108 protein-coding genes (1 of these 108 only partly in view) are annotated in these 113,324 nt (G+C 71.5%); 49 read left to right on the top strand and 59 right to left on the bottom strand.

Features of this window, described 5'->3' with window-relative positions:
• Positions 1–248: 248 nt before the first annotated feature.
• The gene (locus ACGFIQ_RS05070; RefSeq protein ID WP_393239328.1) at positions 249–1,046 is read right to left on the bottom strand and encodes a hypothetical protein; all 798 of its coding nucleotides are present in this window, start codon (positions 1,044–1,046) and stop codon (positions 249–251) included.
• A 54-nt stretch (positions 1,047–1,100) separates the two neighbouring features.
• On the opposite strand from ACGFIQ_RS05070, the gene rmuC reads away from it, so the two are divergent.
• On the top strand, positions 1,101–2,273 hold the full coding sequence (rmuC, locus tag ACGFIQ_RS05075; protein WP_393239331.1) for a DNA recombination protein RmuC: 1,173 nt from the start codon (positions 1,101–1,103) through the stop codon (positions 2,271–2,273).
• Between the two features lie 11 nt (positions 2,274–2,284).
• Here the strand turns inward: rmuC and ACGFIQ_RS05080 are convergent, their stop codons facing one another.
• Entirely contained in the window at positions 2,285–2,746 is a 462-nt protein-coding gene (locus ACGFIQ_RS05080; protein ID WP_393239333.1) for a hypothetical protein, read from the bottom strand.
• 40 nt (positions 2,747–2,786) lie between these two features.
• Positions 2,787–3,773 carry a 4-hydroxy-3-methylbut-2-enyl diphosphate reductase gene (locus ACGFIQ_RS05085; RefSeq protein WP_393239336.1) on the bottom strand — a complete coding sequence of 329 codons (987 nt, stop codon included), beginning with the start codon at positions 3,771–3,773 and terminating at the stop codon, positions 2,787–2,789.
• A 128-nt stretch (positions 3,774–3,901) separates the two neighbouring features.
• Between ACGFIQ_RS05085 and xseA the strand changes: the two genes are divergently transcribed.
• A complete protein-coding gene (xseA, locus tag ACGFIQ_RS05090; protein WP_393239339.1) occupies positions 3,902–5,116 on the top strand; it encodes an exodeoxyribonuclease VII large subunit in 1,215 nt (404 codons plus the stop codon).
• Between the two features lie 45 nt (positions 5,117–5,161).
• The gene (locus tag ACGFIQ_RS05095) at positions 5,162–5,383 is read left to right on the top strand and encodes an exodeoxyribonuclease VII small subunit (RefSeq protein WP_393239342.1); all 222 of its coding nucleotides are present in this window, start codon (positions 5,162–5,164) and stop codon (positions 5,381–5,383) included.
• Positions 5,384–5,426: 43 nt separating this feature from the next.
• Here the strand turns inward: ACGFIQ_RS05095 and ACGFIQ_RS05100 are convergent, their stop codons facing one another.
• On the bottom strand, positions 5,427–6,275 hold the full coding sequence (locus tag ACGFIQ_RS05100; RefSeq protein WP_393239345.1) for a hypothetical protein: 849 nt from the start codon (positions 6,273–6,275) through the stop codon (positions 5,427–5,429).
• 191 nt (positions 6,276–6,466) lie between these two features.
• Positions 6,467–7,114 (bottom strand): DUF4245 family protein, encoded by a 648-nt coding sequence (locus tag ACGFIQ_RS05105; RefSeq protein ID WP_393239348.1) that lies wholly within the window; start codon positions 7,112–7,114, stop codon positions 6,467–6,469.
• A 159-nt stretch (positions 7,115–7,273) separates the two neighbouring features.
• On the opposite strand from ACGFIQ_RS05105, the gene glpX reads away from it, so the two are divergent.
• Complete coding sequence (gene glpX / locus ACGFIQ_RS05110; RefSeq protein ID WP_393239351.1) at positions 7,274–8,305, top strand: class II fructose-bisphosphatase; 1,032 nt, start codon at positions 7,274–7,276, stop codon at positions 8,303–8,305.
• Positions 8,302–9,291, top strand: a complete 990-nt coding sequence (locus ACGFIQ_RS05115; RefSeq protein WP_393239354.1) for a DMT family transporter — start codon at positions 8,302–8,304, stop codon at positions 9,289–9,291. Before glpX ends, ACGFIQ_RS05115 begins: the two co-directional genes overlap by 4 nt.
• A 144-nt stretch (positions 9,292–9,435) precedes the next feature.
• Here ACGFIQ_RS05115 and ACGFIQ_RS05120 read toward each other — a convergent pair whose 3' ends face one another.
• From ACGFIQ_RS05120 to ACGFIQ_RS05150, 7 genes are all read right to left on the bottom strand, one after another.
• Positions 9,436–11,253 (bottom strand): hypothetical protein, encoded by a 1,818-nt coding sequence (locus tag ACGFIQ_RS05120; RefSeq protein WP_393239357.1) that lies wholly within the window; start codon positions 11,251–11,253, stop codon positions 9,436–9,438.
• A gap of 65 nt (positions 11,254–11,318) precedes the next feature.
• Positions 11,319–12,287: an NAD(P)/FAD-dependent oxidoreductase gene (locus tag ACGFIQ_RS05125; RefSeq protein ID WP_393239360.1), complete on the bottom strand. Its 969-nt coding sequence runs from the start codon at positions 12,285–12,287 to the stop codon at positions 11,319–11,321.
• Positions 12,288–12,392: 105 nt separating this feature from the next.
• Positions 12,393–13,046, bottom strand: a complete 654-nt coding sequence (locus ACGFIQ_RS05130) for a rhomboid family intramembrane serine protease (RefSeq protein WP_357076525.1) — start codon at positions 13,044–13,046, stop codon at positions 12,393–12,395.
• Between the two features lie 107 nt (positions 13,047–13,153).
• A complete protein-coding gene (locus tag ACGFIQ_RS05135; protein ID WP_393239362.1) occupies positions 13,154–13,831 on the bottom strand; it encodes a lytic transglycosylase domain-containing protein in 678 nt (225 codons plus the stop codon).
• Between the two features lie 276 nt (positions 13,832–14,107).
• Positions 14,108–15,523, bottom strand: coding sequence for a PhoH family protein (locus ACGFIQ_RS05140; protein ID WP_393239365.1), 1,416 nt, complete (start codon positions 15,521–15,523; stop codon positions 14,108–14,110).
• Positions 15,524–16,080: 557 nt separating this feature from the next.
• The gene (locus ACGFIQ_RS05145) at positions 16,081–16,416 is read right to left on the bottom strand and encodes a hypothetical protein (protein WP_393239368.1); all 336 of its coding nucleotides are present in this window, start codon (positions 16,414–16,416) and stop codon (positions 16,081–16,083) included.
• Between the two features lie 31 nt (positions 16,417–16,447).
• Positions 16,448–16,792, bottom strand: a complete 345-nt coding sequence (locus ACGFIQ_RS05150; protein ID WP_354995764.1) for a hypothetical protein — start codon at positions 16,790–16,792, stop codon at positions 16,448–16,450.
• 264 nt (positions 16,793–17,056) lie between these two features.
• Here ACGFIQ_RS05150 and ACGFIQ_RS05155 point away from each other — a divergent pair, with 264 nt between their 5' ends.
• The 3 genes from ACGFIQ_RS05155 (at position 17,057) to otsB (ending at position 18,908) form a co-directional block, all read left to right on the top strand.
• Positions 17,057–17,500, top strand: coding sequence for an XRE family transcriptional regulator (locus ACGFIQ_RS05155; protein WP_357076513.1), 444 nt, complete (start codon positions 17,057–17,059; stop codon positions 17,498–17,500).
• A 162-nt stretch (positions 17,501–17,662) separates the two neighbouring features.
• Positions 17,663–18,016: a hypothetical protein gene (locus ACGFIQ_RS05160; RefSeq protein WP_357076510.1), complete on the top strand. Its 354-nt coding sequence runs from the start codon at positions 17,663–17,665 to the stop codon at positions 18,014–18,016.
• A 67-nt stretch (positions 18,017–18,083) separates the two neighbouring features.
• The gene (otsB, locus tag ACGFIQ_RS05165; protein WP_357076507.1) at positions 18,084–18,908 is read left to right on the top strand and encodes a trehalose-phosphatase; all 825 of its coding nucleotides are present in this window, start codon (positions 18,084–18,086) and stop codon (positions 18,906–18,908) included.
• A 27-nt stretch (positions 18,909–18,935) separates the two neighbouring features.
• Here otsB and ACGFIQ_RS05170 read toward each other — a convergent pair whose 3' ends face one another.
• From ACGFIQ_RS05170 to ACGFIQ_RS05185, 4 genes are all read right to left on the bottom strand, one after another.
• Positions 18,936–19,706, bottom strand: coding sequence for an isoprenyl transferase (locus ACGFIQ_RS05170; protein WP_357076504.1), 771 nt, complete (start codon positions 19,704–19,706; stop codon positions 18,936–18,938).
• Between the two features lie 31 nt (positions 19,707–19,737).
• Positions 19,738–20,922, bottom strand: coding sequence for a geranylgeranyl reductase family protein (locus tag ACGFIQ_RS05175; RefSeq protein ID WP_393239374.1), 1,185 nt, complete (start codon positions 20,920–20,922; stop codon positions 19,738–19,740).
• Between the two features lie 231 nt (positions 20,923–21,153).
• A complete protein-coding gene (locus ACGFIQ_RS05180) occupies positions 21,154–22,011 on the bottom strand; it encodes a hypothetical protein (protein WP_393239376.1) in 858 nt (285 codons plus the stop codon).
• Between the two features lie 37 nt (positions 22,012–22,048).
• The gene (locus tag ACGFIQ_RS05185) at positions 22,049–23,893 is read right to left on the bottom strand and encodes a phosphoenolpyruvate carboxykinase (GTP) (RefSeq protein ID WP_393239379.1); all 1,845 of its coding nucleotides are present in this window, start codon (positions 23,891–23,893) and stop codon (positions 22,049–22,051) included.
• Positions 23,894–24,331: 438 nt separating this feature from the next.
• On the opposite strand from ACGFIQ_RS05185, the gene ACGFIQ_RS05190 reads away from it, so the two are divergent.
• The 3 genes from ACGFIQ_RS05190 to ACGFIQ_RS05200 all read left to right on the top strand — a co-directional run bounded on the left by ACGFIQ_RS05190 (position 24,332) and on the right by ACGFIQ_RS05200 (position 26,400).
• Positions 24,332–24,868 (top strand): GtrA family protein, encoded by a 537-nt coding sequence (locus ACGFIQ_RS05190; protein WP_393240356.1) that lies wholly within the window; start codon positions 24,332–24,334, stop codon positions 24,866–24,868.
• Positions 24,869–24,931: 63 nt separating this feature from the next.
• Positions 24,932–25,639, top strand: a complete 708-nt coding sequence (locus ACGFIQ_RS05195; protein WP_393239382.1) for a GtrA family protein — start codon at positions 24,932–24,934, stop codon at positions 25,637–25,639.
• A complete protein-coding gene (locus tag ACGFIQ_RS05200; protein ID WP_393239385.1) occupies positions 25,636–26,400 on the top strand; it encodes a MaoC/PaaZ C-terminal domain-containing protein in 765 nt (254 codons plus the stop codon). The genes ACGFIQ_RS05195 and ACGFIQ_RS05200 overlap by 4 nt, the downstream gene beginning before the upstream one ends.
• Positions 26,401–26,449: 49 nt before the next feature.
• Here the strand turns inward: ACGFIQ_RS05200 and ACGFIQ_RS05205 are convergent, their stop codons facing one another.
• Both ACGFIQ_RS05205 and ACGFIQ_RS05210 read right to left on the bottom strand, forming a co-directional pair.
• Entirely contained in the window at positions 26,450–27,022 is a 573-nt protein-coding gene (locus tag ACGFIQ_RS05205) for a PH domain-containing protein (protein WP_357076481.1), read from the bottom strand.
• Positions 27,023–27,192: 170 nt separating this feature from the next.
• Positions 27,193–28,068 (bottom strand): biotin--[acetyl-CoA-carboxylase] ligase, encoded by an 876-nt coding sequence (locus tag ACGFIQ_RS05210; protein WP_393239389.1) that lies wholly within the window; start codon positions 28,066–28,068, stop codon positions 27,193–27,195.
• A gap of 84 nt (positions 28,069–28,152) precedes the next feature.
• Here ACGFIQ_RS05210 and ACGFIQ_RS05215 point away from each other — a divergent pair, with 84 nt between their 5' ends.
• The gene (locus ACGFIQ_RS05215; RefSeq protein WP_393239391.1) at positions 28,153–29,736 is read left to right on the top strand and encodes an acyl-CoA carboxylase subunit beta; all 1,584 of its coding nucleotides are present in this window, start codon (positions 28,153–28,155) and stop codon (positions 29,734–29,736) included.
• 101 nt (positions 29,737–29,837) lie between these two features.
• Here the strand turns inward: ACGFIQ_RS05215 and ACGFIQ_RS05220 are convergent, their stop codons facing one another.
• The 4 genes from ACGFIQ_RS05220 to ACGFIQ_RS05235 form a co-directional block, all read right to left on the bottom strand.
• The gene (locus tag ACGFIQ_RS05220; protein ID WP_393239394.1) at positions 29,838–30,686 is read right to left on the bottom strand and encodes a hypothetical protein; all 849 of its coding nucleotides are present in this window, start codon (positions 30,684–30,686) and stop codon (positions 29,838–29,840) included.
• Positions 30,679–31,179, bottom strand: a complete 501-nt coding sequence (locus tag ACGFIQ_RS05225; protein WP_393239397.1) for a sigma factor-like helix-turn-helix DNA-binding protein — start codon at positions 31,177–31,179, stop codon at positions 30,679–30,681. Before ACGFIQ_RS05225 ends, ACGFIQ_RS05220 begins: the two co-directional genes overlap by 8 nt.
• Before the next feature lie 62 nt (positions 31,180–31,241).
• Entirely contained in the window at positions 31,242–32,225 is a 984-nt protein-coding gene (locus ACGFIQ_RS05230) for a ketopantoate reductase family protein (protein WP_393239400.1), read from the bottom strand.
• A gap of 146 nt (positions 32,226–32,371) precedes the next feature.
• Entirely contained in the window at positions 32,372–33,115 is a 744-nt protein-coding gene (locus ACGFIQ_RS05235; protein ID WP_393239403.1) for a M50 family metallopeptidase, read from the bottom strand.
• A 101-nt stretch (positions 33,116–33,216) separates the two neighbouring features.
• On the opposite strand from ACGFIQ_RS05235, the gene ACGFIQ_RS05240 reads away from it, so the two are divergent.
• Both ACGFIQ_RS05240 and ACGFIQ_RS05245 read left to right on the top strand, forming a co-directional pair.
• Positions 33,217–33,768: a Uma2 family endonuclease gene (locus tag ACGFIQ_RS05240; protein WP_393239406.1), complete on the top strand. Its 552-nt coding sequence runs from the start codon at positions 33,217–33,219 to the stop codon at positions 33,766–33,768.
• A 126-nt stretch (positions 33,769–33,894) separates the two neighbouring features.
• A complete protein-coding gene (locus ACGFIQ_RS05245; protein WP_393239409.1) occupies positions 33,895–34,647 on the top strand; it encodes a GH25 family lysozyme in 753 nt (250 codons plus the stop codon).
• 75 nt (positions 34,648–34,722) lie between these two features.
• Here the strand turns inward: ACGFIQ_RS05245 and ACGFIQ_RS05250 are convergent, their stop codons facing one another.
• Together ACGFIQ_RS05250 and ACGFIQ_RS05255 are read right to left on the bottom strand one after the other, a co-directional pair.
• Positions 34,723–34,950 (bottom strand): hypothetical protein, encoded by a 228-nt coding sequence (locus tag ACGFIQ_RS05250; RefSeq protein ID WP_393239411.1) that lies wholly within the window; start codon positions 34,948–34,950, stop codon positions 34,723–34,725.
• Positions 34,951–35,016: 66 nt separating this feature from the next.
• Positions 35,017–37,011: a protein kinase gene (locus tag ACGFIQ_RS05255; protein WP_393239414.1), complete on the bottom strand. Its 1,995-nt coding sequence runs from the start codon at positions 37,009–37,011 to the stop codon at positions 35,017–35,019.
• A gap of 90 nt (positions 37,012–37,101) precedes the next feature.
• Between ACGFIQ_RS05255 and ACGFIQ_RS05260 the strand changes: the two genes are divergently transcribed.
• Together ACGFIQ_RS05260 and ACGFIQ_RS05265 are read left to right on the top strand one after the other, a co-directional pair.
• Positions 37,102–37,299, top strand: a complete 198-nt coding sequence (locus ACGFIQ_RS05260; protein WP_393239416.1) for an acyl-CoA carboxylase subunit epsilon — start codon at positions 37,102–37,104, stop codon at positions 37,297–37,299.
• A gap of 88 nt (positions 37,300–37,387) precedes the next feature.
• Positions 37,388–37,852 (top strand): hypothetical protein, encoded by a 465-nt coding sequence (locus ACGFIQ_RS05265; RefSeq protein WP_393239419.1) that lies wholly within the window; start codon positions 37,388–37,390, stop codon positions 37,850–37,852.
• 74 nt (positions 37,853–37,926) lie between these two features.
• On the opposite strand, the gene ACGFIQ_RS05270 is transcribed toward ACGFIQ_RS05265, so the two are convergent.
• Complete coding sequence (locus ACGFIQ_RS05270; protein WP_393239422.1) at positions 37,927–38,211, bottom strand: hypothetical protein; 285 nt, start codon at positions 38,209–38,211, stop codon at positions 37,927–37,929.
• Between the two features lie 1,007 nt (positions 38,212–39,218).
• Here ACGFIQ_RS05270 and mycP point away from each other — a divergent pair.
• The 3 genes from mycP (at position 39,219) to ACGFIQ_RS05285 (ending at position 42,003) form a co-directional block, all read left to right on the top strand.
• Positions 39,219–40,370: a type VII secretion-associated serine protease mycosin gene (gene mycP / locus ACGFIQ_RS05275; RefSeq protein ID WP_393239425.1), complete on the top strand. Its 1,152-nt coding sequence runs from the start codon at positions 39,219–39,221 to the stop codon at positions 40,368–40,370.
• A gap of 314 nt (positions 40,371–40,684) precedes the next feature.
• Positions 40,685–41,353, top strand: coding sequence for a Maf family protein (locus ACGFIQ_RS05280; RefSeq protein WP_393239428.1), 669 nt, complete (start codon positions 40,685–40,687; stop codon positions 41,351–41,353).
• Positions 41,350–42,003, top strand: a complete 654-nt coding sequence (locus ACGFIQ_RS05285; protein WP_393239431.1) for an O-methyltransferase — start codon at positions 41,350–41,352, stop codon at positions 42,001–42,003. Before ACGFIQ_RS05280 ends, ACGFIQ_RS05285 begins: the two co-directional genes overlap by 4 nt.
• Before the next feature lie 194 nt (positions 42,004–42,197).
• On the opposite strand, the gene ACGFIQ_RS05290 is transcribed toward ACGFIQ_RS05285, so the two are convergent.
• The 3 genes from ACGFIQ_RS05290 to ACGFIQ_RS05300 all read right to left on the bottom strand — a co-directional run bounded on the left by ACGFIQ_RS05290 (position 42,198) and on the right by ACGFIQ_RS05300 (position 44,726).
• Positions 42,198–42,953: an ABC transporter permease gene (locus ACGFIQ_RS05290; RefSeq protein WP_357076433.1), complete on the bottom strand. Its 756-nt coding sequence runs from the start codon at positions 42,951–42,953 to the stop codon at positions 42,198–42,200.
• A gap of 42 nt (positions 42,954–42,995) precedes the next feature.
• A complete protein-coding gene (locus ACGFIQ_RS05295) occupies positions 42,996–43,955 on the bottom strand; it encodes an ATP-binding cassette domain-containing protein (protein ID WP_393239434.1) in 960 nt (319 codons plus the stop codon).
• Between the two features lie 156 nt (positions 43,956–44,111).
• Positions 44,112–44,726, bottom strand: a complete 615-nt coding sequence (locus ACGFIQ_RS05300; RefSeq protein ID WP_393240357.1) for a PadR family transcriptional regulator — start codon at positions 44,724–44,726, stop codon at positions 44,112–44,114.
• A 140-nt stretch (positions 44,727–44,866) separates the two neighbouring features.
• Between ACGFIQ_RS05300 and ACGFIQ_RS05305 the strand changes: the two genes are divergently transcribed.
• From ACGFIQ_RS05305 to ACGFIQ_RS05325, 5 genes are all read left to right on the top strand, one after another.
• Complete coding sequence (locus tag ACGFIQ_RS05305; RefSeq protein WP_393239437.1) at positions 44,867–46,618, top strand: acetyl/propionyl/methylcrotonyl-CoA carboxylase subunit alpha; 1,752 nt, start codon at positions 44,867–44,869, stop codon at positions 46,616–46,618.
• Between the two features lie 87 nt (positions 46,619–46,705).
• Positions 46,706–48,145 carry a GuaB1 family IMP dehydrogenase-related protein gene (locus ACGFIQ_RS05310; RefSeq protein WP_393239440.1) on the top strand — a complete coding sequence of 480 codons (1,440 nt, stop codon included), beginning with the start codon at positions 46,706–46,708 and terminating at the stop codon, positions 48,143–48,145.
• 256 nt (positions 48,146–48,401) lie between these two features.
• Entirely contained in the window at positions 48,402–48,884 is a 483-nt protein-coding gene (locus ACGFIQ_RS05315) for a MarR family winged helix-turn-helix transcriptional regulator (protein WP_393239444.1), read from the top strand.
• Positions 48,878–50,611, top strand: coding sequence for an ABC transporter ATP-binding protein (locus ACGFIQ_RS05320; RefSeq protein WP_393239447.1), 1,734 nt, complete (start codon positions 48,878–48,880; stop codon positions 50,609–50,611). Before ACGFIQ_RS05315 ends, ACGFIQ_RS05320 begins: the two co-directional genes overlap by 7 nt.
• A complete protein-coding gene (locus ACGFIQ_RS05325) occupies positions 50,608–52,704 on the top strand; it encodes an ABC transporter ATP-binding protein (RefSeq protein WP_393239450.1) in 2,097 nt (698 codons plus the stop codon). Before ACGFIQ_RS05320 ends, ACGFIQ_RS05325 begins: the two co-directional genes overlap by 4 nt.
• Before the next feature lie 59 nt (positions 52,705–52,763).
• Here ACGFIQ_RS05325 and thrS read toward each other — a convergent pair whose 3' ends face one another.
• Positions 52,764–53,981 carry a threonine--tRNA ligase gene (thrS, locus tag ACGFIQ_RS05330; RefSeq protein ID WP_393239453.1) on the bottom strand — a complete coding sequence of 406 codons (1,218 nt, stop codon included), beginning with the start codon at positions 53,979–53,981 and terminating at the stop codon, positions 52,764–52,766.
• 520 nt (positions 53,982–54,501) lie between these two features.
• Between thrS and ACGFIQ_RS05335 the strand changes: the two genes are divergently transcribed.
• Entirely contained in the window at positions 54,502–55,125 is a 624-nt protein-coding gene (locus ACGFIQ_RS05335) for a DedA family protein (RefSeq protein WP_393239456.1), read from the top strand.
• 294 nt (positions 55,126–55,419) lie between these two features.
• Here the strand turns inward: ACGFIQ_RS05335 and ACGFIQ_RS05340 are convergent, their stop codons facing one another.
• Positions 55,420–56,073, bottom strand: a complete 654-nt coding sequence (locus tag ACGFIQ_RS05340) for a nucleotidyl transferase AbiEii/AbiGii toxin family protein (RefSeq protein WP_393239459.1) — start codon at positions 56,071–56,073, stop codon at positions 55,420–55,422.
• A gap of 2 nt (positions 56,074–56,075) precedes the next feature.
• Positions 56,076–56,390 carry a hypothetical protein gene (locus ACGFIQ_RS05345; protein WP_393239462.1) on the bottom strand — a complete coding sequence of 105 codons (315 nt, stop codon included), beginning with the start codon at positions 56,388–56,390 and terminating at the stop codon, positions 56,076–56,078.
• A gap of 196 nt (positions 56,391–56,586) precedes the next feature.
• Here ACGFIQ_RS05345 and ACGFIQ_RS05350 point away from each other — a divergent pair, with 196 nt between their 5' ends.
• Entirely contained in the window at positions 56,587–57,204 is a 618-nt protein-coding gene (locus ACGFIQ_RS05350; RefSeq protein WP_393239465.1) for a DUF998 domain-containing protein, read from the top strand.
• Here ACGFIQ_RS05350 and ACGFIQ_RS05355 read toward each other — a convergent pair.
• Positions 57,182–58,585, bottom strand: coding sequence for an NAD(P)H-quinone dehydrogenase (locus ACGFIQ_RS05355; protein WP_393239468.1), 1,404 nt, complete (start codon positions 58,583–58,585; stop codon positions 57,182–57,184). The two genes, ACGFIQ_RS05350 and ACGFIQ_RS05355, sit on opposite strands and share 23 nt — an antisense overlap.
• 106 nt (positions 58,586–58,691) lie before the next feature.
• Here ACGFIQ_RS05355 and ACGFIQ_RS05360 point away from each other — a divergent pair, with 106 nt between their 5' ends.
• Positions 58,692–59,147 (top strand): gamma-glutamylcyclotransferase, encoded by a 456-nt coding sequence (locus ACGFIQ_RS05360; protein ID WP_130407236.1) that lies wholly within the window; start codon positions 58,692–58,694, stop codon positions 59,145–59,147.
• A 75-nt stretch (positions 59,148–59,222) separates the two neighbouring features.
• On the opposite strand, the gene ACGFIQ_RS05365 is transcribed toward ACGFIQ_RS05360, so the two are convergent.
• The 3 genes from ACGFIQ_RS05365 to ACGFIQ_RS05375 all read right to left on the bottom strand — a co-directional run bounded on the left by ACGFIQ_RS05365 (position 59,223) and on the right by ACGFIQ_RS05375 (position 61,691).
• The gene (locus ACGFIQ_RS05365) at positions 59,223–59,966 is read right to left on the bottom strand and encodes a hypothetical protein (protein WP_393239471.1); all 744 of its coding nucleotides are present in this window, start codon (positions 59,964–59,966) and stop codon (positions 59,223–59,225) included.
• Between the two features lie 104 nt (positions 59,967–60,070).
• Positions 60,071–61,054 (bottom strand): hypothetical protein, encoded by a 984-nt coding sequence (locus ACGFIQ_RS05370; RefSeq protein ID WP_393239474.1) that lies wholly within the window; start codon positions 61,052–61,054, stop codon positions 60,071–60,073.
• A gap of 4 nt (positions 61,055–61,058) precedes the next feature.
• Complete coding sequence (locus ACGFIQ_RS05375; RefSeq protein WP_393239477.1) at positions 61,059–61,691, bottom strand: MBL fold metallo-hydrolase; 633 nt, start codon at positions 61,689–61,691, stop codon at positions 61,059–61,061.
• Between the two features lie 93 nt (positions 61,692–61,784).
• Here ACGFIQ_RS05375 and ACGFIQ_RS05380 point away from each other — a divergent pair, with 93 nt between their 5' ends.
• Positions 61,785–62,774, top strand: a complete 990-nt coding sequence (locus tag ACGFIQ_RS05380; RefSeq protein WP_393240360.1) for a DUF4349 domain-containing protein — start codon at positions 61,785–61,787, stop codon at positions 62,772–62,774.
• Here the strand turns inward: ACGFIQ_RS05380 and ACGFIQ_RS05385 are convergent.
• The gene (locus ACGFIQ_RS05385) at positions 62,731–63,990 is read right to left on the bottom strand and encodes an amidohydrolase (RefSeq protein ID WP_393239480.1); all 1,260 of its coding nucleotides are present in this window, start codon (positions 63,988–63,990) and stop codon (positions 62,731–62,733) included. The two genes, ACGFIQ_RS05380 and ACGFIQ_RS05385, sit on opposite strands and share 44 nt — an antisense overlap.
• A 446-nt stretch (positions 63,991–64,436) precedes the next feature.
• Positions 64,437–66,020, bottom strand: a complete 1,584-nt coding sequence (locus tag ACGFIQ_RS05390; protein WP_393239483.1) for a methylmalonyl-CoA mutase — start codon at positions 66,018–66,020, stop codon at positions 64,437–64,439.
• Between the two features lie 205 nt (positions 66,021–66,225).
• Between ACGFIQ_RS05390 and ACGFIQ_RS05395 the strand changes: the two genes are divergently transcribed.
• Positions 66,226–68,316, top strand: a complete 2,091-nt coding sequence (locus ACGFIQ_RS05395) for a protein kinase (RefSeq protein ID WP_393239486.1) — start codon at positions 66,226–66,228, stop codon at positions 68,314–68,316.
• A 48-nt stretch (positions 68,317–68,364) separates the two neighbouring features.
• The gene (locus tag ACGFIQ_RS05400; RefSeq protein ID WP_393239488.1) at positions 68,365–70,032 is read left to right on the top strand and encodes a phospho-sugar mutase; all 1,668 of its coding nucleotides are present in this window, start codon (positions 68,365–68,367) and stop codon (positions 70,030–70,032) included.
• 10 nt (positions 70,033–70,042) lie between these two features.
• Here the strand turns inward: ACGFIQ_RS05400 and ACGFIQ_RS05405 are convergent, their stop codons facing one another.
• On the bottom strand, positions 70,043–70,720 hold the full coding sequence (locus ACGFIQ_RS05405) for a GPP34 family phosphoprotein (RefSeq protein WP_393239490.1): 678 nt from the start codon (positions 70,718–70,720) through the stop codon (positions 70,043–70,045).
• 74 nt (positions 70,721–70,794) lie between these two features.
• Positions 70,795–71,427: a uracil phosphoribosyltransferase gene (upp, locus tag ACGFIQ_RS05410; RefSeq protein ID WP_357241488.1), complete on the bottom strand. Its 633-nt coding sequence runs from the start codon at positions 71,425–71,427 to the stop codon at positions 70,795–70,797.
• 126 nt (positions 71,428–71,553) lie between these two features.
• On the opposite strand from upp, the gene deoC reads away from it, so the two are divergent.
• The 10 genes from deoC (at position 71,554) to ACGFIQ_RS05460 (ending at position 83,651) form a co-directional block, all read left to right on the top strand.
• Positions 71,554–72,612: a deoxyribose-phosphate aldolase gene (gene deoC, locus ACGFIQ_RS05415; RefSeq protein WP_393239494.1), complete on the top strand. Its 1,059-nt coding sequence runs from the start codon at positions 71,554–71,556 to the stop codon at positions 72,610–72,612.
• Between the two features lie 6 nt (positions 72,613–72,618).
• Entirely contained in the window at positions 72,619–74,043 is a 1,425-nt protein-coding gene (locus tag ACGFIQ_RS05420) for an aldehyde dehydrogenase family protein (RefSeq protein ID WP_393239497.1), read from the top strand.
• Complete coding sequence (locus ACGFIQ_RS05425) at positions 74,036–74,860, top strand: aldehyde dehydrogenase family protein (protein WP_393239500.1); 825 nt, start codon at positions 74,036–74,038, stop codon at positions 74,858–74,860. The genes ACGFIQ_RS05420 and ACGFIQ_RS05425 overlap by 8 nt, the downstream gene beginning before the upstream one ends.
• A 234-nt stretch (positions 74,861–75,094) precedes the next feature.
• Positions 75,095–75,592: a BlaI/MecI/CopY family transcriptional regulator gene (locus ACGFIQ_RS05430; RefSeq protein WP_393239503.1), complete on the top strand. Its 498-nt coding sequence runs from the start codon at positions 75,095–75,097 to the stop codon at positions 75,590–75,592.
• A 10-nt stretch (positions 75,593–75,602) separates the two neighbouring features.
• On the top strand, positions 75,603–76,508 hold the full coding sequence (locus tag ACGFIQ_RS05435; protein ID WP_393239505.1) for a M56 family metallopeptidase: 906 nt from the start codon (positions 75,603–75,605) through the stop codon (positions 76,506–76,508).
• Between the two features lie 529 nt (positions 76,509–77,037).
• Entirely contained in the window at positions 77,038–78,291 is a 1,254-nt protein-coding gene (locus ACGFIQ_RS05440; protein WP_393239508.1) for a cytochrome ubiquinol oxidase subunit I, read from the top strand.
• Positions 78,292–78,309: 18 nt separating this feature from the next.
• Positions 78,310–79,317: a cytochrome d ubiquinol oxidase subunit II gene (locus tag ACGFIQ_RS05445; RefSeq protein WP_393239511.1), complete on the top strand. Its 1,008-nt coding sequence runs from the start codon at positions 78,310–78,312 to the stop codon at positions 79,315–79,317.
• A complete protein-coding gene (cydD, locus tag ACGFIQ_RS05450) occupies positions 79,314–80,990 on the top strand; it encodes a thiol reductant ABC exporter subunit CydD (RefSeq protein ID WP_393239514.1) in 1,677 nt (558 codons plus the stop codon). The genes ACGFIQ_RS05445 and cydD overlap by 4 nt, the downstream gene beginning before the upstream one ends.
• On the top strand, positions 80,987–82,909 hold the full coding sequence (cydC, locus tag ACGFIQ_RS05455; RefSeq protein ID WP_393239517.1) for a thiol reductant ABC exporter subunit CydC: 1,923 nt from the start codon (positions 80,987–80,989) through the stop codon (positions 82,907–82,909). Before cydD ends, cydC begins: the two co-directional genes overlap by 4 nt.
• Positions 82,910–82,976: 67 nt before the next feature.
• Positions 82,977–83,651, top strand: coding sequence for a permease prefix domain 1-containing protein (locus ACGFIQ_RS05460; protein ID WP_393239520.1), 675 nt, complete (start codon positions 82,977–82,979; stop codon positions 83,649–83,651).
• A gap of 13 nt (positions 83,652–83,664) precedes the next feature.
• On the opposite strand, the gene ACGFIQ_RS05465 is transcribed toward ACGFIQ_RS05460, so the two are convergent.
• Positions 83,665–84,006 (bottom strand): PadR family transcriptional regulator, encoded by a 342-nt coding sequence (locus ACGFIQ_RS05465; protein ID WP_393239523.1) that lies wholly within the window; start codon positions 84,004–84,006, stop codon positions 83,665–83,667.
• A 159-nt stretch (positions 84,007–84,165) separates the two neighbouring features.
• Between ACGFIQ_RS05465 and ACGFIQ_RS05470 the strand changes: the two genes are divergently transcribed.
• Entirely contained in the window at positions 84,166–85,116 is a 951-nt protein-coding gene (locus tag ACGFIQ_RS05470) for a DNA primase (protein WP_393239526.1), read from the top strand.
• Positions 85,117–85,155: 39 nt separating this feature from the next.
• The gene (locus tag ACGFIQ_RS05475) at positions 85,156–87,621 is read left to right on the top strand and encodes a transposase (RefSeq protein WP_393240363.1); all 2,466 of its coding nucleotides are present in this window, start codon (positions 85,156–85,158) and stop codon (positions 87,619–87,621) included.
• 236 nt (positions 87,622–87,857) lie between these two features.
• On the opposite strand, the gene ACGFIQ_RS05480 is transcribed toward ACGFIQ_RS05475, so the two are convergent.
• The 4 genes from ACGFIQ_RS05480 to ACGFIQ_RS05495 form a co-directional block, all read right to left on the bottom strand.
• Positions 87,858–88,451 carry an ATP/GTP-binding protein gene (locus ACGFIQ_RS05480; protein WP_007455465.1) on the bottom strand — a complete coding sequence of 198 codons (594 nt, stop codon included), beginning with the start codon at positions 88,449–88,451 and terminating at the stop codon, positions 87,858–87,860.
• Position 88,452: 1 nt separating this feature from the next.
• Positions 88,453–88,830 (bottom strand): DUF742 domain-containing protein, encoded by a 378-nt coding sequence (locus ACGFIQ_RS05485; protein WP_030329021.1) that lies wholly within the window; start codon positions 88,828–88,830, stop codon positions 88,453–88,455.
• 98 nt (positions 88,831–88,928) lie between these two features.
• A complete protein-coding gene (locus tag ACGFIQ_RS05490; protein ID WP_030329023.1) occupies positions 88,929–89,333 on the bottom strand; it encodes a roadblock/LC7 domain-containing protein in 405 nt (134 codons plus the stop codon).
• Entirely contained in the window at positions 89,330–92,908 is a 3,579-nt protein-coding gene (locus ACGFIQ_RS05495; protein WP_393239529.1) for a nitrate- and nitrite sensing domain-containing protein, read from the bottom strand. Before ACGFIQ_RS05495 ends, ACGFIQ_RS05490 begins: the two co-directional genes overlap by 4 nt.
• A 503-nt stretch (positions 92,909–93,411) precedes the next feature.
• On the opposite strand from ACGFIQ_RS05495, the gene ACGFIQ_RS05500 reads away from it, so the two are divergent.
• Positions 93,412–93,705 (top strand): hypothetical protein, encoded by a 294-nt coding sequence (locus ACGFIQ_RS05500; RefSeq protein WP_393239532.1) that lies wholly within the window; start codon positions 93,412–93,414, stop codon positions 93,703–93,705.
• 5 nt (positions 93,706–93,710) lie between these two features.
• On the opposite strand, the gene ACGFIQ_RS05505 is transcribed toward ACGFIQ_RS05500, so the two are convergent.
• Complete coding sequence (locus ACGFIQ_RS05505; protein WP_393239535.1) at positions 93,711–94,784, bottom strand: adenosine deaminase; 1,074 nt, start codon at positions 94,782–94,784, stop codon at positions 93,711–93,713.
• Positions 94,785–94,922: 138 nt separating this feature from the next.
• Here ACGFIQ_RS05505 and ACGFIQ_RS05510 point away from each other — a divergent pair, with 138 nt between their 5' ends.
• Positions 94,923–95,771, top strand: a complete 849-nt coding sequence (locus ACGFIQ_RS05510) for a putative RNA methyltransferase (protein ID WP_393239538.1) — start codon at positions 94,923–94,925, stop codon at positions 95,769–95,771.
• 2 nt (positions 95,772–95,773) lie between these two features.
• Here the strand turns inward: ACGFIQ_RS05510 and ACGFIQ_RS05515 are convergent, their stop codons facing one another.
• The 3 genes from ACGFIQ_RS05515 to ACGFIQ_RS05525 all read right to left on the bottom strand — a co-directional run bounded on the left by ACGFIQ_RS05515 (position 95,774) and on the right by ACGFIQ_RS05525 (position 98,692).
• The gene (locus ACGFIQ_RS05515) at positions 95,774–96,454 is read right to left on the bottom strand and encodes a DUF4272 domain-containing protein (RefSeq protein WP_357076316.1); all 681 of its coding nucleotides are present in this window, start codon (positions 96,452–96,454) and stop codon (positions 95,774–95,776) included.
• Between the two features lie 112 nt (positions 96,455–96,566).
• Positions 96,567–97,847, bottom strand: a complete 1,281-nt coding sequence (locus ACGFIQ_RS05520; RefSeq protein ID WP_393239541.1) for a thymidine phosphorylase — start codon at positions 97,845–97,847, stop codon at positions 96,567–96,569.
• 140 nt (positions 97,848–97,987) lie between these two features.
• A complete protein-coding gene (locus ACGFIQ_RS05525) occupies positions 97,988–98,692 on the bottom strand; it encodes a cytidine deaminase (RefSeq protein WP_393239544.1) in 705 nt (234 codons plus the stop codon).
• Between the two features lie 89 nt (positions 98,693–98,781).
• Here ACGFIQ_RS05525 and ACGFIQ_RS05530 point away from each other — a divergent pair, with 89 nt between their 5' ends.
• Positions 98,782–99,375 carry a TetR/AcrR family transcriptional regulator gene (locus tag ACGFIQ_RS05530; RefSeq protein WP_393239547.1) on the top strand — a complete coding sequence of 198 codons (594 nt, stop codon included), beginning with the start codon at positions 98,782–98,784 and terminating at the stop codon, positions 99,373–99,375.
• Positions 99,376–99,379: 4 nt separating this feature from the next.
• A complete protein-coding gene (gene gap / locus ACGFIQ_RS05535; protein WP_393239550.1) occupies positions 99,380–100,390 on the top strand; it encodes a type I glyceraldehyde-3-phosphate dehydrogenase in 1,011 nt (336 codons plus the stop codon).
• 66 nt (positions 100,391–100,456) lie between these two features.
• Here the strand turns inward: gap and ACGFIQ_RS05540 are convergent, their stop codons facing one another.
• From ACGFIQ_RS05540 to ACGFIQ_RS05565, 6 genes are all read right to left on the bottom strand, one after another.
• A complete protein-coding gene (locus ACGFIQ_RS05540; RefSeq protein ID WP_357075595.1) occupies positions 100,457–101,737 on the bottom strand; it encodes an ABC transporter permease in 1,281 nt (426 codons plus the stop codon).
• Between the two features lie 3 nt (positions 101,738–101,740).
• On the bottom strand, positions 101,741–103,114 hold the full coding sequence (locus ACGFIQ_RS05545; RefSeq protein ID WP_393239554.1) for an ABC transporter permease: 1,374 nt from the start codon (positions 103,112–103,114) through the stop codon (positions 101,741–101,743).
• A 76-nt stretch (positions 103,115–103,190) separates the two neighbouring features.
• Positions 103,191–104,798, bottom strand: a complete 1,608-nt coding sequence (locus tag ACGFIQ_RS05550; RefSeq protein WP_393240366.1) for an ABC transporter ATP-binding protein — start codon at positions 104,796–104,798, stop codon at positions 103,191–103,193.
• A gap of 188 nt (positions 104,799–104,986) precedes the next feature.
• The gene (locus ACGFIQ_RS05555) at positions 104,987–106,054 is read right to left on the bottom strand and encodes a BMP family protein (protein WP_393240369.1); all 1,068 of its coding nucleotides are present in this window, start codon (positions 106,052–106,054) and stop codon (positions 104,987–104,989) included.
• A gap of 276 nt (positions 106,055–106,330) precedes the next feature.
• Positions 106,331–106,672, bottom strand: coding sequence for a hypothetical protein (locus ACGFIQ_RS05560; RefSeq protein WP_393240372.1), 342 nt, complete (start codon positions 106,670–106,672; stop codon positions 106,331–106,333).
• 90 nt (positions 106,673–106,762) lie between these two features.
• Entirely contained in the window at positions 106,763–107,401 is a 639-nt protein-coding gene (locus tag ACGFIQ_RS05565; RefSeq protein ID WP_393239557.1) for a TetR/AcrR family transcriptional regulator, read from the bottom strand.
• Positions 107,402–107,462: 61 nt separating this feature from the next.
• Between ACGFIQ_RS05565 and ACGFIQ_RS05570 the strand changes: the two genes are divergently transcribed.
• The 3 genes from ACGFIQ_RS05570 (at position 107,463) to ACGFIQ_RS05580 (ending at position 110,002) form a co-directional block, all read left to right on the top strand.
• On the top strand, positions 107,463–108,131 hold the full coding sequence (locus ACGFIQ_RS05570) for an SAM-dependent methyltransferase (protein ID WP_393239560.1): 669 nt from the start codon (positions 107,463–107,465) through the stop codon (positions 108,129–108,131).
• Between the two features lie 159 nt (positions 108,132–108,290).
• Complete coding sequence (locus tag ACGFIQ_RS05575) at positions 108,291–109,337, top strand: LacI family DNA-binding transcriptional regulator (protein WP_393239563.1); 1,047 nt, start codon at positions 108,291–108,293, stop codon at positions 109,335–109,337.
• Positions 109,338–109,630: 293 nt separating this feature from the next.
• Complete coding sequence (locus ACGFIQ_RS05580) at positions 109,631–110,002, top strand: VOC family protein (protein ID WP_393239565.1); 372 nt, start codon at positions 109,631–109,633, stop codon at positions 110,000–110,002.
• 10 nt (positions 110,003–110,012) lie between these two features.
• On the opposite strand, the gene ACGFIQ_RS05585 is transcribed toward ACGFIQ_RS05580, so the two are convergent.
• From ACGFIQ_RS05585 to trpS, 5 genes are all read right to left on the bottom strand, one after another.
• Complete coding sequence (locus tag ACGFIQ_RS05585; RefSeq protein WP_393239568.1) at positions 110,013–110,450, bottom strand: hypothetical protein; 438 nt, start codon at positions 110,448–110,450, stop codon at positions 110,013–110,015.
• Between the two features lie 79 nt (positions 110,451–110,529).
• Complete coding sequence (locus ACGFIQ_RS05590) at positions 110,530–110,898, bottom strand: GntR family transcriptional regulator (RefSeq protein ID WP_393239571.1); 369 nt, start codon at positions 110,896–110,898, stop codon at positions 110,530–110,532.
• A gap of 17 nt (positions 110,899–110,915) precedes the next feature.
• Positions 110,916–111,842 (bottom strand): YihY/virulence factor BrkB family protein, encoded by a 927-nt coding sequence (locus tag ACGFIQ_RS05595; protein WP_393239573.1) that lies wholly within the window; start codon positions 111,840–111,842, stop codon positions 110,916–110,918.
• Between the two features lie 79 nt (positions 111,843–111,921).
• Positions 111,922–112,503 (bottom strand): 2'-5' RNA ligase family protein, encoded by a 582-nt coding sequence (locus ACGFIQ_RS05600; protein ID WP_393239576.1) that lies wholly within the window; start codon positions 112,501–112,503, stop codon positions 111,922–111,924.
• Positions 112,504–112,516: 13 nt separating this feature from the next.
• Positions 112,517–113,324 carry the 3' portion of a tryptophan--tRNA ligase gene (gene trpS, locus ACGFIQ_RS05605; protein ID WP_393239579.1) on the bottom strand. The gene runs 218 nt beyond the window's last position, so only the last 808 of its 1,026 coding nucleotides appear in the window; its start codon lies off the right edge, out of view; the stop codon is at positions 112,517–112,519.

The following is a 113,324-nucleotide window of genomic DNA, read 5'->3' on the forward strand; positions in this document are numbered from 1 at the left end:
CCGCCCCCCCCCCCCCGCGCCCCCCCCCCCGCGCGCCCCGCCGGCCCCCCCCCCCCCCCCCCCCCCCCCCCGCCCCCCCCCCCCCCGGCCCCCCCCCCGGGGGGGGGGGGGCGGGGGCCCCCCCCCCCCCCCCTCGACCCGTCCCCGCGTCGTCGATCATGCAGTTGTGGTGCCTCGCGAAAGCCACTAACAACCGCAATCCGCCCACCACATCTCCATGATCGACCGGGGCTGTTGCGCGGACGACGTCAGAAGTCGCCACCGCCGAAGTCGCCGCCACCGAAGTCCCCGCCACCGCCGAAGTCCCCGCCGGCATAGCCGCCGCCGACGTCTCCGCCCTGGTCTCCGCCGCCTTGGTCGCCGCCGAAGTCCTGGTCGCCCTGGTCGACGCCGTCGCCGAAGCCCTCCTGGTAGCCGGCGTCGTAGCCGTACCCGGGGTCGGCGAAGGCGGGCGAGAACAGCGCGTCGGCGATCAGGATGCCGCCGAGCACACCCGCGCCGGCACCCAGCGCGGTCTTCCACCACGGCGTCGAATACCACCCGGCCGGCACCGGCCGACCCTGGTAACGCCCACCGGGGTAGTAGTAGGGCGTTTCCCGGCCGGGTTGCGGGCCGGCCCGGAAGGTCTGCCCCTGCACGTCGACCTCGCGCTCCTTGGTGAGCTGCCCCACGCCGCGCGCGGCGGCCAATGTCGGCACCTCCGGACCCGGATCGATGCCCAGTGCGGTACGCGCCGCCCGGATGTACGCCAGCCCCTCCAGCGCGGTCTCCCGCGCCAACCCGAACTGGTGCGGCGTACGCGCCTGCTCCAACTGCGAGCCGGCCGCGTTGTACCGCTCACCGGCATCGGCCAACGCCTGGCGTACCGCTGGCTCGTCGCCCTGCAGGTTCAGCAACTGGCCGCCGAGGCGCTCGTACCACCGCTGCGCCTCCGCGCGGGCGTCGCCGAGCGCGGTGCGCTGCCGGGCGCTGGCCTGGGCGCGGACGAGCGCGGCAGCGCCCAGCACGCCGACCAGCACGACCGCGAGGCACAACACAAGTTCCATGTCATCGAACGTACCCCCGGCTGTCGCGTCGTATCCGTCTGGCAAGCTCCGGTGATGGACGTCTCGACCCTGCTCCTGGTGATCGTGTGCCTCGGTGCCGGCGGGGCGGTGGGCTGGCTCGCGGCCCGGTCCCGCTCGGCGGCCGAGATCGCCCGCCTCGACGCCACCCTGGTCGCCACCCGGGAGGGCGAGGGCCGGCTGGAGCAGTCGATGCGGGCGTTGAGCTACGAGGCCACCGCGCAGTCCCAGGAGGCGGTGGCCCGGGCGGTCGCGCCGCTGCACGACACCCTGCGCCGCTACGAGCTGCGGGTGGCCGAGCTGGAGCACGACCGGGTCGACGCGTACGCCGAGCTGCGCGAGCAGGTCCGTTCGATGACCGCCGTCTCCGGTGAGCTGCGCACCGAGACCAAACAGCTGGTGGCGGCGTTGCGCGCGCCGCAGGTGCGGGGCCGCTGGGGCGAGCACCAGCTACGCCGGATCGTCGAGGCGGCCGGGATGTTGGAGCACTGCGACTTCTCCGAGCAAGTCACCGCCGCCACCGACCAACAGGTCGTCCGACCGGATCTGGTGGTCCGGCTGCACGGCGGCCGATCGGTCGTGGTGGACGCCAAGGCGCCGTTCGACGCGTACCTGACGGCCATGGAGGCCCGCGACGAGCGCGGCCGGGACACCCACCTCGACGCGCACGCCCGGCACCTGCGGGGGCACGTCGACGCGCTGGCCGCCAAGTCCTACTGGGCGGCGTTCGACAACTCACCCGAGTTCGTGGTGCTGTTCATTCCGGCCGACACGTTCCTCGACGTCGCGCTCCAACGTGACCCGACGCTGCTGGAGCACGCGTTCACCCGCAACGTGGTGCTGGCCACGCCGGCCACGCTCGTCGCCCTGCTCCGGACTGTCGCGTACTCCTGGCGGCAGGAGGCGCTGGCCCGCAACGCGCTCGCGGTGCACACCCTCGCGCGGGAGCTGTACGGTCGGCTCTCCACGCTCGGCGACCACGTGGGCAAGCTCGGGTCGTCGCTGGCCGGGGCGGTGACCGCGTACAACCGGGCGGTTGGGTCGTTGGAGGCCCGGGTGCTGGTCAGCGCCCGCAAGCTCGCCGAGTTGGGCGTTTCGGACGACGAGTTGGCCACGCCCGCGCAGGTCGAGTTGACGCCCCGGCAGCCGCAGGCACCCGAGCTGGCCGAGCTGGCCGATCCGGCCGACGACGAGGTCACGGCCCGCTAGCGCGCGGGTGCTCAGGACCGGTTGGCGTTCGACACGACGAATGGGGTGCCCTGCTGGCAGGTGGTCATCATGCCGGGCTCGGCCCGGCCGCTGACCTCCACCCGCGCACCCGGGGTCAGCACGTCCCGCGGCCCCCCGAGGAGCAGGTAGCCGTCGAGCAGAACGCAGCCGGGCTCCACCCCGCCCTGCAGCACCCCGGACAGGGTGGTGGCCCGGACCCCCGGGGGTGTGCTCGGACCGCCCGGCTTCGGGCGCGACGGCATCCCGGTCGGTGCGGGGTCGACGACCGACGGCGTGCCGGTCGGTGCCGGGTCGACGACCGACGGCGTGCCGGTCGGGTCGGGCGTGGGCTGGCTGGTCACCGTGCCGGTCGGCGTCGGCGGGGGGTTGCCGCCTCCGGCATCCTGGCTGCCGCAGGCGCTCAGCGCCACGCAGACGGTCAGCGCGGAGACGACGAGCCGAAAGGTCCTCATGCCGGATCTGACGTACGCCGGGCCGGGTTCGTTCCCGTGTTCAGCCGCGCGCCGCCGCGGCCTTCATGTCCCGCTTCAGCTCCTGCGGGAGTGAGAACGTGAGCCGCTCGTTGGCGGTGGTGATCTCCTCGACGTCGGCGAAGCCCCGCGCGGCGAGGTAGGCCAGCACCTCCTGGACCAGGTCGTCCGGGACGCTCGCGCCGGAGGTCAGGCCGACCGTGTTGGCCCCCTCCAGCCAGGCGTCGTCGATCTCGTGGGCGAAGTCGACCAGGTGGCCGGCGCGGGCGCCCGCGTCCAGGGCGACCTCGACCAGGCGGACCGAGTTGGAGGAGTTCGTCGAGCCGACCACGATCACCACGTCGCAGTCGGCGGCGATCTCCTTGACCACGTGCTGCCGGTTGGACGTGGCGTAGCAGATGTCGTCGCTGGGCGGAGACTGCAGCAGCGGCAGTCGCTGCTTGAGTCGGGCCACCGTCTCCAGCGTCTCGTCGACCGAGAGCGTGGTCTGGGAGAGCCAGACGACCTTCTCCGGATCGCGGACGGTGATCTTGTCGGCGCCGTCCGGGCCGTCGACGAGTTGGATGTGCGCGGGGGCCTCACCGGCGGTGCCGATGACCTCCTCGTGCCCCTCGTGACCGATGAGCAGGATGTCGTAGTCCTCGGCGGCGAACCGCCTCGCCTCGTGGTGCACCTTGGTGACCAGCGGGCAGGTCGCGTCGATCGCCTTCAGCGAGCGCGCCTTGGCCTGCTCGTAGACCTCGGGAGCGACGCCGTGCGCGGAGAAGATGACGGTGGACCCCTCCGGCACCTCCTCGTTCTCCTCCACGAAGATCGCGCCCTGCGCCTCCAGGGTCTGCACGACGTGCTTGTTGTGCACGATCTGCTTGCGCACGTAGATCGGGGCACCGTAGAGCTTCAGTGCCTCCTCGACGGTCTGCACCGCGCGGTCGACGCCGGCGCAGTAGCCGCGGGGCTTCGCCAGGAGCACGCGCTTGCCGGTCCGGGGAGTCGCCTCAGCCTCAGTCACCCCCCCATCGTACGTGCCGCCCTCCCCAAGACCTGTTGATCATGAGGTTACTGCTGCGACACGCCGACACCAGGGGCAATAACCTCATGATCAACGGGCCAGGCCGTGGGGGTCCGTAGGGTGGGCGGATGACCGAGGGGGCGCGGAGCAGCGCGGAAGAGCCCTGGCCGGTGCGGGTGGTCAGCCAGAAGGTGGGGGCGTGGATCGCCAAGCTCGGCTGGGTGTGGGTGGACGGGCAGGTGGCGCAGATCAGTCGCCGACCCGGGGCCAGCACTGTCTTCCTCACCCTGCGTGACCCGTCTGCCGACCTGAGTCTGACCGTCACCACCAACCGGGACGTGCTGGACGCCGGGGCACCGGAGCTGCGCGAGGGTGCCCGGGTGGTGCTGCACGCCAAACCGGAGTTCTACGCCGCCCGGGGCACGCTGAGCCTGCGCGCCGACGAGATCCGTCAGGTGGGGCTCGGGGAGCTGCTGGCCCGGCTGGAGAAGCTCAAGAAGCTGCTCGCCGCCGAAGGCCTCTTCGACCGCGCCCGCAAGCGCCGACTGCCGTTCCTGCCCGGCCGGATCGGGCTCATCACCGGTCGCGCGTCGGCGGCGGAGCGGGACGTGCTGACCAACGCCCGGCGACGCTGGCCGGCGGTGGAGTTCCGCACGGTCAACGTGGCCGTGCAGGGCCCGTCCGCGGTGCCGCAGATCGTCGACGCGCTCAAGGTCCTGGACGCCGACCCGAGCATCGACGTGATCATCATCGCTCGGGGCGGCGGCGGCATCGAGGACCTGCTGCCCTTCTCCGACGAGGCGCTCTGCCGCGCGGTGTTCGGTTGCCGTACCCCGGTGGTCAGCGCGATCGGCCACGAGACGGACGCACCGCTGATCGACTACGTCGCCGACGTTCGCGCCTCCACCCCGACCGACGCGGCCAAGCGGGTCGTCCCCGACCTCACCGAGGAGGTACGCCTCATCGGTCAGGCCCGGCACCGCCTGGAACGGGCGGTGCGCAACCTGGTCGACCGGGAGACGCACCGGCTCGACGGGTTGCGTTCCCGGCCGGTGCTGGCCCGACCGCAGGTGATGGTGGAGCATCGCGCGACCGACCTGACCGCGTTGCGCCAGCGGGCCGGCCGCTGCCTGGAACACCGGCTCGGCGCCGCCGACGACGACCTGCGCCACACCCTCGCCCGGCTGCGTGCGCTCTCCCCCGCCGCCACCCTCGACCGGGGGTACGCGATCGTGCAGCGTCAGGACGGCCACGTCGTCCGCGCGGCGTCCGACGTCGGCAAGGGCGACCCGTTGCGGGTACGACTGGCCGACGGCGAACTGGCCGCCACGGTCGACGGCTGAGTGGCGACGCGGTGACCCGGCGAGCGGTGTGCTGAGATGGGTGCGATGAGCGACGACACGAAGGCCGGGCCGGACGCACGGCTCAGTTACGAGCAGGCCCGCGCCGAGCTGGCCTCGGTGGTCGAGCGGCTGGAGGCCGGCGGCACGTCCCTGGAGGAGTCGCTGGCGCTCTGGGAGCGCGGCGAGGCGCTGGCGGTGATCTGTCAACGCTGGCTGGACGGCGCGCGGGCACGGATCGACGCCGCCCGGCAGGAGCCCGCGTCCTGACCGACCGCCGGTGGGGCGGCCGGAGCCGCCCCACGCGCGTACGTCAGTTGAACAGGCTGTACAGCTCGGCTGGCGCTTCCACGACCTGGTCCGCGGGCGGCTTCTGGGCGGCGGTGGCGGCACCGTAGTCGGAGTACGTCATCTTGATCTCCTGGGCGGCGGTCTGCCCGGCGGCCGGCAACTGCAGCACCAGCTCGCTGAGGCGGTTCTGCGCGTCCACCTTCGCGGTGAAGGGAACGGTCTTCGCCTGGGTGCCCAGAGCGGCGATCGTGGCGGCGTTCAACGAGCCCGCCTCGGCGGCCTTGGTGACGTCGATGGTGCCCGCGTACGCGCCGGTGCCGGTGCTGCGCACCTCGGTGATGCCCTGGGTCAGCACCGCGCTGCCGGCCGGGTCGACCTTGTCGAAGTCGAAGCCGAGGTTGCGGTTGCCCTTGATCCGGGCCTGGTCCAGGTGCTGGTACTTACCGAGGTTGAGCTGCTTGATGGCGGGCAGGCTGTTGGCGGTGGGGCCGGTCAGTTCCAGCTTCACCCAGCTGTCCGGCTTGTAGTGGATCACGTCGAGCTTCATGGCCAGGTCGGACGAGGGGCCGCCGATGGCGAACTTCATCGCCGCGCTCTGGCTCGGCTGGTGCACCTGGCCCTCGGCCGTCGAGCCGGCGCCAGCGAGAGTGAACCGGAAGTTGCCGCTGCTGATCTCCTTGGTGGAGTCGAGCAGGGCCTGCTTGGCGTCGCCCGCCGCCGGAGCGCCGGACGCGCTCGCCGTGCCGGACGCGGTCACCGTCGGGGTGGCGGTCGATCCGGCGGTGCCGGTCCCACCGTCGCCGCAGGCGGCCAGTGCTGGCGTGATCAGGGCAGCGGCTACCAGGCCGGCACCGAATCGTCGGACAGTCATACGTGTCTCCCAAGAGGGTCACCCGACGGCCTGGACGGCGCCGGAAACCGGGCGACGCGGCAGCACCGTCGGCCGCGCCGCGCGATCCGAGCCGAGCAGCGCGCCCGGATCACTCCCTCTCTGTTCCCTGTTGACGGGTCGGACAATCACCCTTCTGTCCGGTTGCCCTCTCCGACCACCACCGAGCCCGGTCAGCGCAGCGAGCCGGCCAGCTCGCGTAGTTCGTTGTCCCGGGCGTCGCCGATGACGATCACCGTGCGGGTCGGCTCCAGGAGGACCAGCGCCTGCTGGTTGCCCCGGGCCGTGTAGAGCTGCCAGGTCCGCCCGGCCAGCTCGGTCGGGCCCCGGGGCTGACCCTGGTCGGTCAGCTCGGCGGGGAGCAGCCGCTCCGCGGGCACACTGCTCTGCAGGAGCTGGATGCCCCGCCCCTCCGGTGTGAGATAGCCGATACGCAGGTTCGCGCCGCCGTCGACACTCTGGTAGCGGGCGTTGACCGTCGACCATTCGGAGCTGAGCCCCTCCGGCTGGCTCACCGGAAACACGTTCGCCGACCGGGCCTGCTCGATGGCCGGGGCCGGATCGACTGTCGTGGCCTGGTCACCACCGAGGAAGCCCCGGTAGAACGCCAGCAGCAGCGCGATCGGGACGAGCAGCACCAGCAACGAGATCGCCATGTCCTTCGGCGACCGTTCGGATTTGGCGGGTTGCACTCCCGGCGGTGGCGTCGGCTCATCGCCGGCGGGGTCACCACCGGGGCCGACGGGGACGTCGGCCGGCGGCTGACCGTCGGGCGGCGTGCGGTCGGCGGGTACGCGGTCGGCTGGCTGTGCGGGCTCCACCCCTCCATCTTCGCAGCCGCCCGACCGGCGGTATCCAGGCCATCACCGCCCCGCGCCAACCCCGGGTCGGCCATCGTGTGAGGATCAGCGACAGAGCCGGCAGTGGGGACCGCCCCGCCGCCGGTCGTCCCCGCACCGTCGCGAGGAGGAGCAGCCGTCATGACCAACACCAGGACGCGGATCCCACAGGATCTCGACCGAAACCTCGCCCTCGACCTGGTCCGGGTCACCGAGGCCGCCGCGATGGCCGCCGGCCGGTGGGTGGGCCGGGGCGACAAGGAGGGCGGCGACGGAGCCGCCGTCGACGCCATGCGCAAGCTGATCAACTCGATCCAGATGCGCGGCGTGGTGGTGATCGGCGAGGGCGAGAAGGACAACGCCCCGATGCTCTTCAACGGCGAACACGTCGGCGACGGCACCGGCCCGGAGGTGGACGTCGCCGTCGACCCGGTCGACGGCACCACCCTGATGAGCAAGGGCATGCCGAACGCCGTCGCCGTGCTCGCCGTCTCCGAGCGGGGTGCGATGTTCGACCCCAGCGCCGTCTTCTACATGGAGAAGCTCGCCGTTGGTCCCGCGTACGCCGATGTGATCGACATCAACGCCGGGGTGGCCGAAAATCTGCGCCGGATCGCGAAGGTCAAGGGCACCGACGTGTCCGAGGTGACGGTCTGCGTGCTGGACCGCAGCCGCCACGACGACCTGGTCACCCAGATCCGCCGGACCGGGGCGGGCATCCGGTTCATCTCCGACGGCGACATCGCGGGGACCATCGCGGCCGCCCGGGGCGAGTCCGAGGTCGACGTGCTGATGGGCATCGGTGGCACCCCGGAGGGCATCATCTCCGCCTGCGCCCTGAAGTGCATGGGCGGTGCGATGCAGGCCAAGCTCTGGCCACGCGACGATCAGGAGCGGGAGAAGGCGCTCGCCGCCGGGCACGACCTGGACCGGGTGCTGGCCACCGACGACCTGGTCACCGGTGACAACTGCTTCTTCGTGGCGACCGGGGTCACCTCCGGAGATCTGCTGCGCGGGGTGCGGTACCGGGCCGGTGGCGCGTACACCCAGTCGATCGTGATGCGGTCGAAGAGCGGCACGATCCGGGTGATCGACTCGTACCACCGGCTGGAGAAGCTGGCGCTCTACTCCGCTGTCGACTTCGACGGTCGGCCGCTGGCCGAGCAGGAGTGACCGCCACCGACGCCGCGACACCGCAGGCTCTCTCCGCGACCCGCCGGTTCACCGGCGTTGCGCTGGCGTCGGTCTCCGGGGTCGCGGTGGCGGTGCAGTCGCGGATCAACGGCGAGTTGGGGGTACGCCTGGGCGACGGCTTCGCCGCCGCGGTGGTCTCGTTCAGCGTCGGCCTGCTGGTGCTGCTGGTGCTGGTGCCCGCCACCCCCGGCGGGCGACGCGGCCTGGCCGCGACGCGGCGTGCCCTGGCGACGGGAACGCTGCGGCCGTGGCAGTGCCTCGGCGGGATGTGCGGGGCTTTCCTCGTGGCCACCCAGGGGCTCACCATCGGCACGCTCGGCGTGGCGGTCTTCACCGTGGCGGTGGTGGCCGGCCAGACCGGCAGCAGCCTCGCCGTGGACCGGGCCGGGATCGGGCCGACCGGCCGGCAGCCGGTCACCCGGCAGCGACTCGCCGGCGCGGTGCTCACCGTGCTCGCGGTCGGCCTGGCCGTGGCCGACCGACTCGGCGATCCGGGCACGCTGGCGCTTGCCCTGCTGCCCCTGCTCGCCGGGTTGGGCATCGCCTGGCAGCAGGCGGTCAACGGCCGGGTCCGGGCGGCGGCCGACAGCGCGTTGACCGCCACACTTGTCAACTTCGCCGTCGGGACGGTCACCCTGCTCGTCGCGTTCGCCGTCGACACCGCCGTACGCGGCTGGCCGACCGGCGACCTGCCGAGCGAGCCGTGGCTCTACCTGGGCGGCCCGATCGGCATCGTGTTCATCGCGATCGCCGCCGCGATCGTGCGGTTCACCGGTGTGCTGCTGCTCGGTCTGGCCACCATCGCCGGCCAGATCGTGGGGGCGGTCCTGCTGGACCTGGTGCTGCCCACCGCGGCCTCCCACCCCGGTGTGAACACCCTTCTCGGGGCAGCACTGACCATGGTGGCGGTGCTGATCGCCGCGCTGGCGCCACCGGCTCCCCACGCCGACCGACCCGCGCGCTGAGCGCCCCACGCGCCGAGCAACCCCGCGCCGACCGACCCGTGCCCTGGGTGCCCCACGCGCCGAGCAACCCCGCGCCGACCGACCAGTGCCCTGGGTGCCCCACGCGCCGACCGAGCCGCGCGCTGGCGGCTCCGCGCGGAACGCTCAGCCCGGCGGCAACTCTGACGGGTAGGGCGGCCGGAGCTGCGCTGGTCCAGGCGGCCGGAGCTGCGACGGCGGGGGCGGGTCAGGCACCGCCGGCGGGCGCGAAGGGTGGAGCGCATTCGGGTAGGGCGGGTCAGGCACCGCCGGCGGGCCCGGAGGGTAGGGCCCGGGCCGCCCGTGCGGCCCGGGCGGATAGGGACCGTGCGGATAGGGCCCGTGCGGCCCGGGCGGATAGGGACCGTGCGGCGGGTAGGGCGGGCGCGGCGGGTGCCGGCGCTCGAACGCGCGGGCCGGGTCGACCAGTCCGGCGATCCGGATGGCCAACAGCACGCCCGGCACCGTGCCCACCAGGGCGAGCGCCACCGCGAACCGGGTCTGCGGCGGGGTGCCGTGCAGCCAACCGACGAGCGGCAGCCCGGCCAGGACGACGGTGAGCAGGAGCCCGGTCAGCGCCCCTCCGATCCACCGGCCCGTTGCCCCCTGGTAGGAGGCTCGGACGACCAGGCTCACCGCCGTCAGGAGACACGCCGGCAGAACGACGAGCAGCAGGGCGTTGTACGTCGACCAGTCGTCGCTGCGCTCCCAGGCCAGGGCCAGCACGATGCCGGCGGACAGCAGCATCCCGCTGCCGGCGACTCCCCACCAGCGTGGGCCTTTGCCGCGCCGGATCGCCAGGTGGGCGGCGAGCACGGTGACCGCGACGGCGAGGGTCAGCGAGAGCGCGAAGGCGAGAAAGACGTCGGTGTCGCGGTCGCCGGGTCCACCGGGGCCCAGTGCGGGTGGACCGTCCGAGGTGTCCTGCTCACTGGGGAAGCCGGCACGTCGCCAGCCGCCGTCCGACCCTCGGCGCAGGAGGCCGTCGCGACCGTTGGCGACCAGCACCTCGTGGCCGCCGTCGGCGGCGGGATAGACGATCAGATCACGGGAGGCGAAGTGCCGACGGATGTCGCCCGGGCTGTCGAATCGACGGGCGAACGCCTCGCGGCGCGCGTCCGACACCTCCCAGGCCACCCGCCATGTCGCACCGGCGTCGTCGCTCTGCTCCACCCGCAGGTGACCGCGGACCGCCCGGTAGCACCGCTGCGGCTCGGTCGGCACACACGCCTGCCGCTGCCCGACGTCCGGACCGGACAACCGCTGTTCCTCCGCGGCGTCGGCGGGTCGCCAGTTGGTCCCCCGGTCCGTACTGACCGACCACCGGCCATCGGCTGGCTGGGTCGGCCAGGATCCGTCGTCGTAGCCCGAGCCGATCGAGACCGCCGGCTGACCGTCGAGCAGGGCGGTGCCCACGGCGTAGGGGTAGTGCACCACGCTTGTCGCGGCCACCGCCAGCACCGCCGGTGGCAGCACCACCAGCAGCCGGACCAGCCGGGCGGTCCGTTGGCGCACCGGCCGGCGACGCGCTCGCGTCCAACTCCACCAGGCCAGGCCGAGTGCCGGCAGGGTCAACAGGTCGGTCCGGTCGGCCCGGACCAGGGACGGCCCGGCCAGCACGGTCCAGGCCGACGAGGCCAGCTCGGCGGCGTACCCGCTGGATTTGACGAGCGCGAACCCGGCGCCCACCGCGACCAGACCGGCCAGCGCGGCGGTCCGGGCCGGCAACCGCGGCACCAGGAGGGTCAGCAGCACCGCGACAAGTGGCGGGGCGAGCACCAGACCGGCGACGTCGCTCAGCTTGCCGGTCAGCAGGCCGGGAAAGGCCGCCTTCAGGACATGGTCGTTGACCAGGAGCAGCACCAGGGCGAGCAGGGTGCTGGGGTGGCAGAGCCAGGGCAGGGTCGTCGGTGCGCCGTCCTGCCGTGCCGCGGGACCCGTCATCCACCCAGGGTCCGGTCGACCCGTCTCGATCCGGACACGGATCGGTTCGGGTCCGATACCGACGGTCAGCCAGCGTCGGAGGAGTGCCCGGGGAAGAGGTGGGCGCTCGGGTCGATGGCCACCGCCGCGTTGTTGACCGCCGTCGCCGCCTCGCCGAAGCCGGTGGCGATCAGCCGCACCTTGCCCGGATATTCGGTGATGTCACCCGCCGCGAAGACCCGGGGCAGGTTCGTCGCCATCGCGCTGTCCACCAGGATGTGCCGGCGGTCCAACCGCAGCCCCCACTCGGCGAGCGGGCCCAGGTCGGCGGTGAAGCCGAGCGCGGCGACCACGGTGTCCACCGGCAGCGTCTCGGTGGCGCCACCGCTCACCCGCACCTCGGCGGCGGTCACCGCGCCCTCCCCGAACAGCCTGGTGACCTCGGCGTTTACCACCACCCGCACCGGCAGGGAGAGCACTCGGGCGACAGTCGAGGCGTGCGCCCGGAATTTTTCCCGGCGGTGCACGAGGGTCACCGAGCGGGCCAGCGGTTGCAGCGCCAACGCCCAGTCGAAGGCGGAGTCGCCGCCACCGACGATCAGCACGTCGTGGTCGGCCAGGTCGGTCGGCTCGGTGACGAAGTAGACGATCCCGGTGCCGGGAGCGCCGTCGGCGCACGGCAGCGGTCGGGGGCTGAAGCTGCCGAGCCCGCCGGTGACCACGACCGCACCGCACCCGAGCTGCTCGCCGCCGGCCAGGCCGAGCACCGGAAGACCGTCGGCGTACGACAGTTTCTCGGCACGGGTGTTGAGCAGGTACTGAGGCGCGAACGGAGCGGCCTGTGCCACCAGGTTGGCCACCAGGTCGCGGCCCTTGACCGCGGGGAAGCCGGCCACGTCGAGGATCAACTTTTCCGGGTACATGGCGGTGACCTGGCCGCCGGGCTCGGGCAGCGCGTCGATGACCGCCACCGACAACCCTCGGAACCCGGCATAATACGCGGCGAAGAGACCGGCCGGACCGGCCCCGATCACGGCGACATCGACCTCGCGCATGGCGTACCGTCGCTTTCCGCTTACGGATCAACGCGTGCTGATCTCGACCGTAGGCGGGTGGCAGCGGTCCGGCAAGCACGTCCCAGGGGCGCGCCGGGGATTTGGTCAGGGCAGGCTGAGCGTGGACCCGAAGTGGTCCGGCCCGTCCACCGCCGGCCGTCGACGACGGAACAGGATCGCCGCGACCACCCCGCCGAGCAGCCCGAACAGGTGGCCCTGCCAGGAGATCCGCTCGTCGGTGGGGAGGATGCCGACGAGTTGCCAGCCGTAGAGCAGGCCGACCAGCAGGAAGACCGCGAAGTTCCACCAGCTGCGTTCGACGATGCCCCGGGTGAGCAGGATGCCCAGGTAGCCGAAGATGACGCCGCTGGCGCCGACCACCACCGAGTTGGGCGAGCCGGTGAACCAGACGCCGAGCCCGCTGACCAGGATGATGACCAGGGTCGACCAGAGGAATCGGCGGGCGCCGGCGGCCAGGACGAACGTGCCCAGCAGGATCAGCGGGATGCTGTTGCTGTAGAGGTGGTCGAAGCCGTGGTGCAGGAACGGGGAGAAGAAGACCCCGTCCAGCCCTTCGATGCGCTGCGGGATGATGCCGGCGTTGGCGTCCAGGCCGAACGCGAGCCCCTGGTCGACGGCCTCGATGAGGAAGAGGAACGGGACCACCGCGCACATGGCGACGAACGCCCGGCCGAGGGCGGCGTAGAACGCCTCGGTGCCGAACCGGAAGGGGTCGCCGCTTGACGGGTGCAGGGTCACCTGACAACTGCTATCAGCAAAAGCGGCCGGCCGCCACTCACGTCCCGCCCGGAGTACGCGCGAAGGCGGGGCGGGTGGCGAGCCACCCGCCCCGCCTTCGGAAGCCGTCAGTAGTGGTTGTTGTTCTGGAAGAACGTCCAGGCGCCGCAGGGCGTGTCGTACCTGCCCTTGATGTAGCCCAGCCCCCACTTGATCTGGGTGGCCGGGTTGGTCCGCCAGTCGGAGGCGACCGTGCCCATCTTGCTGCCCGGCAGGGCCTGCGGGATGCCGTACGCACCGGAGGAGTTGTTGGCGGCCTTGTGGTTCCAGCCGCTCTCCTTGGTCCAGAGCTTCTCCAGGCAGGGGAACTCGGCGATGCCGAAGCCCGCGCCGATCATCAGGGCGCAGCCGGTCTTGCGGTTGCCGCTGAACTCCTCGCAGGACGCCGGGATCGGCCCGTCGTACGGCTTGGCGGGTGCGTTGGCGGCCTCGCGCTCGCGTTTGCGGGACGCCGCGGCGGCCTCGGCCTTGCGGGCTCGCTCGGCGGCCTCCTTGGCGGCCTGTGCCGCCCGCAGCTTGGCCTGGTACTCGGCGGCCCGCTGCTTGGAGAACTGCACCTGGTGGGCGGCCTGCCGCTCGCGCTGGTACGCGAGGTCGGCCCGGTCGACCTCAAGGCTGGCCTGCTCGACCAACCCCTGTTGCTGGGTTTCCCGGTCCTGGCCCAGGTAGAAGCCACCGGCAACGCCCACGGAGAGCAGCGCCACAGCAGCCGTACGGGCACCCAACCGGCTCCACAGCCGACTCACGAAGTGGTCCCTTCGTCGGGGGCATGGACGCGGCACGGCGCAGGTCACAGGTGGACCGTCAACCGTGCCACGAGCGCCCCGACCGCTTGCCGGTCGCGCCGACGCACCGATCGCCGCCGATGTCCTCCGTCGTGCGACGAACGATCACCGGCGATCCCCGTGGTGCGTGGGCGCTCGTGGGACACGATTGCGCACAGTGAGGCTGATGGGAAACCAACCACGCTGTTTGTGACTTCAGCCACATTAATTAGGTGGACAAAAGCCGCATAAGCACCATCAGATCGGAATGTCCTCCAGGAGATCGGTGACCATCGCGGCGATCGGCGACCGCTCCGAACGGCTGAGTGTCACGTGCGCGAAGAGCGGATGGCCCTTGAGCGCCTCGATGACCGCCGTCACCCCGTCGTGCCGGCCGACCCGCAGGTTGTCCCGCTGGGCCACGTCGTGCGTGAGCACCACCCGGGAGCCCTGCCCGATCCGGGACAGCACGGTCAACAGCACCCCGCGCTCCAGCGACTGGGCCTCGTCCACGATCACGTAGGCGTCGTGCAGGCTGCGCCCCCGGATGTGGGTCAGCGGCAGCACCTCCAGGATGCCCCGCGAGGTGACCTCCTCCAGCACGTTCTCGTGCACCACCGCGCCGAGCGTGTCGAAGACCGCCTGGGCCCACGGCGACATCTTCTCCGACTCCGACCCGGGCAGGTAGCCCAACTCCTGGCCACCGACGGCGTACAGCGGGCGGAACACGATCACCTTCTTGTGCCGGCGGCGCTCCATCACCGCCTCCAGCCCCGCGCAGAGCGCCAACGCGGACTTGCCGGTGCCGGCCCGGCCACCGAGCGAAACGATCCCGATCGCCTCGTCGAGCAGCAGGTCGAGGGCGACGCGCTGCTCGGCGGAACGGCCGTGCAGGCCGAACGCCTCCCGGTCGCCCCGGACCAGCCGGACCGACTTGTCCGGCAGCACCCGGCCGAGCGCGGAGCCCCGCCCCGAGTGCAACACCAGGCCGGTGTGGCAGGGCAGGCCGGCCGCCTCGTCGAGGTCGAGCGTCTCTCCGGCGTACAGCGACCCGATCTGCTCCTCGCTGAGCTGCATCTCGGACATGCCCGTCCAGGTCGGGTCGCTGGCCTGGCCGTGGCGGTACTCGTCGGCGCGCAGACCCACCGAGGCCGCCTTGACCCGCAGCGGCATGTCCTTGCTGACCAGTGTCACCTCCCGCCCCTCGGCGGCGAGGTTGAGCGCGACGGAGAGGATCCGGGCGTCGTTGCTCTCGGTCCGGAAACCGGGCGGCAGCACGCCGTCGTCGGTGTGGTTGAGCTCCACCCGCAGGGTGCCACCGGCATCGTTGGCGGGCACCGGTCGGTCGAGTCGGCCATGCCGGACCCGTAGGTCGTCCAACATTCGCAGCGACTGCCGGGCGAACCAGCCCAGCTCCGGATGGTGCCGCTTGCCTTCCAGTTCGGTGATGACCACCAGAGGCAGCACCACCTCGTGCTCCGCGAACCGGTGGAACGCCGCCGGATCGGAGAGCAGCACGGAAGTGTCCAGGACAAAGGCCTGGCCGGCTGGTCGTGGCTCCTTCGGGTCGGCCGGCGCGGCGGCCGCCGTGCGGCGGCTCCTGCTGGCGCGGCGGGTCGTGGCAGTCGCGGCCGGGGTCTGGTCGGCACCGGCGGTGGTACGGCGAGTCGTCACAGGCCTGCTCCGACGGATGGGCACCCGCCACCCGTGTTCCGCCTCCTCCGGTGCCCGGGGACACGGGGTCGGATGCGGAACCCCGTGCGCGAGGTCGCAGATCCGGGCGGACCGGCTGGCTCGGGAGAACCCCGCGCCATGCCTAGACGCTAGCCGCGCCGGACCCTTCCGGCTAGTGCGTGCGTGGAACTCCCACGACGCGCGCCTCGTCGGGAGGGGCATGCGAGGGCGCGGCGGAACCGGCCGGGATGCATGCCCCCTGCGCGCACCCCGGCCGGTTGGGGTCACCGTCACCGGTCTGACGTGACCCCGTCGGTGCGTGTCCGCCGCGGACGACGCACCGCGTCGGTGCTGCCGGGGGGGGGGGGGGGGGGCGCCCCCCCCCCCCCCCCCCCCCCCCCCACCACCCCGGCCGGGGGGGGGGGCCCCCCGGCCGCGGGGGGGGCCGGGCGGCGCCCCGCCCGCGGGGGGCCCCCCCCCCGGGGGGGGGGGGCCCGCGGGGCCCCCCCCCCGGGGGGGGGGGGGCGGGGGGGGGGCCCGCCCCCCCCCCCCCGACCTCAGCCGGTACGTCGAACGAGCGTGCCGGTCGGGTGCCGCCCGGTGATCGGGGCGGCCGGAGCGCTGAACGACGACCCGGTGTACGTGGTGCCGGGGCGGGTGACGGTGCTGGCCGAGCGGACCACCCCCGCCGGGGAGACCGACAGGGCGGAGGCGATCGCGGCCTGGGCGTCGCGGCGGCGTCGGTTCCAGGCGCCCCGGTCACCGTCGAAGTAGCCCTGCCGATAGCCGAAGCGGTAGCCGATGCGGTAGCTGAGTTGCCCGTGCAACCGACCGGCCGCGTAGCTGGTCGCACCGAGCACCAGGACGAGGAACACCGCGAGGAACGGGCTCATCGGGCAACACCGGCCCAGCGTGGACGCCAGGTCATCGCTCCTCCGGCTCGATCGTGGTGGGATCCGCGACGAGCAGCCGGTCCAGGTCGTCGGTGCTGACCTCCTCGACCAGCTCGACGCTGATCCGGCAGCCGTCCAGCACGATCTCGGCCACCGAGGAACGGCGGATCTCGCCGCCGGCGTCGTAGACCCGGACGCTCAGTTCCGGGCAGCCGAGATGGGTACGCCAGGCGTTCCACTCGGCGCGGTCGCCGACGCTCAGCGACAGGTAGCGGCAGCCTCGGGCGAGGTAGAGACGCCAGGGGGCGGTCAGCCCCGCGGCGACCCCCTCGGCGATCAGCCCGAAGGCCTGGGCGCGGGTGGCGAGCTCGGTCACCACACCCCCTTGGCGTCGGGGGTATGACGCATGTGAGCACCAATCGTCTCATGCACGTGACACACCGTAGATTGTCCCATGGACGTGACAGTATCAGCTTTTCGTCCGCTTACCTTTGCCACTACGTGCATCTATTCTGCCCGCGTGACACCCCTCAACAGTGGCACTGAATCGTTTACCGGAAATCCGAAGATCACGTCACGTCCGCGTGACAGTGGCGAGCCGGGGCGCGCGCTCGGCGCCGCGTGGCCGTACCGTCACGGGGTGACCGAGACGGCCAATGCGCGGAAGATCGCCTTCGCCACCTTCGTTCGCCGCGCCCTGGACGAGGCACGGGCGACCCGGGCCTGGAGTGGCACCGAGGTGTCCCGGCGCACCGGCGTCTCCCGGCAGACCATCAACCGGTGGGTCCGGGGCGACTGGGCAAGTGACCCGGAGGCCGAACGGGTGGTCGCCTTCTGCGAGGGGCTGGGGCTCAACCCGGCGGCGGCCTTCGCCGCACTCGGCTGGGACCGCACCGCGAGCGGCCCCCGCAGCGGCCAGCCCGCCCCTCCGATGGACCCCGACGTGGAGGCTCTGCTGCGCCGGCTGGTCGATCCGAACGTTTCGGACGCGGAGAAGTTCCACATCCGGGAAACCATTAGATACCTCGCATACCGCCCAACGCTGCCAGTCGATGTCCGAAATAGAGGCAATCAAGCAGGGTAGTTCCTCAGATGGCGAAAGAACGCCTGGTCAGGTTCATTCGTTTGCCTCCGGGGTCGGAACGGGCACGCTAGCGTCCCTATTCGTACTGCTTGGGCTCGTCATCGGCGGGGGGACGGGACAAGGCCGAACCCAGCCCTGCGGGACAAAAGGAGGGGTCTGTCCATGACCCTGAAGTGGTTGGCAGTCGTGGTCGCGACGGTGTCGATGACACTGTGGGCGACCGGTAACACAGTGACCCTCGCGGTCGACGGCGGGCAGCTGCCGCTGCTCGTCAACCTCTTCGTACTCATCACCGCCGGCACCGCGGTCGTCCTGGCCGTCGTCGCCGAGCTGCACGAACGCATGAACGACCGGATCAGCGCACTCACCGAGTTCCTGGTGGCACGACTCAACGAGATCGAGACCCACACCGGCGATCGCAACACCGGGTTCGTGGAGGGTTACCTGTTGAGCCACGGCCAGGAAGCTGCGGTGGTGCCGTTCGGTCGGCGTGGACGAGGAGCCGCCGAACGCTGATCGCCCACCGCGCAACGGGTCCGCTCGGCCAGGAATGAGCCTTCATCGCCGGGGTACGCTGACGCGCGTGCCGCCGTTGAATCTGGGCAACCACCAGCCGAGTACTCCGTTGAACGCCGACCAGGCCTGGCGGACCACCGCCAGCCGGGCGGCCGGGACCGTGCTCTTCTTCGACTTCGACGGCACGCTCGCGCCCGTCGACGACGATCCGACCGCGGTCCGCCCGGCGCCCAAGGCGTTGGCCGCGATCGAGGCCCTGGCCCCGGTCGTGCAGCGGGTCGCGATCGTCTCCGCCCGACCCGTCGAGTTCCTGCGGGATCAGCTCGGCGGGCTCACCGGCGTGGACCTCTACGGCCTGTACGGGCTGGAGCACAGCCACTCCGGCGGGGAGACCGTCACCGAGCCGGCCGCGCTGCCCTGGGTGCCGACCATGACGGAGCTGGCCGACCTGGCCCGGGCGGAACTGCCGCCCGGCACGCTCGTGGAATACAAGCGACTCTCCGTGGCACTGCACTGGCGGACCGCCCCGCAGCTCGGCGCGACGGTGCAGCAGTGGGGGCAGGCGCAGGCCGACCGGCTGGGCCTGCGGGTGCAGGCCGGGCGGATGGTGCTGGAGCTCAAACCGCCAGTCGACCGGGACAAGGGCATGGTGATCGGCGAGGCGATCAAGGGTGCCACCGGCGCCTGGTATTTCGGTGACGACGTCTCGGACATCAAGGCCTTCGCCGCGCTGCGCGCCCGCGCCGCCGCCGACCCGGACTTCCTCGGCGTCTGCGTGGCGGTGGCCAACCCGGAGACCGGCCACGAGGTCGCCAACGCCGCCGACCTGACGATCGAGTCCCCGGCCGCCCTGGGCGACTTCCTCACCGAGGCGCTGACCCACCTGCCCTGACCTGGCCGGGCGGCAGACCGACGCGCGTCAGGCGCCGTAGCGGCGTTGCCTGGTCGCGTACGAGCGCAGCGCGCGCAGGAAGTCGATGTGCCGGAAGTCCGGCCAGTTGAGTTCGCAGAAGTAGAACTCCGAGTGCGCGGACTGCCAGAGCATGAAGCCGGACAGCCGCTGCTCCCCGCTGGTGCGGATGACCAGGTCGGGATCGGGCTGGCCACGGGTGTAGAGGTGCTCGGCGATGTGCTCGACGTCCAGCACCTCGGCCAGCTCCTCGATCGTGCCGCCGGAGGCGGCGTGCTCCAACAGCAGCGAGCGGACCGCGTCGGTGATCTCCCGGCGACCGCCGTAGCCCACCGCGATGTTGACCTCCGCGCCGCCGGTGCGCTCGCGGGTGCGTTCCTCGGCGCCCTTCAACGCCGCCGCGGTCTGCGCCGGGAGCAGGTCGAGAGCCCCGACGATGCGCAACCGCCAGGGGTTGCCCTCCTCCGCCAGCTCCACCACCAGGTCTTCAATGATCTTGAGGAGAGGGTCCAGCTCACTTGCCGGGCGGCGCAGGTTGTCGGTGGCCAGCAGGTAGAGGGTGACGTGCCCGATGCCGGCCTGGTCACACCAGCCGAGGACATGCTTGATCTTGGCCGCCCCGACCCGGTGGCCGTCGTTCGGGTCGACGAAGCCCATCTCCCTCGCCCATCGGCGGTTGCCGTCGCACATCACCCCGACGTGCCGGGGCACCGGCTTACCCGCGAGCTTCGCCGTGAGCCGGCGCTCGTACACGGAGTAGATAAGGTCCCGCAGCGTCATCACCTAGCAGCGTAGCGACCCTTCGGCCAGATCACCGCCTCGGAGTCGCATCCCCGCCGGGCAGACCGATGCCGATCATCGCCAGCGTACGGGCGGTGAGGCGTCCGTCACCCAGCCCCAGCTCGACCACGTCATAGAACACCCGGTCGTCGCGCCGGGCGGCCCGCACCGCCGCGTCCACCACTCGGCCACGCCGCGCCAACCAGGCCGCGAACGAGCTGTGCCGCAGGTGGGTGCCGAGGCGGCGACGCAACCCGTGGGCGTAACGGACGGCCGCCGCCTCGGGTGCCTGGGCCGCTGCCGCCCCGGCGAGCGCACCGGAGAGCAGCGCGTAGAAGATGCCCTCCCCGGTGAACGGATTGATCAGTGACAGCGCGTCCCCGGCCAGCAACGTGCGGCCACGCCCCGGTGCCGGCCGGTGGGTGGACAGCGGCAGATGGTGGGCGCGCAACGCGGTCACCGTCCCCAGATCGGTGCCGGGCAGCAGCGCGGCCAGCCGGTCCAGCAGGTAGGCCCGGCTCAGCGGCTCACCGCGCAGCACCTCCCCGTACCCGACGTTCGCCCGTCCGTCGCCGATCGGAAACGACCAGGCGTACGCCGGCCAGCGCGCCTTCGAGGTGACGATGAGCTGCTCGGACGGCCCGGGCAGAGCCGGGGCGTACCCCCGGATGGCCAGCGCCAGGTGCCGGTCGGGATTCTGCGGATGGCCGAGTGCCCGACGCACCAACGAGCCGGCGCCGTCGGCACCCACCACCACCCGACCGGACACCTCCCCGTCGAGCACCACCCGGTCGGCGCGCGGCTCGACCCGGCGCACGGTGTGCCGGCGCAACTGCGCGCCGGCCGCCACGGCAGCCGCCACGAGTCGCGCGTCGAAGACCTCCCGGGGCACGGTGTACGCGGGTCGGGGCAGCGCCCGAGCCACGGCACCGCCACCCGGCGCGATCATGCGTAACGCGGGCAGCTGCGCGTAGCCGGCCACCGCCTCGGGCACACCCAGCTCGGCGAGCACGTCCACCGAGTGCGCGGCGATCCCGTCGCCACACGCCTTGTCACGGGGAAAGTCGGCCCGGTCCAGCAGCAGCACGCTGGCACCCGCCCGGCGTGCGGCCAACGCGGCGGCTGCTCCGGCCGGCCCCGCGCCCACCACCACCACATCGAACTCGTCGCTCACCGCGCGCCTCCCTCCCCGTCGGCGGCACGGCCCGTTCGCCATCTGCCCGGCCATCCGCCTGCGCCGTCGGCGTCGGTCGCTGTGACCGACACCACCCGCCATCCTGCCCCCTGCCCGCCCGCGCGGGCCGCACCGCGCGGCGCTGGCTCCCGGTCCTCTTCGGAGAGCACCGGCCCGCCAGGGTCGGCACGTCTGTCCACGCGCCTGTAGACCTTGCCCCCGTAGGTGGGGCGCCGCTCACCAATCTGGGGCGTCCGCATGATCGTGCCGTCGTCAGGCCAGAGCAGCGTCGGGGGTGCGGGCGGCGCGGCGCAGGCCGTAGAAGGTCAGGCCCGCCGCGGCGAGCAGCGGTGCACCGTCGCGGACCAGGCCGTCCACGCCCAGCAGCCACCAGCACAACGGCAGGTCCACGGCGAGCACGACCAGGGTGACGCCGACCAGCAGGCCCCGCGCCCAGTCCTTGCCGCGCATCAGGAACGCGGTGCAGAACAGCACCGCGTAGCTGGCCGCGATGCCGGCACCGAACCAGAACAGCACGGCCGGCAGCGCGGACAGCCGACCGTCCAGGATGGCGCCACCGGCCACCAGGGCCGGCACCAGCATCAGCGGGCTGTAGGTGAACGCCGCCACCCGGCTGGTCAGCAGCCAGGCACTGGCCTCCGGCCGGCGTGGTGGGGTTTCCCGCCAGGAGAGACCGGCCCGGTCGATGACCAGCCGTGGCCGGTGCCGGACGAGGTGCCCGGCCAGCGCCGACGAGCGGTACAGCAGCCAGACCACCGCCACACAGAGCGCGCTGAGTACGGCGAAGCCGAGCAGGCCGGGCAGCGGCGGCACCCCCTGGCGGGGCACGATCAACCGACCGACGGCGAAGACCGTGGTGACCGCGAGGATCAGCCCGAACGGGCGAGCCACCGTGCGGCCCCGGCGGACGTGCCCGATCAGCAGCAGGAAACCGAACGAGCGCAGCATCGCCCAGCCGGTGCGTACCGCCAGACCGAAGCCCTGCTCCGGGGCGTACCACCAGTTGAGCAGCTCGACCACGACGGTGGCCGCCGCCGTCGTCGCGAGCAGGAAGGTCAGCACCCGGACGGCGGACGGCCGCCGGACCTCGGTCTCGGCGGCCGTCCTCATGGAATCCGATGTTGCCCGCGAAGGGTCTCGTTCACACCTACCGCTGCGGTTGCGTGGCGTCCAGGCGGGCGCGCAGCGCGTCCAACTCGGCCCAGAGCACGCCGGGCAGCTTGTCACCGAACTTCTCGAACCACTCGGTGATCATCGGCAGCTCGTTGCGCCACTCGTCCGGGTCGACCTTCAGCGCGATCCGGACGTCCTCCGGGGTCATGTCCAAGCCCTCGACGTCCAGCGACTCGGGCGTCGGCACCATGCCCACCGGGGTCTCCACCGCGTCGGCCGTGCCCTCGATCCGCTCGACGACCCACTTGAGCACCCGGGAGTTCTCCCCGAAGCCCGGCCAGAGGAACGAGCCATCCGGGTCCTTGCGGAACCAGTTGACGTAGTAGATCTTCGGCAGCTTCGCCTCGTCGCCGTCGGTGCCCTTGCCCATCTCGATCCAGTGCCGGAAGTAGTCACCGGCGTGGTAGCCGATGAACGGCAGCATCGCCATCGGATCCCGGCGGACCACACCGACCGCGCCGGACGCGGCGGCCGTCGTCTCCGAGGAGAGCGTGGCGCCCATGTAGACGCCGTGCACCCAGTCACGGGCCTCGGTCACCAACGGGATGGTGTCCTTGCGGCGGCCACCGAAGAGGATCGCGTCGATCGGCACCCCGTTGGGGTCGAAGTACTCGTCGGCGAGGATCGGGCACTGGGTGATCGGGGTGCAGAACCGGCTGTTCGCGTGGGAGGAGAGGCCCTCGCTCTCCGGCGTCCAGTCGTTGCCCTTCCAGTCGATCAGGTGTGCCGGGGGCTCACCCATGCCCTCCCACCAGACGTCGCCGTCGTCGGTGAGGCCCACGTTGGTGAAGACGGAGTTGCCCCGGTCCAGGGTGCGCATGGCGTTGGCGTTGGTCTTCCAGTCGGTGCCGGGTGCGACACCGAACAGGCCGTACTCCGGGTTGACGGCGTAGAGGCGGCCGTCCGGGCCGAACCGCATCCAGGCGATGTCGTCGCCGATGGTCTCGACCTTCCAACCCGGGATGGTCGGCTCCACCATGGCCAGGTTGGTCTTGCCGCAGGCCGAGGGGAACGCGCCGGCGATGTGGTGGACCCTGCCCTCCGGCGAGGTGATCTTGAGGATCAGCATGTGCTCGGCGAGCCAGCCCTCGTCCCGGCCCATCACGCTGGCGATCCGCAGCGAGTAGCACTTCTTGCCGAGCAGCGAGTTGCCGCCGTAACCGGAACCGTACGACCAGATCTCCCGGGTCTCCGGGAAGTGCGAGATGTACTTGGTCTCGTTGCACGGCCAGGCGACGTCCTGCTGGCCAGGGGCGAGCGGGGCGCCGATCGAGTGCAACGCGTGCACGAAGTCCGCGTCGTCGCCCATCGCCTCAAGGACGCGGGTGCCCATCCGGGTCATGATGCGCATCGACGCGACCACGTACGGGCTGTCGGTGATCTCGACACCGAACATCGGGCTCTCGGCCTCGACCGGGCCCATGACGAACGGGATGACGTACATGGTGCGTCCGCGCATCGAGCCGCGGTACAGCTCGGTCATCGTCCGCTTCATCTCCGGCGGCGCCATCCAGTTGTTGGTGGGGCCGGCGTCCGCCTCGTCGACGGAGCAGATGTAGGTGCGTTCCTCGACCCGGGCGACGTCGGTCGGGTCGGTACGCGCGTAGAACGAGTTGGGCTTCCTCTCCGGGTTGAGCCGGATCAGCGTGCCGGCCTCGACCAACTCATCGGTGAGGCGGCGCCACTCCTCGTCGGACCCGTCCACCCAGACGACCCGGTCGGGGGTGGTCAGTTCCGCGACCTCACGGACCCAGGCGAGCAGTTTCGGATGGGACGTCGGGGCCTGATCGATACCCCGCACAACAGCCGGAGCAACCATGACACATCTCCTTGTGGTCGACGCTGACCGATCTATGGGATGCACGAGACTCAGCGGCGCGATGCGTCGCCTTCGTGGAAACCTGGGATTGGCCTCAGCGTAAACCGGGCAGCCTTCCGAGTCAGTGGGACTGGTTGTGAAGAACTGCACAAGCTACGGCCACGCTGCGGTATCACGAGCTGATACCCGCTTTCCTGCGCAGTTTCACGCAAATCTTGTTGTGCACCCCGGCGGACGCTTGTTGCGGTCGGGCCGTGACCTGCCCCGCCGACCGGTGCGTGGATCCCCGTTCCGGGGCGCGTCAGTCCTCCCAATTGGTTACGCTGCGTACAACGGTTACGCACACGGTGATCTGCCGTTCCGGGTGACCACGCCCGCTCGCCGTTGCTACCCCTCTGACTGCTCCACAGCCGGTAGGCTCCCCCCGTGGCCGCCACGATGACCGGGGAGCAACCGGGTCCCCGGCAGACCCCACGGGGTCTGTTCGGCAGGCTCTTGGACCGCTTCGGTCACCTCGTCCGCGAGATGAGCAAGTTCGCCACCGTGGGTGGTGCCGCCTTCCTCGTCGACTTCGCGCTCTTCAACTATCTGACGAGCACGCGTGGCGTCGAGGAGCTGACGGCGAAGACGATCTCCACCATCATCGCGGCGTCCGTCGCCTTCGTGGGCAACCGGTTCTGGACCTGGCGGCACCGGCAGCGCAGCAACCCGGCCCGCGAATACGCGCTGTTCTTCTTCTTCAACATCGTCGGCCTCGGCATCGCGGTGGCCTGCCTCGCGATCAGCCGGTACGGGCTCGGCAGCATCTGGCCCGCCGTGTTCGAGACGCGCCTGGCCGACAACGTCGCCAGCTACGTCGTCGGCACGGGCCTCGGCACGCTGTTCCGATTCTGGTCGTACCGGCGGTTCGTCTTCGTCGAAGCGGGAACCCGGACCGTTCCGCAGGTAAGACCCGACCCCGATCGCAGGGCGTGACCCGCCGCTCACCCCGTTCGGCCGGTGATCACTGGCCGCACCGACTGCCCTAAGGTGTTTCGCATGCGTCTTGTCCGTCTGCTGCCTGAGCGCTGGCAGAAGTTCATCCACGAGGCGCTCAAGTTCGGCATCGTTGGCGGCGTCAACACCGTCATCAATTACGCGGTGTTCAATGCCCTTGCACTGACCGTTTTCGTCAATGGTCAATTGAAGGCGAACGTGATCGCGACCCTCGTCGCCACGATCACGTCGTATCTGATGAATCGGCACTGGACGTACCGGGATCGCCCGAAGTCGGCGCTGCGCCGGGAGTACGTCCTGTTTTTCCTGTTCAACGGGGTTGGCCTGCTCATCGAGCTGGGTGCCGTGGCGGCGGCCAAGTACGGCCTCGGCGTCCATGGCCTGCTCGCCCTGAACGTCGCCAAGACCGTTGGCGTCCTGCTGGGCACGCTCTTCCGTTTCTGGTCCTACCGGACCTTCGTCTTCCAGCCGGTCGTGCCGGCCGAGCGCGAGACGAAACCCGAACCCACCTGGCACGACATCCCGCGGGACGAGTGGGACACCCTGGCCGAGATGGACCCGGTCGCCGAGCTTGCCGAGACCGTGTCGGAGCTGGAGGAGGAGGCGAAGTCCGCGGACCGCGCCGACCCACCGCCCGGTGCTCCCACCCAGGGTCGGCCCGCCCGGTTGAGCGTCAGCCCCGCTGCCGACCTGGACGCGGAGCTCGCCGCGGAGTTGCACGTCAGCACTCGCCGCGCGCCCCGCCGGTGACGACACCAGACGCCCGCTCCGGCACCGGGCAACCCGCCGAGCTGTTCTTCGAGGATCTCGTTCCGGGGCTCACCGTCGACCTCGGCGTGGTCACCGTGGACGGCGACGAGATGGTCGCCTTCGCCCGCCGCTTCGACCCGCAGTGGTACCACGTCGACCCCGACCTGGCCGGGGCCAGCCGGCACGGCGGGCTGATCGCCAGCGGCTTCTACACGGTCAGCCTCTTCATGCGGGCGTACGTCGACCATCTGCTGTCCCGGGCTGCCGCGGACGCGTCCCCCGGCCTGGAGGAGTTGCGCTGGCTCGCCCCCGTGCGCGCTGGCGACCGGCTCGCGATCCGGGTCGACGTGATGGGCGCGCGACCGTCGACGGCCCGCCCGGGGCTCGGCACCGTCAGCCTCACCGGCACCATGCTGCGCCTTGGCCCGGACGACCGGCCCGAGCAGGAGGTGCTGCGCACCCGCTTCCGCGGCTGGTTCGCCCTGCGACCAGCCGAGGCCGACCCCGTCGAGGCCGACTCCACCGAAGCCGACTCCACCGAAGCCGGAGCCGGCACAGTCGCCTCCGGCCCGGCTACAGGTGGCCCAGCCGGTCACGACGCAGCCGAAGCCGACCCAGCCGAAGGCGACCCAGCCGGTAGCGCAGCGGGCGGTGGCGGTCAGCCTGCGAGTGGGCCGCCCGACGCCGGCCCGGCCGGGACCAACCCACCGGGGCCCGTACGGCCCGGAAACGGCCCATCCCCGGCCGAACCACACGACTGACCCGCCCCGACACTGCCCGGGGCGGGCCACGGCCTCGGTCGACCCGAGGTCAGGTCGTGGTGTCGCGCAGCGGCTTGCCGTCCTGCATGTCGGCGAGGATGTCGCGCATCTCCCCGTCGCCGAGCGAGTGCTTGTCGTGCTGTGCCTCGACCAGCTCATACAGGGTGGTCTGCACCTTTCCGACACCCGGCACGTCGGCGAGCACCGACTGGCCGCGTTCGCCGGCCGACTCGATGGTGAGCGTGCCGCAGCCGAGGAGGCGTTCGACGAAGCGCTGGTTCATCGAGTGGTCGTTGACCCGGGTGAGCGGAAGGTCCCGCCGGTCACGAGAGAAGACACCCTGCTGGATCAGCACACGCTCGTTGGTGAACAGGTAGTGCGTGGTACGCCAGACCAGGAACGGCCACAGGCCGAGCCAGAGCACCCCGACCAGGGCGATCACGCCGATCACGGCCAGCGCGATCGAACCGCCGCCGCTCTCGGGCAGCAGGAGCAGCCCCACCACCACCGCGGCGATGGCCAGCACCAGCACCGCGATCGGCCGGATCAACGCCTTCCAGTGCGGGTGCAGGTGCAGCACGACGTGCTCGTCCTCGGTGAGCACGTCTTCAGGAAACGCCACGGGAACCTCCATCGCGATTTTCTAGACGCGCAGACGGTAAACCCCTCAAGCCCCACCACAACATCCGCCACGCGGCCCCCACCCCGTTCTCCGCGATCTTGCACTTCCTGTCACCCGATCTACCCCGAAACTGCAGATCGCGGGGGGGGGCGGGGGTGGGGTGAGGGCAGTTAGCGGAGGTGGAGGACGTCTCCGGCGGTTAGGGTTCTGGGGCCGCTGGGGGTGGTGACCACCAGTTGGCCGTCCCGGTCCACTCCGGTGGCCTCGCCGGTCAGGGAGTCGCCGTCGGGGAGCAGCACGCGAACCTCGCGACCGACAGTCGCGCACCCCGCCAGGTAGGCGTCGCGCAGGCCGCTGGACACCGCGTCGCCGCCCGCCGAGCGCCAACGGCCGTACCACTCGGCCAGCGAGCGCAGCAGGGCCCGTAGCAGCGGGTCCCGATCGGTGGCCGCCGCACCGGCCAACTGCAACGAGGTGGCCGGTAGCCCGGTCGGGTTCACCGGCAGCTCCTCGGCGCGCAGCGTCACGTTGAGCCCGATGCCGAGCACGATGGCCGGCGGTTGATCCGGCGCCCGCCCGGGCACCGCCTCGGCCAGCACGCCCGCGCACTTCGCGTCGCCGATCAGCAGGTCGTTGGGCCACTTCAGTTTGGCGTCCAGCTCGGCCAGCCGGGCCACCGCCTCGACAAGCGCCACGCCGGCCAGCAACGGCAGCCACCCGTACCCCGTGGGTGCCGCCGGCAACCAACCGCGGTCCGGCACGGCCTCGCCGGGCCGCAGCAGCACGCTCGTCGCGATGCCCGCCCGCGGCGGTGACTGCCAGACCCGGCCGCGCCGGCCACGCCCCGCGGTCTGCCGCTCGGCGACCACGACCAGGCCCTCGGGCTCGCCGGCTCGGGCCGCCTCGGCCACGTCGGCATTTGTGGAGCCGGTCTCGGTGCGCAGCTCCAGCCGGGCCCACGGCCCGTTCGGCGCGACCAACGCGCGGCGCAGCCGGGCCGCCGACAGTGGCGGGCGGTCCAGATCGGTGTACGGGGAGCCCGACATTCCGCCAGCCTACGGCGGTGGCGGTGTCGACACTGAGGGGTACGGCACGCCGGTGCCGACCTGAACCATCGTTATATTCGCGGGGTGACTACCGAGACCGGGACCAACATCCACAGCACCGCGGGCAAGCTGGCGGACCTGGAGCGCCGGGTCGACGAGGCGGTGCACGCCGGGTCGGCCCGTGCCGTCGAGAAGCAGCACGCGCGCGGCAAGAAGACCGCCCGTGCGCGGATCGAGATGCTGCTCGACGAGGGCTCGTTCGTCGAACTCGACGAGCTGGCCCGGCACCGCTCCACGGCCTTCGGGCTGGAGCGCAACCGCCCGTACGGCGACGGTGTGGTCACCGGCTACGGCACGGTGGACGGCCGGCAGGTGTGCGTGTTCGCGCAGGACTTCACGGTCTTCGGCGGCTCCCTCGGTGAGGTCTTCGGCGAAAAGATCGTCAAGGTGATGGACCTGGCCATGAAGATCGGCTGCCCGGTGGTCGGCATCAACGACTCCGGTGGCGCCCGCATCCAGGAGGGCGTGGTCTCGCTCGGCCTCTACGGCGAGATCTTCTTCCGCAACGTGCGGGCCTCCGGCGTCATCCCGCAGATCTCGCTGGTGATGGGGCCCTGCGCGGGCGGCGCGGTCTACTCCCCCGCGGTCACCGACTTCACCGTGATGGTCGACCAGACCTCGCACATGTTCATCACCGGCCCGGACGTGATCAAGACGGTGACCGGCGAGGACGTCGGCATGGAGGAACTGGGCGGGGCCCGCACGCACAACTCCCGCAGCGGTAACGCGCACTACCTCGCCAGCGACGAGGACGACGCGATCGACTACGTCAAGGCGCTGCTGTCGTACCTGCCGTCGAACAACCTCGACGAGCCGGTGGTCTTCGACGCGCCGGCCTCGTTGGAGATCAACGACGAGGACCGCCAGCTGGACACGCTGATCCCGGACTCGGCCAACCAGCCGTACGACATGCACACGGTGCTCGGACACATCCTCGACGACGGGGAGTTCCTGGAGGTCCAGCCGCTCTACGCGCAGAACATCGTGGTCGGCTACGGCCGGGTCGAGGGGCGTCCGGTCGGTGTGGTGGCCAACCAGCCGATGCACTTCGCCGGCACCCTGGACATCGCCGCCTCCGAGAAGGCCGCGCGGTTCGTGCGCACCTGCGACGCGTTCAACATCCCGGTGCTGACCTTCGTGGACGTGCCCGGCTTCCTGCCCGGCACCGGCCAGGAGTGGGACGGCATCATCCGCCGGGGCGCCAAGCTCATCTACGCGTACGCCGAGGCCACCGTCCCCAAGGTCACCGTGATCACCCGCAAGGCGTACGGCGGCGCGTACGACGTGATGGGCTCCAAGCACCTCGGCGCGGACCTGAACTTCGCCTGGCCCACCGCCCAGATCGCGGTGATGGGGGCGCAGGGTGCGGTGAACATCCTCTACCGCTCCGAGCTGGCCGGCGCGGAGGACCCGGCGGCGGTCCGCGCCGAGAAGATCGCCGAGTACGAGGACACCCTGGCCAACCCGTACGTGGCGGCCGAACGCGGTTACATCGACTCGGTGATCGCGCCGCACGAGACGCGCACCCAGATCGTCCGGGCGCTGCGCGTCCTGCGCACCAAGCGGGAGACCCTGCCGCCCAAGAAGCACGGCAACATCCCACTCTGACCTCGGCCCCTTGATCCGCGCAACTTCGGGGAAAGTGCTGCCTCCGGGCGACGGGAGGCAGCAACAACCCTGATGTTGTGCGGATCATCGACCCGACCCCGTCAGCAGGGTGGGTTGGCGGCGGCGCACATCCGCGCTGCCGCCGCCACGGCCAGCCGCACGAGTTCGGCTTCGGTGCCGTCGTAGCCGAGGCGGAGCACCGAGACGAGATCGCCGACCCGGACGATCGCCAGCAGGACCGGCGCAGGGTCCTCACCGTGCTTCTGCCCGGTCTTCACGTCGCTGGCGGCCGTGAGCGAGTCCCGCAGGATGGCGGCGTCGTCCCCGGCGAAACCCCGCTGCGTCACCGCCCACCGGTGCACGGCGAATACCGTGCTGATGACCCCTGCCGTGTCCATCTGCCCGACGCTTCGCCATTCGGCACACGGGGCGATCAGGTCGTCCAGACCGGTGAAGAGCTGTGTGGCCGCCTCGGGTACCAATCTGAAGAGGTCCTGCGCGACCAGATCGTCGCCCTCCGTGCGAGGGCCCGGAGGGTGCACCCGCAGCAACGTCTGCGAGCGGGACAGGATTGACGGCTGCCAGCCCTCCGAGCGTCCCTGGCTCGTCCGGCATGCGCCGAGCAGGTGATCCAACAGGACCGGCTCGCCCAGCCCCGACTGGCTGAGCTGTACGTCGGCCGGCTGTGGCAGATCGGCCGGCTGCAACAGCGCGTCGGTGGTGATCTCGTGCCGGGTCGGGGAGGCGGCCGGCGGAGCCGGTGGCGAGGACTGCCGCGGTGCGGCGACCGCCACGGCGGAGGCCCCGACGAGGGTCAGCACGACGGTGGCCACGATGATTCTGCGCTGGCTGCGGCGACGGGCCCGGGATCGGATCTCCTCCGGGGCCGGCCACTGGACATCCTGCAGGTCACTGTGGATCTGCTCGACGAACGACGGGTCGTCACGCATCGGTGGCCTCCTCCAGATCAGAGACGGCGAGCAGGCCGGCGAGCGCGGCGCGCCCCCGGGAGAGGCGGGCCTTGACGGTGCCCACCGGGGCTGCGGTCTCCCGCGCCACGTCGGCGACCGGCATGCCGACCAGGTAGTACAGGGCGATGGCGACGCGTTGCTCCTCGGGCAGCCGACGCAGGGCGGCGACCACCTCGACGGTGTCGGTGCCCGGGCCGGGAACGGTCTCGGTGGCACCGTGCCGCAGGTACGCGCGGGCCCGGCTGCGCAGGCTGCGCCACCGGCTGACCGCGACCCGGCTGGCCACCACCCGCACCCACGCCTCCGGGTCGTCGTACTCACGGACCGTCGACCAGCGCTGCCACGCCCGGATGTACGCCTCCTGCACGGCGTCCTGAGCCTCGATCCGGTCCCCGGTCAGGGCGTAGACGAACCCGAGCAGCCGTTGCCGGCTCCCCCGGTAGAACTCGTCGAACTCGTCGACGTCCGGCACCTGTTGCCTCCCCGTGTCGGTCGCAGGGAACACGCGCCGGGTCGGGTGGTCGGTTGCCGGGATCAGGGGATCATCTTCTCCAGTTCGGCGAGCGGGAACGCGCCGGCCGCGATCCGCTCCCGGACCGCCCGGCGGACGGCCCGCTGCACGGCGACGTTGGCCGGCGTCGACACGCCGTGCAGCCGGCCGAGCAGCGCGATCTCACCGTTGAGGTGGTCGACCTCGGTCGAACCGGTGCCCCGGGCCAGGCTCTGCCAGGTGGAGCCGCCGGAGCGAGCCTCGCCGTCGACCGGGCGTTGCCGCACCAGATCACCGCGTTCGGCCTTCTCCTCCTGCGGCGAGGTGTGCGCGATGCCGGCGGCGGCGAGCGCGGCGACACCCTCGGCGCGTACCCGCTCGACCAACGCCTCCGGGATGTCCTGGCCGAGCAGCGCCTGGAGGCCGTTGCCGAGGTTGCTGAGCAGCTTGCCGTACTTCCAGCGCAGCACGTCCTCGCGAACCGGCGCGACGAACCCGGCGGCACTCAGATCGGCGGCGATCGCCCGGTCGGTGTCGTCGGCGCCCGCGGGGTACCGCCCGATGTGGAGCATCCCCGGGTGCGGGTAGCCGTTGGCCACCACCACGCCCGGGTCCAGGTGGGTGGCCGGCAACCAGACGCAGACCGGGTGCACGTCGGCGAAGAGCCGCAGCGCGGCCCGCTCGTTCGCCACCCCGTTCTGCGCGGTCACCAGCGGCAGACGTTCGCCCGCCGTACCGCCGCCGGCCACCGGCGCGTCCACCCAGGCGGCCAGCGCGCCGGCGGTGTCCTGCGACTTCACGGTGAGGATCAGCACCGTGTCCGCTGCCAGCGGCTGCTCGCGGGGCCCGTCCACGGCGGTGATCCGGGCGGTGACCTCCCCGTCGGGCTGCCGCAGGGTCAACCCCCGCGCCCGGATCGCGTCCAGGTGGGCGCCGCGGGCCACCACTGTCACGTCCCGGTCGGCCTGGGCCAGCCGTACGCCGATGGTCCCGCCGACCGCGCCCGCCCCGATGATCACGTATCGCATGGCCTCATTCTGCCCGCCCCTTCCGCCGCTCCCGCCGCTCCCGCCCCTTCCGCCGTCGATCATGGAGTTGTGGTGCCTGGCTGCGGGGGTATTGCGGCTTTCGCGGCCCACCACAACTCCTTGATCGACCCGTGCGGAGGTCGGGTTTAGAGCGTCAGGCCGGCGTCGGTGAGGATCGGGCCGGCGAGCAGGAGGGCGCCTGCGATCAGGGCGACCAGGTTGACCAGGGCGAAGACGGCCACCCAGAAGAACGGCGGGAACGGGGTGAGCCCGGCGAGTTGGTCGGCGTCGGAGGCGGGCATCCGGCCCCGCGACCGCAGCCGTTGCAGCTCCACCACCGGCCGCACCCCGCCGAGCAGCAGGAACCACACCCCGGTGTACGCGAACACGGCCTGGACCTGCGGCGTGGCGTACCACGAGACGGCGAACACCAGCGCGCCGGTGACCAGCAGCGACACCACTCCGAAGACGTTGCGGATCATGACGAGCATGGCCAGCAGCAGCGCCACCGCCACCCAGAGCAGCAGGGTGATCCGGTTGCCGCCGAGCAGCCAGGCACCGGCCAGCCCGACCAGCGGCGGGGCCACGTAACCGGCGAGCAGGGTGAGGATCATGCCCGGCCCGGTGGGACGGCCGGCGGAGAGCGTCAGCCCCGACGTGTCCGAGTGCAGCCGGATGCCGCGCAGCTTGCGCCCGGTGAGCAGGGCGACGAGCGCGTGCCCGCCCTCGTGCGCGATGGTGATGGCGTTGCGGGCGACCCGCCACGGCAGCCGGGTGGACACCACCACCAGCGCGACGGCCGCGGTGATCAGCACCAGCAGTGGGGGCGGGTCCGGCTGAGCGCCGAACAGCGTGTCCCACATCTCGCCCAGTCCGTCGATCGACATCATGGGGCGCGAGCCTACCGGCGGCGTTCCGTGTCGCTCCCGGAGCACCGCCTCGTATCCTGGGAGACTGATCGGGTGGCGAGTCGAGCGGGAGGTGAACGCGGGTGAGCGCAGCGCCCCTGGAGCCGCACATCGGCCTGTGGACCGAGGCCGACTACTTCGCCTTGGGCGAAACGCCTGACCGGATCGAACTGCTCGACGGGAGCCTTCTGGTGAGCCCTGCCCCGAGCCGACGGCACCAGCGGGTGTCGCGCCGGCTGGCGAACAGCATCGAAGCAGCGGCAGACCTCCTCGGGCTGTCGGTCTTCGAAGCGATCAACGTCCGGCTCGGCATCGATCGAGTCGTCATTCCGGACCTCGTTGTGACCGATGTTGATGACGACGGCACCTTCCTCGACCCCGACCGGGTGGTGCTCGTCGGCGAGATCGTCTCGCCCGGCAACGCCGCTGCCGACCGGCTGGTCAAGATGCAGCTCTACGCCATCGCGCGGATCCCCTGGTATCTGCTTGTCGAGCAGGAGGGCGACGGTCTCTCGCTGCGGCTGCACCGGCTCGACGGTGAGCACTACGTCGAGGACCAGATCGCCAAGGCCGGCGAGACGCTGACCGTCGTTGAGCCGTTCCGCTGGCAGCTCGACCCGGCCACGCTGGGCTGATCCGTCCGACTCCCGCAACTGGGACGACACACGCCCGTCGATGAAGCTTTTTTCAGTCGCCCTTGTGATCTAGGGCACTTACCTCCAAAGATGGTTGTCGATAGAGCGACGTCCTTGGAGGCATTCATGGCCCGTACCTCGTCAACGCTGCGCCGCGCGCTCGCGGCCAGCCTCACCGTCCTCGCCACCGCGGCGGCGGCCCTGGTCGCGACCGCCGGACCGGCGACCGCCGCCACCACACCCGGCATCGACGTGTCCCGCTACCAGGGCACCATCAACTGGACGAGCGTCCGCAACGCGGGCATCCAGTTCGCCTTCATCAAGGCGACCGAGGGCACCACCTACAAGGACCCGAACTTCAACGCCAACTACGTCAACTCGTACAACGCCGGGGTGATCCGCGGCGCGTACCACTTCGCCCGCCCGAACATCTCCGCCGGCTCGACCCAGGCCAACTACCTGGCCTCCAACGGCGGCGCCTGGTCCGCGGACAGCCGCACCCTACCGGCGGCGCTGGACATCGAGGCCAACCCGTACAGCGGCGGCTACTGCTACGGCCTGAGCACCACCGGGATGCGCAACTGGGTGCAGGACTTCCTCAACACCTACCGGTCGCGCACCGGCCGGCACGCCGTCATCTACACCACCACGAGCTGGTGGAACCAGTGCACCGGCAACTGGACCGGCCCGTGGGCGAACCACCCGCTCTGGCTGGCCCGCTGGTCGAGCACGCCCGGCGCCCTGCCGGCCGGCGCGTCGGTGTGGAGCTTCTGGCAGTACACCAGCACCGGCGTCGTCTCCGGAATCAGCGGCAACGTGGACCGCAACTACTGGAACGGCGACCGCAGTCGACTGATCGCGTTGGCCAACAACACCTGACCGGGCCGTTGGCGGCAACGGGATCGACTGTCACCACACGGTCGACAATCGGTCCGGCTGCCGCCACACCACCGGTCACGCCCTCCGTCGGCTCAACGCCGGCACCACGGCCTCCTCACGGGCCAGCGCGCTCCGGCGGGTCAGCCGCCAGGCACCCACCCCGAAGCCGGTAACGACCACGACGCTGAGCAGTGCGATGAGCGCCGGAATCCCCATGGTGACCAGCAGCAGGATCGCGTCGCCGAGCGCCACGAGCATCCACAGTGCCAGCCGAGGCCGGGTGTCCCTCCGTCGGTAACCCATGTCGTGCCTCCCCTCCGTCGTCGACTGTCAATTACCCAGGACGACGGAGGGTCATGCGAATCAGTTTCAGTCCTGACGGTCGGGCACGAAACCCTTGGCGATCCGGTCGAAGTCCGGCAGCTTGGCCTGCCAGTCCTTCTCCGCGATCTCCCACCGCAGGGCGTAACCGCGGTTACTGGCCGTCACGAAGCCACGGTTACGGACGTGGATCCGCGTCCCGTCGCGGGTCTCCAGCCACTCCCAGTCGGAGCAGGTCTTCCAGAAGTTGCAGCGCACGATGCCAAGCTTCTGGTAGTTCGTGACGATGTCCGCGCGCCCCGGCTCGATCCGCACCCAGTTTGCGTAGGCGTCCTTCTCCGGCCTCGGCGTCCACTGCACGAGCAACTCACCCGGGCCGTTGGGCTCGTCGAAGACGACAGTGTCGCTGCCGGCCTCTTCGCGCACCCAGTCGTCGGGGATCGGCAGGGTGAAGCCGGCCGGGTCCCGGTGCAGCTTCCAGCCCGCCGGCAACGCGTTCGGGTCGACCGACGGCGAGGCCGACGGCGTCGCGCTGGGGGCACCGGTGGTGGGCGCCGGCGCAGCGGAACTCGGCGCCGCTGCCGACGTCCCGCCACCCCCGGTCGGCTCGGTCTGCGGGGTCGTGTCGTCGCCCTTGGTGAGCATCGGCACCACCACCACGAGGCCGATCAGCAGCAGGGCGACCACCGCCCCGATCAGCAGGTTGCGTCGGGTGTTGTTCGGCTTCGTGCCGTCGAACGGCGGCACCGACGCGCGACCCGCCGGACCGATCGGCGGCATGAGCGACGTCGGCGTCGTCGGCCTGCGCTGTTCCGGAGCCACCGGCGGGCCGTCGACAACTGTCGGCTCGTCGTCGACGTTCGTCGTACCGTCGCCGCTCGTGTCGGGCGCGGCCGTGACCTTCGCGGTCGGGTCGGCATCGGACGGCGCGGCATCGGACGGGCGGTCGATCGGCGCGGTCGGCTCGGCCGGCACCGCCGCGGTCGGGTCGACAGTCACGTGCGCGGTCGGGTCGCCGTGCGCGCCGGAGGCAACGACGGCCGTCGGCGTGGCATCGGTGGCGGAGGTCGTGGCAGCAGCGGAGGTGGCGGAGGCCGGCGGCGACACCGTCCGGTCGACACTCTCGGCCGGTCGCGGTGCGGGGACGTGCGGCGGGCGCGGCTCGCGCGGACCGTTCGGCCCAGGCCGGCGTACGCCGTCCAGCAGCGAGATCCCGCGTGCCCGCTTGCCACCGGCGCGGCGCAGCAGACGTTCCGCCACCTCGGCGGTGATCCGCTCGTTCGGGTCCTTGCGCAGCAACCCGTTCAGCACGGCCTTGAGCGGGCCGGCGTTCTTCGGCGGCGGGATCGGCTCGGTCGCCAACGCCGCGAGGGTGCCGATCGCCGACGGCCGCGCGTACGGCGACTTGCCCTCGACCGCCGCGTAGAGCGTCGCGCCCAACGACCACAGGTCGGCCTCCGGGCCGGCGGTGCCGTCCCGGGCGCGCTCCGGCGAGATGTACGCGGGTGAGCCGAGCACCATGCCGGTGCGGGTCACGTTGGGGTCGCCCGGGATGGTGGCGAGACCGAAGTCGGTCAGCACCACCCGGCCGTCCTCGCCCAGCAACACGTTGCCGGGCTTGACGTCGCGGTGCATCACGCCCGCCTTGTGCGCGGCACTCAGCGCACCCAGCACGCCGAGGCCGATCTCCACAGTGCGGGCCACCGAGACGGGGCCATCCTCGGCGAGAGTGTCCTGCAACGACTTCGACGCCACGTACTCCATGACGATCCACGGATCGCCGTCGGTGCGCAGCACGTCGAAGATGCGGACGACGTTGACGTGATTGAGCCGGGCGATGGCCCGCGCCTCGCGCAGCGAGCGCTCGCGCATCTCGCGGCGCTCCTCGTCGGTGAGACCGGGCGGCGGCACCAACTCCTTGATGGCGACGTCTCGGTGCAGCACCTCGTCGCGTGCCTTCCACACTCGGCCCATGCCGCCCTGGCCGAGCGGCGACAGGAGCCGGTATCGGTCAGCGACGAGTTGGGGAAGCGCGTTCGACATCGCTGAGACGGTACCCGGACCGGCTGACGCTCACACCGCCGGCACGCCACTGTGCGCTTCGGGTAACTTCGCGCCGCGTACCCTGGCGTCATGTCTGCCGAAGAGCCGCTGTTCCGGGTCGTTCGCGGCGTGCCCACCGCGGAGGAGTTGGCCGCCCTGGTCGGAGCGATCGTCACCCGCTCCCGCCCTGCCGCAGCTCCCGCGCCGACCGCCACGTCCGCCTGGGCGCGCAGCGGTCGGCCGGTCGCCTCCGGCGGGTGGCGTACCTCCGGCCTGCCCCGCAGCTGACCCGACCCGCCGGGCGGGGGCTGCCAGGGGCACGGGGAGCGGCTACCCTCACTCAGGGAGACGATGCCGTGACACTTAGGGAGGACCCGTGATCCCTCAGGAGGACCGGCCAGCGCCCTGGCTGCGCGGCTACGGCGGCATCGAAGCCGACATCAGCCAGCTCAGAGAGTTCGCCGACCGGCTCGCCGCCGAGGTCGAGAGCAACTACGCGCCGCACCTGTCGTACATCGCCGAGGACATGTCCGCGAAGCTGCCCAACCCGTGCGACGCCTTCGTCGAGCTGGTCACCTTCCTGCACGCCCACCACGAGACGCAGCAGGCCACCGCCGACATCGTGTACGCCGTCCGCGGCGCCACCGGCCACCTGGCCGCCGCCGCCGACCAGGTCGCCACCCGATACGCCGACAGCGACGCCTTCACCGCCGCGCGAGTGGTCGACGTGCGACAGGCCCTCGCCGACCCCACCAGCATGCTGCCCGGCGGTCCGACACCGATGCTGACCGACCCGACCGGTGCTGACGCCGATACCGAAGGGCCGATGGTGCTGCCATGATCGACCGGAGCACCGGCCGCACCTCCGGCCTCACCGACTGGCACCTGATGGACGTCAACAGCATGTGGGCCTGCCTACAGGACCACGACACCACCAACCACTGGAAGCAGGTCGCCGGCTGGCGCAAGGTCTGCGACCTGGCGCAAACCCACCTCAGCCGCCTCCGGGAATACCGGCGCGGGCTCGCCGAGGCGTGGCCACCCGAGACCAGCGCCGCCTCCAGCACGTACCTGGCCGAGCTCGACGAGCTGATCGACAAGGTGCAGCGCACCCACGACGCCGCCGCCGCCAACTACACCGCGCTCGCCGCCGTCACCCAGGCCATCGGCACCACCCGCGCCGCGCTCCGCAAGATCCACGAGGAGTACGCGACCAAGTCCCATCAGAAGCAGGCGTACGAGTCGATGGCCGCCGACCCGAAAGCGGTGATGGGGAACCGGGTCACCGAGGCACCTGTTACCGACGCGGACCTGGAACGGCTGAATGTTCAAGCACGAGCGGCGATGTTCAGCCTCAGCGGCGAACTCCAACAAGCCCAAGCAACCCTCCAAAAACCACCAGCAGCGCGGACCCCGGTTCAATCCGGAGATCCCGATGCATTAACTGCCGCTCCTACGGCGCCAACCATTCCACCGATCATTCCGATACCAATGCCGACCGGCGGCAACCGTACGACGAGCCGCATTGCACCACCGGACGTGGCTGCACCAATTCCCCAGGCGCAGGGGGTTGGACCAGTGCTAGGTGGCGCGGGAAGTGGTCTCACAAATAATCCCACCACAGTAAACACAGGAAGCGCAGTCCCCCCAGCGTCGGCCGCACACCCAGGACTTGGGCCCCTGCCGCCCAACACGCCGATCTCGCCCCGCCCCTTACCGCCGCCTAGTTCGGGCGGACATACGCCTGCCGCCAGTCTCAGTAGGCCTCAAGCCCCGCCTCCGACACCGCCAGTTCGCTCAAGTCCGCCGAGTGGAGTTATCGGCGGCATGCCCACCGGGGGCGTTACCCCACTAGGACCGAACACGGCTCAGCCCCGCAAGGTCAACCCAATTGGCGGAGTGATCGGAGGCGGCGGTGCCGGCACCGGGCCAACCGGAGGCGCTGGGTCTCGCCCTGGCAGCGGTCGAACATTCACCTCCTCCCACGGCGGTCCTGCTCCGATCGGCGGTGCACCTTCGCTGGGTGGCAACCCAGGAATTGGGCTGCCACCCGGGCGCCAGCGCCCGCAACTCGACGCGGACTCTACCCATCGCTGGGATCCGGATAATCCGTGGGAGACAGATCAAGGGGTGAACCCAGTCCTCCGTCCTGGAAACGAGCAAGGCCCAATCGATCCTGGACCGGCCATCGGCTTCAATCGTTGAGCATGGGACTCAGCGGACCCCTTACGGCACTTTACGCTCTACTGGCGATGGCAGCGCCAGTAGTAGCGCCTGCACCCGCAAGCCCCACTGCAGGTGCCGCTGCTCTAATTCGGCGGGAGCAATGGCACCTCGAATACTTGAAAATACCTGAGGCTCAAGGCATGAGTCGCGGCAGCGGAGTCGTGGTCGCAGTCCCAGATACGGGGGTAGACCCTCATCCCGACCTCCGCAATAACCTCCTTCCAGGAACGGACGTAATCCCTGGCGGAAACGGTGACGGCACGAGAGATTTAGACAGTCACGGAACATCAATGGCTGGACTTATTGCGGCTCACGGTCAAGGCGCAAGATCTGGAGCTCTCGGCATAGCACCAGAGTCGAAGATACTCCCGATCTTCGATTCACCGCCAAACGAGGACGGCCAGCCTGACGACTTAGCGCAGGGCATCAATTATGCTATCGCGAACGGTGCAGACATAATAAGTATCTCGTCTGTCGGCGGAAGCAGCTCGAGACTACGTGAATCTATCCGCGGTGCCCTCGACGCAGATATCGTCATCGTGGCCGGTGTCGGTAATCTCCCCCGAGATCAAAGCGTCGGCTATCCGGCCAGCGAAGAGGGTGTTATCGCGGTTGGGGGCGTCGATCGCGCCGGACAACACGCTGCCATCTCGGTCACCGGGCCGAAGATCGATGTGGTCGCTCCTGCGGTCGACATCTATAGCACCAGCTACGGCGGAAAGTACTCGAGGGGGACTGGCACGTCGAGCGCGACGGCGATCGTGGCGGGTGCGGCTGCGCTGATCAGGTCTAAGTACCCGTACCTGCCCGCCCGGGAGGTGGCGCACCGGCTTACGGCTACCGCCGTCGACAAGGGTCCTCCAGGGCGCGACGACGAATACGGCTACGGGGTGATCGATCTTGTGGCGGCGCTGACGGCAGACGTACCGCCACTGGGGCTTGAGTCGGTTAGCGCTCCGGCCGGATCTGGCCCGACCACGACGGCTAGTGCTCGGCAGAGTGACGAGAGCGATGGAGCGACCGCGCGCGGCCTGGCCACCCTTGGGGTGATCGTGGCCGTCGGGGCTGGGTGGGCAGTGATAGCGCGGCGGCGCCAGCGCGGTGATGATCCGCCGCCCAGAATCAGTCGCTGATCGATCAACTAAGCGGTGATCGACTCGGGTTCCTTGATGTCGGGGTGTCCTGGCAGCGGGACACCCCGACATCGCCGACATCGCGTTGATCCTCGTATTGGGCAGGGGCGGCAAGGGCGGTGATCCACTCGCCTTTCAGGAAACCGCGGTATCCCCTCGCCCCGGAAACCGCGGTTTCCTGAAAGGCGAGTGGATCAAGGACGGCTGGCCACCCGGGCCAGCCGAACACCGAGCCACCGAGCAGCCGGCTCGCCTGGCAGCCTGCACTGGCGGGGTGTCGGTCTCGGTGAGGGCTAGCCGGTAACGTCGGGTGGGTGTCTGAGACCCTGCCGCTCCGCCTTGTGCTCGCCTCGGCGAGCCCCGCCCGTCGCAAGTTGCTCCAAGCTGCTGGGATTGAGCCAGATGTGCTGGTCAGCGGGGTGGACGAGTCGTTGGTGATGGCCGAGCGGGCCGAAGAGTTGTGCCTGGAGTTGGCGCGGCTCAAGGCGCAGGCGGTGTTGACCCGGCTGAGCCCTGGCGCCGACCAGCGGACGCTGGTGATCGGGTGTGACTCCGTGCTCGCGTTCGACGGGGAGATCCTCGGCAAGCCAGCGGACCCGGCGGATGCCACCGGGCGTTGGCTGCGGATGCGGGGGCGCAGCGGCGTCCTGCACAGTGGGCACTGCCTGATCGACGTTGCCGCTGGGCGGCGCGCGGAGGCGGTCGCCTCGACCACTGTCCACTTCGCCGATATCAGCGACGACGAGATCGCCGCGTACGTGGCCAGCGGCGAGCCGCTGGCGGTGGCCGGCGCGTTCACCATCGACGGGTTGGGCGGGCCGTTCGTGGAGCGGATCGAGGGTGACCCGGGGACGGTGGTCGGGTTGTCGATGCCGCTGTTGCGCCGCCTCCTCGCCGAGCTGGATCTGCGGATCACCGACCTGTGGACGAAGGTCGCGCCGGGCGGCCAATCGGTCGAGCCACTCGGTAACGTCCGGTCATGACCACGAAATCGATCCCGCTCACCGACGAACTGCACGAGTACCTGGTCTCGCACGGCTCCCCGCCCGACGAGATCATTTTGGACCTGGCCGAGGAGACCCGGTCGGTGCTGCCGGAGCACGCCACCATGCAGGTGGCACCGGAGCAGGCCGCCTTTCTGACGTTCCTGACGCGGCTGCTCGACGTACGGCAGGCCGTCGAGATCGGCACGTTCACCGGGCTCTCGTCGCTGGCGATCGCCCGCGGGTTGCCCGAGGGTGGGCGGCTGACCTGCTTCGACATCTCGGAGGAGTTCACCGGCATCGCCCGGCGCTACTGGGAGCGGGCCGGCGTGCAGGACCGGATCGAGCTGCGCATCGGCCCGGCCGGGGAGACGTTGCGGGAGTTGCCGCACGAGCGCTACCTGGACTTTGCGTTCATCGACGCCGACAAGACCGGTTATCCGATCTACTGGGCCGAGTTGGTGCCGCGGATGCGGCCCGGTGGAGTGATCGCTGTCGACAACGTCCTGCGCGGCGGACGGATCGTGGCGCCGGAGAACGAGGGCGACCGGGCGATCGCCGCCTTCAATGATGAGGTGTTGGCCGACGTACGGGTGGACCCGGTGATGCTGCCGATCGCGGACGGCCTCACCCTCGCCCGGGTGCGTTGACCGGAAACGCCCGCCGGACGTTCTGATCCACTCGGGTTCCTGAAAGTCGCGGCATCCCAGGCGGCAGGACACCGCGACTTTCAGGAAAGCGAGTCGATCACGCCGGGACCAGGCGCCGCACGCCAGGACCAGGCGCCACACGGCCGGGACCAGGCGCACGCCGGGACCAGGCGCCGCACGCCGGGACTGTCGGGTCAGCGGACGCTGCGGGCGAACTGGCGGGCGGCCCAGTAGACGCCCAGCGCGGCGAGCACCGCGGTGATGCTGAGGCCCTGCCAGACCTTGTCGCTGGCCAGGTCACCGGCGAACAGCGCCCGGGTGCCGTCGACCGCCCAGGAGAACGGGTTCCAGTTGGCGATGCCCTGCAACCAGCCGGGGGCGAAGGTGAGCGGTAGCAGGATGCCGGACAGCAGCAGCACCGGCTGCGCCACCGTGTTCATCAGGGGGGCCAGCGCGTCCTCGCTCTTGACCTTGAGAGCGACGCCGTAGGAGACGGCCGAGGTCATGAGGGCGATCAGGGCGAGCATCAGGTACGCCAGCAGCAGGTCCCCGATGAACACCCGCAGGTCGAACAGGAGCGCCAGCAGGGTGATGATGATCGCCTGCACGACGAGCGACACGACGTCACGCAGCGAGCGACCGAGCAGCAGGGCGAGCCGGCTGATCGGGGTGACCCGGGAGCGTTCGATGACGCCGGCGCGCAGTTCGGCGATCAGGCCGAAACCCTGGAACAGTCCGCCGAAGATCGCCAGCAGCACCAGCAGGCCGGGTACGAAGATCTTGTAGGCGGCGGCCTGGGTGGGCGCGTTCAGTGCCGGCTTGAGCAGCGGGGCGAAGAGCAACAGGTACATGACCGGCTGGAACACGCCGACGAAGACCCAGACCGGGTTGCGCAGCAGGAGTTGCGTCTGGCGCTGGAAGATCAGCCAGGTGTCACGGGCGAATTTCATGAGTGGTCTCCGGGTGGTCAGGACTCGCGCAGCGAGCGGTGGTCAGGACTCGCGCAGCGAGCGGCCGGTCTTGGTGAGGAAGACGTCGTCCAGGCTGGGTCGGTGCAGCTCGATCGAGCGCAGCTCCAGCCCGGCCTGATCGAGCCTGCGCAGCACCTGCGGGATGGCGGTGGCGCCCTCGTCGACGTAGAGGCGCAGGCCGCCCTCGTCGATGGCCTCCAGCTTGTTGACGTAGGGCTCGCCGTCGAGCACCTGGGTGGCCTGCGGGGTTGCGGCCAGGTCGAGGCCGACGAGCACCACGTCGCCGGAGATCTCGCGCTTGAGCTCGGCCGGCGTGCCCTCGGCCACCACCTCGCCGTTGTCCATGATCGCGATCCGGTCGCAGAGCGCGTCGGCCTCGTCCAGGTAGTGCGTGGTGATGAAGACGGTCATCCCGTCGTTGCGGAGCCGCCGGATCTCGTCCCACATGTGGGCGCGGCTCTGCGGGTCGAGGCCGGTGGTCGGCTCGTCCAGGAAGACGATCTTCGGCTCGTGGATGATGCCGAGCGCGATCTCGACCCGTCGGCGCTGACCTCCGGAGTAGGTCTTGCACTTGCGGTCCGCGTACTCGGTGAGCTGGAAGGCGTCCAGTGCGCGGACCGCGCGCTGCTGCGCGTCGGCCTTGCTGATGCCATACATGCGGGCGTGCAGCACCAGCTCGTCGCGGGCGGTGGACTCGTCCCAGGTGCTGCCGCCCTGCGGGACGTAGCCGATGCGCCGGCGCACCTCGGCTGGGTCCTTGCGCAGGTCGGCACCGGCGATGGTGGCGTCACCGCCGTCCGGCTCGATGAGCGTGGCGAGCATCCGCAGCGTGGTGGTCTTGCCAGCGCCGTTCGGGCCGAGGAAGCCGAAGATCTCGCCTTCGGCGACCTCGAGGTTGACGCCGCGCACGGCGTCCACCGTCTTTGTCTCTCGACCCGCGCGGGAGCGGAACGACTTCCGCAGCCCCCTGGTCTCGATCATTTCTGCTCCTGGTCGTTCGGGCCGGCGGGGCCGGCCGTCGAGTGTCGTTCGGGCCGGCCGCGGGCCGGCCGTCGAGTGGGACGAACGCCGGACGGCGCACTCCCCCGCTGTGCCGCCAGCAGGCTAACGCGATATAGCTCTTGTAGTCAACGTTGATTATTCCGCTTGTGTCGGCGGCGTTGACTCCGGGCGCCCCTTCCACCCCGACCAACCCTCGACGTTCTCCAGTTCAGCGGGCAGGTACGACACGCCGGAGTCGATCCGCTCCGCGATCCGCTCGCACCACCCCATCTCCGCCTCCGCCCGCACCGCCCACAGCTCGAACATCCAGCCCACGTGCACCGGCTTGCGGTTACGCACCCAGTCCGACTCGAGGGAGGCCCGCATCGACTCGACGCCGGCTCGCAGCAGATTGGCCCGATTGCGCAGGGCGGCGGCGGCCTCGGCACGCGGCATGGCCGGTAGGAAGGAGAAGGCCACCGCGAAGGGATCCGATGGCTCGACGAGGTTCCACCAGAGGTTGCGCAGCATCGTCTCGAACTCGTCCTCCCCCTTGGCGGTCACCTCGTAGGTGGTGCGGGCCGGACGGGCGCCGACCTGCTCGGTGGCGACGGCGCGGAGCAGCCCCTCCTCGGTGAGCTTGCGCAGGGCGTGGTAGATCGAACCGGGCTGCACGTTCGCCCACTTGTCCGCGCTCCAGCTCAACAGCTCGCGGCGCACGTCGTAGCCGTGCACGGGCTGCATCCACCGCACCAGACCGAGGATCATCATTCGAGTCGCAGACACCCGGCAAGCGTAATAGCCAAATTTGACTATGGTGAGTGCCGCATTCCACACTGAGCGATCGTTAGGGTCACCAGGGTGGCCGATACACTCCCCGTCAGTAACCTGCCCGGTGAGGAGCTACGAAGGTGCGCAAGGTACTCATCGCCAACCGCGGCGAGATCGCCGTCCGGGTGATCCGAGCGTGCCGCGACGCCGGCCTGGGCAGCGTCGCGGTGTACGCGGACTCCGACCGTGAGGCCCTGCACGCCACCCTCGCGGACGAGGCGTACGCGCTCGGCGGGGACAGCGCGACCGAGACCTACCTGCGCATCGACAAGCTGCTCGACGTGGCCGCCCGCGCCGACGCGGACGCCGTACACCCGGGTTATGGCTTTCTCAGTGAGAACGCCGACTTCGCCCAGGCGGTCATCGACGCGGGGCTGACCTGGATCGGGCCGACGCCGCAGGCGATCCGCGACCTGGGCGACAAGGTCACCGCCCGGCACATCGCGCAGCGCGCCGGCGCACCGCTGGTGCCCGGCACCCCCGACCCGGTGGCCAGCCCGGACGAGGTGATGGCGTTCGCCGTCGACCACGGCCTGCCGGTCGCCATCAAGGCCGCCTTCGGCGGCGGCGGGCGTGGCCTCAAGGTGGCCCGGACGATGGAGGAGATCCCGCAACTCTTCGAGTCGGCCACCCGGGAGGCGGTCGCCGCGTTCGGCCGGGGCGAGTGCTTCGTCGAGCGTTACCTGGACCAGCCTCGTCACGTCGAGGCGCAGGTCCTCGCCGACCAGCACGGCAACGTGATCGTGGTGGGCACCCGGGACTGCTCGTTGCAGCGTCGACACCAGAAGCTCGTGGAGGAGGCACCCGCGCCGTTCCTCACCGACGCCCAGCGGGCCCAGATCCACGACAGCGCCAAGGCGATCTGCCGCGAGGCCGGCTACCACGGCGCCGGCACCGTCGAATACCTGGTCGGCAAGGACGGCACCATCTCCTTCCTGGAGGTCAACACCCGACTCCAGGTCGAGCACCCGGTCACCGAGGAGACCGCCGGCATCGACCTGGTGCGCGAGCAGTTCCGGATCGCCGACGGCGCGAAGCTGCGGAGCACCGAGGACCCGACTCCGCGCGGGCACTCGATCGAGTTCCGGATCAACGGCGAGGACCCGGGCCGCAACTTCCTGCCCGCCCCGGGGACGGTCACCGCGCTGCGCCTGCCCACCGGCCCGGGTGTGCGGGTGGACACCGGCATCTCGGCCGGCGACGTGATCGGCGGCAACTTCGACTCACTGCTGGCCAAGCTGATCATCACCGGTGAGACGCGGGCCGAGGCACTGGAGCGCGCCCGCCGGGCCCTGGACGAGATGATCGTCGACGGGATGGCGACCGCGCTGCCGTTCCACCGGCTGGTCGTGCGGGACGAGGCGTTCACCGCCGAACCGTTCACCGTGCACACCCGCTGGATCGAGACGGAGTTCCACAACACCGTGCCGCCGTTCGCCGCCACCGCCGGCGCCGCCGAAGCGCCGGCCGAACGCGAGACCGTCGTGGTCGAGGTGGGCGGCAAGCGCCTGGAGGTCAGCCTCCCCGCCGGCTTCGGCGGGAGTACGACCACCGCGGCACCCGCCACCCGTAAGCCGGCTCGGCGCGGCGGCGCGGCCAAGGCGGGCGCGCCGGTCAGCGGTGATGCGCTCACCTCGCCCATGCAGGGCACCATCGTCAAGATCGCGGTAGCGGACGGCGACACCGTGGCCGAGGGTGACCTGGTGGTGGTGCTGGAGGCGATGAAGATGGAGCAGCCGCTGCACGCCCACAAGGCGGGCACGGTCAGCGGGCTCACCGCCGAGGTCGGCGCGGTGCTCACCGCCGGTGCCCCCATCTGCACCATCGCCTGACGGGCCCTTCCGAAGAGCTGGGCGCGGTGGGAGTGGTTTGCGGCACCGCACCCGGCAGCGGCGGCCGGGAGCGGGAATGATGGTCGGGTGCGGTTCCTTCACGGCGCGGCCCCCGCGCACGATCTGACCTATACCGACGTCTTCATGGCGCCGGCCCGTTCCGACCTGGGTTCCCGGCTCGACGTCGACCTGTCCACCGGTGACGGCACCGGCACCACCATCCCGCTCGTGGTGTCCAACATGACGGCGGTCGCCGGCCGGCGGATGGCCGAAACGGTGGCCCGGCGCGGCGCGATCGCGGTGATCCCGCAGGACATCCCGATCGAGGTGGTGGCGACAGTCGTCGCCTGGGTCAAGCAGCGGCACCTGGTCTACGACACGCCGATCACCCTGGGCCCGACCGAGACCGTGGGTGACGCCATCCACCTGCTGCCCAAGCGCTCGCACGCGGCGGTGATCGTGGTCGACGACGCCGGCCGGCCGATGGGCGTGGTCACCGAGGCGGACACCACGGGCGTGGACCGGTTCGCCCAGCTGCGGCACGTGATGTCCACCGAGTTGCACACCGTCCCGGCGGACGCGGACCCGCGTACCGGCTTCGACCTGCTCTCCGCGGGCCGTCGCCGGCTCGCTCCGGTGGTGGACGACGACGGCCGGCTGGTCGGGGTGCTGACCCGCCAGGGCGCGCTGCGCGCCACCCTCTACACGCCGGCCGTGGACGACCGGGGCCGGCTGCGCATCGCCGCGGCCGTCGGGATCAACGGTGACGTGACAGGCAAGGCCGCCGCCCTGTTGGAGGCGGGGGTGGACACGCTCGTCGTGGACACCGCGCACGGCCACCAGGCGCGGATGCTCTCCGCGCTCCAGGCGGTCCGCAAGCTGGACCCGGGGGTGCCCGTGGCGGCCGGCAACGTGGTCACCGCAGAGGGGGTACGCGACCTGGTCGAGGCAGGTGCGGACATCATCAAGGTCGGCGTCGGGCCGGGCGCGATGTGCACCACCCGGATGATGACAGGCGTGGGTCGGCCGCAGTTCTCCGCCGTCCTCGACTGCGCGACCGCGGCCCGCCAACTGGGCCGGCACGTCTGGGCCGACGGTGGGGTGCGGCACCCCCGCGACGTGGCGCTGGCGCTCGCCGCCGGCGCGTCGAACGTGATGATCGGCTCGTGGTTCGCCGGCACCTACGAGTCCCCCGGTGACCTGTACGCCGACGCGGACGGCCGGCGGTACAAGGAGAGCTTCGGGATGGCCTCGGCTCGGGCGGTCAGCGCCCGGACGGCCGACGACAGCCCGTACGACCGGGCCCGCAAGGCGGTGTTCGAGGAGGGCATCTCCTCGGCCCGGATGTACCTGGACCCGGCCCGACCCGGCGTCGAGGACCTGATCGACGAGATCATCGCCGGGGTACGCAGCGCCTTCACCTACGCCGGCGCACGAAACCTGACGCAGTTCCACGAACAGGCGATCGTGGGCGTCCAGAGCGCAGCCGGCTTCACCGAAGGAATGCCCCTACCCACCAGCTGGTAATACCCCACCCCACCCCCGTTGATCATGGAGTTATTGCCTTCCGCATCGGCGTGTCGTGGCAACAACCTCATGATCAACCGAGGGAAGGGTGGGAGGCGGGGCGGGAGGGGAAGGGTCGGAGGCGGGGTGGGGGCGGGCGGGGGCGGACGTCCGGTCACCCCGTTCGGGCCGTGCACCGTCCTGCAGATCGTGTTCGTGGCCACTGCCGCGGTTATATCGTTTGGCACCTGACTATCAGGGAGCTAATCTGCTGCCTGTGGAAATCGTGACCCTCCAGGACGTGCCACTCGGCCGGCTGTTGCTGGTGGCCGGGCACCTCGTCGAACAGCGGTGGAACCGCTATCTCGCCGAGGAGCACGGCCTCACCCATGCCGGCATGGTGACCCTGATGACGCTCGCCCGACACGGCGAGCTGCCGCACCGGGCGGTCGCCGAGATGGGTTTCGTCCGCCCGGCGACCCTGACCGGCATCGTCGACACGCTCGAGCGCGACGGTCTGGTCGAGCGGCAGCGCGACGACAGTGACCGCCGCAGCATCCGACTCGCGATCACCCCCGCCGGTCGGGACCGGGTGGCGGCACTCACGGCCCAGATCCACTCCGGGCGCCCCATCACCTCGGTCGACGCCGACCCGGTGAAGGCCCAGGTGATCCGGGAGTTCCTGCTGGAGGTCATCGGCAGCGGGGACGACCCGCGGATGACCGGCCGCCCTACCGAGCAGAAGGACCCGGCGTGCTGATCCGACTGTTGCGCAACCAACTGCGCACCTACCAACGACCGCTGCTGGCTGTGGTGCTGCTCCAGTTCGTGGGCACCATGGCCTCGCTCTACCTGCCCAGCCTCAACGCCGACATCATCGACAAGGGCGTGGCCCGGGGCGACACCGACTACATCGTGCACACCGGCGGGTGGATGCTGCTGGTCAGCCTGGTCCAGATCGTCTGTTCGATCGCCGCGGTCTACCTGGGCGCGCGGGTCGCGATGGGCTTCGGCCGAGACGTCCGGGCCACGCTGTTCGGGCACGTCAACCGCTTCTCCGCCCGCGAGGTGGCCCGGTTCGGGGCGCCGTCGCTGATCACCCGCAACACCAACGACGTGCAACAGGTGCAGATGCTCGTCCTGATGAGCTGCACCATGCTGGTCGCCGCGCCGATCATGAGCGTCGGCGGCGTGGTGATGGCGCTGCGCGAGGATCTCGGGCTCTCCTGGCTGATGCTGGTCAGCGTGCCGGTCCTGGCCATCACGCTCGGCGCGATCATCCGTCGGATGGTGCCGGGCTTCCGGCTGATGCAGACCCGCATCGACACGGTCAACCGGGTGCTGCGCGAGCAGATCACCGGCATCCGGGTGGTCCGCGCGTTCGTCCGCGAGCCGTACGAGACGGACCGCTTCGGCGTGGCCAACGCCGACCTGACCGCCACCGCGCTGCGCACCGGCCGGTTGCTGGCGCTGATCTTCCCGGTGGTCATGCTGGTGCTGAACGTCTCCAGCGTGGCGGTGCTCTGGTTCGGCGCGCAGCGGGTGGACGCCAACGCGATCGAGATCGGCGCGCTCACCGCGTTCCTGCAATACCTGATGCAGATCCTGATGGCCGTGATGATGGCCACCTTCATGCTGATGATGGTGCCCCGGGCCGCGGTCTGCGCCGAGCGGATCGTCGAGGTGCTGGACACCGACTCCTCGGTGGTCCCGGCCGCCGCACCGGTCAGCGAGCTGGCCACCCGGGCCGAGTTGGAGCTGCGCGGGGTGCGCTTCCAGTACCCGGGCGCGGTCGAGCCGGTGCTGCGGGACATTTCCTTCCGGGCCACCCCGGGCACCACCACGGCGATCATCGGCAGCACCGGCGCCGGCAAGACGACACTGCTGTCGCTGATTCCCCGGCTGGTCGACGTCACCGCCGGCGCGGTGCTCGTCGACGGGGTGGACGTGCGCGAGCTGGTGCCCGACGAGCTGTGGCGGCGGATCGGCCTGGTGCCGCAGCGGCCGTACCTGTTCACCGGGACGGTCGCCAGCAACCTGCGCTACGGCAACCCGGACGCCACCGACGAGGAGCTGTGGGCGGCGCTGGAGATCGCCCAGGCCCGGGACTTCGTGGCCCAGATGCCCGGCGGCCTGGAGGCACCTGTCGCGCAGGGCGGCACCACCGTCTCCGGGGGGCAGCGGCAGCGCCTGGCGATCGCGCGGGCGTTGGTGCGGCAGCCGGAGATCTACCTCTTCGACGACTCGTTCTCGGCGCTCGACCTGGGCACCGACGCGCGGCTGCGCGCGGCACTGCGGCCGGTCACCGCGCAGTCCGCGGTGATCATCGTGGCCCAGCGGGTCTCCACGATCATCGACGCCGACCAGATCATCGTTCTGGAGAACGGAGGGGTCGTCGGAGTGGGACGACACGCGGACCTGTTGGAGACCTGCCCGACGTACGCCGAGATCGTGGCGTCCCAGCAGACCACGGAGGTGGCGGCATGAGCGAGCGCGACGAGCCGCGCGGCGCGGCCGTACCCAGTCAGAAGCCGGCCGCCGACGGACGGACGCCGGGAGGCGACGGAGCCGCACCGCAGGCCGGCGGTGGCGGGGCGACGCCGAAGCGGCTGCCGCCCGGCCGTCCGGGCGGTGGCCCACCGTGGATGAGCGCCGGGATGCCCGCCGAGAAGTCGATGAACTTCGGGCCGTCCGCCCGACGGCTGCTCGGCCGGCTACGCCCGCACCGGCTGCACCTGGCCGCGATCATCACGTTGGCCGTGGTCAGCGTCGGGTTCAGCGTGGCCGGGCCGATGATCCTCGGCCACGCCACCGACCTGATCTTCACGGGGGTGATCGGCCGGGACCTGCCCGCCGGCACCACCGCCGAGCAGGCCGTCGCCGCGGCGCGGGCCAGCGGCAACGACAGCTTCGCCGACATGCTGGCCCGGATGGACGTGGTGCCCGGTGTGGGCATCGACTTCACCGCCCTGGGTCGGGTGCTGCTGCTGGCGCTCGGGCTCTACCTGGCCGCGAGCGTGCTGTCCTGGTGGCAGGGCTGGCTGCTCAACGGGGTGGTCCAGCGCACCGTGCTGCGGCTGCGCGCCGAGGTGGAGGAGAAGCTCAACCGGCTGCCGCTGCCGTACTTCGACCGGCAGCCGCGCGGCGAGCTGCTCAGCCGGGTCACCAACGACATCGACAACATCTCGACAAGCCTCCAGCAGACGCTGAGCCAGCTGCTCACGTCGCTGCTGACCGTCGTCGGCGTGCTGGCCGCGATGTTCTGGATCTCACCGCTGCTGGCCCTGGTGGCCCTGGTCGCCGTACCGCTGTCGGTGCTCGTCACCCAGCGCATCGCCAAGCGCTCGCAGAAGCAGTTCATCGCCCAGTGGACCCACACCGGTGAGTTGAACGGCCAGATCGAGGAGGCGTACACCGGTCATGAGCTGGTGAAGGTCTTCGGCCGGCAGCGTGAGGTGGAGGCCGCGTTCCACGCGAAGAACGAGGAGTTGTTCCGGGCGAGCTTCGGGGCGCAGTTCATCTCCGGGATCATCATGCCGTCGATGATGTTCATCGGAAACCTGAGCTACGTGGCGATCGCCGTGGTCGGCGGGCTGCGGGTCGCCTCCGGCGCGATGAGCCTGGGTGACGTGCAGGCGTTCATCCAGTACTCCCGCCAGTTCACCCAGCCGCTCACCCAGCTCGCCTCGATGGCCAACCTGCTCCAGTCCGGGGTGGCGTCGGCCGAGCGGGTGTTCGCGGTGCTCGACGCCGACGAGCAGACCCCCGACCCGGTCCAGCCGGCCCGGGTCATCGACCCGCACGGGCGGGTCGAGTTCGAGCACGTCTCCTTCCGCTACGAGCCGGACAAGCCGCTGATCGACGACCTGTCGCTGGTCGCCGAGCCGGGGCACACGGTGGCGATCGTCGGGCCGACCGGCGCCGGCAAGACGACCCTGGTCAACCTGGTCATGCGGTTCTACGAGCTGGACGCCGGCCGGATCACGCTCGACGGGGTGGACATCACCACGATGCGCCGCGACGACCTGCGCGGCCGGATCGGCATGGTGCTCCAGGACACCTGGCTCTTCGGCGGCACCATCCGCGACAACATCGCCTACGGGCGGCCGGACGCGACCGAGGAGGAGATCCTCGCCGCGGCCCGGGCGACCTTCGTGGACCGGTTCGTGCGCAGCCTGCCGGACGGCTACGACACGGTCATCGACGAGGAGGGCAGCAACGTCAGCGCCGGTGAGAAGCAGCTCATCACCATCGCCCGCGCGTTCCTCGCCGAGCCGTCGCTGCTGATCCTGGACGAGGCGACCAGCTCGGTGGACACCCGCACCGAGGTGCTGCTGCAACGGGCGATGGCCGCGCTGCGTTCGGACCGGACCAGCTTCGTCATCGCGCACCGGCTCTCCACCATCCGCGACGCCGACCTGATCCTGATGATGGAGGACGGTCGGATCGTCGAGCAGGGCACCCACGAGCAGTTGCTCGCCACCCATGGCGCGTACCACCGGCTCTACCGTTCCCAGTTCACCGGTGCCGTGGCCGACGAGGAAGCGGCCGATCCGGCCGCCCAGCCCGCAGCGGTCTGAGGCGGGTCGCCGTGCGCGCCACGCGACCGACGGCGACCCACCCCAGCTCGGTGGGTGGGTCAGCCGACCGGCAGCAGCTCGGCGGCGCGCGCGGCGACCTGCCCGCCGATCAGGGCGAGCGCCGCGTCCACGGGCATCGGATCCAGGGTCCGACCGCCACGCAGGCGCAGCGCGAGGCGCCCGTCGGCCGCTTCCCGGGCACCCAACACCCCGAGGTACGGGACGCGGCGGCGGGCCGCGTCCCGGATCCGGGCGCCCAGCGAGCCGGCGACGTCCACCTCGACCCGCAGGCCGGCGTCGACGGCCCTCCGGGCCAGGTCGGCCGCCGCGTCGGCCTGCCGGTCGTCGACCGGCAGCAGCACCAGTTGGACCGGCGCGTACCAGGCCGGGAAGGCGCCCTCGTGCACCTCGATGAGGTACGCGAAAAGCCGCTCCATGCTGCCGACCAGGCTGCGGTGCACCATGACCGGTCGGCGCCGGCTGCCGTCCGAGTCGGTGTACGACAGGTCGAACCGTTCCGGCTTGTCGAAGTCCAGTTGGATGGTGGAGATGGTCGACTCCCGGCCGGCGGCGTCGACGATCTGAATGTCGATCTTCGGACCGTAGAAGGCCGCCTCCCCCGGCGCCTCGACGTACTCCACCCCGGCCAGCGCGCCGCGGAGCAGGTCCTCCGCCAGGGCCCACTGCGCGTCGTCGCCGACGTACTTCTCGCCCGGCCCGCGCAGCGACAGCCGGAAGCCGGCCGGGCGGACGCCGAGCGCGGCGTGCGCGGCGCGGATCAGTCGGAGGATCTCGACGACCTCCCCGCCCACCTGCTCGGGGGCGCAGAAGGTGTGCGCGTCGTTGAGCGAGATGGCCCGCACCCGGGACAGCCCGCCGAGCACCCCGGAACGCTCCGAGCGGTACATCCCACCCAACTCCGCGATCCGCAGCGGCAGCTCGCGATAGGAGCGACCCCGGGCGCGGAAGACCAGGGCGTGGTGTGGGCAGAGCGCCGGCCGGAGCACGAACTCGTCGTCCGCGCTGAGCCGCATCGGCGGGAACATGTCGTCGGCGAAGTAGCCGAGGTGCCCGGAGAGTTCGAACAGTTCGCGTTTGCCCAGCGGGGGCGAGTAGACGTGCTGGTGGCCGGAGCGGCGTTCCAACTCCCGGAGGTACTCCTCGACGGCGTGCCGGGCGGCGGCGCCGGCCGGCAGCCAGATCGGCAGGCCGGCGCCGGCCAGCGGATCGGAGACGAAGAGGTCCAGCTCGCGGCCGAGCCTGCGGTGGTCGATCATGTCGGGCTCCTGGATCGGGTACGACCCGGAGGCGACCTGGGCTCCGTTCGGCGCGCGGCCCTCCGGGGCGGATCGCCCCGGGGCCTGGTCGACTGTGGTTACGTCAGAGCGGCACGCCGGGGATTCCCGGCGTCGTGGTCACCACTACCGCACTGCGCATACGGCGACCGTACTCGCCGGAGGACCGGGGGCGCACCCGGATTCGCGGCGGCGAGGGAGGAGGTGGGCCGCCGGCGCGGGACCCGCCGGCGGCCCTCGCGGCCCGATTCGTCAGGAACGGGGGACCCGACGGGCGTGGGCCGCGCCCGTCAAAGGTACGCCGACGTACGCCGATTCGCCGACCGGTCCGGGACAGGTGGGACGAGCAACGGACCCGTCACCCGAGACTGGTTCGCCTCGTTGTATCCGGGTGGGTCCTGTCGTGTCGACCGTCACGACGGGCCGGGCCTGTCCACCGTGACGCCGGACACGCCGTCAGGCTCAGGGCACCCAATCGGCCGCATTCGGCGAGGTGGCAGGCGTGCCCGAACTACTGACTGACGTCGCATCGCCGACGTGGGCGTACCTGGTGCTGCTCGCCCTGCTGATCGCGGACGCCTTCGTCCCGGTGATCCCCACCCAGATCGTCATGATCACCAGTGGTGCGCTCACCGTCTACGGCGGGCTCAACCTGCCGGTCACCATCGCCGTCGGCGCACTCGGCGTCTTCGCCGGCGACCTGGCCTGCTACCTGCTCGGACGCAACGCACCGGACCGGCGGGCACCCCGGCACGCCGAGCTGAGCCGGGCCCGTCGGGTGGCCAGTCGGGTCACCAGGGGGCTGCGCCAACCCGGGCCGATGGTCATCCTGCTCTGCCGGTTCGTGCCCGGTGGCCGGATGGCAGCCTGCTTCTCGGCGGGCCGCAGCCGCTACCCGTACCGGCTGTTCGTGCTCTACGAGGCGGTCGCCGCGCTGGGCTGGGCCACCTACGGCGCCCTGGTCGGGCACCTCGGCGGCACCGCGCTCACCGAGTCGGCGTGGCGGCTGGCCATCATCGCCTGCGCCGCCGCCGTCGGGTTCGCCGCGGCGGGATGGGCGATGACCCTGCTCAGCGCCCGCCACGCCCGCGCCGCCGCCCCCGGAACCGACATACCGCTCGACTAGGGTCTGCGTCAAAGTCCTCGGTCGAGCCGAGGCGGAGTCCAGACGACGACCGGCCAGGGGCTTTGACACAGAACCTAAGCCACAAACTTCTTGGGTCAGGAGCCACAACGATGTTCAGCGGAGCTGGTTGGCGGGATGTCCAGGCAAAAGCCCGCGCGCTAGATCCGTCGTCCTGGGATCATCCGGACCGAGTTGCCCGCCGTGCTCGGCAGCGTGAACAAATGTTGAAATTGGTGAGCACCGAAGGGATTGATCAACCCAACCGTGGCGGCCCGAACGCCTCGTGATCGATGCCTACGTCAGGTCAGTGGTGAGTTCGTCACGCCACTGCGCGAAGCGTTTGCGCATCTCGTGAATATCAGCCGGGGCGGCACCGTATGCGGTGAAACGGCGGTCTGGATAACGTTCCAGCATGCCGAACAGGTCCGCCAGGATCCTTCGGTCGAACCCTGCATCGGATTGTTCGGCCAGCTCGCACAGCCGCGTCCGCGTGTAGCGGCTGGAAACGAACGCCGCGTCGATGTCCAGGAAGTCGCGGGGTTCAGCACGCGTGTACAGCGCGGACATCTTCCCCGCGACGACGTCATCCGCGTGCAGCACCGGCCCGATGTCCATCATCACCGGCGGCAACGCGCGCCAGTTGGCCGCCAGTTCGACCTTGTACGGATGTTCAGGTAGAGCTGGGTCGGTAACCGCGAGCCGTGCGAAGGTGTCGAACTGCTGCGTCACCTCGACGGAGTATCCGCCGTTCTGGTAACCGTCCACGACAGCATCCACCGCTGCGGAGAATTCGCCACGTCGCTCCCACGCCGTGAACAGGTCGACGTCCTCGCTGGGCCGATCCAAGATCCCGTGGGCGGCAACCGCGTACCCGCCGGCCAACGCGAACCCGTAGCGGGCAGCGACTCGCAACCCGATCTCCGCCAGGCGGAGATGAACGTCATCCATTCCTATCCGGCCAGCGCCTGCGGCGGCGTGGTCAGTTCCGGAAACCGTGCCTGCCACAATGCCCGCAGCCGCGCCGGAAGCCACAAGCTTGGCCACAGGTGGCGCAGAGTCGGCCCGTGTAGCCATCGGGCCAGGTCTGCGGCCGAGCCGGCCTGGTTCAGCACCGCCTGGTACATCAGCTGCAGGTCGCCGGCGTCGTCCAGGTCGTATCTGCTATCACCGGACCAGTCGAGCCAGCGGTCGAGCGTCACCACCCCGCGGACCGGGCCGTGCAGGCCAGACAGGGACTCGGCGACCACGAAGTGGCGCTGGTCCACGTAGCGTGAACCCGGGGGGGCACCAGACCCGGCCATCTATCCACCTCCTAGCCCAGATCGTACGTCGGAGCGGCACAGCTGGCAGGCAGGACATCCACTGCGATCTTCGAGCCCATTCATCTAGGGGTGGTCCCGGGGAAGGATTTCGGTGGGCGTCCCGGATCCGGCTCGGGTGACCGCGGCGACAGGCTGAGTCATGCCTGGAACCCGGAGCACCGGCCTGCTGGCCCTCGGCGGGATCGCCCTGGCGGCGCTGCTCACCGTGATCGGTCACCTCGAAGTCAACGACGACCTCGACCCGTGGGCGCTGACCATCAGCGACTTCGCGGTCTCCGACCGGGGCGGCGCCATCGACGTCGCCATGGTGGTGCTGGCACTCGCCACGGTGGCGCTGCTGTACGGGCTGCGCCGCACCGGCCCGCCCCGACCGCTCACCGGGACCGCCGAGCTGCTGCTCGGCGGGTGGGTGGGCGGGCTGCTGCTGGCCGCGCTGGTGCCGACGAACGAGCCCGGCACCGCCATGACCACCGCCGCGTACGTCCACCGGTACGCCTCGGTCGTCGCCTTCCTGGCACTGCCGGTCGGCGGTTGGTTACTCGCCCGCCGGCCGGAACTGGCCCCCGCGGCCCGGACGCTACGCACCCTCGTCCTGCTCAGCCTGACCCTGGCAGCGGCCATGATCTGGTCCGCCTATCCCGGCGACCGGATGCTCATCGGCCTGGCCGAACGCCTGCTCATCCTTACCGAGGTGGCGGTGCTGGCCACGGTGGCGATGACCCAGACCCGGCGGGTCACTCCAGTTCGTGCAGCATGAGCTGGCGGGCCGCCTCGGTGATGGAGCCGGAGAGACTTGGATAGATGGTGATGGTCTGGGCCAGCTCGTTGACCGTCAGGTTGTTCTCCACGGCCATGGTGATGGGCAGGATCAGCTCGCTGGCCTTCGGCGCGACCACCACACCGCCGATCACCTGGCCGCTGGCCGGACGGCAGAACAACTTCACGAAGCCGTCGGAGAGGTCGTCCATCTTCGCCCGGGCGTTGCCGGACAGCGGCAACATCACCTGCCGGGCCGGGGTCTTGCCCGCGTCCACCTCGTCCTGCGAGACGCCCACCGTGGCCAGCTCCGGGTCGGTGAAGACGTTCGCGGCGACGGTACGCAGCCGCAGCGGGCGCACCGCCTCACCGAGCGCGTGCCACATGGCGATCCGACCCTGCATCGCGGCGACGCTGGCCAGCAGCAGCACCCCGGTGCAGTCACCGGCGGCGTAGATGCCGGGCACGTTGGTCCGGGAGGCTCGGTCGACAGTCACGTAGCCGCCCCGGCCCAGCTCCACGCCGTACTCGGTCAGGCCCAGGTTGGCCGTGTTCGGGATGGACCCGACCGTGATCAGCGCGTGCGAGCCGGTGACCCTGCGGCCGTCGGAGAGCTCCACCTCGACGCCGTCGGCGGTGCGCCGGACCGCGTCGGCCCGGGAGTTGTTGAGGATCTCCATGCCCCGGTTGCGGAAGACGCGTTCGATGGCGGACGCGGCGTCGGCGTCCTCGTGCGGCATCACCCGGTCGCGGCTGGACACGAGGGTGACCTGGACCCCCATCGCCAGGTACGCGCTGGCGAACTCCGCGCCGGTGACACCGGAACCGACCACGATCAGGTGCTCGGGCAGCTCCGGCAGGTCGTACACCTGACGCCAGGTCAGGATGCGCTCGCCGTCCGGGACGGCGGTGGGCAACTGGCGGGGTGTGGAGCCGGTGGCCACCAGCACGGTGGTCGCCGCGATGGAGTATTCCTCGCCGCCGTCCGCGGGAGTCACGACGACCCGGTGGGTGTGCCCGAGGGCGTCCTCGCCGAGCCGCGCGGTGCCGGCCACGACTGTGACGCCGGCCTTGAGCAGCTTGGCGTGGATGTCGGCGGACTGCGCCAGCGCCAACCGCTTGACCCGCTCGTGCACGGCCCGTGCGTCGACGGTGACCGCCTCCAGGCCGTCCGAGTGCACCCCGAACTCCTCGGTGTCCCGATAGCCGGTGACCACCTGGGAGCTGGCGATGAAGGTCTTCGACGGTACGCAGTCGGAGAGCACACACGCTCCGCCCGCCCCGTCGGCCTCGACCACTGTGACATCGGCGTCCAGTTGGGCGGCGACCAGGGCCGCCTCGTACCCGGCCGGCCCCCCACCGATGATCACGATCTGGCTCACAGCGTTCGCCCTTCGTCCATGCTCACAGTGACTTTCTTCTCCCGAGCGCATTCGACACGCACTGTCGTATTCTCCCCCACCCGTCCGCCGGGCTATCGTCATCGCCGTGCGTCATCACGCCGCCTACGGCTCAAATCTCGACCCTGCCCGGATGCGTGCCTACTGTCCGCATTCGCCCATGGTGGGCACCGGCTGGCTGGAAGGCTGGCGGCTGACCTTCGCCGGGGCGGACGTGATCGGGTGGGAGGGCGCGGTCAGCACCCTCGTCGAGTCGCCCGGCGACCGGGTCTTCGTGGCGCTCTACGACATCCACCCGTACGACGCCGGCCAGCTCGACGAGATCGAGGGCGTGACGGCCGGCACGTACCGCAAGCTGCACGTCCGGGTCTCCACCCTCGACGGCGACGTGACCGCGTGGATCTACGTCTTCAACGGGTACGAGGGCGGCCTGCCGACCTCGTGGTATCTGTCCGAGATCGCGAACGCCGCCGAGAAGGCGGGCGCCCCGGACGACTACGTCACCGAACTGCGGTCCCGCCCCACCGGCACCGCGTCGGCGTAGCAGCGCGTATCGCACGCCTCCAGTCTGCTCCCGCCGCCGGCCGGACCGGGGGCCGGGCCCGACCGGGGTCGGCAATCACACACCGGCGGCGAGGTCGGCCCGGGTGCGGTGCAGCAACTCCACCAGCTCGGCGCCGTCCGCCGGGCCGAGAGCCGTGAACGCCGGCGCCACGAGACGGTTGGTCACCGCCTCCGCCCAGAGTCGTCGGCGCACCAACGGCCCGATCGGCGGGTAGGGCGGCGGCCAGCCGCAGGCCACCGCCCCGGCCTCCCCCTCCGGGCCGGCCAGCACGGCCTCCAGCGGTGTCATCCCGGCGGCGCGTACGGCCAGCAGGTAGGCACCGGTGAAGTGTTCCCGCAACAGCCGCAGCCCGGCGGCACTCCGGGCACCCGGGGAGAGATCCGGCAGTGGCATGACCCGCCACGCGGCGAAGAGCGGCATCCCGCTGGCGTCCGCCGCCGCCACCGCCCGCTCGACGAGCACCGCCAGGCGCTCGGTGGCGGGCCGGGCATCGAGCTGCTGCGACCCCCACCGGCAGCACTCGGCGAGGCTCGCCGCCGCCACCTCGACGGGCGGGACGACCCGGGCGGCGGCGTCCCAGCCGTCGGCGACCGCGTCCGGTGCGATGAACCCGAGAGCGGCGGCGGCCGTCTCGGCCCGCACGTCGCCGAGCGCGCCGGCCCGGCCACTGATGTAGAACGCCCAGCCGGAGATGCCGAGCAGCCGGGCACGACGCAACGTGGCCGGGTCCCGGGTGAACGCGTCGCCCAGGTCCAATACGACGGGCTTGCTGGCGGCAGCGACCTGCTCCGGTGTCATCCGAGCGGCTCTCTCGGGCAGCCCGGTCCGTCGACCACGACGGGGCCCCGACCCGGGGTCACCCGCCCGGGGTGGCCCGCACACTCGTCGTCGTCCATCGATGGTCAGTCTGCCGCGCCACCGCCCGCCTCCGCATCCCCCTCTTCGGCGGCCAACGCCTCGACCGCCGCCTCCACCTCACCCGCACGCCGCCGCGCCACGGTGACCGCCCGCTCGGCGGCACGCCGAGCGAGTTTGGCCCGGCTGAGATCCTGCTCGGCGACCGCCCGCCGCCGCTCCAGCTCGGCCAGTTCGGCCTCGATCCCATCGAGTACGGCAGCGTCGTCCCGCTCCTGCCCGGCTGCCTCGGTCAGCTCGGCCTCCGCGCGCTGCTGGTCGGTCCGGGCTCTGGCCAGCTCCCGATCCAGGGCGCGGCGCTGCCGGGCCCGTTCGGCGCGGGCGGCCCGCTGCGCGGTCCGTTCGGCCTGCTCGGCGCGCTCCGCCGACCGGTCCGTGCGGGGCACCGCCTCGGGACGCCCCCGCTGGGCACTCGGCCGACGGGCCGGGCGTTCCTCCGCCGGCTCCTCGTCCTCGCCAGTGACCAGCCGCAGCTGTGGCCGGGGCACCTCGCCGAAGCCGGCGTAGCTGGTCGCCCGGAGCAGGCGGCCGGCCCGCACCTGCTCGGCGACCTCGACGTCGGAGAACGCCGCGTTCAGGGTCGCCTCCACCTCGGCCAGTGGCAGCCGGCTGGCCGGTGGGGCGTCCGGCTCCGCCGCCGCGAGCTTGCGGACCTCGGCGACCAGGGCACCGACCACCGCCCGGCGCTGCGCGGACAACTCCCGCAGTCGGGCACCCCGCAGCTCGCGCTGGGCCGTCCGCAGCGCGTCGGCGAGCTGGACCAGGTCGGCGACCAGCTCCGGGCGTTGGATGGCGAGCAGGTTCACCAGCCAGGCGGCCACCGTCGGACGACGCAGTCGGGCCAGCTGTCGGGCGGTGCCCGGATCGCCGGCACGGCGGGCCTCGGCCACGGCGGCGTCCCGGGCGGCCACGAACCGGTCCGGTGGTACGCGGTAGAGCTGCTGCACCAGCTCCGCTGAGGGGCCGGGCATCTCCTCAGACGTCCACCCGGCTGCCGGGCTCCAGCCGCTGGTATTCGGTGCCGGACAGCGCGGTGTACTGCCGGTCGAGCACGCCCAACCCGTTGTCGTTGAGCAACGCGTCGTGCAGGGCGTACGCGCGCCGGGGCGCGACCGCGCGGATGAAGTCGACCACCTCGGAGAACTTCGACCAGGGGGCGTGGATCGGCGCGAAGAGGGTGTCGACGGGTGTCTCGTCGGGCACCACCAGGGAGTCGCCCGGGTGGTAGATCACGTCGTTGATCAGGTAGCCGAGGTTGTCGATCACCGGGATGTCGGGGTGGATCACCGCGTGTCGCCCCCCGTACGCGCGGACGGCGACCCCGGCTGCGGTGAACGACTCACCGGGGGCGACCGGGCGCAGCGTCTCGGCCGTGTCGCCGAGTGCTCCGGCGAGCGAGGCCGGCCCGTGGATCGGGAACGGCTGCCTGTCGAGTTGCCGGCGCACCGCGGCCAGGTCGAGGTGGTCGGGGTGTTCGTGGGTGATCAGCACCGCGTCCGCACCGTCCAACGCCGTCGCGGAGTCGCTGAACACGCCGGGGTCGACGACGAGCACTCCCCCGTCGTGTTCCACCCGGAGGCAGGAGTGGGCGTACTTGGTGAGCCGCATCGTGACTCCTCGATTATCGAATCGTGATGTCCTCAGCGCAGTCTGCCGGAACCAGCCGACGTGTGCGCCGCGTCCGAGCTATCGCCACACCGGATCACGACGATGGGAGCGGGGATGGACGGACAGGCGGTACGACGCCGCGGCACACTGCTGGCGGCGACGGCACTGGCGGCGGCACTGGTCTTGACCGGGTGCGGGGCCGACGACAGTGGATCCCCGGACAAGGCGGCCGTCGCCCCGGCGCTCGGCGACGCCCAGCGGGACAACGCGGCGGGAGCGCCCGAGGCCGCCGCGGACCCGCAGAAGGGCGGGGCCGGGGCACCCCGGGAGGCCGGCACCGGCGCTCCGGACCTGCGGGTCGACCAGCGGGCCATCATCTACACCGGTTCGATGCGGGTGCAGGTGGACGATGTGGATGCCGAAGCCCGGGAGGTGAGCGCCCTGGTCACCCGCGCCGGTGGCTTCGTCGGCGGTGACCAGCGGCGCAGTGCCGGCGCCGACGCGGTGGCCGAGTTGCAGTTGCGGGTGCCGGCGGAGAAGTTCACAGCCGTGGTGGACGAGATCGCGACGCGCGGCAGCCAGCAGAGCCGGGAGATCAGCACCGAGGACGCCACCGAGGCGATCGTCGACCTCGACGCACGCATCACCAGTCAGCGGGCCAGGGTGGAGAGCGCCCGCCGGTTGCTGGCCCGCGCCAGCTCGATCACCGACCTGGTGTCGTTGGAGAACGAGTTGGGTCGCCGCGAGGCCGACCTGGCGTCGCTGGAGGCCAAGAAACGGCGACTGGCCGACCTGACCGCCCTCTCCACGATCACCGTGACGCTCGTCGGGCCGGCGGCCAAGGCCACCGAGGAGAAGGCCGAGACCGGCTTCCTGGTCGGGCTCAAGGGCGGCTGGAGGGCGTTCGTCGCCTCGTTGACCGTCCTGCTCACCGTGCTGGGGGCGCTGCTGCCCTGGCTCGTGGCATTCGGCGTACCGGTGGCGGTGCTGCTGCTGGTGCTGCGTCGGCGCAGGAGGGCCCCGATCCCGACCGCTCCGGTCAGCGCGCCGCCGCCAGTGCCCGCAGCGCGGTCTGCACCATGACGCGTACGCCGGCGGGGATGGCCCGCTCGTCCACGTCGAAGCTTGCCCGGTGCAGGTCGACGTTGGGACCCGGGCGACCCACACCGAGCCGGGCGAGGGCGCCGGGGACGTACTCCAGATACCAGGAGAAGTCCTCGCCGCCCATGCTCTGCGGTGTCTCGGCGATCCCCTGCGGGCCGAGCGCGGCGGCGGTGGCGGCGGTCAGCACCTGGATGGCCCGGGCGTCGTTGGACACCGGCGGCCGGCCGCGCAGGTATTCCAGGTCGACTGTGGCACCGGTCGGCGCGATCACGTCCCGGACCACCTGAGCGACGATCTTGGGTGCCTGCTCCCACGTGTCGCGGTCCATCACCCGCAGGGTGCCGGAGGCGCTCGCCTCGGAGGGGATGACGTTGTAGCGGGTGCCGGCCGAGGCGTGGCCGAAGACCAGCAGCAGACCACTGTTGGCCGGCACCCGGCGGCTGACCAGGGCGGGCACCTCGGTGACCAACCGGCCGAGCGCGTCGACCAGGTCGACGGTCAGGTGCGGGCGGGCGGTGTGCCCACCCGGACCGGAGAGCCGGACTGTGACGTTGTCGGCGGCCGCGGTGATCGGGCCGACCCGCAGCCCCACCCGCCCCACCGGCAGGTTCGGGTCGCAGTGCAGCGCGAAGATCTGCACCACGTCGTCCAGACCACCGGCCTCGATGACCTCGAGCGAACCGCAGGGCAGGATCTCCTCGGCCGGCTGGAAGATGAGCCGGACCCGCCCGTCCAACTCACCCAGGTCCGCGAGTTGGGCCAGCAACATGCCGACGCCGAGCAGGATGGTGGTGTGCACGTCGTGGCCGCAGGCGTGGCAGACGCCCGCCACTGTCGACCGGTAGGGCACGTCCTTGGAGTCGTCGAGTGGCAGGGCGTCGATGTCGGCGCGCAGCGCGACCACGGGACCGTCCGGCCGGCCGTTGACGTCGCAGATCACGCCGTTGCCCTTGGGCAGCAGGCGCGGGTTGAGCCCGGCCAGCGAGAGCTCCCGGGCGATCAGTGCGGCCGTCTCGAACTCGGAGCCGGAGAGCTCCGGGTGCGAGTGGAGGTGACGGCGGGTAGCGATCAGCCCCGGCACGCGGAGCGCTAGGAGGTGGTCCAGCTCGCGGGGCAGCGGCTCGGATCCCGGGGGCAGCTCCGGCCAGGACGACGCCGGCTGGCCATCCGTGGGCAGCGTCAACGCACTCGTCACGTCGAATTCTCGATCAGTAGAAACGGATGGATCATCGGGGACAGCAGACAGCCTAGACCTCCGACGGTGACGCTGCGCAACCTCGTTACGGTAATGATCAGACCGCACAGCGTCACGTATGCCCTGTTCCGGGCGCTCGGAGATGTCTGGGACAGCAGGTAGATCGCTGTCGAACGCCGACATGCGTCCCTCACCTCCTACAACGCGTAACCAATCGTGGCGGCCGTGAAGCTGGTGGCACACGCGCGGGCCCTGGTGCAAATTGTCGCATTAGTCGGGGTGATGAACTGACACTCCGACAATTAGCCGACCACACTCCGCAACCAGCCGAATAGGGACGCTCACATAGCGGCGTCCACCACGGGCGCACACCGTGTGCGTCCGCGTTCCCCCGACCCGGTACCCGCCAGACCCGGCCGACACACCGCGTCCGCGAGCGGAAACGGTCAGAAGCGGTCGGTGGGCCGGTACAGCCCCCACACCTCGCGCAACGTCCCGCAGACCTCACCCACGGTGGCCCGGGCGCGCAGCGCCTCCTTCATCGGGTAGAGCACGTTGTCCGAGCCCTCCGCTGCGGCGCGCAGGTCGGCGAGGGCCCGCGTCACGGCCTCGGCGTCCCGTTCGGAGCGCAGCCGAGCCAGCCGCTCGGCCTGGGCCGCCTCGATCGTCGGGTCGACGCGCAGCGGCTCGTACGGCTCCTCCTCGTCCACCGTGAACCGGTTGAGCCCGACCACCACCCGCTCACCCGAGTCGATCTCCTGCGCGATCCGGTACGCGGACTGCTCGATCTCCCGCTTCTGGAACCCGGCCTCGATGGCGTCCACCGCCGAACCGTGATCGGCCACCCGCTCCATCAACTCCAGGGCGGCGGCCTCGATCTCGGCGGTCATCGCCTCCACCACGTACGAGCCGGCGAAGGGGTCGACGGTGGCGGTCAGGTCGGTCTCGTACGCCAGCACCTGCTGGGTCCGCAGCGCGAGCCGGGCGGCCTTCTCGGTGGGCAGCGCGATCGCCTCGTCGAAGCTGTTGGTGTGCAGCGACTGCGTGCCGCCGAGCACCGCGCCCAGCCCCTGCACCGCCACCCGGACCAGGTTGACCTCCGGCTGCTGCGCGGTGAGCTGCACGCCAGCCGTCTGGGTGTGGAACCGCAGCATCATCGACTTCGGATCCCTGGCGCCGAAGTCGTCGTGCATCAGTCGGGCCCAGATCCGCCGGGCGGCGCGGAACTTCGCCACCTCCTCCAGCAGTGTGGTGCGGGCCACGAAGAAGAACGACAGCCGGGGCGCGAAGTCGTCCACCGCGAGCCCGGCGGCCAGCGCCGCCCGCACGTACTCGACACCGTTGGCCAGGGTGAACGCGATCTCCTGCGCGGGCGTCGCGCCGGCCTCGGCCATGTGGTAGCCGGAGATGGAGATGGTGTTCCACTTCGGCACCTCCTTGCGGCAGTACGCGAACGTGTCCGCGACCAGGCGCAGCGACGGCTTCGGCGGGAAGATGTAGGTGCCCCGGGCGATGTACTCCTTGAGGATGTCGTTCTGGATGGTGCCGTTGAGCGCCGCGCCGGGCACCCCGTTCTCCTCGGCGACGAGCTGGTAGAGCAGCAGCAGCACCGAGCCGGGCGCGTTGATGGTCATCGAGGTGGAGACCTTGTCCAGTGGGATGTCGGCGAAGAGCAGCCGCATGTCCTCAATGGAGTCGATGGCGACGCCCACCTTGCCGACCTCGCCGTGCGCGATCGGCTCGTCGGAGTCGTAGCCCATCTGGGTCGGCAGGTCGAAGGCCACCGAGAGGCCCATCGTGCCGGCCCGCAACAGTTGGTGGTAGCGCGCGTTGGACTCGGTGGCGGTGCCGAAGCCGGCGTACTGGCGCATGGTCCACGGGCGGGAGGTGTACATGGTGGGATAAACCCCCCGAGTGTACGGAAACTCGCCGGGCGCGCCCAGCCTGGAGTCCAGATCCTCCGGAAGGTCGGCACCCGTGTAGACGCCCTTGATCGGAAAACCGGACTCGCTTGACCGCCGTTCACTCATCCCCGGATGGTAGGACGCGCAGGCAGCCGCCGGGGGGAGGGATACCGCACAGCGGATTCCGACCCGCCACAGGAGGTGAACGAAGCAGCACTTTCTGTCGACTTCGATAAACGTCCGTCGCGTCGGCTTTCGCATCGGGCGTCGGAACCAGCAAGATAGGGGGGTTGTGTCCCAGCCCCCCTCGATTTCCCCCGGTGGCTTTTCTGTGACTCAGATCCCGACGTGGAGCGGCGGACCAGTCAGTCCCGCCAACGGCCGCGCAGCACCAGGCACCACCATCGGTGACCGGTACGCGCTGCGGTCCTCGGTGGGCAACGGCGGCATGGGCACGGTGTGGCGCGCCACCGACACCCTGCTCCGCCGCGACGTGGCGGTGAAGGAGGTCGTCCTGCCCCCGGGGCTGGCCCCCAGCGACCGCGATGCCATGTACGAACGCACCCTGCGCGAGGCGCGGGCCGCCGCCGCCATCCAGCACCCGGCCGTGGTGCAGGTGTACGACGTGGTCACCGAGGCCGGTCGGCCGTGGATCGTGATGGAGCTGCTGGACGCCCGCAGCCTCGCCGACATGGTGATCGAGGACGGGCCGGTCGCGCCCCGCGCCGTCGCCAAGATCGGCATCGCGCTGCTCGGCGCGTTGGAGGTGGCGCACGCGATCGGCGTGCTGCACCGCGACGTCAAGCCGGCCAACGTGCTGATCTGCACCGACGGGCGTTGCGTGCTGACCGACTTCGGGGTCGCCCGGATGCCCACCGACGTGCAGCTCACCACCCCCGGCATGGTGCTCGGCTCGCCGCACTTCATCTCGCCCGAGCGGGCCATGGGCCAGGAGTTCGGCCCGCCGAGCGACCTCTTCTCGCTGGGTGTGACGCTGTACACGGCGGTGGAGGGGCGCCCCCCGTTCGACAAGGGCGACCCGATCGAGACCATGCACGCCGTGGTCGAGGACCCGCCCGCCCCGCCGCAGCGCAGCGGCCCGCTGACCCGCGTGCTCATGGGCCTGTTGGAGAAGGACCCGGCCCGCCGACTGGACGTGCACACCTCCCGGGCCATGCTGCGCGAGCTGCTCGCCGGCCCGCTGGCCAGCACCGCGACCTCGGTGCACTCGGTCACCGACCCGTACGCGGTGGTGTCGGTGCAGCAACGCCCGGTGCCCGTCCTCCCACCGGCCCAGCCGGAGCCGAAGCCGGACAACCAGATCGGTGGCCCGGCGATGCTGGCCCCGAACGAGTCCCTGACCGACCGGCTGGCCGCGCTGCGCCGGGGCGAACGCCCACAGCCGGTCACCCCGGTCGCCGGCAGCGGGTTCGACGAGACGAGCGCCGACGCGTTGGCCGGCCCGCTGCACACGCCCACCGGCGCGATGCCCGGCCCCGACCAGCCGGCCACCGGGCGCACCTACGGCGGCAGCGCCGACGCCACCCAGCGGGTGGACGCCGGCGCACACCCGGACGCCACCCAGCGGGTCAGCTACGGCAGCCCGGCCGATGCCACCCAACAGGTCGGCTACGGCGGCGCACCGGAGGCCACCCAACGCATCGGCGGCGCACCGCAGGCCAGCCCGCGCGTCGGCGGCACCTACGGCGGCGGCAACCAGTGGTCGGTGCCGGGCACCGGCCAGCCCTGGGCCACCTCGCCCGCCGCGCCGGGCGGCGGCGCTCTCGGCAAGGTCCGCGCCACCGGTGGTCAGCTCGTCAGCACGGTCAAGGGCTGGCCCCGCAAGGTGCAGCTCGCCGCGGCCGGCGGGTTGGCCGTCGTGCTGCTGCTCACCGTGGTGGCCCTGTCCAGCGGCGACGACCCCCCGCCGAACACCCCGGCGGCCCAGCCCACCGCGTCCGCCCCGGCGGCTCCCACTGTCGAGATGCAGGAGCACACCGCCCGCGGCATCCAGGTCATGGTGCCGAAGGGCTGGAAGAAGGCCACCGGCCCCTCGTACACCGACTACATCGACCCGGAGGACAGCGGCCGCAAGGTCCGCATCATCACCGAGAAGTGGTCCAGCGACTCCAACCGCTGGGCCGAGACGGCCGCGAACGGCCTGCAGACCAGGAGCACCTCCTGCGTCAAGCCGTACGCGCAGGTCGCCTCCAGGGAGACCCAACTTGCCGACAAACCGGCCGCCGAATTCGAGTACACCTGCGGCGCGGGCGACACCATGCGGCACGGCATCTGGCTCGGCCTGGCACAGGGCGGCAAGGCGTACTCGTTCTACCTCACCGCCAACGACGCCAAGTTCGCCGAGAGCAAGCCGATCTTCGACGAGATGGTCAAGACGTTCCAGCTCACCGGGGAAGGCTGAGCCGGAGGGAACCGCCAGCGGTGATCCGCCGCCGTGCTATCAAGGGGCATGGCGGCGGACACCACTGACATCGACGACATTCGCGAGCAAGCCCGACGCTGGCTCGCCGACGACCCCGACCCGGCCAGCCGGGCCGAGCTGACGGCGGTGCTCGACCGGCTGCCGGCGAGCGCCCCCGAGTTGGCCGACCGGTTCGCCGGCCCGCTGACCTTCGGCACCGCGGGCCTGCGCGGCCCACTGCGCGCCGGCCCGAACGGAATGAACCTCGCCGTCGTCACCCAGGCCGCTGCCGGCCTGGTCGGTTGGCTCGCGGCCCAGGGTGGCACCGGCCCCCTGGTGATCGGGTACGACGCTCGGCACGGCTCCCGGCAGTTCGCCGAGCGGACCGCCCGGGTAGCGACCGGGGCGGGCCGCCCGGCGCTGCTGCTGCCCCGCCCGCTGCCCACCCCGGTGCTGGCGTACGCCGTGCGCCACCTCGGCGGGGTCGCCGGGGTGATGGTCACGGCCAGCCACAACCCGCCCCAGGACAACGGCTACAAGGTCTACCTCGGCGCGGAGCTGGGCGGTGAGCTGGGCGCGGGGGCGCAGATCGTGCCGCCCGCCGACGCCGGCATCGAAGCGGCCATCCGAGCGGTCGGGCCGCTGACCCAGGTGCCGCTGGGCCAGCCCGGGCAGGTGCTCGGCGACGACCTGGTCGCCTCGTACGTGGAACGGGCCACCGCGGTGATCGACCCGGACGGCTCCCGCGACCTGTTGGTGGCGTACACCCCGCTGCACGGGGTTGGCGCGGCGGTGCTCACCGCCGCCTTCGCCCGCGCTGGCTTCCCGGTGCCCGGTGTGGTGCCCGACCAGGCCGAGCCGGACCCGGCGTTTCCGACAGTGTCGTTTCCCAACCCGGAGGAGCCGGGGGCGGTGGACCGGCTGATCGCGCTGGCCGACTCCACCGGAGCGGACCTCGCCATCGCCAACGACCCGGACGCCGACCGGTGCGCCGTGGTCGTCCGGGACGACCGCGACGGCTGGCGGATGCTGCGCGGCGACGAGGTGGGTGTCCTGCTCGCCGACCACCTGATGCGCCGTGGGGTGACCGGGCTCTATGCCACCACCATCGTGTCGTCGTCCCTGCTGCGGGCGATGTGCGCGGCCCGGGGCCTGCCCTACGACGAGACACTCACCGGCTTCAAGTGGATCGTGCGGGCCGGCGGTGGCAGCGCACCGCTGGTCTTCGGCTACGAGGAGGCGCTCGGCTACTGCGTCGCCCCGGAGCACGTCCGGGACAAGGACGGCATCACCGCCGCGCTGACCGTGGCCGAGCTGGCCGCCGGGCTCAAGACGCAGGGCCGCACGTTGACCGACCGGCTGGACGAGCTGGCCGCCGAGTTCGGCGTGCACCACACCGACCAGCTCTCCGTCCGGGTGGACGACCTGCGGGTGATCGTCGACGCGATGGCCCGGATCCGGGCGGCCACCCCGACCACCCTGCTCGGGCACCCGGTCGACAGCGTCCGGGACCTGCTACCCGAAGCGGACGTGGTGATCCTGCGGACCGGGGTGGCCCGGGTGGTGATCCGCCCGTCCGGGACCGAGCCGAAGCTCAAGGCGTACCTCGAGGTGGTGGAACCGGTCGTGGACGGCGACGTCGCGGCCGCGCGCACCCGGGCCGGCGCAGCGATCGCGCAGTTGCGCGCTGAGATCGCCGCCGCCCTCGGGGTGTAGAGACGCAGGGTCAGCGGCGCGGGCCGAGCGCCTGGTCGACGGCCCGGCCCAGAGCGGCGACGACCAGGCCGACCGAGGGTCGGACCACCGAGTCGTCGGTGCTCACCTCACCGGAGAAGCCGGCGCCGGTGGCGATCTCCTCCAGCCGGCGGCGCGCGTCGGCGGCGGTATCGCCGCTCACCCCGAGCGCGGACTCCATCCGCAGCACCACGACCAGGGTGGCCAGTGCGGCGGTCCGCTCGTCCGGGGCCGCCGCGCCGGCCAGGGCCTCGGTCAGCCGCTGCCGGGTCTCCGCCTCCACGGAGGCGTCCACGACCGGGTAGCGGTGCACGTGGATGAAGCCCAACTCGGTCTCGTCGACGTCGCGGACCACACCCTGGCTGCACAGATCCCCGAGGATCCGGTCCCGCAGGCCATGCCGCAGGCGCTGCACCCAGGAGGCCGGGCTGTGCGGGGTGTCGGCCGCGACCCGGCCCAACACCTCGTCGGCGACCGGCTCGCCGGTCGGCTTCGGGTCGATCACTGCCAACGATCCGTCGGCGTACGCGATCCGGCCGGCCAGGGCCAGCTCGACCAGCACCGCGGCGGCCATGCCCAGGTCCAGGCTGATTCGCGGCATGGTCGCCTTGCCGGTCGTGTCGTCGTAGGCGAGAAGCAACAACTCCTCGGCGAGCGCAACACCAGTCATGGCCGGAGACGGTAGCGGGTCCGCGCCCCACCGCGCACGGACCCGCCCGACCCGGCGTCGACCGGGTGCCGCCCTCAGAACCGGGGCATGCCACCGAACTGGCGGTCACCGGCGTCGCCGAGCCCGGGGACGATGAACATTCGGTCGTTGAGCCCCTCGTCGATCGAGGCCGTGACCAGGCGCAACGGCAGACCGGAGCGTTCCAGCCGCTCGATGCCGACCGGCGCGGCGAGCACGCAGAGCACGGTGATGTCGGTGCAGCCTCGGTCGGCCAGCAGCCGACAGGAGTGCTCCAGCGAGCCACCGGTCGCCAGCATCGGGTCCAGCACCAGCACCGGCAGTCCGGCCAGGTCGCGGGGCAACGACTCCATGTACGCGCGCGGCTCGTAGGTCTCCTCGTCGCGGGCCAGGCCGACGAAGCCCATCGAGGACTCCGGCAGCAGGCCGAGCGCGGCGTCCGCCATGCCCAGGCCCGCCCGCAGCACCGGGACCAGCAGCGGCGGATTGGCCAGCCGGGTGCCCTCGGTGCCGGTGACCGGCGTCTGCACCGGGTACCGCTCGACGGGGAAGGTGCGCGCCGCCTCGTACACCAGCATGGTGGTCAGTTCGTGCAGCGCCGCCCGGAACGTCGAGGAATCGGTGCGCGCGTCCCGCATGGCAGTCAACCTGGACTGGGCCAGCGGGTGGTCAATGACGTGTACGTCCACGATCGCTCAACCTACCGGTCCACCCGGCTCGGCGGTGTGGCCGCGCTCGGACCAGCGACGCCGCTCACGTCCGCCCACCACTTGTGAGCAAGATCACTTGGCCTTCCGGTGCGTAGACTTCGGGGCATGACGGCGACAACGACGTCGGCCCGGTCGGAGCTCTCCGAGCTGGGACGATCCGAGACCGCTCTGCGGACCTTCCTGCACGGCCTACCGGGCGTGGACCAGGTCGGCGCGGAGCAGCGGGCGGCACAGCTCGGCACCCGATCCATCAAGACCACCGCCAAGGCCCAGGCGATCGACCTGGCGATCCGCATGGTCGACCTGACCACCCTGGAAGGCGCGGACACCCCGGGCAAGGTGCGCGCGCTCGCCGCGAAGGCGCTGCGTCCGGACCCGGCCGACCCGTCCTGCCCGCACGTCGGCGCGGTCTGCGTCTACCCGGCGATGGTTCCGTACGTCGCCGAGGTGCTGCGGGGCAGCGCCGCCGGGGCCGGGCGGCCAGCCGGCGGGCCGGTCGAGGCGGCCAGCGCCGCGCCGGCCGGACCCGGCATCGTTCACCTGGCCAGCGTGGCGACCGCGTTCCCGTCCGGCCAGGCGCCGTTGGAGATCAAGCTGGCCGACACCCGGGCCGCCGTGGCGGCCGGTGCCGACGAGATCGACATGGTGATCAACCGGGGTGCGTTCCTGGCCGGGCGGTACAGGGAGGTCTACGACGAGATCGTCGCGGTCAAGGAAGCCTGCGGCCCTGCTGATGGCGGTCGCCAAGGGCGCCCGGCAGCCCACCTCAAGGTGATCCTGGAGACCGGCGAACTGGCCACCTACGACAACGTGCGGCGGGCCTCCTGGCTGGCCATGCTGGCCGGCGGCGACTTCATCAAGACCTCCACCGGCAAGGTCCCGGTCGCGGCGACGATGCCGGTGACCCTGGTCATGCTGGAGGCGGTCCGTGACTTCCGCGAGGCGACCGGGCGGCAGGTGGGCGTGAAGCCCGCCGGTGGCATCAAGACCACCAAGGACGCCATCAAGTACCTGGTGATGGTCAACGAGACAGTCGGCCCGGACTGGCTCGACCCGGACTGGTTCCGCTTCGGCGCGTCCAGCCTGCTCAACGACCTGCTGATGCAGCGCACCAAGCTGACGACCGGCGTCTACTCCGGTCCCGACTACTTCACCCTGGACTGATAGCCGATGTTCGAATACGCCCCTGCGCCCGAGTCGCGCGCGATCGTCGACCTCAAGCCGTCCTACGGTTTGTTCATCGACGGCGAGTTCGTCGACGGCGAGGATCTCCACAAGACGATCAATCCCGCTTCGGAGGAGGTGCTCGCCGAGGTCACCTGGGCCGGCGCCGCCGACGTCGAGCGCGCGGTACGCGCCGCCCGCAAGGCGTACGACAAGGTCTGGGGTCCGATGCCGGCCCGGGACCGGGCGAAGTACCTGTACCGGATCGCCCGACTCGTCCAGGAACGCTCCCGCGAGCTGGCCGTCCTGGAATCGCTGGACAACGGCAAGCCGATCCGGGAGAGCCGCGACGTCGACCTGCCGCTGGTCGCCGCGCACTTCTTCTACTACGCGGGCTGGGCCGACAAGCTGGGTCATGCCGGCTTCGGGCCGAACCCGCGGCCGATCGGCGTGGCCGCGCAGGTCATCCCCTGGAACTTCCCGCTGCTGATGCTGGCCTGGAAGATCGCCCCGGCGCTCGCCGCCGGCAACACGGTGGTGCTGAAACCGGCCGAGACCACCCCGCTGACCGCCCTGCTGTTCGCCGAGATCTGCCAGCAGGCCGACCTGCCGGCCGGTGTGGTCAACATCCTCACCGGCGCCGGGGACACCGGCCGCACGCTTGTCGAGCACCCCGGCGTGGACAAGGTCGCCTTCACCGGCTCCACCGAGGTCGGCCGGGCCATCGCCCGTTCCGTCGCCGGCACCCGCAAGAAGCTCACCCTGGAGCTGGGCGGCAAGGCCGCCAACATCGTCTTCGACGACGCCCCCATCGACCAGGCCGTCGAGGGCATCGTCAACGGCATCTTCTTCAACCAGGGGCACGTCTGCTGCGCCGGCTCCCGGCTGCTGGTCCAGGAGAACGTCGCCGACCGCGTGCTGGAGTCGCTGAAGCGGCGGATGGCGCAGCTCCGGGTCGGCGACCCACTGGACAAGAACACCGACGTCGGGGCGATCAACTCCGCCGCCCAGCTGGAACGGATCCGCGAACTGTCCGACGCCGGCTCGGCCGAGGGCGCCGAACGCTGGTCACCCCCGTGCGAGCTGCCCGACCGGGGCTTCTGGTTCGCGCCGACGATCTTCACTGGCGTCACCCAGGCCCACCGCGTCGCCCGGGAGGAGATCTTCGGCCCGGTGCTGTCGGTGCTCACCTTCCGCACCCCTGCCGAGGCCGTGGAAAAGGCCAACAACACGCCGTACGGGCTGTCGGCGGGAATCTGGACCGACAAGGGCTCCCGGATCCTGTGGATGGCCGACCGGCTGCGCGCCGGTGTGGTCTGGGCCAACACGTTCAACAAGTTCGACCCCACCTCGCCGTTCGGTGGCTACAAGGAGTCGGGCTACGGTCGCGAGGGCGGCCGGCACGGGCTGGAGGGGTACCTCAATGTCTGAGCGGGTCGCGGTACGCAAGACGTACAAGCTCTTCATCGGCGGGAAGTTCCCGCGCAGCGAGTCGGGACGGTCGTATCTCGTGCAGTCCTCGAATGTGTCACTGGCCTCCCGCAAGGACGCCCGGGACGCGGTGGTCGCCGCCCGCGCCGCCGTGAAGGGCTGGGCCGGCGCGACCGCGTACAACCGGGGTCAGATCCTCTACCGGGCCGCCGAGATGCTGGAGGGCCGCCGCGAGCAGTTCGTCGCCCTCGGCATCCCCGGCGACGAGGTGGACGCCGCGGTCGACCGCTGGGTCTGGTACGCCGGCTGGGCCGACAAGCTCGCCCAGGTCTACGGCGGCGCCAACCCGGTCGCCGGCCCCTACTTCAACATCTCCGCCCCGGAGCCGACCGGCGTTGTCGCGGTGGTCGCCCCGGAGCGCCCGGCGCTACTCGGCCTGGTCAGCGTCATCGCCCCGGCGATCGTCAGCGGCAACACGGTGGTGGTGGCGGCGTCGCCGTCGGAGCCACTGGCGGCGGTGACGCTGGCCGAGGTGCTGGCCACCTCCGACCTGCCCGGCGGGGTGGTCAACATCCTCACCGGCGCGATCACCGAGACCGCGCCGGCACTGGCGGCCCACATGGACGTCAACGCGATCGACCTGACCGGGGTCACCGACGCCGAGCTCGCCACCGACCTGGAGATCAAGGCGGCGGAGAACCTCAAGCGGGTGCTGCGCCCGGCCCCGGCCGACCACGACTGGACCGCCGACCCGGGGGTGGCGCCGATGACCGCGCTGTTGGAGACGAAGACGGTGTGGCACCCCAAGGGGGTGTAGTCGTCTTTCTCGGCCTTTGGGTTTTCCGGGGGAGCCCACCCGCTCCGGGCGGTCAGGCTTGATCCCTGCGTGGGCGGGCTCCCCCGGAAAACCTGACGTGGGCCAGGCTCGCCGGCTGGTTCAGCTCAGGGGTGCTGCCTCGGGGTGGGTTGCCGGTCGGCGGGTGCCGCTCGGCTGCGCCGTGATCGACCTGGCGGGTGGGTGGGGGTCTACTACCGGGGGTAGGATTGGGTGGTGACTCGGTTGGGCGATCTTGAGCGTGCGGTGATGGACGTGCTGTGGGACGTGGTCCCCGGCACGTCGGATGGTGTGACCGTGCGCGAGGTGGCCGACGCGCTCGATGGCCGCGAGCTGGCATACACCACGGTGATGACCGTGCTGGACCGGCTCGCCGGCAAGGGCATGGTCCAGCGGGAGCGTGAAGGGCGGGCCTGGCGGTACCGGCCGACGGCCAGCCGCGAGGCGCACATCGCGCAGCTCATGCTCGACGCCCTGGACCTGGGTGGCAGCCGGGACGCCGCGCTCGTGCGCTTCGCCCGCTCGGTCACCGGCACCGAGGCCGAGGTGCTGCGGGCGGCACTGGGAGACGAGGCCGGGCTGGACACCACCGCCGGTGGCACGGGTGCCGTCGGACCGAACGCGCCGAGCCCGACCGGGTCGGGTGCCGACCTGACCGACCGGGTGGACGGGCCGGTGGGTCGACGACCTGCCGGCGAGACAGCGGAGCGGTAGGGCGCGCGCCATGGCCTACGCCGTGCACTTCGCCGCCACCATGCTGGCCTGCTATCTGACGGCTCAGGTGTTGGCCCGCTCCACCTGGACGTGGCGCAGCCCCCGGGTGGCGATCATCTGCTGGCAGGCCGTCGGGTTGGCGCTGGGTCTCTCCGCGATGGGCCTGCCGATGGCGCTCGGGTTGAGCACGTACGACCTGCCCACCGGAAGTGCGCTGCTCGCCCTCGCCAACGACCTCGGCCACGGCACCCTGCCGGTCGGGATGAGCACCTTCCACCTTGCCGGCGTCGGGGTGGGCTTCGGCATCGGTGCGGTGCTGGTCACCACGACCGTGCGCAGCATCCACGGCACGGTACGCGCGCAGCGCCGGCACCGGGACCTGCTCTCCCTGGTCGCCCGGGACGACCCGGCCGCGCCCGGCGCGCTGGTGCTGGATCATCCGAGTGCCGCCGCGTACTGCCTGCCGGGCGTGAAGCCGCAGGTGGTGGTCAGCGCCGGCACACTGAGCCTGCTGGACCGGGCCGAGTTGGCCGCGGTGCTCAGCCACGAGCGCGCGCATGCCCACGAGCGGCACGACCTGGTGCTGTTGCCGTTCACCGCGCTGTGCCGCGCGTTGCCGTGGTTCGCCTGGGTCCGCGACGCACACGAGCGGGTCGCCCTGCTGGTCGAGATGCGGGCCGACGACAAGGCCCGTGAGCTGCACGCCGAAGCGCCGCTGGCGGGAGCGCTGCGCCGGTTCGCCGCCGCCGGTCACCGAATCACCCCGGCGGGCGCGCTGGGCATGGGCGACCGCGATCTTGATGTACGGGTCCAGCGTCTCCTGATCAGCGACCGGCCACCCCGGGTGCTCGGCGCCACCGCCCTCGCGGTCGCCACCACGCTTGTCGCCCTCCCGGTCTCCCTCTTCCTGAGCTGACGCCAGCGCTCCGCCTGAGCTGACCCCAGCCCCACACGCACCCCACCTCCACCCACCGCACGCACCCGCACTCGCGCCCCCACGCACCGGCCACCCGCGCACCCCACACTTGCGCCCGCCCCGCTTCCCGCGTTCCCGCGCGCCGCGCCCGCCCACCCCGTTCCCCGCGTTCCCGCGCGCCGCGCCCGCCCACCCCGTTCCCCGCGTTCCCGCGTCCTGCGCCCCCTCCCGACCTAGCAAGATCGCGCTCGATCCAGGATCGAGTGGCATCCACGGCCGGCGAGGCCACTACATCCTGGTTCGAGCGCGATCTTGCGAGATCGGGGGCGCGAATCTGAGCGGTGAGCACCGCCCCGGCGGCCGGCACACCCCGACCCGACGGGACGCCAGCCAGCGCGACTCTGCCCGACCGCACATCTACTACATGATGTCGTAGACTTGCCTACGACAGGGCGTAGTAGTCGGACATGTAGAGAAACTACGTGTAGGGTGACTACGACAAGGGAGCCAACACTACGGAGAGCCGGCCATGGACACCCTGCTCCTCGCCCGCCTGCAGTTCGCCACTACCACCTCGATCCACTTCCTGTTCGTGGTCGTCACGCTCGGGCTGGTCACCCTGCTGGTCGGGATGCAGACCGCCTGGGTGATCACGGGCAATCCGAAATGGGAGCGGCTCACGCGCTACTGGGGCCAGCTCTACGTGATCAACTACGTGCTCGGCATCGCCACCGGCATCGTGATGGAGTTCCAGTTCGGGCTGAACTGGAGTGGCCTGTCGCGCTACGTCGGCAACGTCTTCGGCGCACCACTGGCCCTGGAGACGCTTGTGGCGTTCTTCCTGGAGTCCACGTTCCTCGGGATGTGGATCTTCGGTTGGCACCGGCTCCGCAAGGGTGTCCACCTCGCGTTGCTGTGGGGCGTGGCGATCACCGCGTACGCCTCGGCGTTCTGGATCATGGTGGCCAACTCCTGGCTGCAGAACCCGGTCGGATACGAGGTCCGCGACGGGATCGCCCACCTCACCGACTTCGGCGCGCTCCTCACCAACCCCACCCTCGGCATGGCGTTCGGGCACGTGGTCTCGGCCGCGGTGCTGGTCGGCGGGATGCTGATGGCGGCGGTCAGCGCGTGGCACCTGCTCCGGCGTACCCCTGACTTCGCGTTCTTCCGCACCTCGCTGCGGATCGGCCTGGTCACCTCGGCGCTGGCGATCTCCCTGGTGCAGGGCTTCGGTTTCGCCCAGTTCGGCGCGGTGGGCGAGGTGCAGCCGACCAAGTTCGGCGGCCAGAGTGCGGAGGCCCAGGCGCTGATCGCCGAGTGGACCGTCCGGTTCGGCCCCGGCGACTACACGCCACCGGTGCTGGCCAGCGTCGGGCTCGGCTTCATGATCCTGACCGGTTTCACCCTCGGCTGCGTCTGGTTCCTGCTGCCCCTGCTCTTCCGCGACTGGATCATCCGGCTGCGCTTCCCGCTCTGGCTGATCCTGTTGGCGCTGCCACTGCCGTTCGTCGCGGTGATCCTCGGTTGGATCTCCCGGGAGGTCGGCCGGCAACCCTGGGTGGCGTACGGGCTGCTCCCCACCGAGCAGGCGGTCTCCCCGGTCGGCGCACCGCTGATGCTGGCCTCGCTGATCGGATTCAGCCTGCTGTTGGGCGCCCTCGCCGTCACGAACTGGGTGCTGCTGGCCCGACACGCCAAGCGCGGCGCGATCGACCCGGCCCTCGGCCGCCCGCCGGCGACGCCCGATGAGCCGGCCCTTCCCGAACCCGCCCTCGTCTGAGGATCTGAGGAGAAGACCGTGGACCTCGCCTGGTACGCCCTGCTCGGCCTCTTCTTCGCCAGCTACCTGGTGCTCGCCGGCTACGACTACGGCGTCGGGCTGCTGCTCGCGCGGGGCGCAAGCCCCGCCGGGCGGCGGGCCGCGCTCACCGCGCTCGGCCCGTTCTTCCTGGGCAACGAGGTCTGGCTGGTGGCCGCCGTGGGCATCCTGTTCGGCGCGTTTCCGGTGCTGGAGGGTGAGTTGCTCGCCGGCTGTTATCCGGCCGTCGCCGGCGCTCTGGTCGGCGTCATCCTGGTCACCGCCGGGGTGCAACTGCGCAGCCGGCACGCCGACGAGCGGATCCGCGCCCGGTGGGACCGCATCGTGACGATCGGCAGCGCACTCGCCGCACTGGGCTGGGGTGTGGTGCTCGCCGCACTGCTGCAGGGCGTACCCCGCCAGGCCGACGGGCACGTCGCCGGAGTGTCGCACCTCGCCACCCCATTCGCGGCCGCCGCCGGGCTGGCCATGGTCGCTCTGGTCGCGGCACACGGCGCGACCTTCCTCGCCCTGCGCCTGCCGGCTGCCGAGGCCGCCGTGCTCAGCCGCACCGCCCGCCGGCTGGTGCGGGTGGCGCTCACCGCGGTCGCGCTGGCCACCGTCGTGGGCCTGCTGTCTGCCCGGGTACGCGACGCGGTCCAGCGGCCGACGGTGGCCGTACTCCTGCCGGTGCTCCTCGTGGTGGCGCTGCTGGCGGCCCGCGCGGCGCTGGCGCGGCGGCGGCCGGGGTGGGCCCTGGTCGCCACCGGCACCGCCCTGGCGCTGCCGGTGGTGCTGGTCGGCGCGGCCCTCTGGCCCTACGTGCTGGTGTCCACGACCGACCCGGGGGCCTCGCTGACGGTGGCCGACGCGGCCGCCAGCGCACCGACACTGCGGCTGCTGGGCTGGGTGGCGCTGCCGCTGGTTCCGGCCCTACTAGGCTTCCAGGCGATGTGCTGGTGGGTTTTCCGAGGACGGACCGACGGTAGGGCACCGGTGTACTGGTGAGCCGCCGTCCGTTCGACCCGCGTCTGCTGCGCCGGGTCCCCGCGGCCCGGCGCGACCTTGCCGTGCTCGCGCTGCTGGGTGTGGTCGCCGCCGGGTTGATCGTGGCGCAGGCCACCGCGCTCGCGTCGGTGCTGGCCACCGCCGTGGACGGTCGGCTGGATCGGCAGGCGTTGGCCGGCTTCGTGGTCGCGGTCGCGGCCCGCTCGGCGCTGGTCTGGGCACAGGGCACGGTCTCGGCGCGGGTCGCCGCCACGGTCAAGGCCGCACTGCGGGCCGACCTGCTCGGCGCGGTGGGCCGGCACGGCCCCGGTTGGGTGGCCGGGCAGCGGGCCGGTCAGCTCGCCACCCTGGCCGGGCGCGGGTTGGACGCGTTGGACGCCTACTTCACCGGGTACCTGCCGCAGTTGGTGCTCAGCGTGACGGTGCCGCTGGCGGTGCTGGCCCGGGTCGTCTTCGCCGACTGGAGTTCGGCGGTGATCATCGCGCTGACCCTGCCGCTGATCCCGGTCTTCGGCGCACTGCTCGGTTGGCAGGCGCAGGCCGCCACCGAACGGCAGTGGCGCCGGCTGTCGCTGCTCGGTGGGCACTTCCTGGACATGGTCGCCGGGCTGCCCACGCTGCGCGCGTTCGGGCGTGCCCGGGCGCAGACCGACGTGGTGCGCCGGATGGCCGACGGGCACCGCGTGGCCACCATGAAGACGCTGCGGATCGCGTTCCTGTCCGCGCTGGTGCTGGAGTTGGTCGCCACCCTCTCGGTGGCCCTGGTCGCGGTGCCGGTCGGCATCCGGTTGCTCGGCGGCGGGCTGGCCCTGCAGACCGCGCTGCTGGTGCTGCTGCTCACCCCGGAGGCGTACCTGCCGCTGCGGTCCGCCGGCAGCCGCTTCCACGCCAGCATGGAAGGGCTCGCCGCGCTGGACGAGGCACTGACCATCTCGGCCGCGCCCGCCGCACCCCGGGCCGCCGAGGGCGCCACCACCCCGGACGCGCGACGCGAGATCCGGTTCGAGGGGGTGACAGTGGCGTACGAGCGGACCACCGCGCTGCGCGACGTGACCCTGACCATCCGGCCCGGCGAACGGATCGCGGTCATCGGGCCCAGCGGCGCCGGCAAGAGCACCCTGCTCGGCCTGCTGCTCGGTTTCGTGACCCCGACAGGTGGCCGGGTCACCGTGGACGGGGTCGACCTGGCCACCGCCGACCTGGACGCCTGGCGTCGGCAGCTCGCCTGGGTGCCGCAACGGGCCCACCTCTTCGCCGCCTCGCTTGCCGACAACATCCGGCTCGGCGCACCGGACACCCCCGCTGACGCACTCGCCGCCGCGGTGCACGACGCCGCCCTGGACGACGTGGTGGCCGGTCTGCCGGACGGCCTGGACACTCTGCTCGGCGAACGCGGCCACGGGCTGTCCAGCGGGCAGCGGCAGCGGGTCGCGCTGGCGCGGGCATTCCTGCGTGCCGCACCTGTGGTGTTGCTCGATGAACCGACCGCCCGACTGGACACCGCGGCCGAGGCGGTGGTGCTCGACGCCACCCGCCGGCTGGTCGCCGGGCGCACCGCGCTGCTTGTCGCACACCGACCGGCACTGCTCGCCGACGCCGACCGGATCCTGCGTGTCGAGGACGGTCGGGTCACCGAGCTGACGCCCGAGCCGACCGGAGGGGCGCCCCGATGACCGCGGCACACGGACCGGACCCGGCAGACGCGCAGCCGGCCGCCGCCGCGCAGGACGGGCCGGTCAACGCCGCACCGGGTGGGCAGGCCGCCGCCGCACCGGACGGGCAGTTCAACGCCGCCGCCGCAGCGGGCGGGCGGGGCGCCGCAGCGGGCGGGCGGGGCGCCGCAGCGGGCGGGCGGGGCGCCGCCGAGCGGGCCGTGTTGCGGTTGGCCCGGCCGTACCTGGGCCGCCTGGTTGGTGCCGGGCTGCTCGCGGCCGCCACCGAGTTCGCCGGGCTGGCCCTGATGGCCACGGCCACCTGGCTGTTGATGAGCGCCGCCGGTCAGCCCCCACTGGACCGGCTCACCGTGGCGATCGTCGCGGTCCGGGCGCTGGCGATCAGTCGGGGCGTGTTGCGCTACACCGAACGGCTCGCCGGGCACGACGCGGTGCTCCGCATGATCACCGACGTCCGGGCCCAGGTGTTCGCCACCCTCGCGGCCCGCCGCAGCGCCGTACACCGGTCGGGAGACGTGCTGAGCCGGCTGGTCTCCGACGTCGAGGCGGTTCAGGATCTGCTGCTGCGGGTGCTGGTCCCGGGCTCGGCGGCGACCCTGGTCGGTGTGCTGGCGGTCGCCGGGGCCGCGTTGATCTCGCCGCCGGCCGCCGGGGCGCTCGCCGCCGGGCTACTGGTTGCCGGTGTGGCGTTGCCCGCGTTGGCCACCGTGGTCACCCGCCGCAGCGCGGCCGAGGTGGCTCCGCTGCGCGGCGCGCTGGCCACCGACGCGATCGACCTGACCCACGGTGCCGCCGACCTGGCCGCCTTCGGGGCGACCGACGGCATGCTGCGCGTCGCCGAACAGCGTGCCCGCCGGCTGGCCCGGCTGGAACGCCGACTGGCCGCCACCGGGTTCGCGGTGGACGCGGCCGGGGTGCTGACCGCCGGGTTGACCGCCGCGGCGGTGGTGCTGGCCGCGCTGGCCGCCGACGTGCCGGGGGTGCTGGTGGGCGTCCTGGCCGTCGGCGCACTGGCCGCCGTCGAGGTGACACTGGCGCTTGTCGCGGCGGCCCGGCAGTGGACGCAACTGCGGCCCGGCCTGGCCCGGGTGGCCGCGCTGCTCGACCCGGGCACGCCGGCTCGTCCGGCCACGGACGGCAGCGCCGACCTGGCCGGCCCACACGAGCTGCGCTTCGACGACGTGACGGTCCGGTACCGGGCCGGCGCGGCGCCCGCCCTGGCCGGCGTCAGCCTGGACCTGCCGGCGGGGCGCAGGATCGCGGTGGTCGGCCCGAGCGGCGCCGGCAAGAGCACCCTGGCCGCCGTGCTGACCGGCGCCGTCCGGCCGGTGTCCGGCCGGGTCACCCTGGACGATCAGGACCTGTCGGCGTACGCCGAGGAGGCGCTGCCCCGCGCGGTCGGCGGGCTGCTCGCCGAGGCGTACGTCTTCCACGCCACGGTGCGGGAGAACCTGCTGCTCGGGCGTGCCGGGGCGGGCGAGGAGGAGCTGAGCGCCGCCACCGCCGCCGCCGGCCTGCTGGAGTGGGTACGCGCCCAGCCGGCCGGCTGGGACACGCTCGTCGGCGAGGAGGGCGGGCAGCTCTCCGGTGGCCAGCGGCAACGGCTGGCCCTCGCCCGGGCCCTGCTCGCCGCACCGCCCGTGCTGGTGCTCGACGAGCCCACCGAGGGGCTGGACCCGGCCGCCGCGGACGCGGTGCTCGCGTCCGCTCTCGCCGCCACCCCCGTCGGGCACTCGGTGCTGCTGATCAGCCACCGGCTCAGCGGGCTGGCCGGGCTGGACGAGATCGTCGTCCTCGACGCCGGGCGGGTGATCCAGCGGGGTCGGCACAGCGAGCTGGTCGCCACCGACGGCTGGTACCGGGACCAGTGGCTGCTTCAGGCGGCGGCCGAACGGGGTTACCTGGCGCTCGCCCCCTGACCGTCCTCCGGGGCCGACCAGGGTTCCCCCCGAGGCCGGTCTGGCGAAGTCGTGGCAGGGTGGTGCCATGCCGCGCTGTGAGGACGTGTTGGTCGACGAACACCTGCGGGAGTTGGCTGCCCGGCTGCAGGGGCCGGCGCGGCTCAAGACCGACCTGCTGACCGAGGCCCGGCACGGGCTGCTGGACGCCGTCGAGGCGTACCAGCAGAGCGGTGTGCCCCCCACGGAGGCGCAGCGCCGGGCGGTGGTCGAGTTCGGCTCACCGGCGCAGTTGCTCCCCTCCTGGCAGGCCGAGCTGGCGGTGGGCGCGCTGCGCGGCCTCTCCCTGCGGATGCTTGCCGTCGCCGGGGTGGGGATGGCCGCGGGCGACCTGACCTGGCGCGGGGCGAGTTGGAGCGACGGCCCCCGCCCGCCGGCCGGTTACGTGCTGCTCTCCCAGTCGGTCGACTGGATCTGGCTCAGCACGCTGCTGGTCGCGGTGGCCGGTCTGCTGGTGGTCGCGGCGAGCGCCAGGTCGCCACGACCGGGCCTGGCCGTGGCGCAACGCGCGGTGGGCGCCGGCCTGACCGGTCTGCTGGCCCTTGGCATGGTGGCTGGCTGCGCCCTCTTCACGTGGTCACTCAACCTCTGGGACGAGGCGCTGCGCTGGCCCCCGATGATCATCGGTGCGGTGCTGGTGGGCGGGGCGTACTTCTCGCTGACCCGCGCCACGCGCGGCTGGCTGCTGGCCATCGCCCGCTGACCCGGGCCGGGGGTCAGGCCGAGGTGACCGGCGGGCTGCCGGGACCGAGGAACCGACCGACGGTCAGTTGGAACTCGTGCCAGCCGGCGCGCTCCCCGGCCAGCGCCCGGCGGCCGGAGTCGGTGAGCTGGTACGTCCGCCGTTCCCGACCGTTGACCGTGCTCCAGGTGCTCGCCACGTGCCCCGCGCGTTCCAGACGACGTAGCGCCGGATAGATCGTGCCGGTGGGCAGGTCCAAGCTGCCGTCGCTGCGCTCACGCAGCGCCTCGATGATGGCGTAGCCGTGCTGCTCGCCCTGCTCCAGCACGGCGAGCAGCAGAGCGTCGAGATGGCCGTGCAACGACTGGGCCTTCATACGTAGCTACGCTACTTGTCGAACGGCCGCTTCGCCAGCGGCAGCCACCAGCAGGTCGAACCCATGCGCCAACCGGCCACCGGGGTGCGGGCTTCGGTCACCCAGGGCCGCCGACTAGGGTATGTGCCCAGAGTCACTCGCCGGTCAGAGACCCGGCGGGTGGGCAACCCGAAGCACACGGAGGTCAGCGTGGCCCGCCAGTCGCCCCAACGGCCCGACGCCGACGAGCCCGAGCTCGACGACACCACCGGCGCGGCCGAGCCAGATCAGGCCGAGGAGACCGACAGCGCGTCGGCCTCGGTCGACCGTTCACTCTGGGACGAACTGCGCATCGATCCGGTGGAGATCGCCCTGCCCGCCGGCACCGGCTTCACGCTGCGGGCGTACCGGCCGGCCAGCTCGCTGACCCCGACCGACGTCACCGAGCGCGACCAGGACGACCCGTTCCTCGCCCGCCGCCAGGTCGTCGAGGAGGAGGACGACGAGACAGTCGTCATCCTCGACGAGGAGCTGGCCGACGAGTTCGCCGACAGCGACGAGGACGAGTCGACGGGCCGCCGTGCCGCCGGCAAGACCGAGGACGAGACCGAGGACGGCGAGGCCGTCACGGACGAGGCGGACGACGAGGAGGTGCCGGTCTTCCTCAGCAACCAGGGCAAGCTGCTGCTGTTCAAGACCCCCGAGTCGTTGGTCAGTTTCATCCGGTCCGGTGCTCCCAACGATCTGTCCCAACTGGACAGCTGGAATGAATTGTCCGAACGGGTGGAGCCGTCCGACATCGCTCCGCTCGACGAGGACACCTACGAACTCGACCTGGTCGTAGAGAATCTGCGCGGCGGGCACGACACCTGGGATTCGACCCTGCTGATCGAGGCGGGCGAGATCGCGCGGGACATCTCGTACGCATTGCGGCTGCCTGCGGTACTCGACATGCTCTCCGCCGGCTCCAGCCTGGACGACCTGGACGAGGCGCTGCGCGCCACCACCAACGGCGGGATCGGCGCTTTCATGGGTCGGCGGCGGCTGAAGAAGATCGGAGCACAGACCGCGAGTTTGGGTTGGCGCACCATTGTCGGCAAGATCTCTGCGGTGGTGGACTGGCGCGACTGACCCGTACCGGGGAGCATCAGTTGCTGGCAGAGGAAAGACCTGTCCCGGGAGGAGGACGACGCCGTGGCGCTCGTGCGCGTTTACTGCGGTCTGGCCTCGGCGGATCCGGCTGACCGACCGGCCTCCGCCGGCTCGACGCTGACGTCCGCTGTGGTCGACGACGCAGGCCGTCTGCTGCATGTCTGCGAGATCAGCGACGACGCCGCTGGCTACGCCCAGCTCGTCGCGCTGCTCGTGGAGCGGTCGGGCGGGCCGAGCGGTGCGGCCATCGCCGCCGACAGCGACGACCACACGGTCACCTCGCTGCTGAGCGCGGCGGGTCGGCCGTTGGCCATCGCCGACGACGACTCGGTGGACGACTTCGCCGAGCGGTTCGCCGATGACGACTCGTTGGAGGAGATGCAGTCGCCTCCGGCCGAACGACGGGCCGTCGGCCTGGCCCGCGCGTTGCAGGCGGGCGCGCTCTCCGCGGTCACCCTGCCGGCGCCCCGGGACCTGGCCGGCTACAAGCAGGTGCTCTCCGCGCACGCCGCCCTGGCCAGCGGTCGGCACTCCGCCGCCGTGGCGCTGCGCGAGGTGCTGCGTGAGCTCTACCCGGCGGCGCTGCGCGCGTACCCGGATCCGGCCGAGCCGGTCTCGCTGGCGGTGCTGGACGCGCTGCCCGAGCCGGGCATGCTCGGCGGCACCGTCGCCCGGGGCCGCGAGGTGTCCGTCGCGGCGGATGCCATCGCCGCGCACCTCGCCGCCGATGGGGTCGCCGACGCCGAGGAGATCAACGAGGCGGTCACCGCGCTGCGGGTCGCCATCTCCGAGACGCCGCGCCGCGCCGCGGTCAACCGGGCGCTCACGTCCGCGGTGGCCGAGACGGTCCGTCAGGCCGTCGCCTCCGTGCGGGCCTGCGACGCGGGGTGTGAGGCGCTGGTCAGCGCGCTCAGCTCCCGGGTCAGCACGCCCGCCCAGGCGCCCGGTCGCCGTGCCGCTGCCCGCCGTGGCGAGACGGTCGGCGAGTTGACAGGTCTGGCCGGCAACAACGCGGGGCTGACCGGTCTGGCCGGCACCGGTGCCGGTCTGCGGTCGGTCCGACCCACCCCGCCCGCGGTCGACCCCGCACCGGCCGTCGGTCGGCGCAGCCGCCCCGAGCCGGTCCCCGGTAACGCACCGCTGGCGTCCCCCCGCCCACTCGGGCCGCCACCGGTCGCCCCGCCGCCGGTCACGCCGCCGCCGGTGGCACCCCCGCCGATGGCCCCGGCGGCGATGGCTGGCCCGCCGTCGTCCACGCTGCCCGGGCGCACCGATCCGATGCCCAACCGGATCGACGGCCCGACCAACCGACCGGTGTCGTCTCCTCCTCCTCCGCCGCCCGGGATCACCCCGATCGCACCCGCGCAGCGGGGCATGGTGCCGCCGGCCGAGGCCGGTGAGCCGTTCCGGCCGACGCTGACCACCGCCGCGATCAACCACGCGCGCGCGGAGCGGCAGCGCACGGTCATCCCGCCTCGCCCCAAGACCAACGGCGAGCCCCGGCCGAGTCACCTGCAACGCCCGGTCGAGGAGCCGCCGACGGGCGGGTTCAGCGCCACCGATCTCAGCATTCCGGTGCCGACCCCCCGGCCTGGTCAGGAGTCGGCACCGCCCGGCTCCCGGGCCAACTGGCCGCTTGTCAACAACCCGGAGGACCCGGCCGACAGTTCGCCGAACAACCCGGCCCCCTACTCGTACGGTGGCGGCCGCGGCATCGACGCGCCGACCGACCCCGGTCGTGCCGACGGTCGGGTCACCCCGCCCTGGTTGGCGGACGACCTGCCCCAGGAGCCCCCCATGCTGCGGCTGGTGGAGCCACCGCCGCTCGCTGACCGGGCGCTGCGCGAGGGGCTCAACCCGCCGGCCGACGCGCACCTGGAGACACCGCCGTTGCGGTTGGTCGACCGGGAGCAGGCCGCTCGCGGCGGTCGAGTGGCCGCGCGCACCGACCGCACCGCGGAGCACCGGCCGGCACCCCCGGTGGAGCACCGGCCACCTCCGTTGGAGCGCCGATCGCCTCCGGTCGAGCACCGCCCGCCACCGGTCGCCGACGAGGGCGACGGCGACCTGCTGATCTTCGCGCAGGCCAAGTCGGCCTGGTTCGTCGGTCAGGCCGAGGAGTCCGACCTGGACTGGTCGACCACTGCCGACACCGGCTGGCAGGCCGCCGAGCAGGCAGCCCGGCCCGCGGTGGGTGCCGAGACCAACGCCGGGCTGCCGAAGCGCGTGCCACAGGCCAACCTGGTCCCTGGTTCTCCGCTGCGCGAGGAGCGCCCGTTGCGGATAGTGCGTGATGCGGCGAGCCTCGCGGAGAACACCACAGGTTACTTCCGTGGTTGGCGCCGCGGACAGGAGATCGGCGGCTTCGCGGTGGGTGGTCGGCCCGGTCGCGAGGCGGCCGGCGGCTGGGACTTCAGCCGCGACCACGGCGACCGCGACGACGACCGGGAGTACGAGTACCGCTCCGCCGGTTACCAGTCCTGACCGGCACCAACCTCTGCCGTCCGCGAACGCGCCCCCAGTCAGCTGACTGGGGGCGCGTTCGCGTCAGCGCGGTGACCTGCGGACACGACAACGCCGCTCCTCGAAGATCGTGGAAGAGCCGCGCCCCGCAAGGGGACCGACGCCTTCCAAGTCTCAAGAAGCGGCGCGAAGAGCGCGACGGGCAGGGCGCGACGCCCGATGGCGGCCGGAGCCACCACCGGGCGTGCGGTGCCCGATCAGGCCGGGGCGACCGCGCGCGTACGGCGCATGGTGAGCACGTACTCGACAAGCGAGATCAGCACGTGCTTCGTCGACTCCCGGTTACGGGCGTCGCAGGCCACCACCGGCACGTCGCTCGAGATCGCCAAGGCGTCTCGAACGTCCTGCGGGTCGTGGTACTGCATCCCGTCGAAGCAGTTGATCGCCACCAGGTACGGCAGGCGTCGGTGCTCGAAGAAGTCGATCGCCGCGAAGCAGTCGGCCAGCCGGCGCGTGTCGACAAGCACGACCGCACCGATGGCGCCCCGAACCAGTTCGTCCCACATGAACCAGAATCGGGTCTGACCCGGCGTACCGAACAGGTACAGGATCAGGTCACGGTCGATCGAGATCCGGCCGAAGTCCATAGCCACCGTGGTCGTCGTCTTACCCGGCACCTGCCGGGTGTCGTCGACGCCCACGCCGGCGGAGGTCATGATGGCCTCGGTGGTCAGCGGCGTGATCTCCGAGACCGAGCCGACCAGCGTCGTCTTACCGACGCCGAATCCACCGGCGATAACGATCTTCGCCGACGTCACGCGCCCACTCGGGTTCGGTGGGCGGTGCGACATGTCAGAGCCTGCGAAGTCCACTCAGCACCCTCTCCAGCAGTTCAGTGCCCACCGCGTCGTCGGAGTCGTCCAAAATGGTCGGCTCGTGAACCGCGACCAGGCCGTCCGTCGCCATGTCGGCGATGAGCACCCGGGCCACACCGAGCGGGAGCTGCATCCGCGCCGCGATCTCCGCGAGCGATTGCACACGACCGTCACACAGCGCGGCGATGTACTGGTGTTCGCGGCCCTGGCCGCCGTTGCCATTGGCAGCGGCCCGGCCGCGCACCGTCGTCTCGACGAGCGCCTCCAGCGCGATGTCGAGCCGGGGACGGGTACGACCGCGGGTCACGGCGTATGGACGCACCAACGCTCCGGTTGGTTCGTCACGATCGGCCATCTCGCCGCTCACCCCCTTCGTGCCCGCTACCGGCTCCCACCGGTGAAACCCGTCGTTGTCGTCGTTGCAGTCTTGCCGACCTCACGATCGGCGAGGCGTCAGCCCAGCATGCCCGCAGCCGCACGCGGCTGCGGGGTAAGCGCGTCGCCCACCCGGTCGACCAGCAGCGCCATCTCGTAGCCCACCTGGCCCACGTCGGAGCTGCGGGCGGCCAGCACGGCGAAGGAGGAACCGTCCGAGATGGACATCAGGAACAGGAAACCATTGTCCATCTCCACGACGGTCTGCAACACCGCGCCTCCCTCGAAGCAGCGGGCTGCCCCCTGGGTCAGACTGACCAGACCCGAGGAGATCGCGGCAAGCTGATCGGCCCGGTCGCGCGGCAGATCCCGTGACGACGCCAGGAGTAGGCCGTCCGCCGAGACGGCGACCGCATGCGCGACGCCGGGCACCCGGTCGGCGAAGTTGGCCAACAGCCAACCAAGATCCTGCGTAGTTGTCATCCTTCTTGCTCCTTCTGCCCGCTCCCGGCCACCGGGCCTGAGCCAGACTGCGAGGATTGCCCTCCCGGAGTTGCCTCCGGGCTGGTCGGGTTGTCCGAGGTGCTACGCCCTCGCTGCACACCCCGGTGGTAGGCGGAGAGCAGGCCACGGACCGCCTCCGGGGAACGGCGCTGGACCGAGGTGGCGGGCTTCTCCACCGCACCCGGTACGAGTTGCGCCATCGGCTTGCGCTTCGGCAGACCGGTAGTGGTGGTCTCGCTCACCGGTGCCGCGCCGGCCGCCGCCGAAGCAGCACGCCAGCCGTCGTCAGCCGCGGTCTGCCAGCCGTTGCTCTGCGGTTGGGGCCGGCGGTTCGGCAGGCTCTCGGCGAGGCTGGGGCGGGTGCCCTCGTTCGCTGTGGAGCCGTTGTCCCGCGGCGCTCCTCCGGCCGTCGGAGTGTCTGCCATCGGTGTGTTACCTGTCGTCCCGGGTGGTGTCTTGTGGACTGTCCGACCGGTGGCCTCGACCGTGGCGAACTGCTGGGTCGCGGAGTCGCCGTTCGTGCTCGGCTGGGCGCCGGCGGCGGACTCCTCCGCGCCCGGGCGGCGGGTACGGAACCAGGCCGACTCCAGCTCCCGGAAGATCGGCAGCTCCATCGTCTCGTCCGCGTACCGCTGCCGGTTCTGCGCCTGCGATTGCTGTGGCGCCGGCCGGGTCTGCGGAGCCGGAGCTGGCACCGGTGCCGGCGGCTGGGCCGCGGCGGGCGGCTGCTCGCCGGGTCGCGGCACGCGCGGCAACTCGGTCGTCATGTCCAGAGCGGCGGCGAGCCGCTCCGGCACCGGCGGGGTCGCCGCGTCCCGGTCGCCACCCGGCACCGGCGGCCAGGCCGGGGGTGCGGGGGCGCTGGGCGCCTGCGCGGGTGGGGTGGACCGGGTGGCGAACCCGCTGAACGACTGGCTGGACGCCGGTGGCACCGAGTACGGCTGAGCCGAGTACGGCTGACCGGACGCCGGCGACGCGGACACCGGCGAGGCGGACACTGGCGGACCAGCGTACGGCTGACCGGAGGCCGGGGCGGCGGACACCGGCGGACCGCCGTACGGGGCACCCGAGTAGGGCTGCCCGGAGTAGGGCTGACCCGAGGCCGGCGAGGCGGAGACCGGCGCACCGGAGTACGGCTGCGCGGAGACCGGCGGCACCGAGTACGGATGCGTCTCGGGGCTGCTCGGCAACTGCCGGGGAATGGACGGCTGCTGACCGGTGGTCGGAGCGTCGTCCCCGGAGCGGCGCTGCGGCAGCGGGTCGATCGGCTGACCGTTGGCCGGCCGTGGGGTGAACCCGTCGCCGCCGTTCGTCCCGGCCGCACCGGTCAGGTCCGACCAGGCCGGCATCGAACCGTACGCACCGGCGTTGGCGGGGGTGCCGGCACCGTTTCGCGATGCCGGCTCGAACGGACGACCGCCGAGGGTGACCTGGTTGCCGGACTCGCTGGAGCGCGGGTGGTTGCCCAGCGCGGGCAGCGCACCGAAGACCGGCGTGGGCCCACCCTGCTGGGGGCCACCGGCCGCGGGCAGGGCCGGCGGCTGCTGGACCCGGCCGGAGAGTGCCCGGGGCACCAGCACCGAGGTGGGCAGGGTCACGTCGGCGACCGTGCCGCGGTCGGAGCCGGGGCGCAGTTCGACCCGGACACCGTGCCGGGACGCCAGCCGGGCGACCACGACGAGGCCCATCATCCGGGACACCGCCACGTCCACCTGCGGCGGCGTGGCGAGTCGCTCGTTGAGGTCGTGCAGCTGCTCGGCGCTGATGCCGATGCCGCGGTCCTCGACGTAGAGCGAGGAGCGGTCGCCGACCCGGCGGGCCTCGACCATCACCTGCGAGTCGGGCGGCGAGAACGCGGTGGCGTTGTCGAACAGCTCGGCGACGAGGTGCACCAGGTCGTTGACCGCGTGCGCGGCGACCTCGATGTCCCGGTCGATGACACCGAACTCGATCCGGGTGTAGTGCTCGACCTCGGACTGCGCGGCGCGCAGCACGTCGATGAGAGCGGCCGGCTCACGCTGCACACGTGTGGAGTCGGCGCCGGCGAGCACCAGCAGGTTCTCGTCGTTGCGGCGCATCCGGGTGGCCAGGTGGTCGAGCTGGAACAGCTCGGCCAGCCGGTCCGGGTCCTCCTCGCCGCGCTCCAGTCGGTCGAGGTGCCCGATGAGGCGGTCGACCAGGATCTGTGAACGGCGGGCCAGGTTGACGAACATGGTCGCGACGGAGGCGCGCAGTGCGGCCTGCTCGGCGGCCGTGCGGACGGCTTCCAGGTGGACGGCGTTGAACGCCTCGGTCACCTGACCGAACTCGTCCTTGCTGCGCACCGGTAGCGGTTCGGCGATCTGGTTGGCCAGCTGCACCGGGGAGAGCTGCCCGACGACCTGCGGGTCGCGCAGTCGGGCCACCGCCTGGGGCAGGCCGTACTGGGCGACGGAGAGCGCGCCCTGCCGCAGCTCACGCAGTGAGCGGGCCATCGAGCGGGCGACCAGGTACGCGAAGAGGATGGCGAGCAGCAGCATGCTGAGCAGCAGGCCGGTCTCCAGGAAGACCTGGCGCTGGACGTCCGAGCGGAGGGTGTCGGCCCCGGTGACCACCTCACTGTCGAGCTTCCGCTCGACGGTGCGGATCAGTTTGGCGTTGGCCGTCATGGCGGCTTCCCACTGGTCCGGCTTGAACGGCGCGTCGCGCATGTCGCCGGTGGTGTTGCCGTCGATCCAGCCGGTGTAGTTCTGCGCCTCCCGGCGGTCGCCGCCCGCGACCGTCTGGTCGTGGAACTTCGCGTCGTCCGGGGTGGCCACGGCCTTGAAGCTCTGGAGCGCCTGCTGCTGGCCGGTGCCGCTGGCGATGTAGTCGGTGCGTAGCGCGGGCGTCAGGCGCTTGCCACCCTTCACGCCCAGCGCGCGGTGCACGACGACCCGGCGTGCGGCGAGGAACTCCTTCTCCCGGGCGACCGCCGCGGCGGCGCGCATCCGGTCGCTCAGGTCGTTGTCACCGGCGAGCTGCGTGGCCGAGTCGCGGATGGCGAGCAGGTCGCTGATCAGGCCCTCGTACGCCTGGACGGTCTCGGTGAGCGCGAGCTTGCCGTTGAACACCTGGCTGCGGATGCCGGACAGGTCCTGCAGGTTCTGGTCGATGCCGTCGAGCAGCGACTCCAGGCTGCTCGGCAGGTCCTCGACCTCGGTCCGCTGCTGGCGGTAGGGGCCAGCTTCCTGGTCCACCCGGGAGTTCACCCGGTTGTAGGCCTCCTGGTACTGAGCCGTCGGCTGCGTCCCGTCCGCGCCCAGCAGCAGCACGGCGGCGGTCCGCTCGTCCTGCAGTGCGTCGACCAGGTCACCCGAATAGCTCGACAGGTTGGCCAGGTCGCCGGCTCGGTTGGCGTTGTTGAGCGTCTCCACGTGGTCGACAAGACCACTGGTGCCCACCACGACCGTGGCGATGGTCGGCACGATCATGATGAGACCGAGCTTGGACCAGATCGGCATGTCCCGGAGCCGGCTGGCCGGCCGGCGCAGCCGCGACAGGAAGGAGCCCGCCGTCTTTGGCCGTTTGCTCACGTCACCGCCCTCGCGATTACAGCTTCAACGCGTTGCCTCCGGGCAACGCCCAGCGACCGACCCGGCGGGTCGGACCCCCGAGATTCCATCACGCCGGTCGACAAGAAGAAAGCCCAGGTTGTCACCTACCGAAGGTGTGATGAGATGTTGATGCGATTTGATAGCAGTCCGTCTGGCCGGAGTAACTGAAGGTAATGGAACATCCGCACCGCGTTGTCCTCCTCGCCGGGCCTTCCGGGTCCGGAAAGTCGTACATAGCGCAGCAAACCGGCCTCCCGGTGCTCTGCTTGGACGACTTCTACAAAGACGGCGATGACCCTACGTTGCCGCGACGAAACGACCAGGTGGATTGGGAATCACCAGAGTCCTGGGACGCCCCGAGTGCGGTGGAAATCATTGCCCAGCTCGCTCGTGAGGGCCGAGCCGATGTGCCGGTTTATGCGATCGGCGCAGATCGACGGGTGGCCACCCGGTCATTTGATCTCGCCGGATCGCCACTTTTCGTGGCTGAAGGGATTTTCGCCGCCGAGATCGTCGAGGAGTGCCGTCGCCGAGGGCTGTTGGCCGGGGCGTACGCGCTGCGCCGGCCGCGCGGTGCGACCTTCCTGCGCCGGCTGGCCCGCGACCTGTCCGAGCAGCGCAAGGCACCCCGGGTGCTGGTCAGCCGGGGCGTGGCGCTGTTGCGGGCCGAGCCGGCGGTGCTGCGTCGGCAGACCGGGTTGGGCGCGGAGGCGACCCGTGCCCGGGAGGTGCTGCGTCGGGTGGCCGGCCTGCTCGCCGGCCACCCGCACGCCTGAGCCGATCAGGCCAGCAGGTCGGCGTACGCCGGCTTGATCACCTCGTCGATGATCCGCAGCCGTTCGTCGAAGGGGATGAAGGCGCTCTTCATCGCGTTGATGGTGAACCACTGCATCTCCTTCCAGCCGTAGCCGAAGTTCTCCACCAGCAACGACATCTCCCGCGACATCGAGGTGCCGCTCATCAGCCGGTTGTCGGTGTTGACGGTGGCCCGGAACCGCAGGTCCCGCAGGAGGCCGATCGGGTGCTCGGCGATCGAGGCCACCGCGCCGGTCTGCACGTTCGACGAGGGGCACAGCTCCAGCGGGATCCGCTTGTCCCGCACGTACGCGGCCAGCCGGCCGAGCGCGCCGTCGGGTGCGATGTCGTCGACGATCCGCACCCCGTGACCGAGCCGGTCCGCCCCACACCACTGGATCGCCTGCCAGATCGACGGCAGACCGAACGCCTCACCGGCGTGGATGGTGAAGTGGAAGTTCTCCCGCTGCAGGTATTCGAAGGCGTCCAGGTGCCGGGTGGGTGGGAAGCCCGCCTCGGCGCCGGCGATGTCGAAGCCGACCACCCCGGCGTCCCGGTGCCGTACGGCCAGCTCCGCGATCTCCTGCGAGCGGGCGGCGTGACGCATCGCGGTGAGCAGGGTGCCCACCCGGATGCTCAGGCCCGCCTCGACGGCCTGGGCGGTGCCCTCGGCGAACCCGGCCAGCACCGCCTCGACGACCTCGTCCAGGGTCAGATCCTGCTCCAGGTGCTGCTCCGGGGCGAAGCGCACCTCGGCGTAGACCACCCCGTCGGCGGCCAGGTCCAGTGCGCACTCGCGGGCCACCCGACGCAGCGCGGGCGGGGTCTGCATGACCGCCACGGTGTGCGCGAACGTCTCGAGGTAACGCTCCAGGGAGCCGGAGTTGGCCGCTTCCACGAACCAGCGTCCGAGCGCCTCGGGGTCGGTGGTGGGCAACTCGTGGCCCACCTCCGCGGCCAGGTCGACGATCGTCGCCGGCCGCAGCCCGCCGTCGAGGTGGTCGTGCAGCAGCGCCTTCGGAGCCTTGACAATGTCCTCGTACCGGATAGTTGCGACCATGCTCAGACCCTAGCCAGCGACGGATATGACCGGGTGTGGGAGGTCGCTCCACGTCCCGGCTCCGACCCGGATCGGCCGGAACTAGGCTGAACGGCATGGAAGCACCACGGTGCGGGGCGACGTCAGGCCGGGCCTGACGTGGACCCCCGCATCCTCGACCGGCTGCGCTGCCCGGTCTGCGGCGAACCCCTGGGGCTGGCCACCGACGCGAGGGCCCTGCGCTGCCCACGGCGGCACAGCTTCGACATCGCCCGCCAGGGCTACGTCAACCTGCTCACCGGCCGGGCCCCGCACGTGGGCGACACCGCCGAGATGGTCGCCGCGCGCGCGGACTTCCAGGCCGCCGGGCACTACGACGTCATCTCGGCAGCCCTCGCCGCTGCCGCGACGCAGGCCACGCCGGGCTTCGGGGCGTACCCCCTGGTGGTGGATGCCGGCGCCGGCACGGGCCGGTATCTCGGCGCGGTGCTGGCGGCGCTGCCGGACGCCGTGGGTCTGGCCCTGGACGTGTCCAAGCCGGCGCTGCGCCGTGCGGCCCGCGCGCACCCCCGGGCCGCCGCGGCGCTCGCCGACACCTGGCAGCGGTTGCCGCTCGCGGACGCCTCGACCGCCGTGCTGCTGAACGTCTTCGCCCCGCGCAACGGCCCGGAGTTCCACCGGGTGCTCGACCCGGCGGGCACCCTGCTGGTGGTCACACCCGACACCGACCACCTCACCGAGTTGGTGGGTGCGCTGGACCTGCTGCGGGTGGACCCGGACAAGGCCGACCGGGTGACCGGCAGCCTGGGCGGGCACTTCACCCTGGTCAGCTCGGCCGTGCACCGGGCGGAGCTGACCCTGGCCCGGCCGGAGGTCGCCACCGTGGTGGGGATGGGCCCGAACGCGTGGCACACCGACCCGGAGGCACTGCGCGCCCGGCTGGCGGCGCTGCCCGAGCCGGTCCGGGTGACCGTGGCGGTGCGGGTCGACGCGTACCGACCTCGCTGAACTCAGGTGGAGAGGTCGACCTCTTCCCAGCCGGGCGGCTCGTCGTGGTACGGCCCGCGCAGGATCACCGCCCACTCCAGCGCCCAGCGGCGCTGCCCGATCGCGTTCGCGTCGACCAGGCCCGGCGCCCGCCGACCGTCGCGCTCGGTCTCCAGGTACGCCCAGTCCAGGCAGTAGTGCAGGTCGAGCAGGGCGGCCGCGTCGGCGGGGTGCTGCGGCGCGGTGAGGATCCGGGAACGCCAGCGCGGGAACGTCTCCCCCTCGGCGATGTGCGGCAGCCGCTCGACCAGCCGCTCGTCGACGGCCAGGGTCGGGTCGAGTTGCTTGCTCAACCCGAGCACCCAGGCCAGCGCGAAGAGCGCGTCGTGGTGCAGCACGAACGAGCGGTGGTCGCCCTTGCCGCCCATCACGAACTGCCACTCCGGCGGCGTGACCATCTCGACCAGGTGCGAGCCGAGCAGCCAGCTCATCGCCGCCTCCGGGGGCATCCCGAAGCAGCGGGCCAGGATCAGGTGCAGCACGGCGATCCGCGCCTCGATCTCCGCCGTGGGGCGCAGGTCGATCTCGTCCCCCGGCTCCCAGACCAGCGGAAACTGGGCCGGCGGCAGCGGCAGACCGAGCCGGGACAGCTCGTCCAGGCTCGCTTCGCGCACCTCACGTGGGTTGGGAGCAGCAACGGTCACGGCGGGTCTTCCTGTCTGCTCGCGCCGGCTCGACGCCGGTTGTCCCCCCTTGGCCTGCGACAATAGCGCTCCAAGGTGACCGACACCACGCCACCCCGACCCCTGTTTCGCCTCAGCCGATGCGTTCGATGACCAGCGGCGTCGCCGCCGGGGCGGTCGGCGCGATCCGTACCGCGTCGGCAGCCTCGGCCAGCGCCGCCGGAATCCGCGTCGCGTCCTCGGCACGCAGCTCGTAGAGGGGGTCACCGGCCCGGACCGGGTCACCCGGCCGCCTGTGCAACACCACCCCGGCCGGCACGCTGACCGGGTCCTCCTTGCGGGCCCGACCCGCGCCGAGCCGCCACGCCGCAACCCCCATGGCGTACGCGTCGACGGCCGCGACGTGCCCGTCCCGCTCGGCGCGGACCACCTCGACTTCGTTCGCGGCCGGCATCGGCGCGTCCGGGTCGCCACCCTGCGCCCGGACCATCGACCGCCAGGAGTCCATCGCCCGGCCGTCCCGCAGTGCCGCCGCCGGGTCGGCGTCCGGCAGGCCGGCCGCGTCGAGCATCTCCCGGGCCAGCGCGAGGGTCAGCTCCACCACGTCGGCAGGTCCACCTCCGGCCAGCACCTCGACCGACTCGGTCACCTCCACCGCGTTGCCGATCGCCAGGCCGAGCGGGGTGGACATGTCGGTGAGCAGGGCGACCGTCCGAACGCCGTGCGCACCACCCAACTCGACCATCGTGCGCGCCAGCTCGCGGGCCTGGTCGACGGACTTCATGAAAGCACCCGAGCCGACCTTCACGTCGAGGACCAACGCGCCGGTGCCCTCGGCGATCTTCTTGCTCATGATCGAGCTGGCGATCAGCGGGATCGCCTCCACGGTGCCGGTCACGTCGCGCAGCGCGTACAGCTTGCGGTCGGCCGGGGCAAGCCCGGCACCGGCCGCGCAGATCACCGCGCCGACCTCGTCGAGCTGGGTGATGAACTCGTCGTTGCTCACCGTGGCCCGCCAGCCCGAGATGGACTCCAACTTGTCGAGCGTGCCGCCGGTGTGCCCGAGCCCTCGGCCGCTCAACTGCGGCACGGCCGCGCCGCACGCCGCCACCAGCGGGGTGAGCGGCAGAGTGATCTTGTCGCCGACGCCGCCGGTGGAGTGCTTGTCGACTGTCGGCCGGCGTACCGCCGAGAGGTCCAGCCGCTCGCCGCTGGCGATCATCGCGGCGGTCCACCTGGCGATCTCCGGCCCGGTCATGCCGTTGAGCAGGATCGCCATCGCCAACGCCGACATCTGCTCGTCGGCGACGACCCCCCGGGTGTACGCGTCGACCACCCAGTCGATCTGCGCGTCCGACAGCACCCCGCCATCCCGCTTGACCCGAATAACGTCAACAGCAGCAAAACCACTCACTCTGTAGTTCCTTCTCACGTCGTCGTGCAGATCCAGACCGGCGGCCCGTGCCCAGGTCGGGGCGGGGGCCGACCGTGCCCGGCGGAGGGATCAAGCCTGACCGCCCGGAGCCGGGCACGGTCGGCCCCCGCCCCCCAACCTCAACCCCACCGAACCGGGATCTCCAAAGGCGGCTCACCCTCCCCAGCCCAGAAGATCGTGCCGGTCGCGTCGACCACCACCACACGCGGTGTCCGGGCCAGGCCCCAGGTGATCGCCTCGGCCGGCTCGTCCCAGCTCGGGGCCTCCTCCAGCACACCGGTCTCGGCACCGACGTCGTCTCCGGCCGACCGCTCCCAGTACGCCGTCCAGACCTGCTGCCCGGCCGACATGTCCGGGTGCACGAAGACGGTGCCCCGGCCACGCCAGGCGGCCAGCCGCTCCGGGACCACCGGCAACGGCGTCTCGCCGGTCACCGCCTCCAGGTCCTCCACGCCGAAGGCGTGCGGCAGCAGCTCCGCCATCCGCAGCGGGCGGGTCTTGCTCTCGATCAGGCACTCCGGCCCGCCGTGCTCCCAGAGCAGTTGCCGGCACCGCCCGCATGGCATCAGCGGTTCACCTGTCGCGTCGACGCAGGACAGCGCGACGAGTCGACCGCCACCGGTGGCGTGCAGCGAGGACACCACGCCGCACTCGGCGCACAGCGTCACCCCGTACGCGGCGTTCTCCACGTTGCAGCCGACCACCACGCGGCCGTCGTCGACAAGCGCGGCCGCGCCGACCGGGAACGTCGAGTACGGCGCGTACGCGTGCCGCATCGCGTCGGTGGCGGCGGCGCGCAGGCGCGCCCAGTCAATGTCGGTCATGCCACCATTCTGCCCAGGCGGCCCAGGTCAGGAGCGGGCAGGGCGGGGTCCACGGGCGGACTGTACCTACTGGTATGTACAGTGACACCATGGACTCGCGACAACTACTCGTCGACACGATGAGCCAGCTCATGTGGGAGCGCGGCTACGCCGACACCAGCCCGCGTGACGTTCGCGAACGGTCCGGCGTGGGCCAGGGCAGCATGTACCACCACTTCCCCACCAAGCGGGATCTCGCGCTCGCCGCCCTTGAGCGCAACGTCGCCGATCTGCTGCCGGCCGCGTCCGAACTCGACGGCCCAGGCGACCCGATGGCTCGGATCGAGGCATACCTGATGCGTCCCCGCGACGCCCTCAAGGGCTGCAAGGTCGGCCGGATGACCCAGGACCCGCAGGTCCGCGAGGACCCGGTGCTGCTCGCCCCGGTGGCACGCGCGTTCGCCCAGGTCCGCGTCCGCTGGGTCACGGTGCTACGCGAGGCCGTCGCCGCGGGCGAACTGAGCGACGACCTCGACCCCGAGCAACTCGCCAACACCCTGATGGCCGTCCTACAGGGCGGCTATGTGCTCGCCATCGCCCAGCAGGACCCGGGCCCGTTCGACGATGCCCGCGCCGGTGCTCTCGGCCTGCTCCGGGCAGCGGCACCAACCGGGCCCGCCCACGAGAACAACAGGAGGAGCTGAAGCCATGACGGTACGCATCGGCATCAACGGGTTCGGTCGGATCGGGCGCACCTACCTGCGCGCGGCCCTGGCCAACAACGCCGACGTCGAGGTGGTCGCGGTGAACGACCTCACCGATGCCCGCACGCTGGCCACCCTGCTCGAATGGGACTCGGTCTCCGGCCACCTGGACGGCGTCGCCTACGACGGTGACGCGATCGCCGTGCAGGGCACGCGCATGAGGGTCTTCGCGCAGTCCGACCCGGCCACCATCCCCTGGGGTGACGTCGGCGCCGACGTCGTCATCGAGTCCACCGGTCACTTCACCGACGGCGGCACGGCGGTGGCCCACCTCAAGGGCGGCGCGCGGAAGGTCATCATCTCGGCGCCGGCCAAGGGGGACGTCCCCACGTTCGTTCTCGGCGTGAACGACGACAGCCTCGACCCGGACAGCCACGACGTCTTCTCCAACGGCTCCTGCACCACGAACTCGCTGGCGCCGCTGGCGAAGGTGCTCAACGACTCGTTCGGCATCGAGTCGGGACTGATGACGACGATCCACGCCTACACGGGCGACCAGCGGCTCCACGACGCGCCACACTCCGACCTGCGCCGCGCCCGCGCGGCGGCCGTCTCGACCATCCCGACGTCGTCGGGCGCGGCGAAGGCGATCGGCAAGGTCATCCCGGAGCTCGACGGGCGTCTCACCGGCGCCGCACTGCGCGTACCCGTCGCGACGGGCTCGATCACCGACCTCACCGTGGTCCTCCGCCAGCGCGCCGACGTCCAGGAGGTCAACGCGGCGTTCCGCGAGGCCGCCGCCTCCCCGGGGCTGCGGCGCTACCTGCAGTACTCGGAGGCGCCGCTGGTCTCGGCGGACATCGTCGGCAATCCCTACTCGTCGGTCTTCGACGCGCCGCTGACCGAGGCCGTCGGCAACCAGGTCAAGGTGTTCGGCTGGTACGACAACGAGTGGGGCTTCTCCAACCGCCTCGTGGAGTTCTCCGAGCGGATCGGAACGGCCGCGGCGGCCTGACGCCGTAGAGGGCGGGCGCTGTCATCGTGCCCGGCGGGGCATCCCGCCGGGCACGACTACGGGGCCTCAGCCCTTGATGTACGGCTTGCCGTCGGCGGCCGGCGCCCGGACCCGGCCGACCAGGCCGGCGACCGCGAGGATGGTCGCCAGGTAGGGCAGCATGGCCAGGAACTGGCTGGGGATCGAGCTGCTGATCGCGCCCAGGTAGGTGGCGAGCTGGTCGGCGAAGCCGAAGAAGAGCGCGGCGAGCAGCGCGCCGGTCGGGTTCCAGCGGCCGAAGATCAGTGCGGCCAGCGCGATGAAGCCCTTGCCGCCGATCATGTTCTTGGTGAACGAGTAGAGCGCCAGCGTGTAGGACGCGCCGCCGATGCCGGCGACCACCCCGGCCAGCAGCACGTTGCGGTAGCGGACCCGCAGCACCTTGACGCCGAGCGTGTCGGCGGCGATCGGGTGCTCGCCGACCGAGCGGGTGCGCAGACCCCACCGGGTACGGAACAACCCGATGTGGATCACCAGCACCAGCAGCAGCCCGAGGTAGAGGAAGATGTTGCCGCGGAACAACGCCGGCCCGAGCACCGGGATGTCCTTCAGCAGTGGGATCTCCCAGTTGCTGAAGCGTGGCGCGCTGTTGTATTTCGCCGCGTCGGTCTGCATCAGCCGCTCGTAGAGGAAGCCGGTGACGCCGACCGCGAGCAGGTTCAGCACGATGCCCATGACGACCTGGTCGACCAGGTAGCGGATGGCGAAGACGGCGAGCAGCAGCGAGATGAACGCACCGCCGATGGCGGCGGCGACCAGACCCACCCAGACGCTGCCGGAGATGCTGCCGAACAGCGCGCCACTGAACGCGCCCATCAGCAACTGGCCCTCGATGGCCACGTTGACCACGCCGGATCGTTCGCAGAGGACGCCGGCGAGCGCGCCGAAGATCAGCGGCAGGGCCAGGATGAACGTGCCCCGGATGATGTTGACGAGCGGCATGAAGTTCTGCCCGGCCGGCGCGGCGGAGACCTGCCAGCAGAGGAACGAGAGCACGAAGCCGGCGAGCCCGACGCCGAGCACGGGGAGGAACCACCGCTTCGGCACCCCGGCGAGCAGCGCCGCGCCGGCGGCGATCGCGATGATCCCGAACAGGATCGCCCCGATCGTGCCGTTGATCTCCAATGCGGCACCGGCCGCGTCGTCGCTGAGCGTGAACCGGGCCTGCTGGTCGGTGGCGAGCGCGCCGAAGAGCACCGCCGCCAGCAGGCCGAGCGCCAGCAGGGTGAGGCCGACCTTGCGGCTCCGGGTCCAGAAGCCCTGGTGGACCGGGGCGACCGCGATGTCGGGGACAGCCATGGTGGACATGAGCTACCAGCCCTTCGCCAGGCTCGTCTGCAACCGGGCGGCGCGCGCGGCCCGGAGCTGGAAGATCGCCTTCACCAGGGCCGGCGCGGCGATGAAGATGACGATCAACGCCTGGAGCACGGTCACCAGCTCCAGGGAGATCCCGGAGTACGACTGCATCCGGTTGCCACCGGCCTGCAACGCCCCGAACAGCAACGCGGCCAGCAGCACACCCCAGGGCTTCACCCGCCCCAGCAGCGCCACCAGGATGCCGTCGAAGCCGATCTGCGCGACCACCAACGGGGTCAGCGCGCTGGCGGTGGAGCCGAGGACCATGTTCGAGCCGCCGAGGCCCGCCAGGATGCCGGCGAAGACCATGATCAGGATGTACGTCCGCGTGACGCTGATGCCGGCGGTGCGGGCGGCGTCCGGGTTGGCGCCGACCGCCCGCAGCTCGAAGCCGAGCGTCGAGCGGTTCAGCAGCCAGGCGACCGCCCAGGTCGCCAGCACGGCGAGCAGGATACCGGCGTGCACCCGCAGGTTGTCACCGAGCAGGCGGGGCAGCTGGGCGGAGGTGTCCACCGCCTTGCTGATCGCGTCGGTACGGTTCGGGTCCTGCACGCCGTCCTGCACGATCAGCCAGGTGAGCAGGTACGTGGCGACGTAGTTGAGCATGATCGTGGTGATCACCTCGTGCGCGCCGGCGCGGGCCTTGAGGATGCCGGGGATGAATCCCCAGATCGCCCCGCCCAGGGCGCCGGCCAGCACCGCCACCAGCAGGTGCAGGCCGGGTGGCAGGGGCAGCAGGAAGCCGGCCAGCGCCGCCAGGATCACGCCGACGGTGGCCTGGCCCTGGGCGCCGATGTTGAACAGGCCGCCCCGGAAGGCCAACGCCACCGACAGGCCCGTGAAGACCAGCGGCGCCGTGTAGGTGAGCGTCTCGGAGATCGGCGCGAGCACGGCCTCCCAACCACCACTGCCGTTCACCCAGGCGGAGAACGCTTCCGGGTCGAAGATCGAACCCTTGAACAGGTTCGCGTACGCCTCGCTGACAAGCGTCCAGCTGGAGTTGATCGCGTCGGACGGCCGCGAGGTGATGTACGAGTAGGTGGACAGCACCGCCGGATCAGAAATGATCATCAGCACCGCACCGACCACGATCGCCAGCACCAACGACAGCAGCGTCACCGTGAAGGTGTTGGCCGCCCAGAGGTTGTCCACGAACAACCGGCCCAGGCTGGGCTCGGGCCGCTGGTCCGGCGCCGACGTCGCCGCCGAACGGTCCGGTTCGGTCGCCGACTCGGCCCGTTCGGTGTTGCCGAGCGCGTTCTGCGCGGCCTGCGCCTCGCTCGCCGGCCCCTTGTCCGGGGAACCCGACTGCGACGTGGGGTCGCTCATGCCGTCACTCCGCTTCGCTGCGTGCCGCCATGAGACACCAACGCCCTGCAACGATGATTCGCTCGCTGACGCTCGCTCATGCCTTGTCCTCGTTCGCGGGGCCTGCGTCGCTCGCCGGGCCCCCGTCGGCCGCACCGGGCTCGTCGGCGGCGGGTGTCGCGACGGCTTCGTGGGCCTCGTCCGGGCTGATGCCGGCCATCAGCAGGCCGATCTCCTCACGCGGGGTGTCCGGGCCGACGACGCCGATGATCCGACCGCGGTACATCACCGCGATCCGGTCGGCCAGCCCGATCACCTCGTCCAGCTCACTGGAGACCACCATGACGGCGGTGCCGATGTCCCGCTCGCGGATGATCTGGCTGTGGATGAACTCGATCGACCCGACGTCGACGCCACGGGTCGGCTGGGCGGCGATGAAGAGCTTCAGCGGCCGGGACAACTCCCGGGCCACGATCACCTTCTGCTGGTTGCCGCCGGAGAGGGTGCCCACCGCAGCGTCGGCCGATGAGGTACGGACGTCGAACTGCTCGATCCGTTCCTTCGCGGAGGCGGCGATCGCCTCCGGCCTGAGCGCGAGCCCGGCACCGAACGGCGGCCGGTCGTAGATGTCCAGCACCAGGTTCTCCGCGACGCTGAACTCCTTGACCAGGCCGTCCACGCTGCGGTCCTCGGGCACGTAGCCGACGCCCGCGCGGAGCACCTTCTTGGGCTTCCAGCCGTCGATCCGGTCCCCGACCAGGCTGACCGTGCCGGCGAGCACCGGGCGCAGTCCCATGATCGCCTCGATCAGCTCGGTCTGACCGTTGCCCTGTACGCCCGCCACGCCGAGCACCTCACCGGCGCGCACGGTCAGGTCCACCCCGTCGACCGCGCGGATCTGCCGGTCGTCGTCGACGACGAGCCCGGCCACCTCCAGCACCGGGTCGCCCGGCGTGGCCGGGGACTTGTCCACGGTCAGCCGGACGTTACGCCCGACCATCAGGGCGGCCAGCTCGTCCCGGCTGGCCTCCGGCGAGGCGGTGCCGACGGTCTTGCCGCGTCGGATCACGGTGATCCGGTCGGCGATGGCCTTGACCTCGCCGAGTTTGTGGGTGATGAAGACGATCGACTTGCCGGCGGCCTTGAGCGACCGCATGACCGTCAGCAGTTCCTCGGTCTCCTGCGGCGTGAGCACGGCGGTCGGCTCGTCCAGGATGAGCAGGTCGACGTCGCGGGTGAGCGCCTTGACGATCTCGACGCGCTGTTGGATGCCGACCGGCAGGTCCTCGATCACCGCGTCCGGGTCGACCCGCAGGTTGTAGCGCTCGGACACCTCGGTGACCTCGCGCCGGGCGCGACGCCGGTCCAGGAAGCCGGCGATGCCGCCCCGGGTCTGCTCGGCGCCGAGCATGATGTTTTCCGCGACGGTGAACACCGGCACCAGCATGAAGTGCTGGTGCACCATGCCGATCCCGGCGCCGATCGCGTCGGATGGGCCCCTCAGCTTCAGCGGCTTGCCGTCGACCAGGATCTCGCCCTCGTCGGGCTGGTAGAGCCCGTAGAGCACGTTCATCAGTGTCGACTTGCCCGCGCCGTTCTCGCCGAGCAGGGCGTGAATCTCTCCAGGCTCCACCGTCAGGTCGATGTGGTCGTTGGCGACCAGATCACCGAACCGCTTGGTGATGCCGCGCAGTTCGAGTCTCAGCGCAACCTCCTGGAGTGCGAGCGATGGTGCAGCCTAGCTGCCGTCGACCGGACCGGACCGGACCGGCCGACGTGGTGCGCGATCGGCCGCTCCGACCCCACGGTCACCCGCGGGGCCAGAGCGGCCGGTCGGTCGTACCTGTCCCCCGCCGACCCCCCGATGATCTCACCGGAGGGGCCGGCCGGTCGTCACTTGGTCGGCTGGGCCTTCGAGGTGACGGTGATGGTGCCCGCGGCGATGTCCGCCTTGATCTTGTCGACCTCGGCCTTCAGCTCGGCCGGAACCTTGCTGTCGAAGTCGTGGTACGGGGCGATCGAGACACCGGTGTTGGCCAGGGTGCCGACGAAGCCCGGCTTGGCCGGCAGCTTGTCGCCGGCGGCGGCCTTCACCACGGCCTCCTTGACTGCTTCCGGGATGTTCTTGACGACCGTGGTGATGATCGCCGAGCAGTCCGGGGTGCTCACGCAGCCGTCGACGTCCACCCAGATGGTGCTGTACTTGCCGCCGGACGCCTTGGCCGCGGCGGTGGTGCCGAGGCCGGAGCCGCCGGCGACCGGCATGATGATGTCCGCGCCCTGGGCGACCAGCGCGTCGGAGACCTTCTTGCCCTCGTCCTGCTTGGCGAAGTCGTTGGTGAAGGAGCCCTTCTGGGTCTCCTTGTTCCAACCCAGCGCCTGGATGTTCTTGCCCTTGGTGGTGTTGTAGTACTTCACACCGTCGACGAAGCCGTCCATGAAGATGGTGACCGGCGGGATCGGCAGACCACCGTAGGTGCCCACCTTGCCGCTCTTGCTCATCCCGGCGGCCAGGTAGCCGGCCTGGAACGCCGCCTGGGCGGTGTCGAACTGCATCGGGTAGACGTTGGCGTCACCCGGGTTGGCGTCGACGATGCCGAACTCCTGGTTCGGGTTCGCCTTGGCGATCTTCGAGGTGGCGTTCTGCATCAGGCCACCGACCGCCAGGATGAAGTCGCACTTCTGGTTGACGTACTGCGTCAGGTTCGGCTCGTAGTCGGCCTCGGCCTTGGACGCGACGAACTTGATGTCGATGTTGTCGTTGGCGGCCTTGGCGTCCTGCAGACCCTTCCAGGCCGAGGTGTTGAACGACTTGTCGTCGATGCCGCCGACGTCGGTCACCATGCAGGCGCTGAACTTCTTGCCGCCACTGCCGGCGTTGTTGTCATCCTTGGGGGCCTCGCCACAAGCGGCGGCGGTGAGCGCGAGCCCACCCACCGCGACGATCGAGGCGATCCGCATCCCACGCACCGAGCGCAAGACGTCTCCTTCCCATTGCTCACCGCGCCTAGTGCGGTGGCAGCCCATCAGCCGACCTGCGGTGTGCCGCCGGCTGTCCCACGTTACGGACGGGAGCGTACGCCCGCGCCCACCCACCGGCCGACAATCGTGCACGACTGTTGAGCGCCTGTTACCCGGGTGTAACCCTTGCGTGGGGCAGGTCACTCCTGAGGCTGGTAGGCGCGTGTCCCGGCGTCCGCAACATCCGCTTTCGGGGGCGGCTGCCCCTCTCGGACGTTACCGCCAAAAGACCGCGACCGCCGCGTTGACCAGGGTCAGACCGACTATCGCGAGGAAATGGCCACGGTTTACCACATCCCGCTTCCGGGAGAAGAAGACCATGACGAAGATCAGCAACGCGATGACCAACTTCGTCACGAGTTTCGCGAGTGCCGGCTCGTCGCCGTCGCGCAACGGGGCGGAGAGGCCGAGCCCGGTCAGCAACTGGATCACCGAGCCCCAGAGCATGGCCTGGTTGATCCGGATCCGGCCGCTGACGTATTGGGCGATCGCGCCGCCGAGCAGCAGGGCGAAGCCGATCAGATGGACATAGAGGAGAATGAGTCGCAGCGCTTCCACGTCACTCATCCTCCCCTATCAACGACGCTTTGTAGTAGGGGGTCGGGCCGCTCGGCGCGTCGCCGCCGGCGTGGCGGCTGGCCGGGCCGCTCAGCCGGGGTCGGCGCAGAGCTGGGAGATCAAGGCGGTGCGGGCCCACTCTTCCCACGTGTCCGGTGACCAGTCGCGGTCGCGGACAAAAATCAGGTAGAGCTGTGGGCTGAGCAGGCCGAACAGCAGGTCCGCCGCCATCTCGACGGAGAGGCCGGGACGGGTGTCGGGCTTGCCGACCAGGGCTTCGGCCGCTGCGTACTGCACGGTGTAGCGCGGGTCGGGGCCGTCCGGCCACTGTGCGGCGATCTCAGGGTCGGTGGCTGCGGCAGCCGCGATCAGCGGCATGATCGGCGCGACCCGGCCCAGGATTTCGCGGGTGCCGTGGACGTGCGCGCGCAACTGCCCGGCTGCGGTGGGCTCGGCGCACGCGGCGCGGAACCACTCACGATCCATGGTGGCGATCGGCTCGGCGTCCCCGGCGATGGACGTGTCGACGACGTCCTTGAACAGCGCGCGCTTGTTGCGGAAGACGAAGTAGACCGTCTGGACGGCTACGCCAGCCCGGTCCGCGACCTCCTGCAGACTTGTCGCCCCGTAACCCTGCGTGACGAATAGCTCGCGAGCCGCCTCGACGACCTTTTCACGGGTGCGGCGTGAGCGCTCGGCTCGCTTGTCCGGCCGCTTGACCTTCTCCATATTGCGAGCCTATCTTTAGAGTACATCACTAGAGTTCAACTCTAGTTTTAGGAGGAGAGCGGTGAACCAGCCAAACGCCACCCAGAAGCCGGAACCTGACCTGGCCTCGACGCAACGCGACCCGGAGGAGGAGTCCGTCCACCGCGCACTGGAGGGCTACTACCGCACCGGCAAGCCGCCGTGGGACACCGGCGTGACGCCGCCCGAGCTGGTCGACCTGGTAGAGGGGCACGGCGCGCTGCGACCCGGCCGCGCCCTCGAACTCGGCTGCGGCACGGGGACCAACGCCATCTACCTCGCACGGCACGGCTGGGAGGTGGCGGCCGTCGACCTGATCGACCGCGCCGTTGACCAAGCCAGGGAGAAGGCTGCGGCGGCGGGAGTGGCGGTACGGCTGCTGCACGGAGACGCCACCCGCCTCGACGGGCTGGACGTGCCGGGCCCCTTCGACCTGTTCTTCGACCTGAGCTGCTACTGCGGGGTCCCGCTACACCGCCGCGACGCCTACGCCGCCGGGCTCACCCACCGCGCCGCTCCCGGAGCACTGTTGCTGATGTTCGGGTACGGCCCCGAGCCGCTCGGCAATCCGACCACCGAGATCACCTCTTGGGCGGCGGGCGTCACCGCCGACGAGCTGCGCGCCAGGTTCCCCGGCTGGGAACTACTCGACGTCACACCGGGCACCAACTCGGTGCCGACCTTCTGGTTCACGCTGCGCCGCGACGCCTAGCAATCTTCGGTAGCATGCCCCAGAGTTCAGTCGGAATCACCGATGGGATTCCTCGCTCGGAGCCTGCGGGCCGCAGCCGGTAGTCAGCAAGAGTTTGCAGACGATGGAACGGCTTGCGGGACGCGCCGCAAGAACTTGCCGGTGGGCTAAGGTGCCGCCATGCGCGCTCGACTGTCCGACATCGCCCAGCAGGCCGAGGTCAGCGAGGCCACGGTGTCGCGGGTGCTCAACGACCGTCCCGGCGTGGCCCCGGACACCCGGCAGGCCGTCCTCACCGCACTGGACGTGCTCGGCTACGAGCGCCCGGCCCGGCTGCGCAAGCGCAACGCCGGGCTGGTCGGCCTGGTGGTACCGGAGCTGGACAACCCGATCTTCCCCGCCTTCGCCCAGGTCATCGAGTCGACCCTGGCACAGAGTGGGTTCACCCCGGTCCTCTGCACCCAGACCGCCGGTGGCGTGACCGAGGACGAGTACACCGAGATGCTGCTGGACCGGCAGGTCTCCGGCATCGTCTTCGTCTCCGGGCTGCACGCCGACGCCGCCGCCAACCACGACCGCTACCGTGCGCTGCTCGCCCGACCGCTGCCGATCGTGCTGGTCAACGGGTACGTACCCGACATCGGCGCCCCCTTCGTCTCCTGCGACGACCGGGAGGCCGCCGAGCTGGCCGTCGCCCATCTGGTCGCGCTCGGGCACCGACGGATCGGGCTGATCACCGGCCCGGACCGGTTCGTCCCGGTGCGACGCAAGGTGGCCGGCTGGCGCTCCGCGATGACCCGACTCGCCGGTGTCGCGGAGGCCGACCTCGGCCCGCTCGCCGAGCTGTCGCTGTTCGGTGTGGAGGGTGGCGAGGCCGCGGCCGGCCGCCTGCTCGACCGCGGTGTCACGGGCGTGGTCTGCGGCTCCGACCTGATGGCGCTCGGCGCGATCCGGGCGGCCCGCCAGCGCGGCCTCCGCGTGCCCGACGACGTCTCCGTGGTCGGCTACGACGACTCGCCGCTGATGGCCTTCACCGACCCGCCGCTGACGACCATGCGGCAGCCGGTCGTCGCGATGGCGGTGGCCGCCGTCCGGGCGCTGGTCGACGAGATCAACGGGTACGGCGCTCCGCACTCGGAGTACCTGTTCCGCCCGGAGCTGGTGGTGCGCGGCTCGACCGCCGTCGTACCGAGTGCCGCACGGCTGCCTTACGCAAGAACTGCTTGACTCTTGCAACTGCGAGGCGGCATATTGCTCCGATGATCAGCACCGCCACCCCGCCCCGGGCCGGCGTCTGGTTACCACGGCGCTGAACGGGTAAGACCTTCTCGACCTGGTCGTTCGTCGTGCCCCGCGCCGGCGGGCGACTGGGCTACCGGCCCCTTGTGGTGGGGGGTGAGGTGCCACCGGCGCCGCGCGGAGTCCGCTCCGCGTGGCGCCGGTGTCCGTGTGACGCGGGTGGTGTGACCCGCAACCGTCGCGGGTACCGCATCGGGCACCGTCGCTACGGAGGTGACCCGATGGGGGTACGGATCGCGCAGTGCACGCTCGACGTCGAGGACCTGGACGTGATGGTCGCGTTCTGGTCGGCGGCGCTCGGCTACGAGGTCGAGCAGGGCGACGACGGCAGCGCCAAGCTCTGGCCGCCGGGGCAGCCCTCCGCCGCCGCGCCCCCGGTGTGGTTGCAGGGCTCGGGCACCGCCAAGCGGGGCAAGAACCGACTGCACCTCGACCTGGTCGCGGACACGGATCCCGAGACCGAGGTACGACGGCTGCTGGGCCTCGGTGCGCGGCACATCGACGTCGGGCAGACCGGGACCGAACGGTTCACGGTGCTCGCCGACCCGGAGGGCAACGAGTTCTGCGTGCTGGATGGTCCGCCGACCCGCTGACGGCCCGGGGTCACTTCGCGGTGAGCAGCGCCGCGATCCGGGTGAAGCCCTCGCGTACCTCGGCCTCGTCCGGCGGCTCGGCGGGCGCACCGTGGCCCGCCTCGTCGGCGGCGGCGTCCAACTCCTCGTCGATCACGTCCTCGAAGTCGCCGTACAGGTCGGCGCCCTCGACCTGGCGGGCCTCGTCCTCGGCGGCGACCTGCGCGGCGGCGATCTCACTGCGGATCTCGTCGGCCGACAACGCCGGCAGCAACGGCTCCACCACCGCCATCAGTTGCTCCTCGGCCACCACCGCCTCGGCCAGCGCCAACGCGTGTGGCCGCTCGTACGGCCCACAGACCACCGGCTCCCACTCGTCGAGGTCGCCGAGCGGACCGAAGGTGATGATCCACGGCAGACCGAGGAGCGGCGAGTCGGCCGGCAGGTCCAGTGTCATGAGTGCGCCCACCGGCTCATCATGGTCCGCGAACGCGAGCGCCGACGGCTTTCGGTTCAGTTTTCGCCCGTCCGGCGGGTGATCGACGCCCTCAGCCGGGGCGGGTCGCATCCAGGGCTGCGCGGACCAGGGCGAGTGCGGTGGCCGGCAGTACGCCGAGCCGTGCCGCCTCGGCCGCGTAGCCGGCCGCCGCCCGCTGGAGCCGGTCGACGGCGTCGTCCCGCCCGGGGGCGACGAACGTGCCGTTGCGCCCCCGGGTCTCCAGCAGACCGGCAGCCTCCAACTCCCGGTACGCCCGGGCCACCGTGTTCGCCGCCAACGTCAGGTCGGCGGCGAGCTGCCGGACGGTGGGCAGTCGACTGCCCACCGGCAGCCGACCGTCGCCGATCAGCTCGGCGAGTTGCCCGCGAACCTGCTCGTACGGGGGCACCGACGAGTCCGGGTCGACCGAGATCAGCACCTGCACACCTTCCGTCCTCAGCCCGCACCGCCCGGCGTACCGGGATCGGTGTCCTCGTCGATCACCTTCGGCGCGGCGGGGGTCTCCGCCAGGTCCACCACCCGACCGTTGGTGCTGGTCGCGAGCAGGGCCGCACCGAACAGCACCAGTTGGTTGAGCAGGTAGAGGTAGAGCAGCAGACCGACGGCGCCGGCCACCACCGTGTACGCCGGGTTGCGCTCGGTGCGCACCACGTAGTAGCGCCCCACCGTGTTCAGCAGGGTGATGCCGACCGCGACCAGCAGCACCACCGGACGCAGCCGGGACCGGCTCATCCGCAGCCGGGGCACCGCGAGGAGCAACGCGGTGGCGAGTACCGCGTTGACAAGCACGCTGAGCACCGCGCTGATCGTGGTGAGACCGACCGACCCGGTGCTGCGCAGCAGGAAACGCAGCAGCGACTCCAACGCGTCCACCGCCGCGACCGAGACACCGAGCAGCACGAAGATGCCGATCATCACGCCCAGGTCGACCAGCCGCCGGATCACCAGGTTGCCGGGCTGCTGGTTGAGCGCGTACATCAGCCGCTGCGAGGACCGGATGGCCTCCACCCAGCCGATCCCGGTGAAGACCAGGATGACCAGGCCGACCACCCCGACCGTGCCGCTGGAGTTGGCGATCTGCTCGGCGTCCAGGAAGGGCAGGTTCTCCTTGAGGAAGCCGGCCGCCGCCGCGCTGACGTCGTCGTTGTCCTCCAGGATCGCACCGAAGATGGAGAACGCGACGAGGGCGAGGGCGAACACCGCGAAGAAGCCGTAGTAGGCGATCGCGGCGGCCAGCCGACCGGCCAGCACCTCGCCGTACAGGGCGCCGGCGCGCCAGAGGTGATCGAAGAGCCCCGACCGGTGGCGCGCGGCGCTCACCCAGCGGTCGATGGCCGCCTCGATCCCGCCGATCACGTTCACGCGATCATCCTCGCCGATCTCCCACCGCCGTAGTGGCAACCGGCTCCCGATGCTCACCTACCGGCGCGTCGCCGACGGGTCAGTCGCCGAGGCGGAAGTCCCGACGCGGCCGCCACCGGGCCTCCCCGCTGTGCGAGAAGAGGGTGAACGCGTCGACCTCGAACATCGCGGAGAAGTCGGCCAGATCCTCGTACACCTTGTCCAGGGCCTCCGGAGCCACGTCCTGTGCCACGGTGACGTGCGGATGGTACGGGAAGCGGGCCCTGCGGTGTAGGTCCGGCGCCGCGGTGATGGCGGCGGCCAGCAACTCACACTCGCTGATGCCGGCGGCCACCGCGACGAACACCACCTGGGTGACCGGCCGGAACGTGCCGGTGCCCCGCAGGTGCAGCGCGAACGGCAGGTGCGCGGCGGCGACGGCGGCCAGGTGCCGCTCGACGGCGGGCAGATTTGCCGTCGGGATCTCGGTGGGCCCGAGCAGCGTCACGTGCGCGGGCACCGCCAGCGGGTCGCCGGCCTCGATCCGTCGCCGGGTGAGCTGGGCACCCCAGGGCTCGGGAATGTCCACCGCGATGCCGATCTGGATGGTGTCGCCGGTCGGCGGCACCCCGCCACTGCGATCCACGCTTCGCGCCGCCCCTCCGGCCACCGACCCGTCCACCTGTCCCGCGGCGCTACTCGCCGCGTACGGGCGGGAAGAACCCGACCCGCTCGTACGTGGAGCGCAGGGTCGCCGCGGCCACCGCGCGGGCCTTCTCCGCACCGGAGGCGAGCAGCTTGTCCAACTGCGCCGGGTCGTCGAGGTACGCGCGGGTGCGCTCCTGGACCGGACGGACGAAGTCCGCCACCACCTCGGCCAACTCCTTCTTCAGGTCGCCGTAGCCGCGGCCGGCGAACGCGGCCACCAACTCGTCGATGCCGCGACCGCTGAGCGCCGAGTGGATGGTCAGCAGGTTGGACACACCCGGCTTCGTCTCGGCATCGAAGACGATCTCCCGACCGGTGTCCGTCACCGCCGAGCGGATCTTCTTCGCGGACCGGGCCGGATCTTCCAGGAGGTCGATGATGCCGGCCGGCGAGGACGACGACTTGGACATCTTCGCCGTCGGGTCCTGTAGGTCGGTGATCTTCGCGGTGTCCTTGACGATGTGCGGCGCGGGCACCGTGAACGTCGGGCCGAACAGCGAGTTGAACCGCTGGGCCAGATCCCGGGAGAGCTCCAGGTGCTGGCGCTGGTCCTCCCCGACGGGGACCGCGTTGGCCTGGTAGAGCAGGATGTCGGCGGCCTGCAGGACCGGGTAGGTGAACAGCCCGACGCTGGCCCGCTCGTTGCCCTGCTTCTGCGACTTGTCCTTGAACTGGGTCATCCGGCTGGCCTCGCCGAAGCCGGTGATGCAGCCGAGCACCCAGGCGAGCTGCGGGTGTTCGGGCACCTGCGACTGCACGAACAGGGTGCTGCGCTCCGGGTCGAGACCGACCGCG

Origin of the sequence: Micromonospora sp. NPDC048898 (assembly GCF_043198035.1) — a bacterium.
GTDB lineage: Bacteria > Actinomycetota > Actinomycetes > Mycobacteriales > Micromonosporaceae > Micromonospora.

Bases quoted from the DNA above. Each gene is read 5' to 3' on its own strand.
- ACGFIQ_RS05490 (WP_030329023.1), bottom strand. From the start codon at position 89,333: ATGACAACTACGCAGGATCTTGGTTGGCTGTTGGCCAACTTCGCCGAC.
- ACGFIQ_RS05375 (WP_393239477.1), bottom strand. From the start codon at position 61,691: ATGCGGCTCACCAAGTACGCCCACTCCTGCCTCCGGGTGGAACACGAC.
- rmuC (WP_393239331.1), top strand. From the start codon at position 1,101: ATGGACGTCTCGACCCTGCTCCTGGTGATCGTGTGCCTCGGTGCCGGC.
- ACGFIQ_RS05460 (WP_393239520.1), top strand. From the start codon at position 82,977: ATGCCGCGCTGTGAGGACGTGTTGGTCGACGAACACCTGCGGGAGTTG.
- ACGFIQ_RS05125 (WP_393239360.1), bottom strand. From the start codon at position 12,287: ATGCGCGAGGTCGATGTCGCCGTGATCGGGGCCGGTCCGGCCGGTCTC.
- ACGFIQ_RS05485 (WP_030329021.1), bottom strand. From the start codon at position 88,830: ATGGCCGATCGTGACGAACCAACCGGAGCGTTGGTGCGTCCATACGCC.
- glpX (WP_393239351.1), top strand. From the start codon at position 7,274: ATGACCAACACCAGGACGCGGATCCCACAGGATCTCGACCGAAACCTC.
- ACGFIQ_RS05120 (WP_393239357.1), bottom strand. From the start codon at position 11,253: ATGACGGGTCCCGCGGCACGGCAGGACGGCGCACCGACGACCCTGCCC.
- ACGFIQ_RS05250 (WP_393239411.1), bottom strand. From the start codon at position 34,950: ATGGGTTACCGACGGAGGGACACCCGGCCTCGGCTGGCACTGTGGATG.
- ACGFIQ_RS05365 (WP_393239471.1), bottom strand. From the start codon at position 59,966: ATGACACCGGAGCAGGTCGCTGCCGCCAGCAAGCCCGTCGTATTGGAC.
- ACGFIQ_RS05195 (WP_393239382.1), top strand. From the start codon at position 24,932: ATGCGTCTTGTCCGTCTGCTGCCTGAGCGCTGGCAGAAGTTCATCCAC.
- ACGFIQ_RS05370 (WP_393239474.1), bottom strand. From the start codon at position 61,054: ATGCCCGGCCCCTCAGCGGAGCTGGTGCAGCAGCTCTACCGCGTACCA.
- ACGFIQ_RS05245 (WP_393239409.1), top strand. From the start codon at position 33,895: ATGGCCCGTACCTCGTCAACGCTGCGCCGCGCGCTCGCGGCCAGCCTC.
- ACGFIQ_RS05190 (WP_393240356.1), top strand. From the start codon at position 24,332: ATGACCGGGGAGCAACCGGGTCCCCGGCAGACCCCACGGGGTCTGTTC.
- deoC (WP_393239494.1), top strand. From the start codon at position 71,554: ATGACGGCGACAACGACGTCGGCCCGGTCGGAGCTCTCCGAGCTGGGA.
- ACGFIQ_RS05210 (WP_393239389.1), bottom strand. From the start codon at position 28,068: ATGTCGGGCTCCCCGTACACCGATCTGGACCGCCCGCCACTGTCGGCG.
- ACGFIQ_RS05545 (WP_393239554.1), bottom strand. From the start codon at position 103,114: ATGAGCGACCCCACGTCGCAGTCGGGTTCCCCGGACAAGGGGCCGGCG.
- ACGFIQ_RS05170 (WP_357076504.1), bottom strand. From the start codon at position 19,706: ATGACGCTGCGGGACCTTATCTACTCCGTGTACGAGCGCCGGCTCACG.
- ACGFIQ_RS05300 (WP_393240357.1), bottom strand. From the start codon at position 44,726: ATGATGATCCTCGGTCTGGTGCGGTGGATGCAGCCCGTGCACGGCTAC.
- ACGFIQ_RS05540 (WP_357075595.1), bottom strand. From the start codon at position 101,737: ATGTCCACCATGGCTGTCCCCGACATCGCGGTCGCCCCGGTCCACCAG.
- ACGFIQ_RS05435 (WP_393239505.1), top strand. From the start codon at position 75,603: ATGGCCTACGCCGTGCACTTCGCCGCCACCATGCTGGCCTGCTATCTG.
- ACGFIQ_RS05555 (WP_393240369.1), bottom strand. From the start codon at position 106,054: ATGCGGATCGCCTCGATCGTCGCGGTGGGTGGGCTCGCGCTCACCGCC.
- ACGFIQ_RS05440 (WP_393239508.1), top strand. From the start codon at position 77,038: ATGGACACCCTGCTCCTCGCCCGCCTGCAGTTCGCCACTACCACCTCG.
- ACGFIQ_RS05230 (WP_393239400.1), bottom strand. From the start codon at position 32,225: ATGCGATACGTGATCATCGGGGCGGGCGCGGTCGGCGGGACCATCGGC.
- ACGFIQ_RS05235 (WP_393239403.1), bottom strand. From the start codon at position 33,115: ATGATGTCGATCGACGGACTGGGCGAGATGTGGGACACGCTGTTCGGC.
- xseA (WP_393239339.1), top strand. From the start codon at position 3,902: ATGACCGAGGGGGCGCGGAGCAGCGCGGAAGAGCCCTGGCCGGTGCGG.
- ACGFIQ_RS05340 (WP_393239459.1), bottom strand. From the start codon at position 56,073: ATGGATGACGTTCATCTCCGCCTGGCGGAGATCGGGTTGCGAGTCGCT.
- ACGFIQ_RS05565 (WP_393239557.1), bottom strand. From the start codon at position 107,401: ATGGAGAAGGTCAAGCGGCCGGACAAGCGAGCCGAGCGCTCACGCCGC.
- ACGFIQ_RS05145 (WP_393239368.1), bottom strand. From the start codon at position 16,416: ATGAGCCCGTTCCTCGCGGTGTTCCTCGTCCTGGTGCTCGGTGCGACC.
- ACGFIQ_RS05175 (WP_393239374.1), bottom strand. From the start codon at position 20,922: ATGGCGAACGGGCCGTGCCGCCGACGGGGAGGGAGGCGCGCGGTGAGC.
- ACGFIQ_RS05505 (WP_393239535.1), bottom strand. From the start codon at position 94,784: ATGGTCGCAACTATCCGGTACGAGGACATTGTCAAGGCTCCGAAGGCG.
- ACGFIQ_RS05530 (WP_393239547.1), top strand. From the start codon at position 98,782: ATGGACTCGCGACAACTACTCGTCGACACGATGAGCCAGCTCATGTGG.
- ACGFIQ_RS05525 (WP_393239544.1), bottom strand. From the start codon at position 98,692: ATGACCGACATTGACTGGGCGCGCCTGCGCGCCGCCGCCACCGACGCG.
- ACGFIQ_RS05220 (WP_393239394.1), bottom strand. From the start codon at position 30,686: ATGCGTGACGACCCGTCGTTCGTCGAGCAGATCCACAGTGACCTGCAG.
- ACGFIQ_RS05100 (WP_393239345.1), bottom strand. From the start codon at position 6,275: ATGACTGTCCGACGATTCGGTGCCGGCCTGGTAGCCGCTGCCCTGATC.
- ACGFIQ_RS05260 (WP_393239416.1), top strand. From the start codon at position 37,102: ATGTCTGCCGAAGAGCCGCTGTTCCGGGTCGTTCGCGGCGTGCCCACC.
- ACGFIQ_RS05080 (WP_393239333.1), bottom strand. From the start codon at position 2,746: ATGAGGACCTTTCGGCTCGTCGTCTCCGCGCTGACCGTCTGCGTGGCG.
- ACGFIQ_RS05325 (WP_393239450.1), top strand. From the start codon at position 50,608: ATGAGCGAGCGCGACGAGCCGCGCGGCGCGGCCGTACCCAGTCAGAAG.
- gap (WP_393239550.1), top strand. From the start codon at position 99,380: ATGACGGTACGCATCGGCATCAACGGGTTCGGTCGGATCGGGCGCACC.
- cydC (WP_393239517.1), top strand. From the start codon at position 80,987: ATGACCGCGGCACACGGACCGGACCCGGCAGACGCGCAGCCGGCCGCC.
- ACGFIQ_RS05185 (WP_393239379.1), bottom strand. From the start codon at position 23,893: ATGGTTGCTCCGGCTGTTGTGCGGGGTATCGATCAGGCCCCGACGTCC.
- ACGFIQ_RS05255 (WP_393239414.1), bottom strand. From the start codon at position 37,011: ATGTCGAACGCGCTTCCCCAACTCGTCGCTGACCGATACCGGCTCCTG.
- ACGFIQ_RS05575 (WP_393239563.1), top strand. From the start codon at position 108,291: ATGCGCGCTCGACTGTCCGACATCGCCCAGCAGGCCGAGGTCAGCGAG.
- ACGFIQ_RS05400 (WP_393239488.1), top strand. From the start codon at position 68,365: ATGGCGGCGGACACCACTGACATCGACGACATTCGCGAGCAAGCCCGA.
- ACGFIQ_RS05295 (WP_393239434.1), bottom strand. From the start codon at position 43,955: ATGATCGAGACCAGGGGGCTGCGGAAGTCGTTCCGCTCCCGCGCGGGT.
- ACGFIQ_RS05095 (WP_393239342.1), top strand. From the start codon at position 5,162: ATGAGCGACGACACGAAGGCCGGGCCGGACGCACGGCTCAGTTACGAG.
- ACGFIQ_RS05480 (WP_007455465.1), bottom strand. From the start codon at position 88,451: ATGTCGCACCGCCCACCGAACCCGAGTGGGCGCGTGACGTCGGCGAAG.
- ACGFIQ_RS05390 (WP_393239483.1), bottom strand. From the start codon at position 66,020: ATGAGTGAACGGCGGTCAAGCGAGTCCGGTTTTCCGATCAAGGGCGTC.
- ACGFIQ_RS05290 (WP_357076433.1), bottom strand. From the start codon at position 42,953: ATGAAATTCGCCCGTGACACCTGGCTGATCTTCCAGCGCCAGACGCAA.
- ACGFIQ_RS05350 (WP_393239465.1), top strand. From the start codon at position 56,587: ATGCCTGGAACCCGGAGCACCGGCCTGCTGGCCCTCGGCGGGATCGCC.
- ACGFIQ_RS05465 (WP_393239523.1), bottom strand. From the start codon at position 84,006: ATGAAGGCCCAGTCGTTGCACGGCCATCTCGACGCTCTGCTGCTCGCC.
- ACGFIQ_RS05285 (WP_393239431.1), top strand. From the start codon at position 41,350: ATGACCACGAAATCGATCCCGCTCACCGACGAACTGCACGAGTACCTG.
- ACGFIQ_RS05070 (WP_393239328.1), bottom strand. From the start codon at position 1,046: ATGGAACTTGTGTTGTGCCTCGCGGTCGTGCTGGTCGGCGTGCTGGGC.
- thrS (WP_393239453.1), bottom strand. From the start codon at position 53,981: ATGATCGACCACCGCAGGCTCGGCCGCGAGCTGGACCTCTTCGTCTCC.
- ACGFIQ_RS05160 (WP_357076510.1), top strand. From the start codon at position 17,663: ATGACCCTGAAGTGGTTGGCAGTCGTGGTCGCGACGGTGTCGATGACA.
- ACGFIQ_RS05180 (WP_393239376.1), bottom strand. From the start codon at position 22,011: ATGAGGACGGCCGCCGAGACCGAGGTCCGGCGGCCGTCCGCCGTCCGG.
- ACGFIQ_RS05580 (WP_393239565.1), top strand. From the start codon at position 109,631: ATGGGGGTACGGATCGCGCAGTGCACGCTCGACGTCGAGGACCTGGAC.
- ACGFIQ_RS05425 (WP_393239500.1), top strand. From the start codon at position 74,036: ATGTCTGAGCGGGTCGCGGTACGCAAGACGTACAAGCTCTTCATCGGC.
- ACGFIQ_RS05420 (WP_393239497.1), top strand. From the start codon at position 72,619: ATGTTCGAATACGCCCCTGCGCCCGAGTCGCGCGCGATCGTCGACCTC.
- ACGFIQ_RS05405 (WP_393239490.1), bottom strand. From the start codon at position 70,720: ATGACTGGTGTTGCGCTCGCCGAGGAGTTGTTGCTTCTCGCCTACGAC.
- mycP (WP_393239425.1), top strand. From the start codon at position 39,219: ATGGGACTCAGCGGACCCCTTACGGCACTTTACGCTCTACTGGCGATG.